This window comes from Nitrospira sp. NS4, assembly GCF_049546785.1.
In the GTDB taxonomy this organism is placed as follows: Bacteria; Nitrospirota; Nitrospiria; order Nitrospirales; family Nitrospiraceae; genus Nitrospira_D.
The window spans coordinates 115344-230686 of record NZ_JBMWAN010000004.1; the positions used below are offsets into that span (position 1 = coordinate 115344).

Sequence of the window (115343 nt, forward strand, 5' to 3'; positions counted from 1 at the left end):
ACACAAGACCGCCCTGGCAGGGAGATCCGCATTCGTTACGACGCTCGCGGCATCGTACAGGAAGTGCTCGACTGACGATCTCAATGAACTATCTGCCGGCAGCCGCTACGCCCCATCCATCCGAACAGGGCGATTACGATGCTCTTCATAATCCGGCACCAGCCGCTCATACTCCTGCGGCATGAGCGAGGATGAGATGAGAAAATCTGCGGACGCCCGGTTGCAGGCGATCGGAATGTTCCAGACCACCGCAATACGAAGCAGCGCCTTCACATCCGGATCGTGGGGGTGCGGCTCCAGCGGGTCCCAAAAGAAAATCAGGACGTCGACCGCGCCCTCGCTGATCTTCGCGCCGATCTGCTGATCTCCTCCCAGGGGACCGCTTTGCAGCCGCGTCACAGGCAAACCGAGCTCCGTCTGGAGCAACTTGCCGGTCGTTCCGGTCGCAATGAGCTGGTGGCCGCCAAGGGCCTCGCGATTGTACTTGGCCCAGGCCAGCAAGTCCTGTTTCTTATTGTCGTGCGCCACGATCGCAATCGTTTTCTTGTCGGCCATCGTGACCGTGTTGTGTTGCATGGGCGCCTCCTCCTTCACTCGCTTCCATTCTTTGCTCTACGAGACAAGTCGTACAGAGATGACAGGCAGGCGGATTCCGGCCTTCGATCAGCGATGGCTGAGGTGAACACTATCGAATGATTTCCTGCACAATACCTTGCGCGTTGTAACGGATCTGCAGCTCCTGCTCAGGTCTTTCCTGCTGTCTGCCGTTTCCCGATCCATTGCGCATTCCCGGCTTGACCGGCTCCATCCTGGTGGTCGCCGTCCCGAAAGGGCCCGCTTGCACGGTCGGAATTTCCATCGGGGGGGTGGATCCCCTCGAATCCCTTGCGCGATAGATGGCCGTTTCCCCCTCTTCGGAAGCCATGACAAGATCCGGCTGGCCGTATCGCTTGACCACGTCTTCTCTCGTCGTTTCGCCGACCTTAATCCAATCCTGCGGCTCAGGAACTCCCGCACAAGCGCCGACAAGAACGAGCACAACTGCTGAGATCAGCAGGATGTGAATACGGGATAAGAGGTTGCTGCGGAACCGTTGCATACGGAGCTCCTTTCGAAAGACACATGCCTCAACCACGCTGGCCTTCGCTCTCAGCACCAGGCCCTAACGTGACGGATGACGTTCCTCACTGCCATCAGAATCGCCAGCTAACCCTCTGGCTCGTCTTCTCATACGACCATTTTATTATCGTCCAACATCGCCGTTATACGTACACAATCGATCAATTGCTGTGGCCTTTCCCGTTCACTCTGAAAGCCTTTTTCCGGATCGGGCAAAGGTCGAGAGAATCCCTGAACCTCTCTTATCTACCGCCTTAGCAGGCGCCCCTCGGCCGGTCGCTCCAACGGCCCGGTTTCATGACTGTCCCGATGGCCAGGAGGCCGACGATGACCCCAAACAGTACGAGTGAAAGAACGAGAACTCCCGCGCTCTTCATTCCAGCGATCATACCGACCTCCTTCATTCAAGCCGCCGCATGTCCGTGCGTCCAACGGTTTTCTCCCTGCTATTCCAGGTACGCTTCCGGATCGATTCGCTCCTCATCGAGGGACCCTTCGTTGGGAATCGTCACGAGGTGCAGTCTGCCGCCGACCGCTCCGGGATCAATATGCACCATGTCTCCATGATCGATTGTCAACCTCACAGCCAGCTTGTAGAGCGACTTCGCCTCCTCGACCGTGAATGTCGACAGGAAACACTGCTCCTCGGCACGCAGCCGGTTCGCCCGGGCCGCGTCGCGCACGTCGGAGCGCTGCTTCTCACGGCCGAACTGTGCGCTGCTGTCCAGCAACAACGAGGCAATGCCGTCTTCACCAAGGAACTTCGCCCCGCAGCCGTCCATGCTCAGCTTCCCGATACGTTCGGTAATGAGGCGCCACCGCCCTTTGCGCGTCTTTTCCCAACGGAGCTCCCGAACGGTCACCACGGGGGTGATTCCGTCGAATCCTGCCACTGCCACCGAGGCCACATGCTTGCTGACCGGAGGAGGCAGACTGGCGGCCTGCGGTGGGAACGGGCCGGTCCGCTCCCGATAGGTCTGTTCCAACCGCTGAATCAGCCGGTCCGCCTGCACCTCGAGATGAAGCGGCTTCTTCGATCGCGCCAGTACGTGACACTGATCGTGGAACTGCCGGTACAGCGCACGGTCTTCACCGAACCATCCCTCGAACACCGCCACGCTTCGCTCACCGGGGATGCAATGCTTCTCTCCCCGCACAGGCCCGGGTACCCCCACCCCCCACAACACCGTGTCGGCGCCGATGACGATCCCGGCGGAGGTGAGAAAGATTCCGATCAAAGTTCCGAACATACTCCCTCTCTTCTACTCAAGGCTGATCACCGATGCGTTGCAGCTTTCTTAAGATCCGGTAAATCCGACGGGAAGAACATACACGCGCTTCCCACCGCGATAACTGCCGCTGCCACCTATTAGGACGCAGGCGGAAACTCCCGCGCACAATTAACGGGCCTGTTACACGAATCCCGATAGCCGCGTAACAGCGTTTTTTCAATATACGTAGAACTGCGAGGACGACGACACCGGCCGCCTGATCCAGTTAATGGGGTACAGCATGCACCAGAGATCGTTGGTCCTATCCATACTGTGCCTGATGCTCTCAGGGGCCCTGCTCACCTCTTGTGGCGACCTTCAAGCGCCCGGCGCCGGCTCACAAGGGTCGTCCGACTCACCTCCCTCCTTGTCACAGGCCCCGATGGAAGAAAACGGCGAAGCGGCCGGTCCGTCCGCTCCCGGGCCGTCCGGAGATACGACAGATCAGACTCATCTGCCGACGGATGATGGAACCGGCCCGTATCCGGGAACGTCCCTTAACAACACTCAACCGCAATCGGAGGGAGCCGACAGCCGGCCCGTCACGAGGTCGATTGCGCTGACCTGGGACCCTGACCCCTCCGGCAATACGAACGGATACAGGGTCTACGTCAGAGGGGAATCCACCGGGGCCGACTATGCCTTTGATTCAGGACCAGACACACACCTGCGCATGGCGTTACCGACCGGGGAGCGATACTCCTTCACCGTCATCGCCTATAATGCCGCCGGCGAAAGCCCTCCGTCCTCCACTCTGCAGTGTGATCTCTTTTGATTCCGCTGAGCACATAGCGGCGCACGTCTATCGTTCATTTCAGGAGACGCTACGGCGCCGGCCGACACCGCTGCCCCGTGAAGTCTGGGGACAGATTGACCTCTGAGGTCCGTTTCACACTCACGCTGTCATTTCGCCGCAACTACAACAGACACCCGGCACCATCCTCGAATCCGGGCAACTGTCCTGAAATTTACCCGCCGGTAATGCACATCTAACACAGGCGCAATGCCTGGTGGGTAGAATCCGATCAATACAATAATTACAAGGAGGAACAGATGGTTACAGTCGGACAATTGATGAAGAAAGACCTTGTCACCGTCGATGCAGGCACGTCGGTGGTGGACGCCGCCAGGCTGATGAAAACCTGGAACGTCGGGAGCGTGCTGATCGCCGAGAACGGACACGTCGTCGGCATCGTCACGGAATCCGATATCGTCAAGAAAGTCGTCGGCGCAGATCGGGGTCCGTACTTCGTCCCGGTCGAAGACATCATGAGCAGCCCGATCGTCGGGATTGAGGAACGCCGCCCGCTGACCGAAGCGGCGGACCTCATGAACAAGCATCAGACGCGCCACTTGGGTGTGACCAACGGCGGGGCGGTCGTCGGCATTCTTTCCGTCCGCGACCTGCTCCATCCCGTGTCTGTCGACGAATTCTAACCGTTCGAGTCCTATTCCCATTTCCTGCTACTTCCCCCTCTGCCGCACAGCATGCGGAAGGGCGGGGTGTTCCTTTTGGGGGGGGGCCGTGGGCTGCAGAAACGGAGACAACGAAGACGTGGCTATGCCCGCAGCTTGTACCCGACTCCCCGTACCGTCACAATGAGCCGGGGATGCGTCGGATCAGCTTCGATTTTTTGGCGGAGAGAGTGGATATGAACGTCCAGCGCATGCTCCTCAAGGGCATACCCCTCCCCCCAGACGCGATTCAGCATGTCCTGGCGGGAGAACACCCGGCTGGGAGCCTCGAGAAACTGTCGGAGGATTTGGAACTCTTTCGGCGTCAATTCGACATGGCGCCCGTCGATCGTCACTTCATGCCGGTCAAGATCCATTCGAAGATTGCCGGCGCCATAGTGAGTGGTGGATTCTTTGGGGAGATCGCGCCGCCGGAGAATGGCACGGACCCTGGCGAGTAATTCCCTTGGGTTCTGACTACACACCACCAGATCGATATCGTTGTTGTAATCGTCAATACACTCCTCATCGCTGCATGACCTGGTGCTTCCGTCCACAGCGATAATCGGCACGTGTTTTATGGCGCGAAACTGTCTGAGAGCGGCCGGTGTACTGTGCCGACGATCGATGAGAATCAGCGCGGGAACGGCCGCCTTCGCCTCAGCATAGGCGGCGGGTTCGGCGGTGACCGCAATACTGCGATAGCCGTTCGACTCAAACGTCTTCTTCAGGGATTGTGCGAGCGAATCCTCCTTCATGAATATGAGAATGGATTCGCAAACAGTGCTCATCGTCGTGATTGGCGTACTCATGGGTCGCCACACTACCCCGTAATGTAAACACCGCCGTTAGAACCATGTTAACAGTCAGTAAATTTACTCTGGTAAAAACGACCGGGCCATTCAGCGAAACCGAGTTAACGCCGAGTTAACAATTCATTGACCTGGCCGCAATCACGCTCCCGTACCGTAGAGCGGTTGTCAAATGGCATTCACCCCTTTTCGGAGAGGACACATATGCGGGACCGCGCTGGTATCGTCTCCTTCAGCCAAGTGGCCTTAAATCTGTTTGTCGGCGTGATCGCGCCCCTCTGGATTGGGTTAAGTCCCGCCGCAGGACAGGTCAGACCCGAGCTAGACCAGAAGATCGTCCCCTACCAGACTTCGGGAAGCCTGAGCGGGTCCTTGTCCATCTCGGGATCTGAAACCATGCGTCCGTTGACTGAATCCTGGGCTGCCGACCTGAGGCAGCTCTATCCCGGGCTCAAAATTTCCGTAACAAGCGAGGGATCCGAAGCGGGGCTCGCGAAACTCCTGGAAGGGAAGGCACAGATCGCGGCCATGTCCCGCCGGATCAACAAGGAGGAAATCGCCGAGTTCATTCGAGAGTTCGGGTACGAACCGACGGAGGTTCCGGTCGCCGTCGATGCGCTGGCGGTATTTGTGCACAAAGACAATGCCATCGAAGGGTTGACCCTGGCCGAAGTCGACGCGATATTCTCCAACGAGCGCCGGCGTGGACTCAAATATCCGCTGCTGATCTGGGGCGATCTGCTCCTGGATGGAGAATGGAAGGAGGCCCCGATCCATCTTTATGGAAGAAACGTCCAATCAGGAACCACCACCTTCTTTCGGGAGCACGTGCTGAACGGAGCGGCGTTGAAAAAGACCATGACACCGGCGCCCGGATCGGCCTCGGTCGTGATTGAATTGATGAAGGACCGGTTCGGGATCGGATTCAGCGGCATCGGCTATCAGACGTCAGGCGTCAGGGCTGTTCCGCTGGCCTCGGTGCAGGGCGGACGCTACGTTGCGCCCAGCTTCCAGTCGGCCATGGACGGATCCTACCCCCTCAGACGCAACCTGTATCTCTACGTCAATAAGATCCCCAAGACGGTCGCCTCTCCCTCGCTGGTCGAATATGTGAAATTCGCCTTGAGCCAGCAAGGGCAGCAAACCGTCATTGCACAAGGCTACTACCCGCTCGCGACGGCGGAGTTAAACCGCCTGACGATGATGTGGAACGCTCCGGTACGTGCGGCATCGGCGCAAGAATCGCCGAAACTTCGTGATTAGCCCATATCGCTCCCGTCTTCTCACCCATTGCCTTGAGGGTGCAGACCCGGCTATGACTGCTCACATGCCCTGCTTTCTCACCCGGACTTCCTGCCTGGCCGTTCTGCTCACGACCGCCCTGTTGGGAGGCTGCGGAACCAGTCAATTCACGACCGTCACGATTCTTGAAACTCCCGCGGCGTATGTGAGGCTGGAAACCGACCCCACAGTGGAAAAGGATGCCGGTCATTCGCATCCTTTGACGCTCACCGCACAGCAGATGGCCGCGGTTTTGAGAGGGGTCATGTTCGAAGAACCGCTGGCAAAACTTCCCCTCTACGACGAAACCTCCCAGCCGCGCCGGCATCAAGCCTTTACCGAACGTGAGGTGGCGTTCTTTGCGCCCTTATTGGCCATCGCGCTCGGTAAGGCCACGCCGGAAGAAATCGTAACGTTTTATGAATCATCCGACGCACGCGCCATCAGCCGGGACGTCACATCGGGAGGACTCTTCGTACAGGGGGAAGATCTGCATGTGATCGTGGCCAACTACCGGTCGCGCACCCATTACATGGCTGACGCCGGGGTCGCCGACACCACCGATGACCGCCTGACCCCCTTGCGGGCGCTCGCGCCCCAGCGGGGACATCTCTACTTCGAACCGCGTTCGGCTGAACGACCCGCCTCAAGATCCTGGCCGGCACGCTGGTTCCAGCCGGACCGGCGGGAAGTGATCGTGCGCTACTCGCTTCTTCCTCCCCAGCCTGCGCCGCTTCCGCAAGGCGCTTCACCGCCCGTTCCGTAGCTTACGACCACCGCTCAGCGAGCCGGTGCAACAGGCCCTGCGCGGCTGCTGACACCGGCCGGATTAGAAATTCCACTGCAGCTGGAACCGGAGGAGATTGCCGGTTTGAAGTTGATAGGGAGTCTGGGTACAGCCGACCGGCGATCCGGGGGCGGAACAGGAGTTCACCGGAAGCTGCGTGGCATCCGACGAGGTCCGCTGGGTCCACGTATACATCACCGTCAACTCCAGCGCGCGGTTGAACTGATATTCGAGGCCAAATTCGAGCTCACGCACAGTGTTGCGCGGCGCATTGGCCTCAAACTTCCTGCCTCCGTAATATTCCTGCCAGCGTATAAAAGGGATAATGCTCTGACAATAGAGATCGCACTGGTATTTGTAGAAGGCCTGCACATAGCCGCCGCGAATGGTGCCCAACACGACGTCGGTGCGCGCCTCGTTCAGCTCCGGGCCACGGCCCAACGTATACTCCGCTTGAAGGCCGAAGGGCTGGGGAAACAACACCGCGTGCCACGCCACCCGTTCATCGAGATAGTTACCGCCGTTCGTCACACGTGGCGTGACCGGATCCCCGTTGAGCGTCGAAGCCGGCACAACCGGGGTGGTTGAGACATTGAATTGCCCCGTATAGGCATCCATCCCCACTTGGACAATCTGGCCATTGGGAAACTCGAAGGGATAGGCCGAATGGAAGACCATGTGCTTATTCTTGTTCTGTTCGCGAACGTTCACCCCCTGGCCGTTGTACACACCGATGCCCAGCATCCCGTAGTCGCCCGACCCTTTCAACCCGCTGTCCACCAAGCGGCGGAACCGTTCCCGAACTGAAGTCGGTGCATAGTATAAAAAGAAACCCAAATCCCGTTCGTTCAGCACCCCGCTGTTCAGCGCATCGTTACGATCGAGTGCCAGTCGATTCTGGCTGGACTGAATATTTTCGAAGCCATAGGGCACCTTTGAGAGACCGGCCCGGATGCGCCATTCCTTGTTCTCGGTCAGAAAGAGGTCGCTGTAGAAATCCCGCAATGTAGCCACCTGCTCCACGCCGTTCACGAGCCCGGCGAATTCCGGCTGAATGTAGACAAACACCCGTTCATGCGGCTGTCCGCTAATGATGACGCGGGCCCGCCGGAGAAAGAACTCGTTGTTCCCGGAGATGGAACGATCGCCCTGATTGCTTTGGAGGAGTTCGTTATTGATCGTGTGGTTATAGCGGAGTTGCGCGTAGCCACGGATACTGATCTTTTCGTACCAGCGTTCCCGCACCGGCACGTCGCCTACCCCGCGGCTCTCTTCCAGCGCTTTCGCCTCCCGTTTTTCTTCCTCGGCTTTCAGCTTCACCCACTGGTCGATCGAAATCTGCTTGTTTTCGAGCAGCAGATCCTCCAGCTGTCCTGCCATGGCAGGAGCGCCGGACAAACCGACACATGCGAACACCCACAGACACGTCCACACCCGTCCATACACCGTCGTCTTCATCAGCGTCCCTTCCCTCATGGCCACACAAGCGAGACGCAGAATATGAAGAGATGATTACGGCCAGGTTACGGTTGGTTCCGATCTCGGTTAACTCATGAGGGAATGGAGTTTCTGTGGAGAGTCGCGCGCCGCGAAGTAGACTAGAACGACAGGCCGTCGGGCTTAAAAGCAGGCGCGCAGGCGCTGCGAGTAGTGTTTTGCGAGGTCTTTGATCGCTTCCGGCGAACGGAATGAGACCAGGCTCCATGCCGGAGGGAGACGGCGGAGACGGGCCTCGACATCCCGGAATCCCGGCTCTTCCGCGTGAATGGCGCAATAGTGATCGCGCGCAGCCTGCGGCTGGCAAAGGGATTCCAGCGTCCGGGCGAGAAGATACCGGACATTGAGTTGTTCTGAGGCGGTCCCCCGGCCGGAACCCAGCAGGCGCTCGAACTGCCGTACCGCGTCCTGGGACCGGCCGATCTCATTCAAGCAGAGGCCTTTCTGCGCGAGGGCCTTGACGCCCCACACCATGTCCGCAGTCAGCCGGTCAAACAGGGCGATCGCCCGGGAACAGTCTCCCGCCTGTTTCAACGCGAGGGCCTGACGGTAAAGTCTTTCCGGGTCGGTCTCAGCCGCCGGCTCAGTCTTCGTCGATGACGCCGGCGCATCCCTCACAGCCGCAGCATTCTCGGCCACCTCGGCCGCCTCCACATCAAGGTCGCTCCGGCTCGGCGCAATCTCATCCGGAACCGCCCGGAAGGGAAGCAGCCCGTTCCTGTCCCGGACGCGCGCGGCATCGAGGACGATCTGTGCCGTAATCATCTCCACCTGCGCGGCATACCCGTACACCAGGGCATGGTCGCAGAGCTGGTTGATCAATCGCGGAACCCCGCCGGTTAACGCATGGACCTTTCTGCAGGCCAGCGTGGAGAACAGGGGCCTCTGCCCTCCGGCCACACGCACGCGATGGCCGATGTACGAGACGGCCTCCTCTTCGGCCAACGGCTCCAGCGCATAGTCCACCGAGATCCGCTGGGCGACCTGTTCCATCGCCGGCCCCTCCAAGAGTTCCCGAAGCGCCGGCTGTCCCGACAACAGGATCTGCAACGAACGCCTCCGCCCGTCGTTGAGGTTCGATAACAGGCGGAGTTCCTCCAGCATCGTCGCGCCGATGTTCTGCGCCTCGTCGAGGACCAGGAGCACGCGCCGGCCGGCGGCCTGTTCCCCTTCCAGAAATCTTCCGAACTCGTGAAACAGCTCCACTTCACTCTTCCCTTTGGTCTCCAGCCCGAAGGAAGCCGTGATCCAGGGCATGAGCCCGCCCAACCCGCCATGGGTGTTCGACAGAACGCCGATGGTCCATTGATGGCGCGATTGTTCCAGCACACGGTTCAGGAGGGTGGTCTTCCCAGTCCCGGGCCCGCCGGTAATGACGATAAAGGCGGCTCCGTTCGTCAGCCCGTATTCCAACAGATTCAGCGCCAGTTTGTGCCTGGTTCCCAGGAAGAGATATCCCGGGTCCGGCAGCAGCGTGAAGGGCTTCGCGTCGAGTCGATAATAGGATTCGTACATCTGTCCGTCACCCCGAATAGGACAGGAGCAGGTCTTTCGCCCGGCCCGGCGTCATGTCGGCCCGACCGGATTTGTTCAAGACCCCCCCGAGAATCGGCACGCTCCCCTTCAGCAGCCCCATGGCGCGTTTCACATCCGTCGACGCCGTGCGGCCTTCCTCGACGACCAGGAGGAGCGCATCGATGTGCGGGACGAATCCGAGCACATCGGCCCGCGACAACAGGGGAGGCAAATCAAACACCAGCAGCCTGGCCGGATACCGGTGCCTCAGTTCCTCAACCAGCCCCGCCATCCTGGGCGAAGCCAGGGCCTCGGCGGAATTCCTGATCCCTCGTCCCCCGGGAAGAAAGACAAACCGGCCGATCCCCGGATGCACTAACAGCCGCTCCAGCGGAACGTTGTCAAAGAGATGCTCGGCCAAGCCCGGAGCGCTGTCCATGCCGAAGGCCTGGTGGACGCCGGGCCGGCGCATGTCCGCATCGACGAGCAGCACCGTGTGGGTTAGATCCATCGCCAGGGCGACAGACAGATTGACCGCCGTGAGCGTTTTCCCTTCGTGAGACGTCGGACTCGTGACGCCGACGACATTCCACCCTTTCTGACGGCACTGTTGCACGACCTGCGTCCGCAACAGCTTGTACGCATCGAGAAAGGGGCCTCCCTCACAGCCGGTGATGAGACGCTGGGCACGCACGGTGTGGTCGGTGAGTTCGACGGTTTTCGTCGCCGTATAGACGATGGCCGGTGGCACCGGCGAAGGGAATCCGGCGGGACGCCGGGGAGGTGCCTCCTCTGATCCTTGCTGCTGCTTGAACCGCTCCAGCGCCTGTTGCAGATATTCCATCGACCCTCTCCTCTTCTTCCCGGCTCAGCCAAGCTTTCGCCAGATCGAGTACCACAGCACATCCAGCGGCATCCAGGCCAGGTGCAGGATAACCGCACCGACCACCAGGACCCCGAGACCGGCGAGACCGAACGCCGCACGGCGGCGCACGAGATGCGCCACTTCGTCCTCCGACGGCAGATAGGGAATCACCGCCAGCGGGGCCGTCCCCATGGCGCGAGCCAGCTGTTCGGCCGTATGGATGGTCCGATCCACATTGTCCGCCGCCATGCCGGTTCCCACCCCTCCGGCGACCGCGAGAAACGCGCCCAGCAGCACAATCGCCAGGCGGTTGGGCCGATCGGGCTTCTCCGGCAGCTCAGGCGGATTGATCAGCGAGAACCGCTCGCCCTTCCGCTGCACTTCCAGCTCACCGGAGACCTGCGCCTCCATCAGCCGGGACGTGATCTCCTGATACTTACGGACAGAATTATCCCGATCCCGGACCAGATCCAGATACTCGGGCTCGACCGTCGGTGTCGTCTCCACACGCTTGGCGTATTCGGCCATGCGCCGCTTCAGATCTCCCCGTGCGGCTTCCAGCGACTGCAGCGAGGCCGTCGTTGACGCCAGCTGCGACTGAATATTGATATAAGCGGGATTCTCCGGCTTAACGGAGGAGAGTTTCTGGGGCTTGGCCGTCGCAGCCTGCAGTTCGCGTTCGAGCGAGGCCACTACGCCCTGAGAGCGCACCACATCGGGATGCGCCTCCCCCAGCCGTTCCAGCAAATCGGCGAGTGACGCCCGTTCCGCCATGAGACGCTTCGACAGTTCGTCCCGCCCGTCGGTCGCGCCCGGTTCCTTCTCCAGCGAGGAGAGTTCCTGTTTCATCTTGATGATATCGGGATGCTCGGGCGAGAGATACGCCGACATGCTGGCATATTGGGCGCGGAGCGCCTTCAACCGCTCGCCCGTATCCAGCAATCGTTCCCCGCTCGCGCTGATGATCGGCGTATGCGGCTTCAGCGAGGCCAACTCCCCTTCCAGATAGGTTTTCCGCTCCTTCAAACTTCTGATGTCCCGATCGGTGTCGATGACTTCCCGTTGCACCTGGCTCATCAGCTGCATGTTCAGTTGGACCAGCTCCGGCAGTGCGCCCTCGGCCCGCTGCTTCACCTCGGCGAGCTTCTGCTCCACCTCCTGAATGTGATGCGACAGGTTTTCAGACTCCCGTTTCAGGAACGACGTGGTTTCCTGTGCATGCCGCTCGCGGGTCTTGAGGTTTTCGCCCAGGAACAGGCTGGTCAACTCGTTCGCCACCTTCTGCGCCAGCTCTGGGCTCTCGCCGTCGTAGGCCAGCGTAAAGGCAATCGTGGCCTGGGTGGGATTCTGCGTCCGCCGGTCGATGACCTTCACATTCATCACGTCGATTTGGATGTCCTTGACGAACCGGCCCAGCACCTCTTCGGTCGGATTCCTTTTGCGAAGATCTTTGTAGAGATCGTATTGTTCGACGATCTTCCACAATGTCGACCGGCTCAAGACTTGCTGCTTGATGGTCTCGATCCGCTGATCGGCATAGGTCGCGATGGCCGAACGGACGAGGTCCGGCGGAATTTCCTGTTCCTCGATGAGAATAGTCGCCGTCGAGCGATACACCGCCGGCAGCAGAAATGCCAGCGCGGCGCTGGCCGCGAACAGCGCCGCGGCGACCGTGAGAATGAGGGTCTTGCGACGGCGCAGCTGGGCCAGATAGTCATGCACATCTTTGCCGGGAGCATCCACGGTTCTTGCTCCCTGTGGCGCCCGTCCGCCGGTCATCTCGACACCGCCCACTTCTGCCCTCCGTACGTCAGCATCACAAAGGTCGCATTGGAAAAATTCCACTGATTCAGACTGTCGACGGCGCGCTCCGAATACGTGTAGGCGACATCGACCGTCCACCATGGACTGATCTTCCACGACAGGCTCGGGTTCACATAGAGGAACTTCGACTCCGGCACGGAGCGGCTTGATGCATTCGTCACAATGCCTCCCACAAAATATAAGTTTCCCGCGAGAGACACCGTCAGGGTCTCGGTCAGGTTGTGAGACAGCACTCCGCCAACACGGTCGGTCCGCAGCAGAAGACCGTACCCGCTGGGATTGATGTCGCGGCCGGCCTCCAGCTGAATCACGGACCGCTCAAACCTCTTCTGCAGACTGGCCCTGTAGACCCAGACGGTCTCATGGTCGGTCAATGCCCCGCCTGGAATCTCCTGCGTCGCGCTCACGAACCGGATTCCTCCGGAGAGGGAACCGGTGATCTCGTGGCCGAAGTCATGTGTCCATCCGGCCTGCGCGCCGTAATAGGTCGAGTCTTGATTGATGGAGGGCATGCGGGCCAGCGTATACTCGCCGGTCAGTTGGACTTGGTCCAACGACCCGATGTTATAGGTCACTCCCGTTGTGCCGCCGTGAACCTGATAATCCACGAGGCCGAATTTCAATCCATCTTGATATTGCGCATCCATGAACTGATATGTGCTTTTCCAGGACAGCCGCTCCGTGATGCCGACGGTCCAGCTGGGCATCGCCGTCCACAGGCTTCGTTGGGTAAAGCCCAACACGAATCCCGTCTGCTTCAACTCGCTCATCAACGTGTTATCCCGCGTAAAACCACCCTCAAACCCCAATGTATGCCGGTCCGAGCGGTACGCCGTCCGAAGCGGGAAATACAGATTCGTCAGGCTTCTATCCTCGACGCCGTAGTATTGGACAAAATCGCTTTTGATGCTCCCTTCGACCTCCAACGATTCAGTACTGCCCTTGAACTTCAAGGCCGGACTGACCCAGTGCCCCCACACTTCGTTATCGCCCTCGAACAACAATAAATTACTGTTGTACTCGCCTTTCACGCTCAACGACGGCTCCATCGACCATTCAGCCGCGTCCGCCGCTCCTCTGAACGCGCTCGACAGCAGCATCACCACGCCGCACAATCCGGCCAATATATGCAGACACAGCCGGATCCCGATACGCACAGGCTTGAAGTCGACAGCCGGGAGTCCCATTCGGTCACGGCACCATCACCACGTCGCCGCGCTGCAACAGGAGGTTCTGCTTCAGGTCCTTGCCTTTCTGCACATCTCCGTACCGGAAGCGGAAGACCTGCTGATCGCCTCCGCCACGGCGCATGATCTTGATGTCGTTCTCGGACGCATAGGGCGTGAGGCCTCCTGCCAGACTCAGCGCCTGGAGCACATCCGTGTGGTGGCCGACCAGAAACTCTCCCGGCTTGTTGACACGCCCGAGGACATAGATACGGTAGCTCAGCACCTTGAGCACCGTGACCGTCACATTGGGAGTCGGGATAAACTTCACCAGGCGCTTCGCGATGTCGCTCCGGACCTCCTCCACCGTCCGGCCCGCCGCCGTGACCTCCCCGATGAGCGGGAACGTAATCATCCCGTCCGGGCGCACCACCGTTTCCTGCGTCAGCTGCTCATCTTTCCAGACCGAGATTTTCAACACATCCTCGGGACCCAGCAGGTAGGTGGGTTCCGCCCCCGTCTCCACAGCCCCCTGCACCGGGGTCGTGCCCAGACAGCCGCTTTCCAGACCGAGCATCAGACAGGCGAAGAGACACAGTAAGCCGATGCGTAGCGACAAGGTCATCCTGCAACCTCCGCCAGGAGCGCCCTGGCATCATCCAGTCCGTCGAACGGCTTCCCGGACGCCACGGCTTTCTTGAGATGCGCAATCGCGTCGGCGCGCTGCCCGGTCTTTGAATAGGCGGCGCCGAGATGGTAGTTCAGCACGGGATGGTCCGGCACCAGGGCCGCCGCCTGCTTCAACACCCGCACCGCATCCGGCCCGTGGCCCAGCTTGAGATGGGCCCAGCCGAGCGTATCGAGCAGATAGGGGCTGGGCGCCGCCGATTCAAACGGCCGGCTCAGCTCCAACGCCCGTTCCAGACTCTTGGGATCGCCCTTCTGGTCGATCAGCAGCGCCGCAAGATTATTCGCCGCCAGCAACGACTTCGGATTCCGTTGCAGCACCGCCTCGTACTGCCCGATCGCCTCCTCATACCGTCGCTGGGCGCCCAGGCTCGTCGCGAGCAACAACCGGAGCTGTTCGTTCTCGGCACCGGCCTCAACCCCTTTCAGCAGAACGGTATCGCCTTCCGCCATGCGTTTAGCCGCATAGTGTGAACGCGCCAGATGGACCCACGGAGTCGCCCATGTCGGATTGAGCCGCGCGGCCGCTTCGAAGTGCGACATCGCCGCGGAGGGATCCCCTTTCACCAGCAGCACCTCGCCGAGAAACCCGTCGGCATAGGGATGCCCCGGATGTGCCGCCAAGAGGGCTTCAAGCCGGGCCTGGGTTTGAGCAGCCTGGCCGCGATTCATCCCCAGCTGCACCAGGGCCAGGAGCGGCTCCGGGGCCAGGGGACGCTGCTCGGCGGCCCGGACATAGGCCGCCTCCGCCCGCTCCCATTGCTGTTGAGCCACCGCCAGGTGTCCCTCCGCCAAATCCGCAGCGGCCTGGTCTGCGCCGGCTGCCCGCAGCTTCGTCAATGTCTCCCGGCTCTGGCCCCACTCCTTCTCCTGCGCTTGCAGTTGAAACATCAGACCCAGCAGGGCGACGTTGCCCGGATCCTTGGCGGCGAGCGCATCGATCCGCTGACGGGCTTCCTTGATCCGCCCGGCGGACGCATCGAGTCTGGCCAGCAATGTCTGGGCGTCAGTCAAGCCGGGATTGAGCCCCACGGCTTTATCCAGGCTTTCACGCGCGAGCGTGGTTTCACCGGTCATCAGGTAGGCCCGGCCGAGCAACAGATACCCGTCAGCCGATTCCGGCTGGTCTTTCAACACGGACCGAAAGTCCTGTGTGGCATCCTTGCCGTTGCCGCGCTGGAGGGCGATCCTGCCCCGCAGAAGCAGCGCCTCCGCTGATCGGGAGTTTTCCTTCAGCACGTCCTGCAGCCGGCGCTCCGCGTCCTCGGTCTTGCCGGCGGCCCAATCGAGGCCCGCGAGCTTCACCTGAGCCTCGAGTCCTTCCGGCTTCTTCTGATACTGCTCCTGAATCGCCTGGTACGTCTCGCGCGCCTTGTCCGCCCGCTGAGTTGATTCGTACAACCCCCCGAGCGCGAACCACAGCTTGACGGCTCGCGGCAGTTCTTTGCGGGCCTCCAACAGCGAAGCTTCCGCCTGCTCCAACCCGCGCCGCTTGGCCACATACTCGACCAGCGCCAGCCGGCGCGTTTCGTTCTCCGGGTCGAGCCGGATCGCCTCCTTGAGCACCGCCTCGGCCTTGTCGTATTGCTGTTGCTGATCATAGAACGCCGCGTGCCGGAGCCGGTGATCGAGGATCTTGGGTTCCAGCGCAATGATGCGCTGCAACGTGGCATCCGCCTCAGCGGGCTTGCCGCCCCGCATATAGGTCATGGCCAGCGCGTCCAGCAATTCGATGCTCTCGGGATGCAGATCCAGGGCCTGCCGGAGCACCGGGACCGCGTCCGCCGTCCGTTCACGAGCCGTGTACAGCGACGCCAGCAACAACACGGGATCCATATCGGCCGGCACCTCGGCCTGCAACTGTTCCGCTAGCGTGATGGCCTCCTCGACCCGCCCCCCCACCGCCATGGCGGCAATCTTGAGAGAGCGCGCGCCGACGTGGCCTGGATGGCCGGCGAGCACGCGATCAGCCGCTTGGCCGACCATGTCCAGCGCCCGCGCTTCGAGGTAATACTTTCCCAGCTTGATCCAGGCCCGATCATGGTCGGGATTCAGCTCGACGACCTGCTGGTAATCCGCCACCGCATTTCGCCAGTTGCGCTCCTTTTCTTCGACTTGGGCATAGAGGAAGTAGGCCTCGGCATCCTTCGGGTCGATCTTGAGGACATTCCGCAGGGCCACACGGGCCTTCGGATAGTTCCCCTGTTGGAAGTATTCCTGCGCGCGGAGGCGATACTTGGCTTTGCGCTCTTCCGGGCCGCCGCAGCCGAACGACCCGGCCATCACCACTACCGCCAGCACGAGGGCCACACTCTGTTTCATGACGCCTGCCTCCCCTTCCGCGATCGGATCACGACCACCATGCCAGCCACACCAACCCGCCCAACATCCAGGCCGACACCCAGCCCAACCGGCTTGCCGCAGACGCGTAGATGTGGAGCAGCAGTTCGAACGAAAAGAACAACACGACCAGTCTTGCGGCAAGAAAGCTCACCGGCACCTCACCTACCGTCATGTCCGGCAAAAACGGCATGACCAGGGCCAGCGCGACAATCAAGTAGTCCAACGGCGTCGTCTGAAACCGGTCCGCATGGGCGAACCGGATGGTCAACACGACCAGTCCTGCCAGGAGGATGAACCCGATGTTGAGGGGGGCCATCATATCGGTTCCGGAAAGACGCGGAGAGACTTCACCGTAGTACATCAGACAGGTGCTCCCGACATACAGGCCCGCCCGCACCACCCACACTGTTCCGCGGCCCGCAACCATCGCCCCCACCACCGCCGCCAGCAGCCCCGCCGCGACGAATCCGGCATCCCAGGGAATTGCCTTGGGCATCGCCACCGACAGGATGAGATAGGCGGGCACCGCCACTCGCAGCGCCGTGAGCGCCCATACCCCGATCGGCAGTTGCAACGAACGACTCCCCGTTTGCATGGAGCGGACTCTTTCCGCGGGAGCCGTGACCGGCACAACCTGATCCGGTTTCCGAATGAACATCGAGAGAATCGCGGCGGCGCATAACAGATACACCCCCAGCAGCACGACATCGGACTGCCACCGCAAGACATAGGCGCAACTCACCATCACGCCATGAACAAGGTAGATCGCGGTGACGGCCTGGCCATGCGTCAATCCCCTGGCCAGCAGCTTGTGGTGAATGTGGTTGCGATCGCCGACGAACGGGGACCGGCCTTCCAAGAGGCGTTGTCCCATCACCCCGACCGTGTCCAAGAGAGGGACTCCCCAAATAAACAGCGCCAGCAACGGGCTGTAGACCGTCCTCGTCGAATCGGTCAGCAGAATCGCGGCCACGGCCAGATAGTGGCCGAGGAACTGGCTGCCCGCATCACCCATGAAAATCCTGGCCGGGTAGGTATTGAATCGCAGAAACCCCAACAGCCCTCCCAGGACCGATACCATCAGCAGCACCAGGAGCGGCTCGTTAGCTTGATAGGCCAGGTACGCAATGCCGGCGAAACTCATGAGCGACAACCCGCCGGCTAATCCGTCGAGCCCATCGGCCAGATTGACGGCGTTCGTCACCCCCAGAATCACCAACAGGGTGAGCGGAACGGCCACCCACCCGGGAAGCAGGACATCGTCCATGAACGGGATGGTGGACAGCCTGACACCAGCGAACCAAATGACGGTGGCAGCCGCCAGCGCCTGCCCGCCGAATTTCATCCGGTAATTGAGACCGACCCGGTCGTCCCACACCCCGAACAATAGGATGATGCCTCCGCCGAGCAGACTGGCGAGAACGAGCTGATCCTTCGGCGCCCACACCAGGACGGCGGCAATGGTGGCGACCGCGAAGGCAATCCCCCCGACCTTGGCGATCGGGGCCGCGTGCATCCGGCGCTCGCGCGGCACGTCGATGAACTGGAAGCGCCAGGCCGACGCGGTCAACGCCGGGATCAGCGCCATGCAGATGATCAACGAGCCCATGAAGCTCAAAAATACCGCCGTCCCCATCGCGCCTTACACCTCAGTCCGGAACATAGCGGCCCAACAACGGCGTCACGAAACCGGCCATCGTCTGCAAACGCCCGTCGGCGATCGCCTCGGATTCGCCGGCATGGACCGCCGACACGAGACGCACCAGTGCGCCGTCGGCCCGATGCCGCGTCAAGGAGTCCCAAAAGAGAAACCACTTCACGAGATACTCGCTGGTAACCCAGCGATCGCGCTGCTTGAACCAGTAGTACACGATCTGTTTCTGGCCGCCCTTCTGAATCGCGACCCGGTTGACGTCCAGGGTCTGAGCGGTTCCGGCATGATGGTCCACCCGTACCGTGTCGAACGACGTAATCTCCCAACCTCCGCCCGGAATGCATTGTCTCGGCGAGTGCGACGACCGGCCTTTCTTCGGAGACTGGTAATAGGCCACGTACACATTGACCGGAAGCTTCCCGACCGCGCTGTAGTCCGCCAGCACGTAATCGTCCACTTGCAAGGCCTCGAGGTACTGCCGCTCCATGGCGGAAGAGACGCCCTGCCATTCGCCCAGCTGCGACGGAAAGTCCAGCAACGACTGCCGCGCAGGAGGCGGAAAATCCTGCGGAGCGAACGACGGCGCGGCAACAGCCGCCAGTACGAGCAGAATTCCTCCCGCCAGCACGGGACCCGACGCCACGCGAACGGCGGACGGGTGAACGGAACGTCGCGAAAACGATCCGCCTGTCTCAACCGGCGGGGAACCGATCAATTCCCCGAAGGGACGGCGAGAAGCGGAAGAACCGACTCGTGCCAGGCACCACATCTCAACCCAGAGCAGGCCCAAACTCGCCACGAAGAAAATCCATCCCTCGAAGAAGTGGCTGAAGCCTTCAGCCGCACCCTGCCCGTAAATCTCAACCAACACTCCGATCGCCCCGATCCGGAAGCCGTTCAGAAGAATTGAGATCGGAATACTGGACAAGAACAGCAGCACCCGCTTCCAGAGAGATTCACGGTAGAGATAAGCGCAGAGCAGCGTGAGGGCCGTGAGCGGGAACAGATACCGGAGTCCGCTGCAGGCCTCGACCACCTGTAACTGGATCGGCCCCAGATCGATCACGTTGCCTTCCCGATAGGCCACCACGCCGATGAGCTGGAGACAACCGACGCCCAGCGCAGAGGACAGCAGCTGGAGACGGCTTGATAATTCCTGATGAAGAAATTCCGGCAAGGGAATCGCTGTAAGAAGATAGAAGAGTGGAAACGCGATCAGGGCGACCCCCGATGTTCCCACCACACACGTGATCAGTCCGACAAGCACCAGCCACAGCGAGCCATGCACGACCGCATACATGGCGGCAAACTCGCCGACCGCATAGAGGAGCAGCCCGACGAAGACGATCGGAATCCCCCACCAGAAGCCACGCCGCTCAATAGCCTGCAGCTGAGTCCAGCGAAGCCAGACCAGATAAAGCGAAATCAACGGAATAAACGGCCCATGGCTGTAGTTGTCATTTTCCAGCCAGGCCTGCCCGAGGAATCGCAGACTGTCTGCGTAGAGATAGCCCAGGAGCATTACGGCGACAGCCAGGAAGCCCCACGACGCCCAGCTCCCCTTGCCCATCGGAAGCGCAACCGGGGCAATGCCGGAAGGCGGAGACAGCGGAGTCCCCTCTGTTCTCGATTGAACGCTCATCGCGAGCCCCTCATCCCGTCTCGTCTTCCTCGGGGAAGTACACATCGACTTTGGCCGATCATCAGGCTTGTCAGTCTATCGCTCACCGGTCGAGCGATGGCATCGCGAATATCAAGTTTGTGTTAACGAAATGTTAAAACAAAGGGAGGGAAGGATGAGTCAGAGGATCTCGGGTATGACTCTGCCATGCCTCAAGATCTGCATCGGAAGGACAGAGTCCTGCAAAATCAAACCCTTCACTCAGCTAATGAACCGTGCGATCTGCGGACGGACCGGGGGCAGGTGGCTCCAGTCGCTTGAGAAACCGTTTCGTCACTTGCCACCAGGGGGCCTCGTCGTTCCAGGAATCCGGCCCGTTCTCTCCCCAGCCTCCCCAGATCACGACGCCATCCGCATGCTGGTAAACCGTATTCAACTGCAGCTCCCAGTAGTCCGGATCGAGCGGACGATGGCCGAGCAATCGATTGGATTCATGGTACTGCGGCCAGAGAAACGCATAGACCGGCTTCCCATGCGCTTTCCGTCTGGCTTCCGTGATCTGGGCGACCGCATAGGTCACCCACCCCTGCCGGTCAGGATAGAAGGTATACAGAGAGGGAAATAACGCGTCGACCCGCTGACTGATCCCCTCCAACCGATCGTTGTCCTGCTGCCAGGATCGAAACTCCGCGCCCGCAGGATCGCGAATGGCGCGCCAGTAGTCCGGTAGCGGTACCGTGCCGTAGACGCCGAATGACACGCCGGGCGCCTCCTCCTTGGCCCACGACAGCACGGAGAGAAACTTGGCGACCGCCGATTGCACCGCGGCCCCCTCTCCCTTGAGCGGCCATCGTTCGATATCGATGACCACCGGCTCCCGTGAGGCGCGCAGTTCGTTCGCGAGAGACCGCACCATGACCTCGGGCGGCATGGCAGCAGGCGACTGGTTGGCGACGAAGAGACGCGACTCATATAACACCGTGATAGGCCGAATGTGATAAGTCCCGAGCGCGGGCTTGTCCTTGTAGAGCGTGGCATCGAAAACCACGAACGGCCGCTTGTCGGCGGCCGTCACCGGCGGATCGCTCGCTGCAGGATGGCGGGGCAACAAGATGCCCGCCACGGCCGCGGCGACGAAAACACACAGCACCGGTCTCAGCCGATCCCAAGCCATTACTTGTCCCCGACTGCAACCGGAATCTTTTGCGCTACCCCCTCATCGCTCCTGAGTGCGGCAGCGAGGACGGCCTCCAGAAGCGCCCGCCAGGTCTGCAAGGCATGCGCGCGTGCATACTGCCGGTCGAATGCGCGCCGCGCGCGCAGCCCTGCTTCGATCACCTGATGCCGCTCGTCAGAAAGGGACAGGATCCTTCCGGCCAGCCCCTCCGCATTGCCGATAGAGAAGCTCCACCCGCATTGTTCGCGCTGCAGAATGCGGGAGATCTCTCCATCGGGATCGCCGACATAGATAACCGGACGGCCCGCTGCGGCGATCCCGTAGAACTTGCTGGGCACGATCAGGCCTTCCAAAGCCGGCCGCAGCGAAATCAGATGGACATCCGGCAGGCTCAGGCTCCACCGCAAACGATCGGCGGGCTGATAGGGACGGAACTGCACGTTGGTCAGGCCGCGCGCCGCCACTTCGGCTTCGAGCCAGCAACGACCGGCTCCGTCGCCGATGAACAGGAAGACGACCTCTTCCGCCGCTTTGAGCAGATCGGCGGCTTCGACCATGGTCTGAAACTCGTGGACCTGGCCCATGTTGCCGGAATACCCCAATACGAACTTGCCCTCCAGTTGCCACTCGCGCACCAGCGGATTGTCTTCCTTAAGAACCGGCCGGATGAGATCCCCATCCGCCCAGTTCTCGATGACTGTGATGCGGTCTGACGGAACCCCTTCGTCACGGAGACGTTGCGCCATGATCGTGCCAAGCACAACATTCGCCTGAGCTTTCCGTAAGGAGCCGTTACGCACGCGTCTCAACAGCGGGGCCACATACCGCACGCCGGACACATCCAGCACCCCGGCCACCTCCGGGAACAGATCCTGAACCCAATTCACCAGCAGCCCCCGCTTGAGCGCGACCGCCCATGCGGCACAGACCGACATCATGGGAGGGTCGGTCTTGGCCACCACCACATCGCTCGGCCGGATCGATCGCAGCAACCGCCATGTCGCGCCGGCGTAAAAGGTCAGATAGTCCAGCATCCGTCCCCAGAGGCTGCCACGGCCGAAGCGCGAGGTACGCACCCTGTGGACATGCACGCCCCGAATCACTTCCTCGGAGAGGAGCGACGCCCGGGGATCGGTATAGAGCTGCCCGCCGGTGATCACATGAATGTCCTGCCCGCGGGATGCCAGGTCGAACGCCAGGTCGCTCAGCAATTGACTTGTCGCCGAGTGATCGGGATAAAAGTAGCGATTGACAAAAATGGTCTTGCCCATACGTATCCGGAGGGGCAGAGTCTGCCGCCCCGGCTCCTCTCAGATCGGCAGCCCGCGCGCCCGCCGCTCGAGTTCCCGCATCTTCAGCACGATCAGATATTCGTAAAAGGATTGCAGCACGCAATAGGTGAACCCGGCCCGGCCATCCATGAATCCCCTCTGCCACACGAACAAGTAGACAAACTTGATGAAGGGGCGCCAGGGCAGCCGGAACGACAGGTTCTTGAGTGCCCGGCGGCGCAGCGCACGGTCGCGGCTGAAGAGCCCGGGCTGCGCCTCCGAGGACTGCGAGGGCTGACCGAGCAGCTTCATCCCCTCGTGCGCCTCCAGTTGCGAATAGCGGTTATGCTTATCGATCCACTCCGAAATGCCCTTGCTGAAGTTGTAATGCACCAGCATCCCGCGCAAATACCCGTGCGGGCCGTCGATGACGGGAACCGGGTTGACCAGCCGCTCGAATCGGACATGAGAAGGACGAAACAGCCGCATAATCATGCCGGGCGGCATCGCATGCCTGATCCAGCGGCCCATAAACATGTTCCGGCGACCGCAGTAGTAGGCCACGGCGCTCAGGCCCGGGTCCCGCGCGATCGAGGCCAGTTCGTCCTTCAACTCCTCCGTCATCCGTTCGTCCGCATCGAGATAAAACACCCAGGGGTGTTTGAACGGAATCTGCTCGAGTGCCCAATTCTGATGGGCGGACCAATTGTCGAAGCGGCGCTGCACGACTCGCGCACCCATTCCCTCCGCAATCTTCACCGTCCCGTCGCTGCTGAACGAGTCCAGCACCACAATGTCGTCGGACCATTGCACCGACCCGAGACACTCAGGCAGGTTGGCCTCCTCGTTCAGCGTCAGGATGAGAATCGATACGCTCATGATGCTGCCTCGTTCGCGACGGGGCTCATGCTGACTCCTTCGGCGGCGCATATTTCTTGATGATGCGGGCGGGATTCCCGCCGACCACCGTCCAGGGATCGACGTGGCGAAACACACTCGCGCGCGCCCCGACCACCGCCCCTTCGCCGATCATCACCCCGGGCCCGACGAACGCATCGGCAGCCACCCACGCCCGCCGCCCGATTCTGATCGGAGCCGTGATGACCGGCATGGCCTTCACCGTATAGTCATGGCCGGCAGTACAGAGAAAGGCGTATTGACTGACCGTGGCATAGGGTTCGAGCGTGATCCGATCGACGGCATAACAATCGACATGATCCCCGAGACAACTCCCTTCCTCCATCGAGAGATTCCATGGGGCCCAGATCCTGGCCGATGGATACGGATGCGCGCCCCGCTCAATGCGCGCTCCAAACAGCCGAAGCAGCCAGCGCCGCCAGGCGTGGAACGGCCGTGGGCTGGGACGGAAGAACACGAGCCAGACGGCCGTCCACAATACCCGGCCGATGCGATTCTGGTACGAGTGCGGACTGGGAAACGATTGAACCGGCAACTCCCTCTGCATCCTGTTACCTCAATGGCCCCGGATGTGGGCCCCGTTTGGTCGGCCGCGTCAGCATGGCCTCATGGATGGCTCGTTCCCGCTCATCGAACCGGTAGCGGAGCACCCGGGCCGGGACCCCGGCGACCACCGCATAGGGCGGGACATCCTTCGTCACCACGGCCCCGGCGCCGACCACCGCCCCGTTGCCGATCGCAATCCCCCGGAGCACAATCGCTCCATGGCCGATCAGCACATCCAGGCCGATCCTCGTGACACAGGACGGCGGACGGCCGGAAAAGACGATCGGCGTCCCGGGAATATCGTAATTGTGATCGGCCCCGACAATTGAGACATAGGCCGACAGCGAGGAGTAATGTCCGACGTGCACGCGCGGCGGCAGCTGGCAGTACGGGCCGATGTAGACATAATCCCCGGCGACGAAACCCGAACCGATACTCACCGCCTTGCCTACGTGGAATCCTCTGCCGACGAGCGCCCCCCGGTATCGCAGACGAACCAGCAGCCACGCCCGGACCCGCTTGAGAACTTCTTTGCCCTTCTCCACGAGAGAACCGGGCCGCTCCGCGACAGAATCCCGTCCGATCCCCGGCATGAGACCTTCCCGCGTTTCACAGGGCATATCGGATCCGCGATTACCCATGTCCGTAACCCTCCTCCCATGGTTCACCGACAGCCACGTCATCCAGAGGCTCGGGCACCCACTCATCCGATTCGGCTTCAGGCCCTTCCATTGCCCCAGGCCTCATCACGCTCACGAGAAACAGGAGCGAGGTCGGATTGCCGACATTGATCAGATACCGCTCGAAGATCGCAAGCAGGATATACCCGACACAGAGCCCCAATAAAATGCTTTGGACGAACGCCCGGCCCGGGTCACGTGAGTCGGCCCATAACAGATGCAGCCCCCGCACAACCAGATACAGCACGCCGAGAAATCCGAGCACCCCGACTTCCGCCAGCGTCGCGAGATACCCGTTGTGCGCCGAGGTGTCGGCCTTCAGAAGATGTTCATGGGCGCGGAACCCCACTCCGAGCACGGGATTGCGCACAAATAACTCCCACGTCCCCTTCCAGGCCGTCACCCGCCCCGACGCCCCCGAACTGATGCCGCGATCGGCGCTGCTCAGCGCATAGAAACGATCTGCGGTCTTGTAGAGCAGATCGCCGTATGCGATCGTCACGCCGACCGCCAACAGGAGCGCCATCCCGGCGAACAACAGCACCGGCCGACGGCGGGCCCGGAGGCGACGCCACAGCACCAACACCAGCCCCACCACCGCAGCCCCCGCCGCCGCCCGCGAGCTGGTCAGGACAATGATCCCGGCAACCGGTCCCATCACCGCGAGACGGAGCACCAAGGTCCTGATCGACATCGACGCAAGCAGGACCGACGTGGACACGAGCGCGACCGTATTGGGATTCAGCACATCCTTGCCGTTGCCCAGGCGCGTCCCCGGCACATAGTCGTACCAGGCAAACCCGGCCAGTAAACCGGTCATGAGAACGGCGAACACTTTCAATCCCCATTCATATTGATCGGCATCCAGATTCGAGTTGAATTGCAACGCCAGCCAGATGCCCGCCAGAGTCAGCACGACGTAGCCGGTCGAGAGCAGGGCAACCGGACTCATGAAACTGGAGAGGGCCGAGGCCGCCCCGAAGAGAATCAGACCGCCGGTCGCCGCAAACGGCATCGATCGCGGAACGAAACGGCACCCCCCCATCGCAAAGTACAGAACCGGCCATAGCACAGCGGCGCCGAGCAGCACCATGGAGGCCGTCCCTTCATGGGCTCTCTCCAGCCGCCCTCCGAGTGAGGCCGCAAAGACCCCGCTGAGCCAGAGCCCCAACACCAGGCCCACCTGAGTCCCCCGTGGAGCGGTTTCGCTGAAGTCATCTTCCGGGTGAATGCTCATGCGGACCTCATGTGCATCGCCAATCGACTCCCCATCGTCACACTGGTCGCTACCTCACCCGCCACGATCGCGAGGGCCAGCCCTTGCACCCCGATACTGGGCACGAGCACCGCTCCGAGCCCGGCCAGCACTAGCCACTGCAGACTGAGCCCCACAATGGGCGTGCGATAATCCGCCAGCGCGTAACAGGAATTGCGGAACACCCGACTAAGGCTCATGAAGGGCAGCGCCCACACGGTAATCGACAGAATGGAGGCGGTGAAGCGGGCATGCTCAAGCGAAAACTTGCCGCGCATAAAGACCAGCTCCACGATCGACTCCGCGCACACCGTCACGATGGCTACCACCGAGACGCTGATCCCCAGCAACAGCAGTCCCTGCTTCCGGAGGATCGCCAGGCCGGTCCTCCGGTCTTCCCTAAAAGCGTCCACCATCCGGGGAAATGTCATCGTCGTCATCGGGATCACCAGCAGCGACAGCGGCACAGAGACGATCGTGCTCGCATAGAAGAACCCGGCGATCGAGCCTCCCGGAAGCGAAGAGGCCAGGCTTCGCTCTGTTACCGCCACCGCCGCATACACCACCTCGCCCAACAGAATCGTGCCTGCCGCCGCCCAAAGCACGAACCACCCGTCACGGGCAGTGGCCATTGCCCCCGACGATGTACACGACGTCAATCTGACAAGCTGAACGGCGAAGAGAAGCATCACGAGCAGATTTCCCGCAGCTACGCCCAGGATCAGCGCATCGATCCCCAGCCTCTCAGACAGAAACGTGATCGATGCGATCGAACAGACCGAGATGATGGATCCGGCCGCAAACCCTGGAGCGAACACGCCCAGCACCGCAAGCGCACCGCGAAGCAGGCCAGCGGTGCTGGCAAACACGATCGGCGCCGTCAGCCAATGGAGCATCCGCACGCCAGACGTCGCTTGCACGGCATCGAAATGCGGAAAGAGGCTGCGCAACAAGAACCCTCCGCTCCCCAACAGAAACGCCACCACCGCGAGATTCACGAGACACAAGCCGCACAGGGCCGGCTTCAACGACCGGCTGACAGCGGCGGCGGTGCCATCGCGCCTCCCCCTGGAAATGAACGCCGTCTCCAGCGCATTGCCGATCTGCGCGCCAAAGAACAGATGCAGAGTCATGACGGCGACAAAAACGTCCAGCTGCGGGCTCACACCGAACGTGGAAGCGATCGTGAGTTCACGCGCAAAGCCGACCGCAAGGCCAAAGGCTGTCAGCAGGGAATACCCGGACAGCTGACAAAGAGGGCGCACGCCGTCGGCAACGGCGCGCCGCAGTCTCTCGACAGGGGCCCCACCCTGGTCCGGAACGACCGTCCTGTTCGGCGAGACAACGGAGCGGAGCGATGAAGACATTGGCGACGCCACCATTCGAACAGACACGCCCTACTCCTCCGAAGCGAGCGGGCGCAAAGCTCAGCCCTTTAAATAGGAACCGGCCCGCTGTCTCTGGAGCCAGCCCACCGGATTCCACCACCTGAAGGCCCCCGTCTCCACGTTTTCCCGCTGACCGGCGACGGTCCGCTCGATGCAGTCTGCGAGGGTCCGGGCCCAGGTCTCCGGGGTATACAACGCCACGATCTGCCTGGAGGCCTCGCCCATTGCCCTTAGATCGGCAACATCCGAGGACATCACTGCCATGAGCCATGTCATGCCTCCGGTATCCAACGGATCACACACATACCCATTTACCCCGGGCCGTACGAGCTCGGGCACACATCCGCAACGGTGCGACACAAGCACCGGCAACCCCGCCGCCATCGCTTCGTTGACCACCAGCCCCCACGTTTCGCTGACGCTCGGAAGAACCAGACAAGAGGCCAGTCCGTAGTAGGCCGACACCGTATCCCCTTGCTGGAAGCCTGAGAACACCACATCCGGCAGATTCCTGGCCTGCTCCCGCAACATCGGTTCTTGCGGTCCACTGCCGACCAGGACCAGACCCCACGCCCGCCCTCGATGTCCGGCTGCCGCTCGATATCCGGCATAGGCCTCCAGCAAGCGCGGCAGATTTTTCTCCGGTGCAAACCGTCCCACAAAGAGAAAATACTGTTCCGGCAGGCCAAGACGCCGTCGGATCGTATCGGCCTGCAACCGCGCCGCCGCTGCCCCGTCCGCAAAGTCCTGATTCGCCACGACGTCATAGCCCGTCCAGATCCGTTCCCGGGGAAAACCCATCCGCATGAGATACGCCACTGTTCGTTCTCCGGCCGCAAACGCCGCGTCATAGTGCCGTTGAACCCACCACCCTTTGAGCCGTTCCTTGAGCAGGTTGCGCCGACGATCCACCCACTGCGAATCTCCCATGAAAATGCTGGCCCGCCCATGCTTCTTCGCCCAGCGCGCAGCCGCCCGCATAGCAGGGTAGTAATAGCCGGTGATCACCACCGCCTGCGGATCAGAGTCGTTGAGCCAACGGGTGACACGTGCGGCGAGGGCCGTCGCGTCAATCCGTTCAAGGGTCTCTCCCGGAAACGCTTCGGAAAAATCGAAGACGAGATTGGCTTTCTCGACCTGCCACTCGCGAATACTCTCAGTGGCGCCCAGCGCCATGACCGACACATGATCCTCCTGTCTCATGGACTGAAACACTTTGAAACGAGGAATACTGTAGGGAGCAAGAACCGGCTCCAGACAACAGATCTTCATACTGTTATGGCACCCACTCCCCTCACGATGGTCTAAGACGGCGAGGAACCCGGGAGTCATCTCACCTATGGCACGATCCCGGATGAATCCGGCTGGCCCGCCTGGCGACTACCTGTTCCTATTTTGAGAGATTCAGTCTACTGCGGGCGGTCCCGCGGGGGACCACGCGAGCCTCAAGTTTGTGTTAACAAATCGTTAAAACGTACTGCACCTATTGGCGAGAGGGCGCCTCCAGAAGGCCATCATTCGCCGCGCGATCAGCAGGCTTGGAGGAATGGAGAGGTTCCGGTCAGAACGAGACTTCCCGAAGCTTGTCCCGGTGGGCGAGGAACCATGACACGGTCTTCCGGATGCCTTCCGACAGGCCATATTTGGCGCGAAAGTGGAACAGCTCGGCGGCTTTCGTCGCATCGACGCAGCGGCGAGGCTGTCCGTTGGGCTTGTGGGCATCCCACACAAAGTCGCCGGTAAAGCCGACTTCCCCGGCAATGAGGGTCGCGAGGGCCCGTATCGAGATTTCTTGGCCGGTTCCCAGATTCACCGGCTCGCTTGAGTCGTAATGCTCCGCCGCTTCAAGGATGCCTTCCGCCGCGTCGTCCACATACAGGAACTCCCTGGTGGGAGAGCCATCTCCCCAGAGAGTCACGGAGGCGTCACCACGCTCTTTGGCTTCCGCACACTTGCGAATGAGCGCGGGAATGACATGGGAAGTATCGAGGTGAAAGTTATCCCGGGGGCCGTACAGATTGACCGGAAACAGCACGATCGAGTTGAACCCGTATTGCGCCCGATAAGCCTGCGATTGCACCAGCATCATCTTTTTCGCGAGCCCGTACGGAGCATTGGTTTCTTCGGGATAGCCGTCCCACAACGACTCTTCCCGAAACGGAACCGGCGCATATTTCGGATAGGCGCAAATGGTGCCGAGCGCCACAAACTTCTTGAGGCCACGGCGCCGGCCCGCTTCCATGAGTTGCGCGCCCATCATCAGATTGTCATAGAAAAAGTCCCCGGCGTGGGCCTGGTTGGCGCCGATCCCTCCGACCCTGGCGGCCAGATGGATCACCAGATCAGGCTGGGCCTCGTCATAGAGCCGTTGCACGGCCCCCATCGTCACCAGATTGTAGTCCCGACTCCGCGGGACCACGATCTCGCCACATCCGCGCTCTTTCAGTTTTTCGACGACACAGGCGCCCAGAAAGCCGGCGCCTCCTGTTACCACAACCCTTTGATCTCGCCAGAAGTACATAGCTCCGCCTTCGCTTGGACACCCGTGATCCGCTGCTGTTCCGCCTCCATGTCAGCCCGCACCATCATCCGGACCAGGTCGGGAAAGGACACCCTGGGCCGCCATTCCAGCACACGCGCCGCCTTACCTGCATCACCGATCAGGAGATCGACTTCGGTCGGGCGGTAGTAGCGCGGATCGATCTTCACGTACTGCGTCCAATCGAGTTCGAGCGCGCCGAAGGCGAGATCCAGAAGCTCCCGCACGGAATGGGTTTCGCCGGTGGCGATCACAAAATCATCCGGCTCCGCCGCCTGCAGCATCATCCACATCGCCTGCACGTAATCGCCGGCGAATCCCCAATCGCGCTTGGCGTCCAGGTTCCCCAGAAAGAGTTCGCGTTGCAGGCCGAGCTTGATGCGGGCCGCCGCTTTGGTGATTTTCCGGCTGACGAATGTTTCCCCGCGACGCGGCGACTCATGGTTGAACAGGATCCCGTTACAGGCAAACAACCCGTAGGCCTCCCGGTAATTCACCGTCATCCAATAGGCATAGAGCTTCGCGGCCCCGTAGGGGCTCCGGGGATAGAACGGCGTCGATTCACGCTGCGGGATTTCCTGCACCTTGCCGAACATCTCGCTGGAGGAGGCCTGGTAAAATTTCGGACGGAGTCCGGTCTCGCGAATCGCCTCCAACAGCCGCAAGGTCCCCAGACCCGTCACTTCCGCCGTATATTCAGGAATGTCGAAGCTCACGCGCACATGACTCTGCGCGCCCAGATTGTAAATTTCATCGGGCTGCACCCGGCGAAGGACTTTATTCAACGAACTGGCGTCGTTGAGGTCTCCGTAGACCAGGCGCAACCGCGCCTCGGGAAGGTGCGGGTCTTCGTAGATCTGGTCGATCCGCCCCGTATTGAACGAACTGGAGCGGCGAATGATCCCGTACACCTCATACCCCTTCGCCAGGAGAAATTCAGCAAGATACGACCCATCCTGCCCCGTGATTCCCGTAATCAAAGCCTTCTTCATCCTCGCTCCCTGCATACGATCCTGGCCATGACCAACGACCCCTGCCTCACGTCGCCGGAATCATCACGTTCCGATACCGATAGTGAACGGGAGTGTAACGGGGTTCCCCGGAGCCGTGGCCACAAGGGATTCAAGGTTCAGTTAACGACGTGTTAATTCTGAGGCGGAATGATGGTCGGAAAGACCGCGGTACCCCTCGACCGGTGAGGCATAAGTCATTGAGACTACATGGAACGCCTTGGAGGACACGGGCTGCCGCACCGGCCCTCTGAGCGCGCCGGTTCCGCCATGCCAACCCGCCGATCCCCGCAAAACCGCTGGCAAACAGCACAAGGCCGGCAGGAATGGCCACCGGAGTGGGAGGGAGCCCGACTGCCGTTCCCTGCAGGAAGAACGTGGCAACCCGGTGATGGCCCCCTTCATCCGACCGCTTTGAGCTTCCTTCGAATGCGTGGCCGCCGAAAAGATGATTCCAGGAAAGGCTGAACTCAGAGGTCTCGGGGTTGAACGATCCTTGCGCAACGCCACCGATGTTCAACGCCTGCAGCTCGCTGCCGCGCATCCAGCCGAAGAACAGGGAAGAGAGATCGACCGTGATCGATGAGCCGCTGATCGTCGCCGAGGGCGCAGAGGCCCCGTTCAAGCCGCTCGTGAAGAGCGAATAGGTTTTCTGCCCGCGCGCGAGTGGATCCACGATCTCGGTCATCGATTGATAGGATCCCGGGGTGATGATGCCGTCACGATCGAACAGCCGGTCGAGGATGCGGCCCTGCCGCCCGTCCCAATTCACGGCCCCCGACGTCAATTCCAATTGGCCGATCGCAAAGGCCTCCGCGCGGGTTCCAAAAGCCCCTAACGACACCATTGCCAGCACAAATCCAACCCCCAGCGTGAACAACGCGTTCATAACGCCCTCCTTTTATTCGGAGCCAATTCTCACAGTCAGCCCACTGAAGAAACAAATTCCTGTCTTCAGGGTAATCGGAACCTTTACCCCGCTCTGTAACACAAGGGTACGCAATTCATTCCTGCAAATCGTTTATAGAAGCCGTGGGTAACACCTGTGTAACATTTTCGTTCTGGCTCGATTAAGTTTCGATCAAGATTTAGCCGGTCCTGCGGAAACCGCTCTCCCTGGCGTGCCGGCAGACCCGCTGCGCACAGGGCCAGATCCCCGTCACCTTTATCAGTATCCCGGCCCACGTGTAATTGAAAGACAGAAAAAGACACGGCCCCAGCCGCAGCGATGCTGCAACGGGGGCCGGGAAAGACGAGCCACTCAGGCCTGAGAGATCAGAAAGGCGGCTGGGTCATGCGCAAACCCATGACCTCGATCCAGGACAACGAACACTTTCCCCTGGGTGCGGCCCGGACGGATGCCCGCCGGGCCGCACACCTGTGACCTACCGAGGTGAGTTAGCGGCACTCGGGGTGAGCGCCCGCTTTCCAAATGAGCGGACCCTTGTCCACATTCTTGCTCACTGCCATTTCCTCATCGGACGCCCAGTAGGCGCCGGTGGGGATGATCGCGATCGTGGTTTGCGCCGAGGCATTGTCCACATAGGCCTGGGCCAAGGCGTCAATGGCGGCGCCTTCGGAAGCCGTCCGGCGATTCAAGCGCCAACCTGCCCAATAGGCATACTTGCCGCACTTGAGGTCGCGCTTCGGATCGGTGAGGGACGGATCGTGGGCCAAGCCGCCATCCAGCCGGACCACATAGGCAAGGCCATTGTTGGCGCCGCCCGGATTAAACGATACGACGGCATCGGCATCCATGTAGCCGACCGACCGGCGATTCCCGGCCAGGCAGGTCAACACGCCCGACGAACTTGAGCTGAACACCGACGTGGTATTGGCCAGCAGGGTTTCCGTCGCATTGATCATGACGGTTTCATCGAAGGCCGCCTTCGTGCCTGATCCGGCGCTGCGCATGCAGAGAGTGATCGGCGACGTGGCTTCCAGGACACCGGGCGCCGCATCGGTCACCGTGCCGTATCCCAACTGCCTCCAGTCCGTGACCTGCTTCGAGAAGATACGCTCAATCTCCAAGCGAGAGAGCCCGCTGATTGCTCCTGCCGGGCCCGTGCCCGCCGCATCCAACTTCACCACGCCCTTGCCCACAAAAATTGAAAACGGCACGATCGCCGTCGTGACGCTGGTGAGGGTGCTGTCGTCCAGCGGGCTCACCGTCGTCCCCAACGGACCGCTCTGGTGAAACGAGGCCCCTTGGACATCGGACGCGCCCAGATGAACCGGGAGGCTGATCGTATTGGCGTTATTGCAGCCGGTCGTGTTGTTGTACTGCTTGCCATCCGCAGGCCTGGTCACCAACGTTGGACCCGTGCAGCCGGTCGTCAGGGTGTGGTCCAGGAACAGCATGTTGGAGGCCGGATTGCTGGCCGGCTGAAGCAGCTTGTTGACGCCGTCGCTGGAGCCGGTCGCCGAATAGCGCATGATCACCGGCAGCCCCCCGCGGTTGCACACCCAGGTGATCTTGTTGTTGTCCGCGCTGGCAAACCGGCTGGGAAGCGGCGCGGCGTCGCACAGATTCAAGGGCACGTCCGTCGCAAAATTGCGCCCGGCCGATGAGCCGCCGGCATTGAGGGCGGTCTGGGCCTCGGCCGTCCCGGCCAGGCCGGCCAGCGCCAGCGCGCCGGCCAGAATCGACATGTACTGGGTCGTGCACTTCATAGCTGATCTCCTTCAGAAGAAAGTAGTTAATCCCGTCAATTCGCCCCGTTCACTAGGCGGCCATCCGGTTGAAGGAGCGCCGGGCGATCCCGATGAGCCCGATCAAACCGCTGCCGAACAACACCACGCCGGCCGGGAGCGGCACGGGAGTGGGGCCCGGGTTGCCGATCGTCAACAGGCCGCTGCTGGTGAGCAGCACCCGACCGACCTGCGTAAACGCGCTGGTTTCCACATTGCCACGCATGATGTTCAGAACCTGATCGAGATTGCCCTGCATGGCCAGCGGCCAGGCGCCTTCAAACTGTCCCGATCCGGAGGTGTTCAAATTCTGAGTGAAGGAACGATTCAAGGAATCGGTCCGGCTGATCGTATCTCCTGCGAACAACGGCTGTGACGACCACACCGCAGACGCAATGAACTGCGTTCCGAAATCCTTTGTTCCTGTCAGTTGCGCCGCGTCAAAGGTCGTGGCCGCATGGATCTGTCCGTTGGCCAGAGTCGTATCCCAACCGAGAATGGTGTACTTCACCGGTGTAGTCCCCACTTGTGCCGCCGCCAACCCTGCGGACACGTCAAGGCTGAACGTCGCGCCCGAGTTCAATCTGGTGTTGAAGTTGCCCAGATTGTAGAGGGCCTCGGTGCTGTTCCCGTAAATCGCCAGCACCAGGTCGCCGTCTCCAAAGGTAAACGCCTGCGCCTGTCCCGCCACCGCCGTGGCGACCGCCAGGACCGACGCCATGATCGTTCGTTTGAATGCCGTGAGTCTCATGCTTCACTCCTCCTCAGATGGTTGATGATACTGACCTTGTCCCGTCGCCCTGCGATGATCTCGATTCACCTCCCTCCGGCGTTGGAGAGAAGAGGCGCGACCTTCTATCGAGGGTCGCGGCACTCTTGTCTCAGTCCCGTGTTACAGGGACATCAGGCCTCGATTCGAGGCCCGTTAACATTGTGAAATCTCCGGTTACCGGCTTCTGTGAATGCGGGGACGCCTCGCACAAGACCGGAGCGCTCCGCTTCCCCCTGTCTCCGCGTTCCTTGTACCTGGAGCGGATTACGAGAGAGTTAGGCCCGCCTCTCAACGGCGTAAATTGTCGATTAAGAACCGGCCACAGGGGGAAGGGAGAAGGAAAGTGCTGAGCGCTGCGACTGGCCGCCTGGACAAGAAGACCAGCGGCATGCAAGAACGCGCATCCTTACGTGGGCGGAAAGAATTTGACGACGATGGTATGGTCCATCCCCGGCGGAGGCGGACGAACTTCCGTCACTTTCGCCAATGCCTCCAGCGCCGATTGATCGAACAGGAGGCTTCCCGAAGAATTCACCAGCCGATACTGTAAGACACGTCCCTGGTCGTCGATCACGAGTTCGCAGAGCACCGCATATTCCAGTTCTTCCGGCAGCGAGGGCGGCTGCTGGTACTTGGCCTGGATCGAGGCTGTCACGATGTCGGCATAGCCGGCGAACCGGCCCCGGCTCTTGCCGATGGCGAAGGGATCGGAGGACACCGGCGGGGGACCAGCGGGCGCGTCCGAGGCTTTCGGCGGGAGCGGGGCCTCAGCGGACTGAGGGGGCGGCGGGGGCGGGGGCACCTCCTGCGGCTTCGGTTCCGGCTTGGGCGGCTCCGGCTCGGGCTCCGGCTCCGGTTCCTTTTCCGGCGGAGGAGGCGGCTCCTCTTTTTTGAACGCGTTGAGCTTGTAGACCTTGATGAGGTCCTGGCCCCATTGGGTTTGGGCCACCCAATAGAGCCCGCCCCCGATGCCAAGATGCACCAGCCCCACGATCATCAGTGTCGTGCCGAGCTTGCTCTTCTTCTTTTCAAACCCCTTGTAGCCAGCCATGGTTCGTCACTCGTGAAACGTCCAATCTCGGGAAACTATTCGCCGGCAGCCATCAGCTCTGATCTGGGCGAGAAACGCTTCGCATGACTCCACAGGATGTTCACACTGTCTGTCCTGCAAGGCCGCAGCGAGCGATGCCCCGAGGCGTACCCTTGCGGTACGTTGAGGGGTTGAGCGATGCGAGAACGAAGCAGGCAGGCAGTTTCAACATCCTGTTACGGTTCATTGAACGGTTTCGTCGCTATAGCCAGATCCTCGACCGGAATGCGCTGCAGAATGTCCAGCACCGCGACTATATGCTTGTACTCCACGCCGGAGTCGCCACGGAGCACCAACGGCAGCTTTCCGCCCTTCGCCGCCTTCAAATCGCGAATCAGTTTTTCCAGTTCGTCGAGCTTGACGCGCTCCTCGTCCATATAGACATCGCCGTTCTTCTTCACCGACAGCGTCGGCGTGGTGGTCTCCATTTCCGTTTCGTGCGGAGTGGATTCCGGCAACTTAAGCTCAATCCCCTGCACCGCCGCCGTCGTCGTGATGATAAAGATCACGAGCAGCACCCAGGCCAGATCGAGCAGCGGGGTCATGTTGATATCGGAAACCGCGCCGTGACTCTTTCTTGAAAAACGTCTCATCTTTTCCTTTCAGGAAAAGGCGAGGGGTGCGAGGCGAGAGGTAATGGGTCGGAATATGCTCCAGGCCCCTTGCCGCTCGCCCCTGGCCTCTCGCCTTATCCCACTCTAGTGTCCTGTCGCCGCTGAGGACGGTTCGGATTCCTGGCGATGTCCGCCGGGACGATAGTCCTCGAGATCTTCCGTCTCGGCTGCCGCCCCTTTCCTCTCCTGGAGATAGTCCGTCATGAACACGGTTTCGAGATGGGCCGCGAAATTGTCGAGTTCCATCGTGAGCGTTTTGGTCTTCGTCACGAGGAAGTTGTAACAAAACAGCGAGGGGATCGCGACCATGAGGCCCGCCACCGTCGCGATGAGGGCCGAGGCGACGCCCGGCGCCATGGTCGCGAGGGTAGCCGACTGGGCTCGCCCGATGCCGGCGAAAGTATCCATGACGCCCCACACCGTGCCGAGGAGGCCGATGAAGGGCCCGCCGCTGATCGCCGTGGCCAGCACGATCATCCCTGACTCCAGCCCGACCGCCGCCTCGCCGAGGACCCGCTCCAGCGCGATCCGCACGGCACTCATGCCGTGATGCGGAATTTTCTCCGTCCCGTATTTCTCCTGCTGCGCCTTCAACTCTTCGCACCCGCCGTAATACACGTCGTACATCGGCGAGCCCTGGAGTTGCTTGACCGGGCCCTTGCCGAAAATGACCAGAGGGCCTTTGGACTTCGAGTAGTAGCCGAGAAAGAGTCCGTTCCGCTTCTTGGCCTTGCTCAACTGGCGAAACTTGTTGATGATCACCGTCCAGCTGACGAGCGAAAATAACAGCAACGTCGAGATGGTGATTTTTCCTTCGAGCGTTGCGTGGTTGAGCGCGAACGCTACGCCCCCTGAACTCATATCCATGTGCGCCGTCCTTTCTGGTTGACCGCCTTATTGGGCCTGCGGTTTCACATCGACCTGAATGACCACGCCCCGCTTTACGCGTACGGACTTGGCCACTTGCGTCGCGATCGACTTGCCATCGGTTTTCTTCGCTTCTTTGGTTTCTCTGGATTGGGTCGACGCTTCCACCGCACTTTCTTGCACCGCATCCGACTGCTTCACGCCCGTCGCACTTGCCGCCGCCGTCGTGGAAGCGGCGCCGGCAGTCCCTCCGCCGCCCAATGCGACCGGAGGCGCCGCCGCACCGGCCGGCCCCACGCCGCCGATGACCGGAGGCTGCGGAAGGATGGGCGGACGGGGAAACTCCACGATCCCCTCCACCGAACCCCCCTGGAAATCGATGACCCGCGCATTCAAGGTCACCGTGCGCCCGCGAATGCCGGCTGGAGGAATGATGATGCTGCCCCGCTCGGCCGTTAACACGATGTCGCCGAGCCTCGAGTTGGCGATAAAAGGCCTCAGCACCGTTTCGTTGAAAATCGGCAAACGCTCCGCCCGCAACTGGTTCGCCCGTTCGTTGAGAGCCGACACATCGCGGCCGAGGAATCCCTCGCGGTTGGCCTGCGCGATCAGCGCGTTGATCTCCGGATCGTTGAATGACGGGAACACCAGCGGCTGCGGATCCTGGGGATGGAAGGTAAAGATCCCGCTGCCCGGCACTTCGAAGACCCTTTCTAGAAGGACAGGAGTCCCGTCGGGATTGAATCGCGGGTTTCCCGCGCTGTCCAGGTCAGGGACATAGACTCTGAACAGCGCCCGTTCGTTCTTGCTGCCGCTCCCCGCATTGATGTTGCCCTCAAGCGACGTGAGCCGGATATCGCCGCCGCCGAAGGTGGCGATGCGCGATTTGTTCACATCGATATCGCCCCTGGCTCTGATCAGAATCGCCGCCGGATCCCTCACGATCGGCACCGTGACTGTGCCGTCCGCGTTGGCGGTCGCCGTTCTCGCCATGTACCCGACGGACCCCCCTTCGACCACCTGAATGCCGGTGGGCGCATTGTTCCCTCCGGAGGACCGCGGGCTGTTTTCGCCCACGTTCACCCGGCCGCCGACGGCCGGGAGATTGATGCCTCCACGGACTGAGTCTGGAAACTGCAGGGGATAGAGGGCGCTGTTGTCATAACCCAGGAGGTACGGTCTGGCTTCGTCGTACCCGTGAATCGAAATGCCGGCTCCGCTGCGGCTGAAGATTCCGGAGGTCACCATGTCGAGATTGTTGCCGACCGCGATGTCGAGGAGCCCCCCCTGATCGCCGGCCTGGATGCGGTCCAGGTTGATGCCTCGTCCGTTCGCTAGATCCAGGTTCTCCCTTGCAACAACCCTGGCGGTGCCCGGTCCGAAGAACTGCAGTCCGCCGTCAGCCGACGAACTCCGGTTCAATACGATCTCGCGCGCGGCGATGGTCGCGGCCGGTCTCGGAGTCGGAACCGTGACCACGGCGTCGCGCAGTAGGACGTTCACCAGGTTGGCCGGATCGACTGATTCCGTTCTGTCCCACGGCCTGACGGCGTTGGTGATCGGATCGCGGATCAGAATCACATCAGCGTTCCTGATCGGGCGCGGCTGGTTCGTGACCGGATCGAGAAAGAACGGAACCCGTTCGGTGACCGTGTGGGTTTGAGTGCCCAGATCGGGCAGATACATCTGGGCATTGAATTGTTCGATGCGATTCCCGGCCTGGATTGTGATGTCCTTATGGAACGGTCGGCTGACAAGATTCAGTGCCAGCTTGCTGATATTTCCTAATTCGGCGATGAAACTCACCGGCGCCAGCGCGGAGGTGTTCTCTGCCGCCACGGGCCGGTTATTGCTGACCAAGGCCGACACGCCGGCGAGATCGATATTACCGGCCAATGCCGCAGGATCGACCTCCAGCAGCTTGACTGTGGGAGGATTCCCGTCCACATCGATCTTAGCGGACTCAGGAAACAGTGATGGGGGGGCCTGATCCTGGGCCGGCCTGGGAGGCAGAGTGGCGCTACCCGGCCTATTCGCCAGGAACGGCCACAGATCGGGCCGCTGCGGCAGCGTGCGTTGATCGACCGCCACCCATTGTCCTCCGGCCAACCCTCCATAGCCCACATAGAGCCAGATGAAATTGGGATCATCCGCCCGCAGAAGCTTGGGAACGCCCTGGATATCCTGGCGCGCGAAGATCCGCACCGATCCCGTCGGGGACGGAAGGAAGGTTAGATTCGAGCGGATCTGGATGGTGCCATGATCAGCCCTCGCTTCGAACGATGCGGGCAGCAGGGAACTCAGCGTCTCTATATTAGTCGACTGCCGCCCGGCGTCACGCGGGTTGGTGTTGATCAGGATATGTCCGTCATTCGAGACGATGCTCGCTCTGTTGTGTTCCAATCCGGCCGCAAACGCCGGCTCACGCGGAACGCCGGTGGCCGGATCGAGCCCGCCTACAAGGCCCGCATCCCGGATGCGGCTGAGATAAATATTTCCCCCGGCGGTGACACTGAGATCGCCGTTGGACAGGGCAAAATCCGCATAACGTGCGGACGACTCGGTTTCCGAAGCTAACCCCTGCGCCCGCAGTTCTGCTGCGGTGAGGGGCAGGCCGTTCGCCCCCAGCGTAAGGTTGGTGTCCCCGATACGGCCCGCCACATTCACCGTATGTTGCGGCAGCGGAACCGTCGTGTCGGGATTGCGCAACACGAACCCCGGCCCTGTCCGCACTCCGTTTGCGAGGCCGCCGATGAAATTGCCTCCGACATTCAGATTGAGCCGGCCCGGTCCTTCGATGCTGAGACCTTGGATATTGAAAAGCCCCAGCGGCCCGCCGGACTCATCGAATCCGGTGCTTGCCACCAAGTCCTGACCTGCCGTAATGGAAATACCTCCGCTCCCATTGGTATGAACGGTTGAAAGGGCTCCGGTTGCCGAATCGATCAAGTTGACGCTTCCTGTTCTGGCCAAAAGATTGATCCCCCCGCCATGGGCCGTCTGAAGAGTCGTCCCGGTAAATCCGGTAAACAGGATGCTGCGCTCGGCGACTCCGACGATATCCCACCTGGCGGCTGCGCCGAACGGGTTATTCCACAGAAGCAGGTCGTTGAAGATCAGATCCCGGCTCGCTTCGAATCTGATGGTGCCCCCTCCAGGGGGCGGCTGGAGGGCATTCAAGTCAAAATATCCGGTCACCCGCAGATCCCAATCAGGCAGAAAATTTCCGAACGCATCCCGCGGTGTCTCGAACGTGATGTTCGAAAAATCCGTCGCAGTAAATCCGGTGAGGTCGAGATCCTGGGTCGGATCGATGAGCAGCCGCCCGGCGCGAAAACCCGCTTGCGCCGTGCCGACAAAGCGCCCCCCGAGCGCCACGCGGCTCCCGCTGAGTTCGACAAACCCGGCATGCCCGCCGGCGGTTCCACCGGAAACATCCAGCGTGGCTCCCTTTTCGAACGTGGCCGATCCCGTCAACTTGTCGGCGACCGCGAGAATCGTTCCCCCGTCGGAGAGTCCCTCGCTGCCTCCCTTCGCGATGGTCTGGCTGCCGGATTTGAGGGTGAGAGTCTCGCTCGCATAGAGCTCGATCTTGCCATTGCGTTCCCGCACACTGTTCGCCTGCACCAGGCCCTCCTGATTCACGACGCGACCGGCCATCGTGATGTTGCCGCCGTCCGCGATCAAGTCTTTAAGATTGACGGCATGGCCGACTGGCGCGGAGATTTCGGCGAGGAATCCCTGCCCGTCCGGCCGATTGGATAGATACGCCTTGGCTCCGGCCGCCAGCACGATCGACCCGCCGGCCGTGGTAATGATGCCGCTGTTTTCGACGTTGGGCGCGAGTAGATACACTCCTTCGTGAGCGCCGTGAATGGCGCCCATGTTCTTGACGAGCCCCTCGATGCCGGCCCCCTCGAATGAGTAGAAGCCCCGCATGAAGTTTTCAGTTGTCAGGTTGAGCGACGAGGCGATGAGTCCTCCGACATTCACTTGCGCATTGGGCCCGAAGACGATGCCGTTCTGGTTCAGCAGAATGACGGTGCCGTTCGCGCTCAGCGATCCGAAAATCTGGCTGGGATTGTGATCGAAGATCCGGTTCAACGCGACGGCGTTGACATTCGGCTGAATGAACCGGGTCAACTCGTTGGGGGCGATGTTGAATTGCTGCCAGTTGATGACCGCCCGCTGCGAGGCTTGGGTAATCGTCACCTGCGAGGTGCCCAGGCCCGACACCGCCGCTTCTCCGGCCACGACGGCCGGCCCGGTGGGATTGGCCAGCAACACGGGCACGACGAGCATCTGCACGCCGTAGGCGATGACGACCAGCATGGCGATGAACGAATGTTGCTTCAGAGTCTTCATCTTTGCGACCTCACGAGTGCTAAAACGCCAATCCGACGGAAAAATGTATGAAGGTATCGCCGCGCTTCGTGTTGAGCGTCTGCTTCAGCGCAAATCCATCATCAATGATGAGCTGGCCCACATCTTTGGGAAACTTGATCCGCAACCCGCCGCCGACGCCTTCGAGCCTGAACTGCGAGGTTTGGCCGGCCGGCGCTTCCGCGATCCACAGCTGTGCCACATCGTAAAAGGCGACCGCCTTCACCCTGATCGTGTAGTCGGAACTCTTGCGCCGTTGCCAGAGGCGATCGATCGGGATTGCGATGAGTTCAGGGGTCGTCAGTTCGGCGCGGCCGCGCACGGCGTAATCACCGATGGCTTCATAGGTGAGATAGCCGCGCACCGTGTCCATGCCGCCGGCGAAATATTGTTCCGCGGGAATCAGCGGCTCGGTCGCCCACTGCCCGTCAACGTGCAGGGCGAGCGAGAAGTCTCCCGGCAGGGCCTGGATGCGATCGAGCGCGCCCTGCACCACCCCGAACGTGCCGCTTGATCCCTTGCGGTGCCCGGGCTGGTTGTAGGGATCGTTCGGGTCTCCGGCGAAATCCTCTTTACTCCCGCCCGATATCATCCCCGCTACATACCCCTTTCCGGACAAGGCTGCCTTCGTGAGCCCGTATTGATCCGGATAGAAACCGGTGTACCCGAGAAACGCGGGGGTGTACTGGAGCGGACCAAGCACCGTGGCCGTCCCCCCGTCCGGAAACGACGCGGTCGTTCTCTCCAAACGTTTGTAATCCATTCCTACTGACAGTTGATGGGTGTTCTTCCCTCCGGAAAACAGAGGCATGATGTAGCGGGCACCGCCAATGGTCGCGTTACCGGCGAAAGAGACGTCGCCTCCTCCTCCGAGCGCAATCCCCGATCCGGCCAGCACGGAGTTGCTTTGCGATTTAGAGGCATAGACCGCCAGGAGATGGTCGGGCCATTTCACGGGATACACGAAACTCATCCCATAGTTCTGGACCGCGCCCCAGTCGGTCGGTGTCTGGACCGTATTCACCGTCAGAATTTCGTCTCCGCCGAAGACGTTCGTATGCTGGATTTCCGCGGTGAGGCGGTTCGACGGGGTGGTGATGGGGCCCTTGTTGTCGGCCTCAAGCTTTCCGTGCACCGGCAGACGATCCGTGGTCCTCAGCTCAAGATTCACGGTCCCCGGTTCCGTCCCCGGTTTGAGGATCGGCGCGACTTTCAGATCGGGATTCCCGTTCAGCGTGGCCAGCTCTTTCACAAACGTCGGCTCATACAACAGCGCTCCGACCTGGACGGACGGAAGTTTGCCGCGAATGTTTGACCACCTGTAATACCGGTTGCCCGTCACCGTGATCTCCATGAGCCGGCTTTCGATGACCTGAAGCCTGACCACGCCTCCCTCGATCGTCTGCTCCGGAAGATTGACCAGCACCGTCGGATAGCCGGCCGCGTGGTACAGCTTTTCCAACTCGAGACGCGAGGCCTCCACATCTGCGATCTGCTTCTCACTCCCTTTGAAACGATCCAGCAGGGTCTCAATCTTGGCCTCATCTAGAATCGTATTGCCCTCGACGATGAACGTGGTGACGGCGAAGCGCACCGCTTGCTGGTCCGGAGCAGGGGTCATCTCCGGCTGCGTCTCTGCACGACCGGCCTCCGCCTCGCGGCGCGCCGGTGCGCCGGTCGCCGGCTTCGGGTTATCCTGGCGCACCATCCCCGGCGACTCCTGCGCCGAGGCCGCGAGCGGGCGCCCGTTTGCCGTCCCGCGGGATTCACGCGCGTCGCAGGCTCCTCCACTGAGGCAGTCCATGCTCCACCACACCAATGCCCAGATCATCGCCCGCCATGCCCTGTTCATGCCCCATCGCTTTCCCCGAGACCCGACCGCCTGCCTGACAATCCCAGTATCTCGCCCCGTCAGTTCACCCACACCTCTCCTGTGTCTCCCGGTTCAGAATACGGATCGCCTTAACGTGATCGTAACGAGCTAAGAGGTACCGATAGGGTGTTACGGAATTGTTATCGAGGAATTGGTGGGCTGTTAATTTGTCTCGCAAAAGGGTTTCCCCCCTTGTGAGCGTGACTTACCCGGACTAGGATGCGCCTGTCTGAATCTGTACATGTGAGAGAACACAATGTCTAAGAAATGGTCTCCGGCCTCCAAACGAGTCGCTCTCGCAGCCTACCTCTGCCTGCTGGCGTTCGTCGTCGCGCACTCGGCGAACGCGCTGATGGCCGATACCTTGTATCTGCCGCCCGATCGATCCCCATCGATACCGACGGGCTCGCCGGAACTGGCTGAGCCGCCGGACACGCCTCAGCAATCGGCCAAAGTGATTCTCCAGAGCGGGTTGTTCATCCTTCCGCCCGGCGCAAGCACCGAGTTAACTGCAACCGCCCCGCCGCCCCCCCCGCCGCCACCGCTCGACGCCGCCAAGAAAGTGTCGCTGTCCGGCACCGTGCTGGGTAAACAGGGCGGCGTCATGGCTGTCCTCGAAGACCTGGCCTCCAAACAGCAAAGCCTGTATCGGTTGGGCCAGGCCGTTCCCAATGTGGGTGCGCTCGCGGCCATTGAGAAGGATCGGGTCCTGTTTCGCGAGGGTACCCGTGAAGAATGGCTGGAGTTGGTCACAGTCCATACCCTGCGCGGGAGAGTGCCGGCCTCCGTCGTTCCTCTCGCCGTCGCGCCCCCCACAGGTCCTCATCGGCGCACCCTCGACCGCCGTGAGATCGACGCCGCGCTCGCCGACACGACGCGCCTGCTCACGCAGGCGCAGGCCGTGCCCTACCTCACGGACGGCAAGCTGGACGGATTTCGTCTCTATAGTGTGATGCCGCTGGGATTCTTCGACAAGATCGGTCTGCAAACGAACGATGTGCTGCAGCGCATCAACGGCGTAGAGCTGCGCGACCCAGGGATGCTGCTGTCACTCTTTCAGCAACTGCGGCGTGAGCGAACCATTCGTGTGGATCTCGTCCGCAATACGCACCGGCAAACGTTGACCTACGATATCCGCTGAGCACCCTGCGCGGCTCACACCTCTTTCCCGCCTACTCTGTCGATAACGTGCCGCCTCTCCGGTTCAATTTAACGGGAACTTAATCTCGGCGTAATGGCATCGTCACCGGTTGCAGATTATTGTGCCCCCGAATTCATTCTCGAACGTTCAGCGTAGGAGTTTTTATGACTGGTGCCGGCCGCAGCCGCAATTTCTCCATAATCCTCGCACTTCGCCTTCTCACCATCATGCTGGTGTCGATCGGGGCGGTCGAGACCGTCACGGCCGAATGGTATGTCGCCGGGTACGGGGGCTTGAGCGCCCCACAATCGCTGAAGAATGTGAAGATGGATACGTATGGGCTGACGCAAGATCGCAACCTGTTTTCAGGCGCGTTCGACAACCCGCCCCAGGGATCCGTGACACAATCCTTTCGCACGTCGGACCTGGCCCTCAAGCAATCTCCGATCTTCGGTGCGAAGACGGGCTATTTCTTCACTGATGAAGGATTCCGCTGGCTCGGCGTGGAGTTGGAGGCCTTTACCTCTCAACCCACGATTAAACAGCAGACCGTGTCCACGACTCACGATGTCACGTACCTGCCCAACAATCCGGACTTTACCCCGGCCTGTATTCCGGGGGCGACCTGTCAGGTCCAGCGAAGCATCAACAGCACATTGCAGGTCCAGGAATCCGCTCTGCGATTGTTCACGGTGGCCTTTAACCTGGTGGCCCGCTATCCGGGAGATGTCTTTCAACCCTATGTGGGTGTGGGTGTCGGCGCGTTCTATTTCAAGGGCAGCCCCCAGTTCGACGGTCGCCAAGTTGTTCCCGGCCTCAACCTCCAGGCAGGCGTGAAAATCCTGGCGACCGAGGAATGGGGACTCTTTCTCGAAGGAAAGTATAACCGCGCCACGCTGACCAACTTCGATCCGGAGTATGGCCTCAGCGGTGAATACAGCGCGTTCAATGTAGTCGCCGGACTGGCCTACCATTTCTGAACCGGCTGCGCCGCACCGAGGGATGAGGATTCCCCCTAAGCCAGCCCCACTAAACTAGCCCAAGCCGCACCAGAGATGCTGGACTTGCGGCGGGGCCTCCCTGTCGTCCTGCATAATAAGATCGGTCTCTCACCGTCGACATCGGTCTTGCGTTGCACCCTGAACAGACGGCATCCTGTTCATTTGTTCTGCAATTCTTGCCTTGGTGGCCTCATCGTTCATAAAGGACTAGGTTGCAGAGAAAGCAAAACGAACAACAAGGTCCAAACATTTGCTTGATGAGCGCGATACACAATTAGCCTCACGGTAAAACACAATTATAGTGGTAGCGTAACGGGTCAGGCTGTACGACACCGTGATCTCAAAATATGCCCAATAGTCCAGCCAAGCCGCGGGCCACCCGTTCAATCCGGGTCACCGCCACCAATTTTATTCTAGATCCTAAGACGAGTCCGACCGAGCCACGGGTCACCGGTCCAACGGTTTCGACCAGACTTGATCTTTCGTGCGGTTCCGAAGACACCCTGCGGTTATAAACTACCCCCTGCCGAATTTAGTCACGGTTGAATTCCCCTAATGACCAGCGGGCTCCGAAAAGGCCCCGCCCTCCGGTCTGCGCGCCGGCCGGCATTACTCCTGGTCCTCGCTGCTGTTCATCCGCCGGCCAGCCCCGATCAATCAGCAAGGGCAAAACTCTGTTTGCCTCAGAGACGCGGAGGCCGCGTCAGATGCATTGTTACTCGCGCACCGTCTCGCTAGTCTTCTTTCATTCCTTCCACCGTCGCTTCATGAGGAGATCTATCCATCCACTACCCGCCTCGAAGAAGTGACTGGGGTGACCGTACTTTCACCTCTTGAGAGATACCGCGTTTCTACGAATAGAAATACCTACCAGCTCATCAGCTCATGTCGCTCACCTCGCAGGGCACCTCTGACACCTGCCCCTCTTTTGAGGTTGTCCGTAGTTCCTTTTGGGTCTATCGGCTTCACAGAACGACGCCTATGCTTGTTCGTAGTGGGTAGGCACCCAGTCGCAGCAAACGAAATGGGAGCCACATGCGATGCGAACGCTGCGAGGGCTTGATGCGGGAAGAACAAGTGGTCGTTTCCGGAGGAACCGTCAACACCAAGGGGATTTCCGCATGGCACTGTCCGGACTGCGGAGGGATTGAGTACCGCACCTCTGTGACCCATCGTCTAATCCTGGAAGAGGTAGCCCCCCATCCGGTGCAGCGCACGAGTGAGGGGGGTAGACCGGACCGTAGGTTCACCGACGGCATGAGAAAAAAAGGAACATCGTTATGGCCACAATACTGCTTGTCGATGATGAGGAGCCGGTACGAAGGCTGCTGCGTATGACCCTGGAACGTGACGGCTATGACGTGGAAGAGGCGGTCAATGGCCGTCAGGCCCTGGCCCTGTATGAAGAGCAACCAGTGGACTTGGTCATCACCGACATTGCCATGCCGGAAATGAACGGCTTCGAGTTGATTGAGGTATTAACCCGAAGGTTTCCCGACGCCAAAGTGATTGCGATGTCCGGTCTCGCCGAGAACTTATCCATCGCCACACTACTCGGGGCGCGTGAGGCAGTTCAGAAGCCGGTCAACATCGATCGACTGTTAAGAATGGTCAGTGCCGAACTGGCCGGGCCGCTGCGGATACCAACGGGAGGATAACATGACAAGACGACCTCGGCTGTGAGCCGCTATGCCCCCGTCGGCCCAACGGGGACCTGACTACCCCCGGACAACGCCCCTCCTCCGTAGGATAGCGATTCTCTAGGTCATACTCGTACCCTGAGCCGTATGAAGGACAGGCATCCACCCATCCAGTGGCGAGCGATTGTCCAAGGAGTGGCCATTGTCTACGGCATCACCTTTGCTGCCGGACTGGTCTTCGCCTTCAACGGGATCACCGCACAGAAAGATCATATGATGTATCTGCTACTCGCACTGCTGACAGGTGCGGTCGGAGTAGCGGTCGCCCTTAGTGTCGCTGACACAACACGGCCTTTGTATCTTGTGGCGATTGGAGCGGGAGTCTGGCTTCTCAGTTCGACCAGTGTCTTACTTGGCACACAGTCCTTGAGCGACTGGGTGAGGAGTAGTGCCTTCATCGCGGCGACGGTGGTTCTTGGCCGACTGTTGATCGGAATCAGGCTCGATATAGGTCCAACACCGGTCCTGTCCTTTTCACCCATCAGGCAAAAGAACCCCTCAGCCGCACAGACACGCCGGACCGGAGCACCACGCTTGTAATCGCAAGACCCTTCGCGTCCCCGTGCTCTAGGCCATCGCCTGCCCAATGTCGCCTTGCTACTTCCTTGTAGGCGTCTCGTTTAGATGCACAGCGCCTGCCGCCATTGACAGCCGCGAGTATGACCATGCCCCAACCTCCTCCATCGGGTGGCTCGACACGGCGTTCAACTCAGTGACGACGCGCCGACGGGTTGGCATCGGCAGAAGACTTCCGCGGTGCGCACTAAGCACGGTAGTGAAGTAATTCTAAGAGACGCATCACGTCCCGTAACCAAAGGAAGTCCTCGCAGGTCCCCTACGTCGATTCTCGCGGCAGCCTTCATGTGAGCTCTAAGCGCTGTCTCCGACTGTGCAGAAATGCACTCGTCGGGACTCACCGACCCTCTCGTTACGATGCTCACCGGCCGACCGGGTGTGACCGCTAATCAGGCCATAGGGGAATCAGGTCGATGCTGACCTTTGACGGGGAGAAACTGCTCAGTAGGGACTTCAACGCGCTCGCCAGGATGATCCGCGGATCAGAGACGGACATGGAGACCGCGAAGGATTTGGGGAGCCGTCACCGGACCGATTGGCGATACCGCGGGATTGCAGTCCGCCCTTTCCCGATCAGGTATGGGGTCCGAAATGGTCGGGAAGTTCTCAGGCGTGCTCCCGGACTATGTCGGGAAGACAGGTGGCGGGCCGGCCAAGCAATTGTCGGCCGCGGTGTTGAAGTAATCGAAGCAATCCCTGAACGGATCTTTTCCTGATTTCTTGGATACTAGGCTAAGGGGCCATCACCTCGAACTCGGCAGGGACGGGTTCAGGATTCTCTTCCCACCAGGAGCCGAGCCTTCCGGCAGTGCCCAGACACAAAATGGAAGCCGCGTAGGAAACATCACGATTCTCTCTGAAGAACGGCACCATGGGCGATATCGATGACAATCTCATACCAGGCGAGCAGGTTCTCTTTCGAACCCGTATCCTGACGTCGGCGGAGAAACACCTGCAGGTTCCCCCGGCTACAGCCACACCAAGCTTGCTCAACCCTGAGCCCTTCGTCTTGTTCCGGCGGCGGAATAAAGAATCCCGGGGTATCCGCTTTTGTCCAAGCAAATCCTCATACCTGTCGCTGGGTGTCGGTCGTTTCTGACGCGCGCTGATACAGACCTTCACTGCTATGCCGCTCCCAAACCAAGACCGCTCGTGCTCCGGCCATTACCGGCCTCATCGTCATGACCGCTGGAGGGAACCCATCGCCTGATTGGTATGACCGTTCCATTCAACAGCCCAGCCACCCTTCGTCGCTGCATCGTGGTCGACGCGCTCGGAATAAACCGGCAACCATTCCCGGCGCCTGTTCAGCTTCGTCCACCCAGCCCGAGACCTCACCCCAGAACGGAGGCACGAGAAACAACTCCCGCCCTCTTCTTGCCCGACATCGGTCATCGGCGTGGCCACAGTGCCAGAGCAGCATTCACTCCGGTGCGATCCCACCCGTGCGATGGCAGAACCAGCCCCTGCCCGACGGCCTCATGCACCATGCCGCAACAGTTCCTGAAGACAAAATTTTACTCGCCGCACAATCTCTGATATACATGACACAGCAATTCACATTCAGACACCGAAGGGGGGTGGGGTTCTCATGGCAACGAAGAAAGCAGCAACGAAGAAAGCCGCAGCGAAGAAGCCGGCTAAGAAGGCCGCCGCGAAAAAGAAGAAGTAGTAGGCGCCCATGAGGAGGCGGCGGCCACGTCGCCTCCTCACCTTTACTCCTGCTCGATGAAACCGCATCTCGAACGCACCAACCACAGTTAGAATTTTTCCCGCAGCACTTCCTGTCGGCTTGTCCGCCTGATCGCACCCACTCCCGCGACGGCTCATCATCCGACACCGGAGCTTCATGAAGAAGAGAAAAACGGGTGTGCTTCCATCCGATTGGAGTCACCCCTGACGGACAAGACGTCATCCTACCGCCACCGGGAAGGGGGACTTGGTCAGAGCGAGGGCCCGTGGGTCACGGCTGAGATATGGAATCCGGCCAGAGAGTCCGAGGGGCGGATGGCAGAATGAGAAGATCGCAATGAGACAAAAAAATGGGGAGGTGATGGCCACATCACCTCCCCGACTTTCTCTGGCCGGGGGAGTCCCCTTGGCACCAAGAAAGCAGCAACGGGATCATATCACGAAAAACCAGTCGAAATCAGTTATAATTTACTCTTTACTATCATATACTTATGAAACTTCCTGGCGAGATGCCCTCGCCATCATACGGATAGAAAACCTGAAGAACCGTGCGATCATAATCGAGACCGGCAGGAGAAATGAGCGGGAAGCCCCTATGCCAGGCAACCGGTTGCCCTCTCGCGATGAGTCTCCTTCCGGCGTGAACCAGGACGCTTGCCCTGCACGGGCGAAGCCCGCCCTTCCCGCTCACCTATCCGCAGCACCCGCCTGAGTAGACCTGTCTCTGACGATTGACCAGCCAGCAGAACGGGCACAGATCGACTCTTGAGCGTGTGACGCAATCCACCGAGGCCATTCGTCCCTCCACCACCATGCCGCACTCGGCGCAGGGTCCACTCACTGCGCACTCGACGTTATGCTCTTGAACCGTCATGGGAGACCACCTTCCTGTTCGGACGGACCTTCCGATTGCACACTGCCGACATATATTCCTGACCGGATTTGAATCCCACCAGATTGCGCCAGAACCGGACCGGCAGCGGCTGAATCTTCGATTGATGCAGCTCACAGCGGACTTCCTGGAGTTGTCCGTTCAAAGAATCGATGGTTCGTTCGAGGCTGACCAACCGGTCCGTCATACGGGTCTGTCCTACGGTAAGCATCTTGTCCTCCTTCCCAAGATTAGATGGCACAATGGCGGATTACACCGATAAGGAGCCCTTCGATATGGAACTGATCGTTCGGGGTCACGATGATCGGCTGCATGGCCGCATTGGCGGGGTGCAGTTCGATATGCGTGTCCTTCCTGAAATAAGTTTTAATCGTCGCTTCCTGGTTCACTAAGGCGACGACCGTTTGCCCGTTGCGGGCATGTTCCTGCCGCCGCACGATGACGAGATCACCGGGCAGGATGCCGTCGTCTTTCATCGATTCGCCTTTCACGCGTAATGCGAAAGTTTCTCCTCCGCGCAGCATGCTCGGCGGAATATCGACGAGATCGGATTGCAGGACCGGCTCAATGGGTGACCCGGCTGCGACCAGCCCGGCCATCGGAACCTCTGCCCGCCGTTGGAGCTGTTCGAGCGCCACCAGCACCATTCCGGGAATGCGTCGCATCCCGGCCTCGTAGCGGGCAACCGACACTCGCGTCGTCTGCAATGCATCGGCCAGCTGCTGTTGCGTGAGCCCCAAGCCCTCTCGAATCCGCTTTAGATCATTCGCCGTCATCATGTAACCAATGGTTACATGACAAGATCCCCCTTGTCAAGCGAAGAAATCAGCATCTTTTCACTGAAATGAAGGGCCGCTGTGAATAGTGACCCGTAAATCGCTCCTCGGCAGCGGGACTTCTTGCTGAATCTCTTCTCCCATCATCGATGGCAAGTAATTCACGCCATGCGCCGGAACACCCACCCTAGGTGGCAGACAACCAAAGGGAAGCTTTGGCCAAGACCCAGACAGCTTGTCCAGCGGCTGGCGGATTCACGTCAACCGGGGAGTGAGCCTGTTGCCACGCACGGACTTTTCAACAGAAGCCGGGGGAAGAGGCGACAGCGAGATATTGATTAAGAATGGGACTCTCAGCTCCATGGTGTAGGCTGATAAGGCCGGCGGCTTTCCCGCCTTTTCATCGTGAGATCAGATGCACGGCGCCGGCCTTCATTGCCGCCGTCACCGGACTGCCGACACGCAACGCGAGTTCCTCCAACGCCCCCCGCGTCACCAGCGCGGCAAGCGGAAACCCGCAGTCGATCGTGACCTGCACCATCACACCCTGGGGCGTCACGGCGGTCACGGTTCCGACGAGATGATTGCGCGCGCTCGTCATCCCGCTGCCCGCTTGCTCCAACACCACATCCTCGGCCCGGATACAGACCAGCACCGGCGCACCGACCGGATCCGTCCCCAGTCCTCTGAGCGTCGTGCCGTTCACCCGCACCGTGGCCAGACCATTGCGTTGTTCGCTCACACTCCCCTCAACCACCGTTTCGACGCCGACGATCTGGGCCACTTCGGCATTCTTCGGGCGGGAGAACACGTCTTGCGGCGAACCGACGTGCAGCACGTTCCCTGTGCCCATCACGGCAATGACGTCGCCGAAGGTCAGGGCTTCGGTCCAATCGTGCGTAACAATGATGGAGGGCAGGGCCAACTGCGTCAGCACGTGCCGCAAATCGCCCCGCACCTGTGCCCGTGTGGGTGCGTCGAGGGCGGAAAGGGGCTCATCGAGCAACAGCAACTGCGGCCGCGGCGCGACGGCCCGCGCCAGCGCCACCCGCTGCTGCTGTCCGCCGGACAATTCGCGCGGCTTGGCCGACTCCAGGCCCTCTAACTGGAACAGCGTCAGCATCTCCGCCACCCGTTTCGTCCGTTCGACGGGCGACAACTCTGCGAGTCCGTACCCGATGTTTCCCGCCACGGTGTAGTTGGGAAACAACGCATAGTCCTGGGGCATATAGCCGATCCGGCGCTGCTGCGGCGACACACGCACCCGCGCCGAGGTATCGAGCCACGTACGCGAGATAAACCGGATGGTCCCCCGCTCCGGCCACTCCAGGCCCGCGATCGAGCGGAGCACAGTGGTTTTACCGGACCCGGATGGGCCGAACAGCACCAGGGAGGTCGCCTGATCGAGGGCGTACCGGATCGCCGCATGGATCGGCGGGCGGCCCGGATACGTCTTGGTGATGTCGATCGCTACTTCTGCGGCCATGCCGACCAGACCTTTCGGTTCATCGCATACACCGCCAGCAGCACGACATACGACACGACCAGGAGAAAAAACGCCGTCTTGGCCGCGCCCCCATAATTCAGCGCCTGGACTTCATCATAAATGTCGATCGACACTGTCCTCGTTTCCCCGGCGATATTGCCGCCCACCATCAACACCACCCCGAACTCCCCCAGCGTATGGGCAAAGCTCAGCACCACGCCCGTGATGAGGCCGGCGGTCGAGAGCGGCACGATTAGCCGGAAGAAGGTCTGCACCTTGGACCGGCCCAGCGTCCAGGAGGCCTCGATCAAGCGACGATCGACCTGCTCGAACGACGAGGCAAACGGCTGCACGGCAAAGGGCAGACTATACAGAATGGAGGCCAGCAAGAGCCCTTCGAAGGTAAAGGGAAGCGGATGGCCGACCAGGTCCGCATAGAAACGACCGAGGGGACTATGCGGCCCGATGGCGACGAGGATGTAGAACCCGAGCACCGTCGGCGGGAGCACCAGAGGCAACGCGACAATCGACTCAACCAGAAACTTCCAGCGCCACTTTGAAAACGTGACCCAATAGGCGATCGGCAGACCGATGGCCAGGAGCGCAAGTGACGTCAGACTCGCCAATTTGAAGGTGACCCAGATCGCGGTCCAATTCACAATTTCGCCTTCGTCACGATCTACCCTGCCGAAACCGGCGCAATGGTAGGAAGCCGCGACCTCGACAGTCAACGCACGCTATTTGCCGATCATGACTTCCGTCGCCTTCACAGCGACCAGTACAGAGTCGTTGACCTTCAGCCCCATCCCCTTGACCGACCCATCTGTAATCGCCGCTACAAATTCCAAGTTGCCTACCTTTACGACTACTTCAGCCATCGCCTGCCCTTCCTTGATGCTCGTCACCGTCCCCTGGAACTGATTCCGCGCGCTGAGCTTCATCGCATACTCCTTTTGTTAGGTGATTGATACCTCGCGCTTCTCCCGCTACTTGCAGTGAAACTGAATCCCCCACCGCCGGCCCGTGGCTTCTCCTTCCCCCCCTTCCACACTCGACATGCTGCCGTAGCCTTTGACTTCACCCTCTCGAACCACCGCGTACCCAGCAGGGCATTTCTGGTCCATACGCTTCAGTGCATCCTTTCGATGCGGCGATCCCATCGGACCGCCTCGCTCCTCTTTGAATAAATAGGTCACAACCCCGCCCGTCTCGCTTTCATGCGTGAGCGACACCGCTTCGGAACAGGCCGAACAAAGGAGCGCCATCGCGGCGGACAAGATTGCCTTGAACTGATTAGTTCGGCAAGGTGAAGCCATAGCGGGTCATGATCTCCTGTCCTTGAGGCCCTTTGATAAAGTCGAGGAACTGCTTCGCGGACTCCTGTTGTTTTGACGATTTCAAAATCACCGCGCCCTGCTCAAGCGGCGGATGGGCCTCCGCGGGAATCTCCCAATAGGTCCCCTTGGTTTTCATGGCGGGCGCCATGGCCAGAGACAAGGCGATAACCCCGATGTCGCAGGCGCCGGATTCGATGAATTGCGCGGCCTGGGAGATATTCTCCCCCATCACCAGCTTGTCCTTCACCTGCTCATAGACCTTGGCATATTCCAATGCGGCCACCGCGGCGCGGCCGTACGGCGCATGTTTCGGGTTGGCGATGGCGATCTTCTTGATGGTCGGCTCGCGCAACGAATCGAACCCTTTGCCCACGCTAATCTTCGATTCGTTCCCGGTCCAGATGACGATCCGCCCCACCGCATAGCGATAGAGCGACCCGGGCACGGTCAATCCGGCCTCTTCCAGTTTCCTGGGATACCCGATATCGGCTGAAAAGTACAGATCGAACGGCGCGCCGTTCTGAATCTGCGCGTAAAAGTTTCCCGACGACCCCAATGACAGCTTCACATGGTCCCCAGTGGTCTTTTCATACTCGGCGACGAGCTCCTTAAACGCAAAATTCAGATCCGACGCCGCGGCGATAGTGATCTCGCCAGCCTCTGCATGGACAGCGGTAATTCCCAGCACCAATATCGTGGCCAGTATAAGAACCAGTCGTGTCATCACAGCACACTCCCTTTAGAAGAAAATAGAGTATTGTATCCGTATGGCATTTTCGATCAAGCTTTTCTGCACCGCATCCAAGGGAACAGTCCCGGAAGAAGTACCGGTAGGAAAAACACCGGCTCCACTAGGCAGTGGCGCACTTCTGCCGATCGCAAACCCACCCGTCCCCATAAACGCGTTGGTGTATTGAATCTGAATCTGGTGATCGTAGGTGCCGCTAAAATAATACGAGAGCGCAAAATCCGCCTGCTTAATGAGATCACCTGCTGCATTGGTGTCCGGATCCCAATAGGAATAGCGGGCCGCCGCTTGCAGCTTCCGAGGGATCAAGAAATAGCCGGTCTGCACGTACCAGCCCGTCGCATTGCCGAGCAAACCGGGCGCGAACGCCGTACAGGCGGTACTGGTTTGACTCGCGGTCTGCATGCAGGGCGCGCTTTTTTGATGACGGTCGATGTTTTTCCAATACCATTCCCCCTGCAGCGAAAACCCCCGGTACTTAAACACCGTGTCAAACGCATAGGTGGAATAATCCAACGTTCCCCAGCCGAGTTGACGACCGTTTCCGAAAGTTGCCAGCTGGCGCCTGACGTTCAGGTTGGCGAGGTCAATGCCGACGAATGCATTATTCGTCGACGTATTGATTCCAGGATTGTAAGCATAGCCGCCGCCGACCGCTAACTGGGGGGTTTCCGAGTAAGCCATGTCCCCTTCTCCATAGCCGGGGCGTCCCAGAATATTGAAGTTCAATCGAGCGGAATACATGAGCTGGCTGACGCTTGATCGAAAGTTTGCGTTCAGGTTCCGCTGATTCGTGGAGCAACCAGGGGATGTGCCGCCGGTCTGGCCTCCCGGACAATCCGCTGTCGGCTGTTCACTCTCGTACGTGCCAAAGCGGTTGAACCCTGGCCCTAAACCGTTAAACACCCCGAAATAATAGTTGACGGGATAAATTTCTTCATCGTTCATGATGGTGATACCGATATCGCGCCGGTTCAACCCGCTCGCAGTAAACGCATCCATCACACCTGATCGTTCCGCGAACTGCATCGAGGTCGCATTGTTGATCTGGGAACGGTTAAAAAATACCTTATATTGACCTGCCATGACATTGAACCAGGGCACATGAGTGCTCGTCACCGCCGCGTCCATCAACTGTACGGACCCAGGATTTTGGGCATTCTCGGCGGTCTCGCCGGCCAACTGCACAAAGTATTTGAGATCGGGGGTAAACAGGTGTCCCATAAACATGAGCCGGGCTCGCCTGATGTTGAATGTACTCGCGTCGTTCGTCGAGCGCTGCGCTCGATAGTCGCCGAACACCCCGAGCAATTCGGGATAATTTTTGGCATCGCCGGGATCCCGCCAGCCATCGTTGCGGTAGCGCTGGGTAAACCGCATCTGCACGAATCCTCGGATCTTCAGCAAGAACGCATTGTCGTTCATCGAAAAGTTAAATCCACGGTCGTACCAGGCCCGAAAACTTGGCTGGAGCAATTGCGTCCTTCGTTCCGATTCCCCGATGACCTTGTTGTATTCTTCCTGTGTGATCGTGCCCTGCTTGACCGCACGCTCCAACAGAAGCCGCGTGGCCGGGTCCATGTTCTCGACAAAGACATACTGCCCTTCTTTCTCTACGAGCTTTCCAGCCTCGGCCGCATGAGCCGGGCGCGGATTGGAAATCCCTATCACCGCCATCACCAGTATTGTGAGGCAGAGCGCCCAACGGCACATCCTGTGTTGTGGTTCAGACATCCGCAGTCCCGTTTCCCGCAAACGAATGTTCATAACACCAATCTCCTTGATCAATTCAGCAAGAAGCTCCATGACGACGATTTAAATGATGACGGTGAAAGAGTGGGTTACTGCATACCCGTACCGGGAGTTCCAATGGTGGGAACGTTTTTCAGGAACTGCCGGTATTCCAGGCCACGAGTCCCAGCTTGATCCGTAATCCAGAATCGCCCGGGCTCGAAGAGCAGGAGATACGTTTTGGGTTGAGGCGGAAGTAACGGGTAGTGTTGGTAGTAGTTATCGATGTGCCGGATCGGAACCTCTGTATGGAAGTATTCAATGCCGAGATAGAGATTTGCTTCTCTGATCGCAATCCAGCCTGCTGTGACGCTGCGCGAGTCGGCCGGATTCATGCCTGGTGCGAACAACGCGAAATGCACCCGCTCTTCCGGTCCAGCCGCACGCAGCCCATCGACCAGGTGAACGGCCAGGTGCCCGAGTTCATCTTCCCGGAATAACTGCTTAGGAGGAACCTCTTCTGCAAACCATCGCAGCGGCAACTGCTGCTCCTCCCGAAGCGAGAACCCGCGCAAGATCGCGGTCACTTCTTCGGCCGTCAGCTGAGCCGGATGAGAATATCCCGCAGGCTTCACTTCCTTTTGCAAAGCGACCTTGACCTGCGGCCCCTCATGCACCACTTTGGTCGTATAAGGGAGTCGCGCACAACCCGCGAGCACGATGCCGCCCACGCTCAACATCACCAGGGCACATACTGCAAACTGGAACCTCCATCCGCTTTTAACCGTGACCATCGAAACCCTCCTTCATGGTGCAGCTCAAATTACTATTGTCCACTATGATTTCCATATGACCTGTATAGTTGCATCACAGGGCAAAAAAAATTGCCTATGCCCTATTTTTAAATATTCGCGCTGATCATTCTCAGGTTTTTTCACTCACGTTCAGCGCGCAGGTGGTCTTTGTTGACTTCCTTTTTTCCGTTGGCCGGCACTCCATACCCCAGCTGTTTGATGATCGCTTCCGCGTCAGCACCCCGGACGTAGCTCAGGAATTCTTCACAGAGAGCGCGATTCGGACAGAATCGTTCCATCGCCATCGAATACGTGACCGGACGGTCTAGCTTTCCTGACGCCGCCGCGACCACGCGAACACGGTTCGCTTCTCGAATTGCGTCAGGCCCAAAGACGATGGCTGCATCGGCTTTGCCGTTCATCAGATGATCGAGCACTCCTCTCGCATCCGTCGCGACATCCAGACGACCCTTCCATGTCTCCGCCCCTCCGACTGCACGAAGAAGCTCGTCTGTCTTTTGTCCCAGGACGGTTAATTTCGGATCGGCTACCGCGATTCGAATGCGAACATCTTGCGCGAGTGCCTCAAAGGAGGAAGGTGCATCGACCAACGATTCAGGCACGACTAGGACCAACGAGGCGGTGGCATACGGCGTGCGGGACTCAGGCAGGACGTAGTTCCTATACTCAAGTCGCGTGATCAGTTCCTCGCCGCCTGGAGCTATGACATGGATCGGACCGGAGCCGATAAAATATTTGGTTCCGTCTCTGTTCTGCATCGTGGCAATCATCTGTCGCAAATCCAGGCCGGATCCATAATGGAGTTGGACTTTCACGTCAGGATGTGTCGTCTCAAATGCGCGGCCGAGTGCTTCCAATGGAGCAGCCAGGCTTGGCGATCCCGCAATGACCAGCGTTTCGCCCCCGAAAACCGGGCCTATGAGTCCGAGCGTCACCCCCATAACGAGAAGGGCTATTCTTGTCGCGAGATACGTTGTCGCTATTCGCATGGTCTGGTCCCCACCAATTAATTATTCAGCGGCGTACTACAGCGATTGCAGCTTACCGGTTTCTCTCGTGTCGTACCCACCGATGGAGGCGATTTCATTTCGGAAGGGACGGCTGGCCAGCGTGTCGAAGAGATGATTCAGAGACGGATGACTGGAGAGATAGGCTTTCGGCACAACCAGATCGTAGCGGGCCGACTGGAGCGGAATGAAATCGAGCCCATAGCTTTGGGCGGCAGACCGGATCCCCACCCCCACATCCGCCTGGCCCTCCGCGACCAGCCGGGCGACTTGCAGGTGAGACGCTGCGGTGCGATCATAGCCCTTCACCTGTGAACCGACCAAACCCGCGGCGCGCAACCGCTGATCGAGCAGCAGCCTGACCCCGGCCCCTTCCTCCCGATTGATCAACGTCACGTCATCACGCACCAGGTCGGCCACGGCGTGAATCTGCTTGGGATTGCCCTGCCGCACCAGCAATCCTTCTTCCCAGGCGGCAAAGGTAATCACCTCATAGGCGCTCGCCTTCAATTGACGACGGAGGAACGGCAGATTGCACTCGCCGGTCGAGGCATCGGTAAGATGGATGCCGGCCACGTGCACCTCGCCCCGCTGCAAGGCCTGGAGCGCAGCGGTGCTCCCCATCGTCCAGCCCACCACACTGGTCTGGTCCTTCAGGCGACGAAGATGCTCGCCGGCCAGGAAGATCGCCGGATCGCATCCCGCCACCGCAATCTCCTGCTCAATCGCCTGACGATCCCGCGAGAGCCGCACCTGAGCGACAGGAGCATCCGACCGTCCCCGCCCCGCCGCCCCCTGCGACATAAGATATCCGTCAGCCGCCACAGTATAGCTCAACACTTCGCCGAGACCGGTCACGGGTCGAGCGAAAAATCGCCCGCTCACCTTCACGACCTTCACCCGAGACAGCGGACGTTCAGCGCTCCCCTGCCCGGGCACATCGATGAGACGCGCCTCGATTACTTCACCAGGGGATTGCAGAGAGAAGAGGTCTTCAACGGAGGTACCCAGCACACGCGCAAGCTGAAGAGCCACAACTGTAGTCGGGAGATAGCGATTGGCTTCGATGGATGAAATGGCCTGCCGTGTAATGTCGGCGCGTGTCGCCAACTCTGCCTGCGAAAGCCCCTTGGCGACACGGATTTCCTTGAGGCGATTCAGAAAGGTAGAGGGAACTCTGGGAACTGGCTTTCGCTGCGGCATGCGGAATCAAATAGCAAATGCACTTTACAATTGTCAATCATGTTTGCATCAAGAAAAATTCATTTGCCAGTAGGTGAGCGCCTCATTTTGTCGTCTTTTACAAATTTAATCATTCGATAAATTAATTGTTGACAATGTGAGTTCATTTACTATATTTAAATAAATATGATTCTTGATCGGGTTTATGTACTTTGATGAGCGTTGGTCCTAGGCACATGGAAATCAAAGGAAATCTCCCCAAGGGCGCAGATGACATCCTTCGATACGCACTGAAGGAGATTCGCTATGGATCCATCGAAATCGTCATCCACGACTCGAAAATTGTTCAGATCGAACGGAGGGAAAAATTCCGTTTGGACCCCACCACCACCCGATTTCACCAGTGAGACGCCCATGACCAACCCCCATCGCTGTCGACGCTCACGCTAACCACCAGCCGTCCAGACAACTGGAGGCGCTTCATACACACATCTGTTTACTGGCACCACGAACTGACCGCGCCATCGGAAGTTCGGCAAGACAAAGGGGAGGCGACATGAAATTGCCCGGTGTGTTTCTGCTCATCATGACCGGCTTCGCAGTGCTGACAGGCACCACGCGTGCGCTGGCGGTCGAGGAAGGCCAACTCGTCAAGAAGGACGGCAAGTGGGAGTATTATTCCGGCGAAGACCCGGGATTGAAGTATCTCTATCTCAAGGGACTCATCACGCAAGAGGAGTATGAGAAAGGCCTCAAGCAGATTGAGACCAAAGAACGCGTCTCGCGGCTGAATTTCGGCATCGACGTGAACAATGGCCTCAACATCCGCGTCGGAGAAAAGTTCTTCCTGAAGATTCGGCTGCTCACCCAGGCCCGCTACAGCTACAGTACATACAATAACGCCTGGGGAACGGTCGGTGACTCACGGAATCCGGAAATTCTGGGCGGCCAGGTGGAGTTTCGAGCCGTCAAAAACCAAAGCAACTCGAGCACCTTTACGGTTCCCAGGGCTCGTCTGCAATTCATGGGATATGCCTTCGATCCCGACATACGCTACAACATCTCCCTGGCGATGGATCAGGCGCCATTTAATCAAGAAGGCGGCAACGGCAGAGTCGCCCTCCAGGACGCCTATATCGCGTCCTGGCATATCCCCTGGTTGACAGTTCAGGCCGGACAACAGCGGGTCTGGTTCAATCGCGCCCTCATCAGCTCGATCGCCACGTCAACGTACGCGGATAACCTGATTGTCCAGAGAGCCTTTGCCGCCAATCAAGTCAACAGTCGTGACCTCGGCATCAGCATCCTCAGCGACGAGGATCAATATAAATTCAACTATGCCATCGGCATCTGGAATGGAACCGGACCAAACCTGACCAGGGAAGGCACTGCCGTCAGTCAGTACCTCCCCAATACCCCCACCAACGCCTACAACGGTAATGCGCGAACCTACAACTATGACACCCGCTTTATGACCGGGGAGATGATGTACACGGCCCGGCTCCTGTACAAAATCGCGGGCAATCCCGGCTATGGCCAGGGAGACATTCTCAACTCACGCACACCGCAGGCAGCCATCGCCTTCGGATATGCCTATAACCCGGCACAAAACTACCTGAGTTCCATTCGGTCCGACATTGTTGACCGGGCCTATCGCCAGGCCATCGCCAATAGCTTCAACGGCCGGCTCCTCGCTGGAGGCATCTACGATTTCCAAACCTCTGAAGTCGACTTCATTGCGAAGTATCAAGGGTGGTCCTTCCAAGGCGAAGCGTATTATCGGCACCAGCGGGTCCGGAACAGCGATAGCGGAACCGTTCCGTTTGCACCCAATACCGCCATCGTGCCAGGCCCCCCGGTCGACCTCGGTCAGGCCTGGGGTTGGTACGCGCAGGTGGGAAAGTACATCATCCCCCGCAAGCTGGAGGTTGCGGCCCGATATGGATTCATGGATCCATCAACAAAGCAAGGAAATGACCTGACCCACGAGTTTGGCGCCGCCATCAACTACAGCTTCGACGGCACCTACAACAACCGGCTCGTGATCGATTATTCCAATATCCAAATGTCGAGCGGCGGGCGTGCACCGGACCGCTATCCGTTCGAGGTTCTACCTGGATGGGGAGCGAAGCTCATCGAAAACCGCATCAATGTGCAGTATCAGTTCTACTTCTAAGGCGACGTGAGTCACACCACACATCTCATCATGAGGACTCCCATGAAATACCACACATACCTGTCGAGGATTTTGTTGTCCCTAGGCGTCCTTGCCTCCACGTTGTGGACAGCGCCACCCGTGCATGCACAGCCCGAGACCCTCACCATCGCCGCGGCCAACAGCCTGAAGGATGCCTTCCGGAAAGTCTTACCGCTGTTCGAGGCCCAGCATCCTGAGATCAATGTCCGGGTCATCTATGGCCCGTCGCAAACTCTCCGGAAGCAAATTGAAGAGGGCGCGCCGGTCGATGTCTTCCTGCCATCGCTCTTCGAAGAAATCCACCAGCTCGAAAAGAAGGGCCTCGTCATTCAAGGCAGTAAGCGTGTCTATGCCGGCACCTCACTGGTACTGATCACCGGCACTACCCTTCCAGCCCCGATCGGCTCGATTCAGGACCTGCACACGGTTCCTATCCGGCGCATCGCGATCGGCGATCCGAAAACCTCATCCGTAGGAAAAGTGGCACTTCAATTCATCAAATACAGCAAGCTCGAACCCCAACTGAAAGCCAAGCACGTGTACGGCGAACATTCCCGAGCCGTCCTGGATCTGGTGGCCAAAGGCGAGGCCGAAGTCGGCATCGTCTATCGGACGGATGCCGCTTCGGACGAACACATCCGTATTCTGGATACAGCCCCGGCTGACTCGCATACTCCGATCCGTTACGGAGTCGCCATCGTCTGGACCGCCAAGAATCTTTCAGGATCCGGAGACTTTATCGAGTTTCTGTTGACACCCCAGACTCAAGACCAGCTCAAGGAACATGGATTCGATCAAGCATCACAAGATACCGGCGTGACTCAACAGCAGGAGGTGAAACCATGAACCGCGAAACACATTTAACACCACAGACCCATACGTGGTCATCAAGAGGACTGTTCCTCCTGACTGGGCTGCTCTTCATCACCGGTTGCGCAACGCAGCCCGCCGTGCCACAGAAGACGATTTATGAGTCCGGTTTCAACACGATCCGGGTGGAAGGAGACCCTGATTCATCTGCGAACACACACCCGGCGACGCTCACCGCGACCGAAATCGGCACCCTGCTCCGCAATGTGCGGGTCTGGGAACGGCGAAACGCGATCCACCAATTGTTCAGCGGGCAAGCCGACCGGACCCGTGCGTTCCGGGATGAGGAAATCGTACTGCTGGCGCCGCAGCTCTCGAAAGGGCTGGCACAAGCCACGCCGGCCCAGCGGGTGCGCTTTCAACTGAGTCATGCCACAGACCAGGGGGAAGAAGAAACAACCGCAGGATGGCTCTCCCTTCGCGGCACCATCCTCGTCCTGGCCTTGAGTGAAGTGCACGATCGGCACAGTCCGGGCCCCGACATCGGCAAGTACGACCGGCAGATGCCGAATGTCCCGGAACGATCTGCCGCCTTCGATGCCACCTTTGAGCCGGAAGACTATCTGGCCAAGGTCATTTCAGGCGGACGGCTCTTCGCACCCGATCAGCGTGAAGAACTTCATATTCGCTATCAAGAGGCCCTGGCGACCCTCCCCGTCTATCCGGGTCTGGAGCCTCGCCAGCAGAGAGTCGCGCCACAGCCTTGAGTGGCATGCACCGAGCGGATGGCAGCAGGACTCTCCTGCTGCCATCCATCGAGTTATCCAGGGAGGCAGCCATGACCATTCTCGTTGTCGGCGGTGATTCAGCAGAGACGTTCCGGCACCGTGCCGGTCGCAGACAGGGAAAGGTCCTGCACTGGAGCGGGAGAAAAACACGGGATACAGGAAAGGCGATTCCCAAAGACACGGAAGCCGTGGTGGTCGTGCTGGATCGGATCAGCCACGCCCTGGCAAGAAAAGTCAGGACCGAGGCCACACGCCGCGGCCTTCCCGTCTTTTTCCAAAAGCGGGGCCGTCAGATCCGCGACAACGAAGGCCATCCTACAGACCTGACGCAATTATTTACTGTGCCCAAGCCATAGAGACCGAAGGAGCACTGGCACCATGCGACGCACAATAGTCCACCTACTCACGGCAGCATCCTTGTTCATCTCCAGTCAGGCGGTTCCCGCCGTTGCAGAGACACGCGAACTGCTGCTCGCCGCCTACAGCGTTCCGAAAGAAGCCTACGAGAAGCGGATCATTCCCGCGTTCGAACAACAGTGGAAACAGAAAACCGGCGAAACCATTCGCATCCACACATCATTCGCTGCATCCGGAGCCCAAGCACGGGCCATCATCGGAGGGCTCGAGGCGGATGTCGCGGCCCTGTCGCTGGAAAGCGACCTGCAACAATTAGTGAAAGGAAACCTCGTCACGCACGATTGGAAACAAGGGCCCCGGAAGGGCGTGGTGACCACATCAGTCGTCGCGCTGGGCGTGCGCAAGGGCAACCCCAAAGGCATCAAGAACTGGGAGGATCTCGCCAAACCCGGCGTCGAAGTCCTTTATCCGAGTCCGAAGACCTCAGGCGGAGCCATGTGGGACGTCATCGCCATCTACGGAGCGGGACTGAAGCTTGGTAAGCAGCGCGGGCTCCCGGACTCCGCAGCGGAGCAGTATGCCAGCGATCTACTGAAACGCATACAACGCAACGTAAAAGTGATGGACAAGAGCGGCCGCGAGTCGGTCACGACGTTCGAGCGGGGCGTGGGAGACGTGATCGTCACCTACGAAAATGAGCTGGCGCCCCGAATCACACAGGGGCGACCCTATGAACTCATCATTCCCGCCGAAACCGTGCTGATCGAAAACCCGATCGCCGTCGTCGACCGGAATGCCGACCGGCACCGGGTGCGGGATCTCGCCGAAGCGTTCGTCTCCTATCTCTACGGCGACGACGCCCAACGCGCCTTCGCGGAATTCGCCTTTCGTCCGACCAACGAGTCCACGGCCAAATCCTTTGCCACAACATTCGTGCAGCCGCCGGCCCTCTTCACCATCGCCGAATTGGGAGGATGGGACAAGGTGTTCAGCACGTTGTTCGGCCAGGAAGGCAGCTGGACCAAAGCCGTCGAAGAATTGGCGCGGGCTCACTGAGGTGCATCCAACACGCCCCAGGGACCAGTTCCCCTCAGTTTGATGCCAAGCCGAAGGAGAAACATCCCCCGCGCAGAACCCTGGTGCGCACTCTTTCGCTGTGCTACCTTAGCCCATGCCTCAGACACCCGTCGGTTGGATCGCCCGTCTCTCGATAGGCAAAAAACTCGCCGTTGCCTTCGGCCTGATCCTGCTGCTGCTCGTCGGCAGCTTCTCCGCCACACTCGTCTATCTGTCCCGCGTCAATAGCTACGTCGATCGGCACCAGCGCATTACCATCCCCGGCGTCGTGACGGCCTCGGAGATGCTCCGCAATATCAGTGACATCGAAACGCTGATGCACCATGTCCGGGACCATCACACCGGCGCAGACCGTGCCGCCGGCTTTGCCGCAATCAACGGCCTTGAGCGCCGCACCCTTGCCGCGCTCGACACCTATCAAGCCACCCACGCCGCCCGCACCCACCCGATTCTCTATGGCATGTTGGAACAGCACGGCCGGATCGATCTGGCCGAGCAGGAAGATCTGGCCATCGTCGCCATCGCCGATGGGCTGACCTCATTGCGCGCGCAACGGGAGGATCTGGCAGCCTCACTCGCCAAACACCGCCCGGATCCCGCCGCCACGGAATCCACGTACGAACAAGCGGCGACCCGCACCAAAGAAGCCCTGGCCTCCTTGATCGAAGTCCATCGGAAGATCGACGTGGAAATGAAGATCGAGGGGGACCGCCTGGTCGATCAAGCCCGCACGATGGTGATGGGGATTCTGAGCGTCCTTGCCCTGCTGATCGTCTCGGTCTATTGGATGATGAAACGGCACGTGGCCAACCCGCTCACGCGCCTGGCGGCCACCGCCGACCGTGTGGCCCACCATGACCTCGCGGCGCAATTCGAGCCCTGGCCCAGCCGCGACGAAGTCGGGGCCCTCGCCGGCTCGCTGACCACCATGTTGACAAGCCTGCGGGACCACGGCACCGCGCTGATCCGCAAGACCAAAGAACTGGAAGCCTTCACCTATTCCATCGCACACGATCTGAAAGGCCCCCTGCGCGAGATCGAAGGCTTTTCATCCCTCCTGGAAAAGCAGTTCGCCGAATCGAATGACCCGCAGTTGATCCATCACATCGGCGTCATCCGCTCCTCCGCCTTGCGCCTCACCCACATGATCGACGCCCTCTTGAAGTATTCCCGACTGGAGCAGCAGGAATTGCCCTGCATCCGCTTCAACGTGATGGAGATGGTCACGGGTCTGTTAGTCGACCGGCAGCATCAGCTCTCGGGCGCAAAACCGAAGATCACGGTGAGTCTGCCTTTTTCTGATTTGTATGGCGAACCGGTCAGCGTCCGGCAGGCCATTACCAACCTGCTCGACAACGCGCTCAAGTTTTCCGCCCGCACCCCCACACCGGCCGTGACGATCGGAGGACAGCAGACACCGACTGAACGGATCTTCTGGATTCGCGATAACGGCATCGGTTTCGACGCCCACCAGGCCGACAAGCTGTTCGGGCTCTTCGAACGCCTTCACAGCCCCGGTGAGTACGAAGGCACCGGCGTCGGCCTCGCGATCGTCAAACTGGTGATGGACAAGCACGGCGGAAGAGTCTGGGCTGAATCCACGCCCGGCCAGGGCAGCACGTTTTATCTCGCGTTTCCGGACAGCCAGGAGACGCTCAGCCGTCAGCGTTCCGCTTCGGAGACGAGACCACGCTGATTGCTGAAAGCTCAAAACACAGAGTATGCGCACACTTATTATCGACGACGAATCCTATGTCCGCCTGGTCCTGGAGCAGGCCCTGCGCGAAGAGGGATGCCAGGTCACCGCCGTGACACAAGGGCAGACCGGCATCGAGGCGTTGCAAGCGGCTCCGTATGATTGTGTGATTACGGACCTGCGGATGCCCGGCATGGATGGCCGCGCCGTGCTGAAATGGATTGTCGCACATCAGCCCGATGTCGATGTGCTCATGCTCACCGGGCATGGCGACGTGAAAGACGCCGTCGATGCCATCAAACAGGGCGCCTGGGATTTTCTCGTGAAAGACACGCCGTTCGATGCCGGCGTGGTGAAAGCGGCGCTGACCAAGCTCAAGACCGTCCGTGCGCTCCGGAAAGAAAACCTGGCGGCCCGGCATGGAGGCTTCACACGCGACGTGATTGTGGAAGGTCCGAGTCAGGCCTGGCGCACACTCAAGGCCCAGATCACGCAAGTGGCTCCCTCCAACGCGCCGGTCCTCATTCAGGGGGAAACCGGGGCGGGCAAGGAAGTGGCGGCACGTCTGCTCCACGATCTGAGCCGCCGGGCAGCCGGGCCGTTCCTTGCCATCAACTGCGGATCCGTCAGCCGGGAACTGCTCGAAAGCGAACTCTTCGGCCATGAAAAAGGCTCGTTTACCGGTGCCAGCGCCGCCAGGACCGGCCTCATCGCGGCCGCCGAAGGAGGCACGCTCTTTCTGGATGAACTGGGCGAGATGCCGGGACCGATGCAGGTGAGCCTCTTGCGGTTTCTCGACCGCAATGAGTACCGCCCCGTCGGCAGCACCCGCACCCTGCACGCGGACGTGCGCATCGTCGGCGCCACCAATCAGGACATTCAGGAACTTGTCCATCAAGGCCGTTTCCGGGACGACCTCCTGTACCGCATCAACACCATAACCCTGCGCGTCCCGCCTCTTCGTGAGCGGAAAGAGGACATCCCCGCACTAGTCGAGCACATCCTCCGCACGCGGCCTGTTCCCGGCGCAGCCGGGCGAACTCTGTCCTCGGAAGCCCTCCAACAACTGACCGCCTACCGCTGGCCAGGCAATGTGCGGGAATTGCGGAACGTGATCGAGCGAATCGTCTTGATGACCCCCGGCACAGACCCGATCAGCCGGGATGACGTGGCGCAAGTCCTCCCGCCGTCAACGGGCACACAGCGGGCCGAAGACCTGTCGGGTCTTTCGCTTGATGAGATCGAACGGCGCCACATCCAACGGGTGCTCGATGCCTGCGACGGCAATAAGACCCAGGCCGCGAAGACATTGGACATCGACTACAAAACACTGCTGACCAAGCTCAAGAAATTCGGAGTCCCCTCCTAGCCTCATCGTTCCGCCTCGACTGAGCATACCCCCTCCGTAGCACTTTACTTCTCATGAGGCAACGGACTACGCTTTCAACATGGCATCCTGTTGCAACTCTTGGCAGTCTTACGGGATGTCAATTGTTCCAAACACGAGAACCCATTTCACAACATGAAGGAGTCTGCCATGACACGACGATTGTGCGCAGTGATCGTGCTCGCCGGCATGTTCGTTTCCACCCCACTCTGGGCGGCTCAACTCAGCCGGCCACAGGCGGAATATTCCGCTGACTCGGTGATGCAAACTGAGGACGGGACGATCGAACAGCATGTCTTCGTCACCCCTACCAAGGAACGCCAGGAACTGCTGACCGGGAGCGGCGACGGAGTGGTCATGATCTTCCGGTACGATACCAAAGTGATGTGGCAACTGATGCCATCCGAACACATGTACATGGAGCATTCCATGGAGAAGGCTGCAGCTCAAAACAAGGGTAAAGACATCTCGAAATGGGATTTCGAGGAGACCGTGGTTGGAGAGGAAACACTGGACGGGGTTAAGGTAACCAAATACAAGACGATCGCCACCAGCACGGACGGGAAAAAATATGGCGGATTCTCCTGGCGAACGAAGGACGGAATTGCCGTCAAACAAGATCTGCTCTACAAGGAGGGCAACGAGAAGAGGCGGATGACGACGGAGCTGAAGAACCTGAAGGTCGGCAAACAGGATCCGAAGTTGTTCGAGGTGCCGGAAGGATTCACGAAATTCGACATGGCCGGAATGATGGGCGGCATGATGGGTCGGGAAGGCATGGGTATGCCCCCGGCAGAACAACCCAGCTCAAGAAATAGACCCACGGTGCAGCAGCCGGCCGTTACGGTACCGCAAGATGATCTTCCCACGGCCCCGGAGACGCCTGCCGACGATCGTTCCGATATGCAGAAGGCCGGCGACATGATGAAGAAACTGTTCGGGCGATAGGGACCAGCATGCATGCAGTCTGGCGCGGGGTGTCACTCGCCATCAGCCTGACCATGACGGTCGCGCTGTGCGTCGGGGACGTCCATGCCGGAGACATTCCGGCCAGACCGTCCATTCACGCCGCCGCGCTGTACCTGGTCGATCTCAAATCGGGCCGTGTCCTGCTGGAACAAAACGCGGCCCGTAGGCTTCCCCCTGCCAGTCTGACGAAAATCATGACGGCGCTCGTCGCGCTGGAAGCAACCTCTCCGCAACAAGTCGTGCAAGTCGATCGACGGGCGCTCGTTCATCGATCCTCGCTCAAATTACATCATGGCGAGCAATTCCTATTGCGCGACCTGCTCACAGCCATGCTGGTGACGAGCGCAAACGATGCCTGCGAGGTCATCGCCTGGCATGTCGGCGGCGGTCCCGGCCGGTTCGTCTCGATGATGAATGAGCGGGCCCGCGTGTTGGGATTGGAGAATACACATTTCACCAACGCCTGCGGATTCGACGCGCCGGACCACTATTCGACGGCGACCGATCTGGCCAAACTCACTGAGCATGCCCTGGGCGTGCCCGCAATCTCCATGATGGTTCGGACCGTCACGCGAGACATCGCGACCGTGGACGGCACAAGACAGATTTCACTCCATACCACCAACGAGTTGCTGCTCGATCCGGACGTCACCGGTGTAAAAACCGGTTACACAAGCAACGCCGGACGCTGTCTCATCGCCAGCATGTTCAAAGACGGGCACCGCTTGTTGCTGGTGGGATTGAACGTGATGGATCGGTGGGAACAGGCACCGAAACTGTTGCGGTACGGACAAACGATGTTGCTGGGTGTGAGCGAGTAGCGTGTCTTATTGCCGCCCGACCTGGTGCAGATAGACGTCACGAAGATTTTTCTGCGCAAGGGCATAGTCGGGATTCAGCTGGGCGGCGATGCGGAATTCTTCGATGGCTCGGTCCCAGTCGTCCCGGAGCAAGTAGCCATGGCCAAGGTTGTTATGCGGCCTCGCCTTCTGCGGCGATTTCTCCACCGAATCGGACCAGAGTAAGACCGGATCGCGATAGAGGGCGTTTCGTTCGACTGTCGAAACACAGAGCCCCAAGACTACGGCGCACCCTATGGCTCCGGCTCCGACCTCAACGAACCTGGGTCTTTCCAACACTGTGTCAAGCCAATGTGCCAGGCGTGAGGCAAAGACGACGGCCGCAAGCAGTATGCCGATCGAAGCCAGGTAAAGATTGCGCTCGCTCAGTAAGTCATTGCGCGGAATAACGGTTGTAGGGAGGATCTGGAGAACAAACCACCCTATGCCGAATGAAAGGAGCGGGAGACGTCGAATCGAGATGGACGCAGCGACGGTCAATCCGCACCACACCAACAGATCAAGAGGCAGAGGCCACTCGAACAACGAGTGCAGCAAGGGGAGATCGTGGTCGAAATTCTGCTTCCAGGGGCACATGAACAACAGCAGGGCGTAACTGGCGGCGTGGAGTTCGCTCAGGAGGTTGTCCCAAATGGGGCGCAGGGTGAAGCTGAAGTGTGCCAGATCAGCATAACGCGGATGCTGCCAGGCCAGAACGCAGGCAGCAAGAACGCCGAGCCAGAATGGCGTGTGATCGGATATAATCGCCGCGCGCAGGGGAGCTCCCCGAAGCCGGCGTATGACGACATCCCATAGCAGCAAGGCCAGCGGAAACGTGACGGCCGGTTCCTTCGAGGCCACGGACAGCATGAAACAGATGAGCGCGCCAGCCCGATACAGACGGCGGATCGCGCGACCACTTGTGTCTTCCGATGCTTTGAGGTAGAGGGAAAGCGCCGCCAGATACCAAAAGGCCATGAGACCGGACGCGCGCCCTGAAATATAAGTAATGGTTTCGGTTTGGATCGGATGGATGAGGAACAGCAGCGCCGTCCAGAATGGAATGTGCCTCATTTCTTCCGTCACGGCACGAGTAAGAATCCGGTAGACGAGGAGTCCGGAGCCGAGGTGCAGTAGCAGATTCAGCAGATGATAGCCGCTTGCGCTGGTCCCATAGAGCGACCGGTCGAGAAGGAGCGTGGCGTACAACAGTGGCCTGACCATGTGATCGAGATGAGCGATAAACCTTTCCCAACGCTCGAGGTGCGGATTCTCAAAGATCGTGGAAATGTCGTCGAATTGAAAGTCGCCGGAGAAAGCGTTTGCATACACCAGGCAGGTGATGAGCCCGACGATACCAAGCAGTTTGCCATTCAGAAGAGTCGCAACACTCACGGTGGGAGCAAGATTACTCTTTTGCAGCGTCCGAGTACACAGAGAGAGGAGACGCCAATGTCATTAACACGCGACAGCATGTGGGGTGCTCCCGCATTATTCACAGGCCTATGGCCTAGGTTACGATGCCGAATGAGGTTCCAGTTCTTCGTCATCAGTCTCCTGAGTCTCACGTTCCTTCTGACCCTGCTCAACGATCCGGCTCGCGCGGCCGGTCCCTGTACGTGCAAGGATCTGGACAAGATGACAGAGAATCTTGACAGAGCCGCCACCTCCGAAGAGGCCTGGAAAGAGATCTTCGCTTGGGCCCGAGAGCTGTATCAGGACGTGGATTTGCCAAAATCGAATGACGATCTGAACCAAAAGTTTGTCCAATTGAAAAATACCCCTAAGTCTCAATGGCGGGATGTCATCAAGGAAGGGCCCGCAAAAGAAAAGAAGGCGTTGAAGAAAGTCGCCGGGCTGAACGAGAAAGGAGAACCGGTCGTAGACGACGATTTTCAGAAGAACAACTGCGATGACGTCATTGAGGCCGAGAAAGAACACGAGCGAAAACATAAGGAGTTTTATCTCGGCTTTCCCCAAATCTTTGATGTCGTCATGAGCTCACGATTGCTCAGACTGCGGGCTGAATCAGAGGTCGAATCCTATCGAGCGCAGAAGAGTTTCTTGGAGAAGAAAATTGCTGAGTTGAAGCTGAAATGTCAGACCCTCGACAAGAGCCGCAGACTGCTTTTGCAGGGAGAGGCTGCTCAACGGGAGCGGCTCAATCAGGCAGAAATCAGAATCCGCATGCTCGGGGGAGTACAAACCGGAAAATGATACGGCACTTCGAATCCAGGCACGTTTCGGGAGGACACACCATGAAGAATTCGTGGGGATCCATGGCGGCACTGGGTGCCGCGCTCATTCTAGCAGGTATCGAGTTCATACCCCTACCGGCTCAGGCGGCCACTCCGGCCCCGTCCCCTAAAGATGAGACCGTCAGAAAATACGTCGACGGCTGCCAGAGCAAGCCGGAAAAAGAAGCCGACTGCGAGAAACTCAGAAAAGCCGCCGTCGAAATCTTAAAAGAGGACTTGCTGACTCTGGGATCGTCGGCGAATCGCAGCTTCCTGCTCAGCATTCTGCCGGTCTTCAAAATTGAGGAGGCCGAGTTGCGGATTGCCGCGGCAGACGCAATCGGCATGATCGGTCCACAGGACAGCGATACAGATCTGCTCGCTCCGGTCGCCAACGATCCGGTTCCGGACGTCAGGCGGGCCGTCTCGCAAATGATTTCTCATGGGAAGGGAAGCGCCATCACCTTGCTGGGACAGCGCACCCTGTCGATGCGAGCGGGGCTCACGCCGGATACGCCGGCGGACCCGGCGAAATACTCCATGCCGGTCGCTCCGGAGAGCACCTATCTGTATTACGCCAGCGCGGCGGCTTCCGGTCGTCTCTCCTATATAAGCAAAGGCATGGACGGGACGATGGCGTTCTTCCAGGGAAAGGCCAAGAAGGGACCGTTCAAACTGGAGGAGTTCCAGGAGAAGTACCGCTACCAGTTACAAGACGAAGATCAGGCCCGCGAGCAGGCCCGAGAAGAACAATCGAAGCAATTGGAGAAGGTCAAGCCCGATCCCACGAACACGAAATCGTTCATGGAGTATATGGAAAAGATTCAATCCGTACAGGCCGACCGGAGCACGATGACGCTCCTCGACTCGTATGACCCAAAACTCTTCGGAGCGCCAACCGTCTACATCCTGGAAGAACGGCAGATCGGCCAGCGCAGCTACCCGACCCGGTACGTTGTGCTCTATCAAGACCAGGCACTCAACCGACCCGGCTATCGCTTCTCATGGATGACGGTGCCCGACGACGCCATCAAGACTGCGCAAGCTGTTTCCCTCGTAACAGAAAAACAGGAGATGGCCCGTAAGAAGGAAGACGAGGCCCTGAGAAAGCGCGCAGAGGAGTTGCAGGGTCTGGAGAAGAAAAAAGACGAGCAGGAGAAAAAGAAGTTTAAGAAAGGCCAGGCGGATCTCGAAAAAGAGCTGGGCTTCTAGCTTTTCGATACCCGCTCTATCTATAAGACTGCCCGTGATGAGGCAGAGCTGGCGCTCAGGCTGACGGTTCGATCCCCTGTTCCTTACGGGCCACAGCCAGACTACGACCTGCCCGTCATAACACCATCTGCACCACTTCAGAACAGTCGGCTGTCCTGAAGTGGTGCAGATGTATGCCCACATTTTTCGAGATGGCAGCGCGTCCTCGACGCCTGCAACGACGACAAGACCCAGACCGCCAAGACGCTCGACATCGACGACAAGACATTGCTCGCGAAACTGAAGACATATGGGATCGCCACAGACCACCGGGAGTGACACGACGAGATTGCGTGTCGTGGGATTTGGGGCGCGGCCCTATGACCATCTGGTCTTCTGAAAGCGGCTATGTCGGATGGGATAGAGGCTGCGCAGGGCCATACCGACTGAGGGGGAAATCATGAATCAAGTCCGAGGCGAGACACACCGAGTGGCGGGGCAAGTGATATGGCATGAATGGCTGGCGCTGGCTGTGCTGGTCGGGGTCGTCGTGGGTCTGGTCGGGGCCCTGGGATGGGAAAGCACCCAATCTGCTCCATCGACCCCTCAACGCCACCTTCTTGCCGTCTCGCACTGGTTCGATCCGATTTTCTTCCAGTACAACCTGGTGTTGCTCGCGGTCACAGTATTGGTCGTGCCTTTCGTCGCGCTCTCCTATGTGCACACCATGATGCGCCGTAAGGAGCGTCGCTTGCACCGCGAGCTCCCGGAGCACCGTCGCGGCGAGATTGGCGAACGACTGAGGAGCCGCATTGCTTTCAGTTCCTATCTGGGAAGTGTCAGTCTGACCATGCTGATCGTGCTACTCGGCGCGGCGATCATTCTGCTCTTTAAGCCCGTGCCTTCACCAGATCAACGCGGCGTGGATTTCAGTCTTGGGGCAAACTTCCTGATGGTGGGCCCGTTTATCGACCTGCTCCAGACCGAGCCGCACGCATACTATGTCCATCTGATGCGCAGTCTGACCGCGTTCCAGTTCGGCTTTCTCGGTGCCTATATCTACTTCATCGGAATGCTTGTTCGTGCGTACTTCACGCTCGATCTCACACCTCAAACATTCGTGGATGGGTCGTTCAGAATGATCAGCTCGAGCGTGTTGGCGCTCATCATCTCCTTTGTCCCGTGGATTCATGGAACCGTGGACATTTCATCGACATCTGCGTCGACCGCGGCTATTCAGTCCGCTCGCCTAGCCGATAGTCAATTGGCCGTATCTGACAGAGCCACTCCGGCGACGACAAGTCAAGATAAACCCTCAGAAAATGCCTCCTCATCGGAGCCGGAACGCTCCGAGAGCGGCAATCAGCCTCCCACGCAAGCCACATGGAGCGTGAGTCTGCTACCCATTGTAAGTTTCGTCTTCGGATTTTTCCCGAAGTGGGCCATGTTGGGGCTTCAGTACACAACGTTGAAGGTATTGCGGAGATTTATCCCCGAGCAAAACACCACGGACCAGTACCGTGCATTGCCGCTTTCCCTGCTGGCAGGGATGAGCTATATGCACGAGGCGAGGCTGGAGCGGGAGGGTTTTGACAACATCGAGAACTTCAGCACAGCAGATCCGGTGAGCCTCGCCGTGTCCACCGGTTTTACCTACCCTCAGTTGGCGCAATGGATCAGCATAGCCTGGCTCGTCACGCACCTGCGGGAGGATTACCCGAAGTTTGTCCAGCACACGGGTATCACCAGCCGCGACGAACTGGTGCTCTTTCTGACCCGCTGGGACGGCTCCCTCGCACATGCGGTCGATCAGCTGACCAAGGATGCGTCGTCCAGCCAGGCGATGAAAGTGAAGCTGACAGTGCTCGGAACGCTGCTCTGTCCGGCGAAGCAATGAGGGAGCCCCTCTGATGTTGCGCCCTCTGCTGAACGTGTTTCTGGCAGCCGTGGTCCTCTTCTCCCTGCCGGCACTGGCCTACCCCGGATCCGTATCGGCATCGGAAGATGCGGGATGGGAACTCGTTGCCGACGACGACGGCATCGAAGTGTTTGCCCGTTCGCTGGCCGATTCGCCCGTCCGGGAAGTGCGTGCCATCACGGAGATCCCGGCGAGGCCCGACCGGGTGTTCGCAGTGTTGCTCGACTCGGACCGTTTCATCGAATTCATGCCCTACATCGTCGAAGTCCGGACGGTCGAGCGGGACAGCCCATCGATCTGGTATCTCTACCAGCGCATTTCGCCGCCGCTGGTGAGCGACCGCGACTACACGCTGCGGCATCAGAGTGTAGAAGAGCCGCAGCACGGCCGGTATGAACTCCGATGGGAAGCCGCGAACGAACGCGGTCCGAAGGTGCGCAACGGGGTCGTTCGCGTCGAGATCTGTACGGGCGCGTACGTTGTAGAGAGCATTGCTGAAGGCGCACGCACCCGGCTCACCTACCAGCTCCACACCGACCCCGGCGGAATGCTGCCGAAATGGCTTGCCGACCGGGCCAATATCGAAAGTGTGCCGGCGTTGCTACGAGCGGTGAGACGCCGCGCGATGGATCCGAACTACCACCGTTAGCGACCTGTTATCTACCGGCAGCGAGAACACCGGGCCGCGGCGCCCCCGTGTATGCCGATCAGATGCCGGATAGGTGCTCGAACTCGCCCCGCTGCTCAAACGGCTCGACAGAGAAATCCCCGGGACACTGGCCCGAAAACGCCCAACCTCAAAGAACGCGATTTCTTGGCCTCCGGTCGAGAGAATCGTATACTCTCCCCTATTGATTGTTTTACTGCGCAAGGGCTCGATCCTGCGCGTCTTATGTCTGACTGCTTAGAGGAGGTACTACATGAATCGTGCTTGTCGTCACAGCATCCTCGTCCTGTGCGGGCTGGCATTCCTGAGCGGCTGCGCCGACGATCCATACCAGAAGACGAAGATCGGCGCCGCCTTGGGAGGCTTAATCGGTGCGGGAACCGGAGCGGCCATCGACAGCAAGAACCGGGGGCGAGGGGCCGCGATCGGCGCAGCCGTCGGCGTCCTGGCAGGAGGGGGAGTCGGGCTCTACATGGACAAGCAGAAAAAAGCCATCGAGGAACAGCTCTCGAAGGAACTCGCCAACCATGATGTGGAGTTGAGAAAACTTCCGGACAACTCGATTGAAGTCGACCTGAAGAGCGAAGCCTCGTTTGCCAGCGGCAACTCCGACGTGAAGCCGTCGTTCAGCAATGCACTGGCCAAACTGGGCGGAGTCGTGAAGCAATACGACAGCACCATGGTCCACGTCATCGGACATACCGACTCCCAGGGCAGCGACAGCTTCAACCAGCAACTCTCCGAGCGTCGCGCCACCGCCGTGGCCAACTCATTAACGAGTGCCGGCGTCGATCCAAGCAGAGTCCGCAGCGAAGGGCGCGGCGAAGCGCAACCGGAAGCGAGCAATGTCACGGCGGAAGGACGCAGCCAGAACCGCCGCGTCGAAATTTATCTCAAGCCGGTTGTGGAAGGCAAAGAACAGGAAGCCCTTCAGACGCCGAAGTAACCGGTGAGGCCAGGGGGCAGCCCAACCGGCTGCCCCTCCTGCCCCTAACTTCCCCCCTCAATCCGTCCTTCGCAATCATCGCGCCATCCGGGAACACCCATGCTCACAGCGCCGGACCTGTTCATCAGAGGCCCATCGCATCGTCTGGGGAGTGTCAGCCAGACCTGATTCCCTCCGGATCTCCGGACCACTGCGCTTACTATCCTTACAGTTTCGGTTTCTCCTGCTGCTTGGCCTTCTCAAGTTCCTGTTTGTGCTGGCCTTCGGCAATGTCTTGCTTCCACTTCATCGTGACCTCCCCCGCGCGTGCGGCGAAGGGAAGACTGACGATGCCGACCTGCATGCGGCTGTACAGTTCCGGCAACTCGCCATCCATAAATGTGACGTTCACAGCAGTGTAGTTCGACAGACACCACTTATAATCGGCGGAAGCAAAAGTAGTGGGCGGCGGGGACTCGACGAGCATCGCGCCGTTGCCCTCCGCGCTGGCCTTGCATGACGATAAGGGATCGGTCATCCCAACAAGAGGAGGGAGGGTGGCTGGACGGCCCTGCTCATCCATCAGCCACAAGAGGCCCACGATGTGGCTCTCATCGATGGTCGCTTTCCCACCCGACGCGATCGCGCGGCTCTCTTTCCCATATTTCTCGCGCAACGAGGCCAGCAGTGTCTTCTTGGGAATGCCTTTATTGGGGAAGAAATGCTCGCGAGCGACCCGCCAGACCACTTGTTTGTTCGGCGGCAACGTGACGTCCACGGTCACAATATCGGCCTCGTCGCCCATCGCGATGGTTTGCTTCGGAAGAGACTGAAACGATGAGATAACCGGCTTCTCGATCGTCGGCAGGTTGATTGATGTGACCTGAATGTGGTTCTTTGGAATCTGCGCTTGAAGCTTGGCATGGGCCTCCCGCGCCGGCATGCCGAGCTGGATGCCGAGAATATCGGGCAGCCCGTCAGCCCAAACATGGGACGACATCGTTACAAGCATCAGCAGGCTTCTCAAGAGCACGAACCGCACTCTCATCATGATGACCTCCTCGTTGCGTCGTTGCCGGTCCCGTTCATCGCTGGTCAATCCCAGTCAAGGTTCGATCAGAGAGCCGGTCGGTTCTTATGCGCACCCTCTTTTTGGAACTAGTCCAGGAGATCATCTCCCGCGGGCGTTCCCGAAGGTGTTGCGATCAAAACAATGAAGACAAGCACGGGGGCGGGATTACGACGGAGGACTCGCTTCATAAGCAACTCCTTTCGTACATCACCAGTCCAAGGCAGGGTATTTTGTAGGATATCGGACGACTCTAGTATCGAAGAGTGCGTTGCCTGCGTCAATATCTGGAAACCGGGGGACAAACCGGCGGCAACGCCGTCCGGATTGACGTCCGCCCGGGCAATTTTCGCGCGCGGCATGCCCCCGCCCCTGCAAGACGGAGGAATCATGGGCAGACGGGGGCAAACGATCGAAGACTCCTGTACACTGCCCCGCAGTCCTAATCCGGGGTAGGACCGCAGGCCAGACAATAGAAGGAGCGCACCCTATGAAACGGCCGGCATCATCAGGGGAACAGCAGGCACAGCGACAGTTCGGGACCGGCGCCCGCGCCGCTGCCTTCTACGCCAATCAAATGCTGGATCACCTCAACCAGCCGATGCAGGAGTTCATCGCCAGGCAAGAGATGCTCTTCGTCGCCACGTCAAGCGCAAGCGGTGACTGCGACTGTTCTTTCCGAGCCGGCGCACCCGGTTTCGTGCAGGTATTAGACGGAAAGACGCTTGCCTATCCGGAATATCGCGGCAACGGCGTCCTCGCCAGCCTCGGCAATATCCTGGAAAACCCGCACATCGGCCTCATCTTCCTGGATTTCTTTCGCAGTACGGTAGGACTACACGTGAATGGCGCCGCACGGGTCTGCACACGGGAGCAGGCCCAGGCCCTCCCGCACCTCTCAGCCCGGCTCAGGGAATCCGGACACCTGAGCGATGAGCGGCGGGCAGATGCCTGGATCCTGATCGACGTCGAGGAAGCCTACATCCACTGTTCGAAACACGTGCCGCTGCTCAAACTGCTCGACAAAGGAATCCTCTGGGGGACGGATGATGAGCATGCCAAGGGCGGCGACTTTTTCAAAGTAAAGCGAGAACCGGGGGCCTGAGGGGATGAGCCGACCGCATGCTCAGCGGCATTCTACGGACAGATCGCGACCGCATGAACCTCGACCAGCGAGGCTTGAATATCATTCAAAATATCGTTCCGGCTGGGATCGAAGGAAAGATAGCCCATATAGCTGTGGCCGCCGGAGTAGAGCGGAGCGAACGATAAAATGGGATTCGGTCCCCAATCGGTATTGGCGTCCAGAGTCGGAGGCAGGATCAGATCAATCGCGCCGATCAAGAGATCGCCGGATGACGTTCGATACCGTCCGTTCCCTTTCACCAACGTGCCCGGCGTGGCCACACCAGCGATCTTGAGTGTGCCCGGTGCCGGTGCGGGGAGCGGCGACGGCGCGACAGCCGCATCATAGGCCTCGTTGGTATAGAGATTCCCCTGCGAATGCGGCACGACGACGACGCGGCGGCAGAGCGGCGGTGTCATTTGGGTACGATAGGCCGCCGCATGCCGCTGAACCGAGGCTTGATCGATCTGATTCGCGCTCGTCATCGGCCCCTGTAAGAGCGTGACCATACCCGGGACAAACACTGCGAGCGTTTCCAGGCTGCGCCACATGTCGGAGGGATTCAACCCGAGCCGCTGCTGGCCGGCTTCCGTAAAATCTTTCACCGACCCTGAGGTCGGATTGTAGTTCAGAAAAAAGAGATAGCAGGTTGACTGCAATGGAGGCGGCAAGGCGGGCAATCGATTCAAGAACTCCAGCTCCAGCTTCCCTCCATTCAGCCGGGCCTCGTCCAATGTGGTGGTCACCCCGTTGACGTAGTAGATCGCGGTGCGGGGGCTATTGGCATCCTGACAAGCCGGCTGCGGTGCAGATTGAGCCCCGGCCGGCGTCGAAGCCAGTATCATGGCCAAGGCGGCACACAATCCATATCCAAGAGGAGCACCTTTCATAGGCAGGCTCCTGCCCATTGGCTGGCGGGCATCAACGTCAGGTCCGCGGTGGCGGCATGGCTATCGGCCCTGAGATAGGCCTCGGATCGTGGATTCGTATCAAGAATCCTGGCACGCAGTTCGACAAAGATCGGATGGAACTCTGACGGTCGCCTGGCCATCAGGCATTCCAACGCTCTAAACCGCTCCCCTACATGGATGACGGATCTCCCGGCATCGGCGGCATCGAGAATCGATGCCTGCGCGGCCCTTGCATACTGCCGCAAGGCCCTATTCGTCTCTGCATCCGACGACAGCGGATACGTCGCATCGATGTAGGCCTCAATGTCGTCGCGAACTCCGTCATTGTTGGCATCCGCCCCCGCCAACGACGGCGTGGAGACAGCCGGCGCCGATCCGGATTCATCACCGCAAGCCGCGAGCAATGCGAGCAGCGCGGCCAGACCGATGTTCTTCAGTGACGATGCGGTCTCCATCCACGAGCCTCATCACAGAATGTGCACATGGCTTATCGGCAATCTATCCCGCAAAACCGGCGATAGCAACCCCTGCTCATCGACCGGTGCGCCTGAGCCCCCGGACCGTTAAGGACTATGGACCATCGAGAGACTACTGCTTCTGCCTGGCCTTCGCCAAGGCCAGCGCCATCGCGCTGATCGGCTGCGGCGCTCGCGCCGGTGCCTGGCCGGATGCGGACGGTCCACGGCCGCGCTGATCGCGGGTTCCACCGGAGGCAGCGTCGCTCCCCGACTGGCCGGGACGGCTGGCCGCATCCTCGAGCCGCATGGTCAACGCGATGCGCTGGCGCTTCAGATCAACGTCAATGACCTTCACCTTGACGACCTGACCGGGCTTGACCACTTCGTGCGGATCTTTGACAAATTTATTGGCCAGCGCCGAGACATGCACGAGCCCGTCCTGGTGCACGCCGATATCGACAAACGCGCCGAACGCCGCGACATTCGTCACCACTCCCTCCAACACCATGCCGGGCTGCAAATCACCCACGGATTCCACGCCCTCCCGGAACGTAGCCGTCTTGAATTCCGGACGAGGATCGCGGCCCGGCTTTTCCAACTCGGTGAGAATGTCGCGCACCGTGGGCACGCCGAATTTGTCATCGGTAAAGTCGGTCGGCGACAACCCTTTCAGGACGGCGGGCTGGCGCATGACCTCGGCAATCCCCGTCCCCAGCCGCGTCAGAATGCGTTCGACCACCGGATAGGCCTCCGGGTGAACGGCGGAACGATCCAGCGGATTGTCTCCATCCGGGATGCGCAGAAAACCGGCCGCCTGCTCGAAGGTCTTCTCGCCGAGACGCGGCACCTTGCGGATCGTCGTCCGGTTCGGAAAGGGACCGTTGGCATCCCGATAATCGACGATGTTCTTGGCCAGCGCCTTGTTCAGCCCCGACACCCGCTCCAGCAAAGGAATAGAGGCCGTATTGACGTTGACGCCAACCGCGTTCACGCAATCTTCGACCGTGGCATCGAGCGACCGCGCCAACGCCCGCTGATTGACGTCATGCTGATATTGGCCGACCCCGATCGCCTTCGGCTCGATCTTGACCAGCTCGGCCAGCGGATCCTGCAAGCGCCGGGCGATGGATACGGCACCGCGCAAGCTCACATCCAACTCGGGAAATTCCGCCGCGGCAAAGGCCGAGGCCGAATAGACCGACGCCCCCGCCTCGCTCACCACAATTTTGGCCACCTGTTGCTCCGGCTTGTGAGTCGCGACCAGTTTGATCACCTCGATTGCCAGCTTGTCGGTCTCCCGGCTCGCCGTCCCGTTCCCGATCGAGATCAATTCCACGCCATGCTGAATCACGAGACGCACGAGCGTCTCCAGCGATCCCTGCCAGTCGTTGCGCGGCTGGTGCGGATAAATCGTTGCCGTCTCCAGCAACTTGCCCGTCGCATCGACCACCGCGACTTTGCAGCCGGTGCGAATGCCTGGATCCAGCCCGAGCACGGCCTTGGGACCGGCCGGCGCCGCCAGCAGCAGCTCATGGAGATTACGGGCGAAAATCTTGATCGCCTCGGCTTCCGCCGCTTCGCGCAACTGCACCAGCAATTCCACGCTGAGCTGCAGATGGATCTTCATCCGCCAGGTCCAGTCGCACACGCCGGCCAGCCACTTGTCGGCGGGGCGGCCGCGATCTGCGATCCCGGCATGAGCCGCGATCATGGACACACAGGGATGCGGGACGACCTGGTCGAGCGCCTCTCCCAAGCCCAGCTCCAGTTTCAACACCCCGAGCGAGCGGCCCCGGAAGAGGGCCAGCGCCCGATGAGAGGGAATGGTCTTGATGGACTCCGAATAGGCGTAGTAATCGCGGAACTTTTCCTCTTCGGCCATCTCCTTGTCTTTCATCACCGTCGAGGTCAGGACGCCCTGCTCCCACAGGCGCGTCCGCAGCGCGGCCAGCAGATCGGCCGTTTCGGCAAACCGCTCCATCAGAATGTCGCGCGCCCCCTCGAGCGCGGTCTTGGCATCGGGCACGTTGATCGCCTCGACACCCTCGGCGGCAGGCACCACGCGGATGTATTTGAGCGCCTCTTCATCAGGGTTGAGCGTCGGATCGGCCAACAGGCCATCGGCCAAGGGCTCCAGTCCGGCCTCGCGCGCAATCTGCGCCCGCGTGCGGCGTTTGGGCTTGAAGGGCAGATAGAGATCTTCCACGGCCTGTTTGGTCGTGGCTGCTTCGATGCTCGCGCGCAGGACGTCGGTCAGTTTCCCCTGTTCCTCGATTGACGCCAGAATCGCGGCACGCCGCACTTCCAGTTCGCGCAGATAGAGCAGCCGTTCTTCCAGCGTGCGCAACTGGGTGTCGTCCAAATTCCCGGTCGCTTCCTTACGATAGCGGGCGATGAACGGAACGGTCGACCCTTCGTCGAGCAGGGCCACCGCCGCTGCGACCTGATGGGGGCCGACGCCGAGTTCCTTGGCGATGAGGGGACCGATCTTGAGCTGAGCCGCGTCTGGGAGGGGCTGAGTCGTTGGAGCTGTCATCTGTATCGGTAACCGATCTTTCCGAAAGCGCGGCCGGTCCGCGCTCTCTGATAATAGGATGAACTAGGATGAACAATGATGATTTGCGGGATTCAATTAATTGGGCTATGACCGCTTGCGAGACCAGTCCTGCAGACTCCTGAACAATTCGCGGCTGGGAATCTACCAGAAGCCCCCCGCGACTTCCAGCACGAAGGCAGAACACATCCGTCACCCTCAACTCAGCGAATCCGTCCTTTCACCCTGGCACTCCTCCGGCGAGTCCGTTACACTCCACCAGGACGCATGCGACCTTGGAGCCTCGTACAGTGACCTATTACCAGGTGCTTGAGTTAACGCCGTTGGCCAGCGCGACAGAGATCAAAAAGGCCTGGCACGAACAGCTGCAGGTGTGGCATCCGGACCGGTTCACCCACGCCCCCGCGCTGCACCGGAAAGCCGAAGCCCGCACGCAACTCATTAACCAGGCCTATCAGACCCTGAGCGATCCGGTCTTGCGCCAACGCTATGACGCCAATACGCAACCCGCTTCCGCTCGCCCGCGCCCCGGCGCCTCTCCGGCACAGCCCCCTCCCCAGCCCTCGCCGGCGCGCCCGCAGCCGGCCCCTCACAGAGGAGCCCGGCAGGAACCGCGAGGCCCCCAGTTGCCGGTGACGCTCTTCCGCGAGGGACAACCGAAGATCCCGGTGCCGGCCATTCACATCCTCGTCGACAGCCGTCAACAGATGCCCTATGAGTTTCGTGGATTGATTCGAATCGCCGGCACGATGTCGCAGAGGCTTGTGGCCGGTGATTACGTGATTGCCGAAGCGCCGGAACTGTTCTGCGTCATCCGGAAGCGCGTGGAGGAATTCAACACCATCTTCTCAAACCCCTCCGACAACCGGCTGCCCTTTCTGCGTGAACTCGAACCGCTGCTCGCCGTGCCGCACCGGTTCCTGGTCATCGAAGGGGCCATCCAGGCGCGTCTCGCCAGCGGACGGCTCGGCCAGTACCACAAGAACGGCTTGATGGATTTCCTGGACGCCATCACGGGGCGGTTCGGCGTTCACATCATCTATACGGACAGCCGGGAAGAAGCAGAAGAGCGCATCGCCAACCTCGCCGCCATCCACTATGCCTACTACTTTGCGGAACGACAGGGACTGGGCCACTACCTGAAAGAGGACGACCTGTAGCAGGGCTCATAGATCTGGCGGGGCCAAGGAGCTGATGGCTGATAGCCGATGACCGTCAGGATGCTCCTCTTCACGCCTCACCGGCAGGGCCCGAACCCGACCTGCCGGAGCGCCTCATAGAGCACCACCGCTACGGTGTTGGAGAGATTCAGGCTCCGGCTCTCGGGTTTCATCGGCAACCGAATACACTGCTCCCTGGCGACCGATGCTAAAATGTCCGGCGGCAAGCCACGACTTTCCGGACCGAAGACAAAGGCATCACCCTCGGCATAGCGAGCCGAATCATACCGCTGGGTCCCCTTGGTGGAAACCGCGAAGAGGCGGCGGTCTTTGAAACGCTCCGCACAGTCGGCCCAGCTCTCATAGACCGCGAGGGTCGCGAATTCGTGGTAATCCAATCCGGCCCGCCGCATCTGCCGATCCTCCAGATCAAACCCCAGCGGCTTGACCAGATGCAGGCGCGCCCCCGTATTCGCACAGAGACGGATGATGTTGCCGGTGTTCGGAGGAATTTCGGGCTGGTAGAGAATGACGTCGAACATGGGGGGCGGAGTCTAGCACGACCGCACCGGCTTTCACGATCCCGGCCTCGCTCCCCCTTGTCTTTTTTCCTCCTCTCCCCTATAGATTGGCGGGGCTACAGGCTCAACAACGGTCCATACCCACGACCGCACACACAGGGCTCCAGAGGAGTGTCTGCTATGAAAATGCTGATGATCGTGTTTCGGGAATCGATCGTTCAACACATCCATGCGCTGCTGAAAGAATACGATGTCACGTCTTTTAGCGAGATTCATAATGTCGAAGGGCAGGGGGAGACCGGACCAGCCGTGAAAGCGTTCTTCTCACCGGGCGCCAACTGCATGATCCTCGCCGCAGTGCCGGAACCGGCAGCCGCCCGCCTCATCGAAGGATTCACGCGCTTCAGGGAGGAACATGGACTGCTCGTGCATGGCAACACCTTCCCGCTGCATGTCTTTGCCCTTCCCTGCGAGAAAGTCGTCTAGCGAGAGCAACCGCACCCCTATATCCGCCCGTCGCTTCCTCCCGGATGAGGAGGAAAGCCGGCGGGCAGATTCCCCCGTCCAGCCAGCATCACGGGCCGCGCGATGACCTCCCCTCTTGAATCTTCATCTCCTCCCGCTCCATACTTTCCGGCCATGACCACGCCGCCCGGCAATAGCTCCGAGCCGCTCCAGGACCTGGAGACGGACTCAGCCCTGCGCGCCATCCTTGAAGGCACCGCGACGGAAACCGGCCAACAGTTTTTTGCCTCACTGGTGAAAAATCTTGCCAAGGCGCTCCGCACACACGGAGCCTGGGTGACGGAATATTTCCCGGAGAAGCGCCGTCTCCGCGCCCTGGCCTTTTGGATGGACGGTCAATGGCTGCAGGATTATGAGGTCGATATCGCCGGATCGCCCTGCGAGGAGGTCATCGACAAACAACGGCTCGTCCATTTCCCCGATCGATTGTTAGAGATCTATCCGAATGAACCGGACGTGATGGCCATCGGCGCCGTGAGTTATATGGGCGTGCCGCTGCAGGACACGGACGGCACCATCCTCGGACACCTGGCCGTGATCGATCGGCGCCCCCTGCCGGAAGAGCCCCGCGTCCATGCGATCTTCAAGATTTTTGCCGCCCGGGCAGCCGCGGAGTTGCAGCGCCTGCGGGCGGAAGCGGAGGTCCGTGAACGGGAGGAAAAAGTCGGGCGGCTCCTCAGCAGCGCGATGGACGCAATCATCGAGCTGGACGAGCGGCTCTGTGTCAACCGCCTCAACCCTGCGACAGAGAAAGTCTTTCGCTGCCGGGGCACATCGATGGTGGGGCAGGATTTCCGCCGGTTCGTCAGCGAAGAGGACGGCACCCGGCTCGCCGGACTGATCAACGAACTGGATGCCCGTCCGGAAGGCGAGCGCTCGCGCTGGATTCCAGGCGGGTTGACCGCCCGATGCCCCGAAGGTCAGTCGTTTCCGGCCGAGGCGACCATCTCCCGATTTGAGCTGCACCGGAGGAAATTCACCACGTTGATCCTCCGGAACGTCAACGATCGGGTGCAGGCAGAGCAGAAAATCCAGTCGCTCACCGCTGAAACCGAACTGCTGCGGGAAAGGCTGCAGGCGCTGCATGACGACAATAGGCTGCTCGGCGAAAGCCCCGCGCTGCGGCAGGTCTTGCGTGACATCGCCCAGGTGGCGGAAACGGACGCGACGGTGCTCATCCTGGGCGAAACCGGCACCGGCAAGGAACTGGTGGCGCGGGCGATCCATGCGGCCGGCAAACGGCGGGAACGCTCGCTGATCACCGTGAATTGCGCGGCGATCCCCGCCACGCTGATCGAGAGCGAATTGTTCGGACATGAAGCGGGGGCCTTTACCGGCGCGACCAAGAAACGCGAGGGCCGCTTCGCCCTGGCCGACAAGAGCACGATTTTTCTGGACGAAATCGGCGAACTCCCGCTCGACTTGCAGTCCAAGCTGCTTCGCGTGCTGCAGGAGGGCGAGTTTGACCCGGTCGGCAGCCAGCACACAAAAAAGGTCAACGTCCGCGTGCTGGCGGCGACGAATCGCGATCTCCAGCAGTCCGTCCGCGAGGGGAGATTCCGCGAGGATCTCTACTACCGGCTGAATGTGTTTCCGCTCCGGCTGCCGCCTCTGCGCGAACGCGGCGAGGACGTGGTGCGTCTGGCCTCCGCCTTCGCCCAGCGGTTCGCCGCCAAGATGGGGCGCCCCATCGCTCCGCTCACGGCCGACTGCGCGCGCCGGCTCAAGGGCTACAGCTGGCCGGGCAACGTGCGGGAGTTGCAGAACGTGATCGAGCGGGCCGTGATCACAGCCACCGACGGGAGGCTGAATCTGGATCGGGCCCTGCCGGAAGCATCCTCCACCGGCACCTCCTCTGTTGAGACGACCCTCGATCCGCCAGACCGGATCCGGACTGCGAAGGAACTGGAAGAACTGGAACGCACAAACATCCTGCGCGCGCTCGACGCGGCGAACTGGAAAGTCTCCGGCGACAACGGCGCGGCGAACCTCCTCGGAATCAATGCCTCCACCCTCTCTTCACGCATGAAAGCCCTGAAGATTCAGAAACCCGACTCACGTTGACCCTGTTCCATCGCCTCACGAGATGTCACGAATCTTCTTGCGAGATCTCACGACGCGCAGAATGTCATGACCCGCTCTGTTCCTCCCCATTCCCGTAACTCGCTGAAACTTGGCAACTTCGTTCGACTCCGTCGGACTGGCATCGATGCTGCTATAGCTCTCTGCAGCGAGTTATGCACAATTTACAAAAACCCGGGAACAGCGCGATGATAAAAATTGACGCTCCTGGCCCGTAGTCTCGGGCCCTGGAAGTCATCACTGGAGTCGAGACAGCTCGGATGAGCGTAAAGGGCCGGACGATCGGGCAGAATCCAGCCTGCGGCCTTTTTGATTTGGCAGGCACCCGACGTGGCGAGAAAGGAGTCCGCATGATGCCGCACCAACGACAGAACAACCGTCACCGCAGTCGAGTATCGACATGGCTTGGGATTGGCCTGGCTTCTGGGGTCTGCCTCACGGCATGGACGGCGTCTGCCGATCTATCTTCGTCTCAGCCCGCGAAGGGGACGGATCCGGTGCCGTTATTCTCGAATCTCGGCACGCTCCATCATCCCGTTACGATCTCGTCCGCCCTTGCCCAGCAATATTTCGACCAGGGCCTGCGGTTGGTGTTTGCCTTCAATCACGAAGAAGCCATCAATTCATTCCGGGAAGCCGCGCGGCTGGATCCCCGGGCTGCGATGCCCCATTGGGGAATCGCCCTGGCGCTGGGACCGAATATCAACCTGCCCATGGATCGGCCCCAAGAGAAACAGGCGTTCGAGGCCATACAGACGGCTTTGAAACTGGCGGGACGCGCGACCCCGCAGGAACGATCGTATATCGAGTCACTCGCTACCCGCTATGCCGGCGAGGATGGCGCTGAACGCACACAGCTGGATGAAGCCTACGCCCGGGCCATGAAAGACCTGTGGCAACGAGATCCCGGGGATGCGACAGCCGGCACACTCTACGCCGAAGCCCTCATGAATCAGCAGCCCTGGGATTACTGGACGCCCGACGGCTGGCCCAAGGGTCGGACCGGCGAGATCCTGGCGGCTCTGGAGCAGGTGTTGGCGGTCCACCCGGACCATCCCGGCGCCTGTCACTACTATATTCATGCGGTGGAGGCCTCGTCTCGCCCCGAGCGTGCGCTCCCCTGCGCGGAACGGCTGGCTGGGCTTGCGCCCGGCGCAGGTCATCTGGTCCATATGCCGGCGCACCTGTATCTCCGGCTGGGGCTCTACGAAAAAGCAGCCGAGCACAACCTCCATGCCGTGTCGGTCGATCATGAGTATCTGGCACAACGCCGACTCTCCGGGATCTACCCTCTCGGCTACTATCCCCACAACCTGCATTTCCTCTGGGCCGCGCTGACGCTGGAAGGCCGAAGCCGCGAGGCATTGCAGGCCGCGCGCAATCTCCATCAACTGGCCTCGTGGGAACACGCGCGGAAGGCGCCGGCGCTGGAGGAATTTACGCCGACGCTGCTTTTTGCTTTCGTCCGCTTCGGGCAATGGACCGACATGCTGGCGCAGCCCAAACCGCCGCAGGAGTTGCTCTATACGACGGCGATCTGGCACTACGCCCGGGGGGTCGCCCTGGCCGCGACTCACCGGTTCACGGAAGCCCGCCAGGAACACCGGTCGCTCGTGGAGACCGTGCGCCGTCTTCCTGAAGACCGCACGGTCGGCGTGGTCCCCGCCGTCGAACTGGCCAGAATCGCGGAACGGGTGTTAGCCGGGGAAATTGAGGCGCGCCGGGGCAATCTCGACTCTGCGGTCGCGGCGCTGATGGAAGCGACCGCGATCGAAGACGCCGTCCGGTATTACGAACCGCCGCTCTGGCATATTCCGGTCCGCCATTCATTGGGCTCCGTGCTCCTGCAGGCAGGCCGCGCGGCTGAAGCGGAGACGATGTACCGGGAGGATCTTCGGCAACATCCCCGCAATGGCTGGGCGCTGTTCGGGCTGGAGCAAAGCTTGAAGGCGCAACAGCGCGACGCCGAAGCCGCCGAAATTGACCGGCAACTGATACAGGCCTGGACGCGGGCGGACATCAGGCTTACAGATTCACGGTTCTGAGCCTATTCGCCTCTGGTCCGCCGGACTCCCTTGTCTGTTGGCCGCGACCAAGCCATCCGGCAAATCGACGGGAGTCCAACGGATCGGATGTCCGAGAGGTTCAGTCATGGGCCGCTGATTTCACCTTCCTGACGCCCCGGACGAAGTTCGATCTACTTCGCCTACATTATTCGTGATGGTTCATCGCGAAATCGCATGGGATCCTGTAACTCGTGAAGCGTATCTCGTATTTCCCAAGCGGCGATGCAGGCAGGCTCTTTCAATCCTGCACTGCACGCTTCACGAACGACGAGCGACACGCAGCGGCGTCTCGGCAGGTGCAGTAGACGCGGTCATGAATAATGTGGGTAGTGACCTCATCAGACATCCACCCGCCTGCGACCCCGAGGCCTTTCAACCTACCCCCCGTTTCTCGGTTTCACTAGCCCGACCAGGTACGGAACTCCGCTACGTGGTCGGGCCTGCCGCGAACACCGCGCGGGGCAACTTCAATTCTTCCCCCTGTCGCAGCCTTTGGCGGCGTTGACCATTCAGGCAGGATTCCCGCTCCCCTTTCATTCCTCATCGTTCGATCCGCATACCTCTTCTGCCCTCACGAAACTTCGTGAGGCGCCTCATGAGATTTCGTAAATCGCAAAATGTCATTACCGCCTGCTTCAGCCTTTTCGCACCTAATTCACTGAATTTCCATCATCTCTCTTTCCATCCTGTTCTGGCATCGATGCTGCTATTGAGACTCGGCATCGGGTCATTCACTCACCGCAAGGAGCAAGGCGATGCGAAGGATTCACGATCTCGGCTGGTGGTACTGGTTCCTGACAGTGGGTCTGCTGGGAGCCGGCCTCTCCGGATGGCCGACGGGAATCTTCCTGGCCATGGTCCTCTGTGCCGTCCAGATCGCTCATGTGATCCGGCTCACGCGGGACGCCGCCGCCTTTCCCGTGCAGCTCCGGATCGCCTACCTGGCGATGCTGATCGCCGGATTATGGGAACCGTTGCAGTGGATCCACTGGCTGCAACTGGTAGGAACCACGGCACGGGTGCTGATCGGCTATTGCCTGCTGGCACAGACCCTGTCGCTGGCGCCATGGAATCGCTGGCAGCCCTTGTCGTTCGCATTGATCAAGCGGACGTTCCTCTCGCTTCAAACGGGAGTGCCGCCCTGCGGAGAAGTGTTTCACCGGATGCCGCTCGAGCGGGTGACGAGATGAATTGGAAAGATTTCTGCCGGAATGCCGACCGGCTCTTGTTTCGGCAACTCATCACCAACCAACACCATCATCAACAAGGAGGATGCACGTTGTCACAGGCAATCTTGAAGGGAGTCATCAACGGGGTCGATACCGATCGCATGGGGACGACGATCGAAGCCCTGCAGAAAAACCCAGGCCTCGCCACGTTCCAGTTTCGCGCGAAGAATCGATGGATCACGGGCGGGCACAATCGCTCGACCATTCAGAGCTTCTACGGTGCCGGGCAGGAAGACAACGTCCGCACGACGCCCTTCGTGGTCGACGCAGGCGAACCCCCGGTGCTGCTCGGAAACGACGAGGGTGCGAACCCCGTGGAATTTGTCCTCCACGCCCTGGCTGCCTGCCTGACCACATCGCTCGTGTACCATGCGGCGGCGCGGGGGATCCGGATCGAATCGGTGGACTCCACGCTGGAGGGGGATCTGGATCTGCAGGGGTTCCTGGGTCTGCCCGACCAGGTCCGGCGGGGCTACAAAGAAATCCGCGTGAACTTCACGATCAAGACCGACGGTACGGCGGAGCAGTTGAAGGAACTCACCAAATTCTCGCCGGTCCACGACATCGTCTCGAACCCGGTGCCAGTGTCAATCAACATCCAAACCCGCTGATGGATCGGCCCGGCCGTCCTGCGGGACGGCCGGGCCTCAAGCAGCCCTTGCCTACGAGGAGAATGACCGTGGCTATCAATGAACAAACACTGGAAGGCTTGATGGGGAGGGCCGTCAGCGATCTCGGCGCCTCGATCTCAGCCCTGCTCCTATACATCGGAGACCCTGTCGATCACCATAGAGAATGCGACAGACAATCTCAGTCCGTTCCGCATCCCCAGCACCCAATGCGCGACTCAAATAACGAAGGGAGGACCTCACCATGACACGCATCATCGCATTCACCTACGGCACCGTCTGCTATTTGATATTTCTCGCCACTTTTCTCTTTGGCGTTGCCTTCATCGGCAACATCGGCCTGAGCAAGACCATCGACGGCACGGCGACGGTCCCGTTCGGACAGGCTCTGCTGATCAATACCCTGTTGCTGGGTTTGTTCGCCGTGCAACACAGCGTGATGGCCAGACCTGCGTTCAAACAATGGTGGACGCGCCTGGTCCCAAAGCCGGTTGAGCGGAGCACCTACGTGCTCTTCTCAAGCCTGGCCCTGCTTCTGCTCTTCCATGCCTGGCAACCGATGGGAGGCACGGTCTGGGAGGTGAACGATCCGATCCTCCGCGGGGCGATCTACAGCCTCTATGCCGGGGGCTGGCTCCTGATCCTCGTGACGACGTTCCTGATCAATCACTTCGATCTGTTTGGCATGCGGCAGGTCTGGCTCCATCTCAAGGGCCAGCCCTATACGCCCTTGAAGTTCGCCACGCCCGGTCTCTACCGCTATGTGCGCCATCCGCTCTATGTCGGATGGCTGTTCACCTTCTGGGCTACCCCGACGATGACGGCGGCCCATCTGGTCTTCGCGCTGGCGACGACGGCCTATATTCTGATTGCCATCCGGTGGGAAGAACGGGACTTGATCGACATCCATGGAGACTCGTACAGGCAGTACCGCAAGGAGGTCCCGATGCTCATCCCGGCTGTCAGCCCGTATGCGCCGGCCGGGGTCCGCACAAGGCCCGCGAGAGTCGCCTAAACCGTCGAGGCAGGTGTTCAGGTTGAAACGGACGCCTGCCTCGCGTCCCCCATCATGGAGGTCGGACCATGAGAATGTTAACCGGTCCCAGGCCATCCCATAGGAAGCAACCATCGAGTAACTGGTCCCGGGTCGGAATGGCAGGCGCCGCTTTCTTTCTGGTCAAGGGCATCCTGTGGCTGCTGGCACCGGTTCTGTTCGCCGTCATGCACTAACCCGCAGCCGGGTATCCGCTCCTGCCGAACGGGAGACTGATCGGGCGCCCTCCCCGCGCCGGCGTCACGGTTGATCCTCTGGACATCTCCGTCCGTTCGCGCTAGCGTTGAGTCCAGCCCTTATTCCATCCACCTACACCAAGGAGGAAGCCATGATTCACCACATCCTCTCTGCCGTCCTGATCGCATGTACCCTCTTGATGCCGGCGATCACCACGGCGGGCGACAAACACCCAAAGAAAGCGGCCACCGTCAAGGAGGTCAAAGCGATGTCCGAACAGGACCAGACGGCGCTGGCATTGAGCGCAGCTCCGGCGCACATCGCGAAAGAAGCCGGCATCATGATCTACGGCGCCGACGGCAAGCTGACCGAAACCAGGAAGAGCGCCAACGGCTTTACCTGCATCCCGACCGTGATGAATCTGCCGGATCCCGACCCCATGTGCATGGACCCTGCCGCTCACCAATGGTTGACCGACATCATGAACAACGCGCCAAAACCGACGAACACCGTGCCCGGCATCGCCTACATGGCGCGCGGCGGATCCCATTTTGAAAAGGACGGGAAAGTGGTCATGTCCGGAGACGGGGCCAAGGTGGTGAAAGAACCCGCGCACTGGATGGTCATGTGGCCCTTTGACCCGGCAGCCACACAGCTCCCGACCGGCCCGAATCCCTCCGGCACCTACATCATGTTCGAGGGCACTCCTTACGCCCACCTCATGGTGTACCAGGACCCCAGAAAAATGAAGTAACCGCCTCGCGCCCCTCGGACTGCCCCGCGGCTCTCCGCAGGGCAGCCCTTCCACGGGGGATGGCTTATGGCTGTCCGTTCCCGACATGAACGGCTCATACAATAGACTCTCGCACCTCCTTCCGCCGCCTGCCTATCCCGTCTCGACCCACCCGGCACAGGCTCTACCACTTTCATCCTCCCCTTGGTAAAGTGACGTTCAGCGAATACTGCCTCGCATGCTGATGCATAGAACTTGTCCAGCTCATAGGCAACCTGCTGCCGTCCGCCTGAGGTCTCGTTCAATTGCGGGACTCCTGGGTGTGCCGCTGACGGCGCTCTTTTTGCTGAGTCCGCTCGCGTTCGCGGAGGAACGTCCGGCTCCCTCAGCGGAGCAGGTCGCCCAACAGGCCAAAGCCCTGTGGGAAAGCGGCGCGGTTTTAAGCGCCCTCGATCTGCTGGATCAGAGCCTCCACAACCATCCGCAGGCCCTGGCCCTCCACAAACTACGCGGTGATATCCTGGCCACATCCCGGGGCCCCCAACTGGCAGTCCAGGCCTATGACGCCGTCCTGGCCGGGAACTCAACCGCACTCGATGTCCGATGGGCGAAATGGAGTGTCCTGGTCCGGTGGGGACAGGCGGAGGAATCCCTCGCCGAGTTGCAACACATCGCCCAGATCGATGCACAAAACCCTTTAGCTCATCTGCGACTCGCGCAGGAACTCCGGAAGCTCGACCGCCTGGAGGATTCGCTGGAATCGTATAAGCAGGCTGTCGCACTCAGGCCGGATCTGCTCGGCTGGCGGCTCGCGCTGGCCCGGGCGCGGTTCGATGTGCTGGATTACGACGGGGCGAACGGCGACGTGCAGGAGATCCTGAATAATGCGCCCCCCGGATCCCCGTTGGAGCTCCCGGCCAGGACGCTGCTGTCCCTGATCGAGGGCACCTCCACGGAGCGAGGCCGGCGCTACGCGCGCGTCCTCACTCCGGACGCCACAGAGGCCCAATTGAAAGAATGGGCCTTCCTGCGCGGTGAAGCCTGGAGACACTTCGAGGCGGGTCGCTATCAGGAGGCTGAGCCGATCTACCGCAGGATGCTGGCGCTCAACCCGATGGATCCCACGGCAACCTACCAATTCGGACTGACGCTCATGCAAGTGGGCCAATGCAAAGAAGCCCTGACCATTTTCCGCAAACTCTCCGATCTCGATACGACCGATGAAGACTATACGGATTCGGTGTTTCGCATGGGCCAGTGTCTGGTTGAATTGGAACGATGGGAAGACGCCTTCGTCCATTTTCAGATCCTCTACGAGACGGCCGTCGAGTTTGAAGAAGCGAACAAGGGTATGGTCCTGCCGCCGGGAACCCGTGTGCTGGATAAGGGCAAACTGGAGAAGTGGCTCGACAAGGTGCGCCCTCATGTCCCCGAGTTGGCGCAACTCCAACGCGAGACTCCTGTCGCCGTGACTCCGGCCGGCGATCCGGCTCATTCCGGAGAAGCAGCGGCCGAAGACCTCTTCGCGAAGGCACTCGACCGAGTCAAGCCGCAGAAGACGCTGGAGACAGGCGCCGCGCTGATGGGGAGAGATTCCGATTTCAGCTGGTTTCGATTTGTCATCCCCGCAGGCAAGGTCATGCGGGACGATTTTCCCACCGGGGCGCACGACTTTATTCCGCTGAACCCTGGAGACAGCTTTCCCGCCACCCAACAGGACATCTACCTGGTGTTCGGACTCGTGGGGGCCTCCTATGATGCGGTCCCCCTTACAGCACAATGTTTTCTGGAGACCTCGGAGGGAACCGGCAGACAAAGCCCCGTTGTACAGGACCAGGCCATGACGACCATGAACGACCAGTCCGGCTATTTCATGCTCTCCAGGCCCGGCACGGGGTGGATACCGGGTCTCTATCGTTGCGGCCTGTTCGCCGGAGAGAAAACCTCCGCCTATAACCATGTGGATGAAGTCCGCTTCCGGATCGTGGCGGCGGCTCATCCGTCGATGCAGGGATCGAACACGTCACGCCTCTCGAGCGATCTGCAACCGATGCCCACTCCATAAGCCTTCGTGTCGGCTTCAGCCCGATGGTCTATTGTTCTTCTGGCGGAACAGCTCGTCTTCTTCCCGGGCCAGCCACTTCATCAGATCATCAAAGCCCGGATCAGTAATGCCCTCCACCCGCCAGCCGGTGGTTCTTCTATGGGAATACGTGTCCGCCGCCTCCACGACAAGCTGTAAAAATATCAGGTCCTCCCAGGACACCGTCATGGTGAACCCGAGACATTCTTTGAATCCTTCCGACTCAAACTCGACGCCCTCGACGCACCACTCCAACTCCTCCAATTTCGGCATGGAGATGCGGTACATGTCCGGATCGATATGGTGATGAATGGCTTTCACATACGACACGATGTCCTGAAGCTGTTGATGCCGCCCGGCGCTCACGACCAGTTCGGCCAGCTGAGAAGCATTCCCCTGCTGTGTATCTTCCGTCATAGACCTCCCTGAAGGCTTCCATGCCGCTTGAGCCGCGCAGAAGGCCCGTGCAAATGACCGGATTGTATCCGTCCGCCATGAAAGGCGGCAACCGCGAAACGGTAGGACCTCCGCAGTCATATCGCTGAGGGAGGCCGGGACAGCATCCGCACGCCGAAAGGTCGCGCGGATCCGGGGTGCTATTTCTGAGGCAGGCCCGGTTCCCGGCGGTGCCTGACCCAGTAGCGGCCGGAAAATGTTTCTCCCGGAACCAGCCGCTTCAAGCCCCACTCCGGATGATTGAACGAATCCGTCGCGCAGGTCATCGGCTCGATGGCAACCGCGCGGCGCGGGGCGTCGGCAATCGCATCGCCCGTGTACACGACCACCGCGAAAAACGAGCGATCCATCACGACCTCGACCAGACGCCCGCTCTTCACATCACGCAGGGCGGCCGTGGCCAGTCCGTCCGGATCGCGTTCGAGCCGGGTATAGCAATGATTGAACCGGCGATGGCCGATCAGGCGATAGTCACGATAATCCCACTCTGAACCAGCCGCAGAGAGAATCGTGCCCGTCGGCAGAAGCCGTTCGTTAAATGCCACAATTCCCGCGCCGGGGATCTTCGCTTCGGCCTGATCGACCAGCGCAGTGCCGACCGTGAAGTAGGGATGAAATCCCGCTCCGACCGGCGCCGCCTCATGCCCCGCGTTCCGCACCTCGAAAGAGCAGCACAATCCCCGGTGATCCAGAAGGTACGTGACGCCAACGTCGAGCGTAAACGGATAGCCTCGGCGGCCGTAGGTCCCGGCATCGAGACGGACGTCGAACGTCGCACGATTCGAATCGGCAGGCTGCATGCTCCACGGCAACGACCGGACAAAGCCGTGGATGGCGTTCGGCCCTTCCTTGTCATTCCGGTCGAGTTGCAGTACCCGGCCGTCAAACAAGTACCGGCCCTCCGCCACGCGTCCCGGAAACGGAATGAGAACATCTCCCTGACCGCCCTTCTTGCTGCCGCCCCCCGAGTAGCCCCATAGAATGTCGGTTTCGCCCCCGCTGGCGTCTATGACGAAATACCTCCGTAGTGAGGCGCCCCAGGGCGACACCACCGCGCGTTGATTTTCGAAAGACAGTGAAATCTCTGTATCCGGCGTGAATTCGTTCACCATGGCGGCCTGTCGCTATACGGGCCTCAGTGCTGTTTCGTGGCCCGAGTATAGCACCCTGACAGGTGACGACCGCCGGCAATGGGTCGATTCAGCGGAGAGAACTGAGCGATGGCTCACGAACGGCATGAGGGGAAAACGGACGGGAGGGGGGAGCCTCAAAAACAGGCCCCACCCCTCCCTTGCAGCCAACGATGCAGTAGAAATTTAGAATGAGACGTAGTCGCAGGGGCCGAATATCCGCCGGCCTCCCACCAGATACAACGTCTCACCTGACTCAATCCGGATCGGCTTGCTCCATCGAGCTTCGTACACGTTCGCGATCCGGCCCCATCTGGAGCGGGACATGTGGACTTCGATCAATTGTTTTTCCCGAAAGGCGCGCCCCATGAAAAGAAGGATCCCTTCTGCACTCCGGTTGAGTGCGAAGGCCTCTCCCTGCTCGATTACGAACGACTCGTCTCCCGTAACATCAAGCACCTCATACGAGCACTCCTGCCGAATCGCAGCCCGCGCTTCACAGCGACGCCACAGAGGACCAGCCTCCCAGGAGATCACGGCAGCCGACTGCTCGACATCCGCCTCTTCCGGGCTTTCTTCCTCCAGTTCAACCGACGCGTATTGAGAGAACATTTTTTCCAGCGTGCGCATCTCCATGATCAGGCCTCCAAAATCATCGGATGTGGTACCCGCTTACGATTTTGGCAAAAGAGCAAACCCTGTACCGCGAAACAGCAAACGCCGAAACGATTTTTATGAGCCATTTCAGCATTCAGCCCCGTCTCCGCAGTCAATAAGCCTGACCCTATGAAGGCGATCGCCTTCACACGCTCGAATCGTACATCCATATCATGTTGATTTTGCAAGGCTTCAATCACTGTAGCCGTTACCATACAGTAAGAAATGGAAACCTTCGCGTGTACGTATTATCAATTATGACAAAGTTACTGAGGAATATCCTGCCAGGTACGAGACGACTTAACCCGCAGGACGCCCTAGCAGCTGACAGGCGCAAAGACCCATGCACAACATTTCAGGCGATGAGCGAAAAACGAGCAGAGGTTCAGGAGCGGCAGGGGCGGGGTTGTCGGAGCAAGCCCCCGGTCAGGTCTTTTCACCTTTCCGGGCCCTCAGCAAGTGGATGAGTTCGAGTTGCGACCTGTCGCAGATCCGTTACCAAGCCTCAAACAGCATGCGAAGCAACTCCATTCCGAACTAATGACCCTGCACCCATTTGATCACTCCAAGGTCGATCGGCTGCGCCGGAGTCTGATCCGGAAGCAGGACGGTCACCCGCGCGTCATTCACGCGGAAGGTCTCTCGATCGCAACTGATTGAGCACCCCTTCAGCAGAGTCGGGAGCTTTTTTCACTGCCCGTCGGCGAGAAGCTTCTCAAGCACGGCGGAGTCAGCCCGCGGCTCATACAGCGAGACTCGCCGACGCAACCATTCGGAACATCACGGGCGAGGTCGTCAGCGGCAAGGCGTGGAAATCATGGGGGAAGAGGATGGCCACCCCCTTTGTTGCGACAGGAAGTCCTCGAGATTGGCCACCAGTTTGTTGGCGTTCAGAATCGATAGATGAGTTCAAATAAGTGTTGATCGACCCCTCGACCGTTGTCGCCATACATGGTGGCGTCGGATAGGTGTTGGAAGAAATAGCCCAGACCAATCGGCCCATAGACCTGAGCTCTGAGGGCTATGTTCCAGGTGAACTGGAACGCTCCCCCCAAGTCCTGAGTCCCGTATCTATGTTGGCTTAGGAGCGCAAATCCCCCTCCGGCGTCGAGTGAGAACCGTCCGTCCTTCTTACCGAATGAGAACCCTGGGAAAAATGTGGTAATAAACGCAGTGTCCCCCGCCGCTCTCACTGCCCCCGCACTCAACCCCCACCTTGTGCCGACCCCCCAGCCTGACTCGGAATACCATTCCCAGGGGAGCCGGGCCATCGCCAGGACGTCATACTGTTGAAAATCTTCTAACTCTATTTTTCCGATTGGAGAATGGCCGCTGAAGCCTCCGCGTACACTGACACTATATAAGCTCACGCCGTCAAATAAGCGCACGCCCTCGGCAGAGCTTGGCGAGGGGGCAAGAAAGTCGAGCACCAGACAGCCTAGCGCCAGCCAGGTCAAGAAAGCTCCTGCCACCCTGTGCGCTCTCCGCCTAGCGAGGTTCCGGTCAATGTGCTCAATCATTGGTAGACAGCATCCTTTCTGGTGGCAAACGGGTAATTATACCGGTAGAACACTGTCCCGCACAACTAAAAAACGCGCGCATTCGCGCTCGCGGCAAGAGAACCGCCATGATGCATGCCGGCACGCTTGGCCACACTGATCCGCGCGCAAGAAGGCCCTCATTGCGGATGCGATCCGGTCGGCACTTCGTTGACCCCTCATCATCGTAAGCGTATATTCCGGCATGTCGGGTGGTTAGAGCCAAAGGGCATCGAACCGTTCCCCTCTTGCTGCTGTATGAGCAGAATGTCTCAACATCCTGCCGGAGTTTCCGGCACCCCCCGCAACTCGATGGACATGGGTCTCCTGCGACCGGAAGGGCAAGGCGCGTGGAAGAGACTACGGATCCGATTAAACTGCTCGACCTGCCCGGCCAAGTCCTCGACAAAGTGGTCGAGGTGCTGACCAAAGCCGGCATTGAGCTTCCCGCGCTGATCCTGCAGCTCTTTCTCCTCGCGCTGGTGTTGCTCGTGCTGAGTATCACCATGCGCCCGCTGCTGCCTGACTGGCGGAACGCGAAGCTGCTTCCCCTGCTCGGGGCAGGAGGCCTCGGGCTGATTGCCATCGGCATCTTATTCGGCATCGCCTCTCAAACCGCCCTGCCGGACCGGCTCATCGGACGAGTGGCGGGCCAGGAGTTGACCGGGGCCAGAGTCGACCTGCTCGACCTTCGCCACGAAGCCGTATCGACCGGAGGAGCCGTCGACACCGACACAGGCGAATTCGTCGCCTTCTACAGCCCCGCATGGAACGGGCGCGCGCGCACGTTGCGCATCAGTTCTCCCTCCTGCAAACCGCGGGAGCAGGCCATCGCGCCAGGCCGCCTCGCGCGCGGGAGCGAGAGCACATGGGAGTTTCCTTGCGAGAAGCCATGAAACACCTCATCGGCGCCATCCTCTGTGCCTTGATCAGCGCGGGAGCCGCCGCTGCCGCCCCGCTCCTGAACGGCACAGTGACCGCGCGCAACGGAACACCGCTGGCGGACGTGCAGGTGCAGGTGGAGATTCGCACGGTCCAGACCCTGCCGCCGAGTGACAACCAGGGACACTTCCAGTTCGACGCCGCGGCGCTATTCCCCGCCGGAGAATTGCGCGATGCGGGCGGACGGCTGATGCTGAAATTCTCCAAACCGGGCTTTCACCCGGTAAATAAGCAGGTGCGGTTCACCGAAGGCCAGTCACCATCGCCCGTCTCTATCCAACTGGACCCGATCAGCGGCAGCGGATCCATTCCGGCAACGGAGAAGGAAGCCCTCAAGCAATTCACCGCGGCGCCCGGGAGCACGCCGCTCTTCCTCATTCCCTATACCTTCACCGGTATCCAGGCGTCAGATCCCAAGCACGTCAATGAGAGGCTGCGCGCAAACCTTGAGCGCGTCATCGTCACACACCTGCAGGCCGCCGGAGTGAGTGGCTCACAGGCGGTCAGCATGAAACTGCTTCCCCTCGAGCAGGCCAACGACATCGACCGCCTGCGGACATACGGGACATATCTGAATGCCCTGGGGATGATCTCCGGCTACGGAGCCGTGGAGACGGGCGTCGGTGGCTCGCGCTCACTCGGCGTCTCCTCAACCTTTCTGGTGGTCCCGCAAGCGGAACCACCGGTTGGCGCCCCCGTGCTCTATGTGGACGATGAGGTGCCGGTGGACAGCGTCACCTCGCCACGTCTCTATAAATATCTGAGCAAGCTGTGGGGCCGCAGCACGGTGCTGGCGCTCGGCGTCAACGACTACCGCCAGGCCCTGTCCACGCATGACAAGCAGGCCTTCGCGCGCATCCGCAAATATCTCCATGCCGAACGAGCGGGCGCCGGCCCGGGCGACGAGGCGCTGGTCTCGCAACTCAATCTCTTGATCGGCGCCGTGGACAGGGAATTGGCGAAATGATGCTGCGTCTGCTCATGATCCTGCTGCTGGCGTTGGTCTCGCCGATACCCTGCACCGACGCCGGCGAGATTATCGGATTTAAGGCGGGGCCGCAGACCGGCACAGACGTGGTATTGAGTCACGTCGCACGCAAGGCGCTGGTGGCGGAGTTCCTCGACCCGGGCGACACGGGCATGGGGAAGTCGATCAGCTATCTGGTCTGGCGGGAAATCCTCACCGCCATCAGCGATCAAGCCGGGGCCGGCGTCATTCTCGCCCGGGCTCCCGGCAACGAGCGGATCACCGACATGCTGGAGCAAGCCTACCATGAGGCCGCGATCGGCCTCGCCAAGGGACAGGAAGCCGGCATGGCGGTGTGGGGCGCGGTCAATGCCGCCGGCGACGACCTCTACGTGAGCACGTACCTTTCCCTCTTACCCGAAACCGCGGACGTGCAGCTCACGCTGGGGCTGTTCGGCCAACCCCCGCTGGCGCCGGGACTCCAAGCCGAAATCACGCGCACCAACTACAATTTTCCGCCGGTCGAGACGACCCGCGCGCAACTCTTTGATCGCCGCATCGTGACGCGCGCGGCCGCGACACTGCGCGCCACGGCCGATCCTTCCGCCAAGGCGGTCGCGAAAATCTCCAAAAACACAGCCCTGGATGCCGTCGACATGGACAAGGGCTGGTTCAAGGTGCGCCTGGCCAACGGCACATTCGCCTACATCGACAACTCCGTCGTGGATGTTCCTCCCGGCACGATCGAGGCCGCACACCTGACGATCACGCTGAAAGCCGCGCCTGCCGGGCAGCCCGTGCGAAAGGTCACGCTCAACGGATCGTACCGCGTGCTGGACATGCGCTACCTGGCCAAGACGGGCCTGTGGTACGAACTGGCGGTTGGCGATGCGCGCGGGTGGGTGCCGGCGCACCTGGTACGCGCGCGCTTCTCGCTGCCGATTGTGCATTTCGTGGCCGGCCTGTACCGGTATCAATTCAAGCGGTATGAGGATGCGCGGCGGGAGTTCGCCCAATACGTCAGCGCACCGAACTCCGGGGCCGACAATCCCAGCCTGGCCTCAGCCTATCAACTGCTGGGAGCCGGCACGCTGTTGACCAAAGGGACCGTGTTCCAGGCCGATCCCTCAGCGATGGATTATTTTTCGAAGGCGGTAAAGGCCACGCCCTATGATCCCGCCGCCTACTCCCTGCGCGCCCTCTCGGCCATCGCAGTACAGAAGGAGGCAGGCAGCGCGCTCAGAGACCTGGAACAGGCCTTGACGCTGGATCCCGCTGACCCCACCCCGCCGAAAATTATCGACGCGCTTCGCACCGAATTGAAGAAGCCGCACAGTACAATGAAGTACCTGCTGCGCGACGGGCAGAATCCCGCCGTGCTGCAACAGCTCGACGACATGGCAACACGCTATCCCATCGCAGACGTACCAACACCCCAATAATGCCCCATCTGCCTGACTCCGGCACGATTTGCCGGTGTGCCCTCGACTGTCACGACCTCTGGTTCACCCCATTCGACTCCTGATGAACGCGTCACCGGTTCATGGCAGCCACGCAACCGGAAAAGGACAAGATGCTTCTCTTGCACCTCCGGCCTTTCCAATATTTCCCCTTTCCCAATCTCCATGGGAAGACCTACAATGTTTTCCACGCACAGAGGGACGAGATGCTTCCACGTTGTATCGCCATAGGGCTACTGGCCTCCATACTGTGCGCTTCCGATGCTGCGGCCTCCGGCAAGACGACCAGAGAGAAGAACGAGCTGATCGGTCCGGTTCGATCCGTCGTGACGATGACAGCGGACGCTTCTTCGTCTGAAACCTATGACCGCGCAGGCAATCTCACCGAGGCGATCGTCTATCAACGGGAGGAGAAGCACTCAACCCGCTATGTGTTCACCTACGACCAGCGGGGCGAGCTTCAGGAAGAGATCGCCTATGAGGCCGACGGGACGCCTCTTTACCGGAGACTGTTTGCCTATGCGCAGGATCCATCCGGACGGGCGACAGCCGTGGTTGCCGCCTCGCAAGAGGGCGAATTTCACCATGCCGAACTCTCCATCTACGACGGAGACGGAAACCTAGCAGAGAAGATTTATACCGACGGCACCATGACGAGCAGAAATCTATTCGATGTCCTCGGACGCATCCTCTATTCCGGACGATATAGGGACCAGCTATTGCTTGCTGAGTTAGCCTGGACCTATGACAACAATGGAAGATTGATCGGGCTGACCAGCTACAGTCCCGGCGGAGCCGTCACCGGGAAAGTCCGGCACGAGTATGACGATACAGGGAAACGTATCCGGACAACGACCGAGACAATTCAGCACGGTGCGACCAGCAGATGGATCTCCACCTATGAATACGACGGTGCAGGTAACTGGATCAAAGAGCTCACAAGACAGGTAACGGGCAGTTCATCAGAGAGCGGTACGGCGCCGAGCCAGCTCCTGCAAGAGCGGCTGATCGACTATTACGAAACCCGCTGACACAAAACGCAGGCGACAGGTCAAACCGAAATGACTTCTAATACCTTGCCGCCTCGCGCAGACAGCGAGAGTCGCCCGACACGACGATTCAGCACATGATTGGCGAGGCGCCAGCAACAAGGAGTGGACGACATGGCATAGGGAATCTTCTGCGAACGTGAAGCACGCATGTCAAGAAAAGATGCCTGACCATTTTCCAGTCTTTAGACTTCTCACCCTTTCCCATCGGCCCAGTTCCACCACCCCCATCGCATCGACACATCCTTTATTACATGTATATCCACAATTAGTCTATTGACACCCGAACTTCCGAATACTAATATGCCACCGCAATCCGACCTCAGCCGCGGATCGTGATACACAGGAAGAAGATTGGTGAGGGTCACCTCTTCCTCGAGGATGCTGGGGCATGTCAGACTGTGAGCCATTCTGAATGGCACCTCAATCACGGCCCTTCGGGCGGCCGAAAGAATGAAGAGAAATAAATCCCGCTCCCTTTGCTTTTCCCGGCTTCAGAATACCGAACCACCACGAGGGGATCCCTCACGAAGAGCTATCCCATTCGCGATTAGGCAAAAGATTCAACCCTAACTATTTACTCGCTACCAAGAGTGTCGACGGGGGAAAGAGATGCCAATACTGACTAGCAGACTTGGAAAGATGGTTCTAGCTTCATGCATTCTCAGCAGCACTTGGGTCGGTTGCGCCAATCGCAACTTCTCCCCCGGAACAACCAAGGGAGTAATTGTCGTAGATAGCCCCGAGGTGTTTACCCGCGAGCGAGTGGTTAACGACCGCCGACTACAGGAAGCTTGGCTTAAGAAACAACTTGAGCTGTGCGACCAAGTGGATGGCGTTCAGGGGCTCATAGATTCGAGAGGAACAGATGGCACTCTGGTGAACACAAACGCAGAATTTTTGCGCGCCCAACAAATGTCCAAGAGGCTTCAAGACGGCACAGGAGACACCCAAGGGAAAAACAATAGCGGCACCTCAAACGGGGAGACCGGCTTGAAAGACACGCTCGAATCCAAGGACCGAATCTCACGTGACCCCAATACCATCGTACCATCCCGAGCGCAGTCTTCCCCCACCGACAGCTTCAATGACAAAGATGCCTGCAGGGACAAAATACGTGGCGAGCTTAATGCGATCGGCCTTGACGACAGGCACGACCTCAATGGTCAAACGATTTACAGACTAAAGTTTGACTCTACGGTCATCCCGGAACACGACACAAGCGCCTGGGCAGTTGTCAGGATGCAGATGGAGCATCCGCAGTGCACGCATCAAGCAATTCAAACCGCGGCAAAACCCACGGCCGATGCCGTGAAGGAATCGACCCAGGAGTCTAAAACTTGTGATGAAGAAACGGATCAGCTCTATTCCAGTTGGAACCAATACATCGAAAGATTTTTGAATGAGCTTTACAAGGATAAGGTGAGTCTTTTCAATAATTTTGCACTTCCAGCCAGAGACATCGATGAACTTGTGTATTACGCCGAAATGAACCTTCCTCAAAATGACGAAAAGAATTATTTTGAGAGCTCCATATCCCAAAATAAAGGAAGAACCTTTATTGAGCTAGAGCGAGAATCACATGCCACTGCTTCCCACTCAGATATCTACAAACGTCTAAACGGCTTGATCGTTGCGTTACATGAAAAGAAATTCAAAAAACTTGGCGTTCCTCTAGAAGACATAGCCCCATTGCTTCTCCTCCAACAAATTACAGCCACTTATAGTGACGATTCGAGATACGGAAATTACTTCGAAATTTGTCCGGGGGACAACTCGATACAGGTATTTCAAAAGGAAAAACGATCGAGCCGGCCTTGCTCAAAACAATCGACCACGAAATACTTGTTTTGCACTCTAACAAAGGAGAAGTCCTGCTCCCAGAAGTCCTCCTCCCAGGAGCCCTCCTCCCAGGAGCCCTCCTCCCAGGAGCCCTCCTCCCAGGAGCCCTCCTCCCAGGAGCCCTCCTCCCAGGAGCCCTCCTCCCAGGAGCCCTCCTCCCAGGAGGACTGCTCCCAGAAGCCAGATGGTAAAACCCGATTCAAATGTGAACTTAATAACCTGTATCAGAATGGGCATATCTTCAGCTACGATGTGACGCCGAAAGAATCCGTCCAGCGCATTTCGGATGTTGGCTCATACAGGGAAGTATCCCAATTCCTTCTTAGCCTGAAAGCCCTAGTAGGAACCACGGACTTAAAAAACACGCTTGAGCTCTACAGAGAGCGTGAAGCCCTGACCCATGCCATCAGACGGCAACCACTTATTGTTGGGTTTGGATCGGAGGGCAGAGAGCTCTCTGGTAACAATTCCCCCGGCGAGGGAGAAATCGGATGGCTCATTGGACCAAAGTTCGAATTGGCCCCGGACGGGTCGTATCACTATTTCCGCCACGTCCCCATTCAAAACGCACTTTCTACATCCGTTTCCGTACCTGGCTGGTGGAGGAACCTTAAGATAAGAGTATCCAGGTGCTGGCTAGGCGAAACGGTAAACACCTGCCAGGACAATCCCTTTAAAGACGATCCCTCCACTAAAGACGATCCCTCCACAAAAGATCTTCGTGTTTATTCCATCAAGCTCCCCGGCGATATTCGTGCATTGGATTCGGCGATGGGGAACAAGTTACGCCTAAGAACACCAACGGTTCTCAAACATGAAGTCCACAGACTCACCGCAGGAAAGTCAGGCAGCATCATCATCCATGGAACAAACCTCTGGCGCGCCACCGTTGTGTCTGTTGGGAACTGGACCGCCGACAATATTCTAGTCCTTCCTAACATGGAAGGCATTCAAGCAACTTTCACAGCTGACACAACAAAACAATGGGATATACCCGAAGTGCGCAAGTACCCTATAAATGTTTGGACAAGCGAAGGATGGGAATTTGCCGGTAATGCGTGGGTATGGCCGGCATCAAACCCCTCAGAGCATCCAAAAGAGCTTTCATTTGCTGGGAATTACTACATTTTGGGAACCGATCTTGCGCTCCAGATTCCCCCACAAGTTCTGGGGCAAGGTTTTTCAGATCTACAAGTTGGAATACGCCTTCACAAAGAACAAGGGACACAGAATGCATTCGAATTTGTTAAGCCCACAATAGGAAAGGACGGCCGTATCATCGCCAAACACACTACCGCCTGCACAAATTGCCAGAACGGCGACAAGCTCGATATCATAGTTGGGCTCAAACCAGTTCCAAATGCCGAGCAACTGCTCATTCCCATTAAACAGACACCCATCTTCTATGACAACACGGACAACTCTCAAGCCAAGCTAGGCCTTCCCGGTGGGCCAATTGGCCCGGTGAGCTTTCCAAACCTATCCTCTACTCCAGAAATTACAGTGCATTTCCCATTGGGCCTCGAGGATGCGTATCCAGGATTCACAGCAATGAAAGGCGTGCTTACTGCAAAAGGAACCACCCCGTCACCTCCCCAGATCACTATAAATCCGGTGGGATGCGTAATGGTCAATCGGCAGGACAAGTGCACCTACAAGCTGTCGGGAACCAGTGCGACTGGCCAAAAGCATGTGTACACGCTTCAGTTTGGTGGTGACAAGGAGAATCCTCCCGTCCTGGGCACAATCACAATCGGGCCCTAGCCTAAATGCTATGCCGTGAAGTTTACATGATTGGCAGAACAAAGAAAGGTACCCGCATGCTGACAGGGAGACCAAACAATTACCTACTTGCGATGGGAATCATAGTCTGTCTACTAAGTTACAGTTCTGCGTATGGGCAAGGCTTCGACCGGTGGGAATCGGATTCATTTGGGGACCGGCTCGGGAAATGGGCTTTTGGGACAGGCGTTGGAATCAATGCTAATGGACCAGGAAGAACCACCTTTGCGGAAGTATTTACAGCAGACCGCTACTTGGATAAGGACAAAACATTCTCTATTGGCCCAATGATCCAATTAGTACCTCCTGGAGACTACACAATGGTCGCAGGAGCAATGGTTACCCGGTATTGGTTTAGTCCAAAGAAGTATTGCGACTGCAACACCTGGTACTTGTTGCCTCTCAAGCATCTCACTTTCCAACCTTTTCTTGGCCTTGGCGGGTTGTATTCAAGCATCAAAAATACTGCCCCCAATAATACTACAATCCAGGACACCAGTTACTATGCTGCAGCCGGTGTTTCCTTGAATGTTAACCTTCCTGACGATAGGTTCGGCCTATCTCTTACCTGGATGCAGAACCTGCATGACATCAGGACCGCTACAGGCCGCGATCGGGAAAGCGTGTCTTATTTCATTGGTATCAACTTTAGACCTACGAACTAAGAGAGTGAGTTTCCCAAGCCTCGATGGACCGCAGCATGGTCTTTTTCTTCGCGCCTATGGAACGCTTGCAGAATCTGCATCTTTCTCGGCCCCTTCACAATGTCCATCGCCCCTGTACCAGGGATTGCGCAAACACTACAGATCGTTAGCGATGCCAGGAAATTACTGACGGGCCCTGAGCTGCTGCCGGCCATAAAGACACCGAGTTAGGTGTAGAAAGGAAACCGGAGGTGAATCATGGAGTGGCGCAAGCCGCACGGGACTTGGGTGTGCATGACACGGTGTTGCGCCGATGGGTGCGGGAAGGGACAGCCGACCCGCAATAGGCCCTCCAGTTAAGGGGCAGATGAAGCCGGATCAGTTTGAGATCAAGCGATTCCGACGTGAGGTGACCAAGCTCAAAGCCGAACAGGACATTCTAAAGCAAACCGCGGCCTACCTTGCGAAGAAGGCGGTGTGAAGTTCGGCCCCATCGTGAAGCACTGGGGGATCTAGCCGACGGCGTGAGCGTGCGAGGCAATCGCGATCTCGCGGGGTGGATTCTATGCGTGGCTGGCGCGTCCCGAAAGCCATCGCTCTCGCAGCGACGAGGTGTTGGGCGACAAAATCCTGGCGAGTTTCCTGCAGAGTGAGAGGCCCATCGGCGCGAGGCGAGTCTGGCGCGACATGCTGGCCAAGAGCGAGGCCTGCATCGGATCGAGCCGCTGATGCGACGACACGCCTTGCTGGCGAGGCCAAAACGGCGGCGGGTGCCAGCCGATACCGGCACGCGGTCACCGAGCACATTCTCGGCGAATGCGCTCAATCGCCAGTGTGACGCGCCGGCCCCGAACCAAAAATGAGTGGCCCACTTCACCTATCTCTGGACTGCCGAAGGGTGGCGCTAGGTCGCTGTCGTCGTGGATTTCTTCTCCCGACGGGTGGTGGGCTGGTCAATGAATGCGACGATGACGGCACAATTGCTCACCGATGCGTCGGTGATGGCGATCTGACGGCGGGGCAATCTCCTAGGCCGTGTTGCGTCACTCCGATCATGGTAGCCGGTACTCCGGTGCGCCCTTCCAGCAGCTCCTGGTCGACCACAGCGTGACCTGTAGCAGGAGCCCAGCTGGCATGTTTGGAACAACGCGGCGATGGAGAGCTTCTTCTCCTCGCTGAAGGCCGAGCGCGCCGTGCGGACCACGTAGTGCACACGAGACCAGGCAAGAGCCGACATGTTCGATTACATCGAGCTCTTTTACAATCCCCGGCGGCAGCACTCCCCGTTGGGGCATCTCTGTCCGATGGAGCTCAAACGGCAGGCCGAATTAGCGTAGGTTGGTGTTAACTAACTCGGCACCAGCTCAATGAACATTTTTACAGGGCAATCTAGTAAGAGCAGTTTACCCCTCGATCTGGGAGCAATGTAATGACTCGACTTCACAGACAGCCACTTAGCAAACTAGGCGCCTCAAGAACACTGGTGTTATTTTGCACAGTAGCTTCCCTATTCGTAGTCTCCGCCTGTAAAGCTAAGGAAAGACTCGATGCATCCGACATCAGACCAGTTCACTATCCAAACGGCCAGGCTTCCGGAGGCGTTACTGGTCTCAGGGCAGCCATCGACAACTCACCGGATACCCCAGTAAGAGTGCTAGTGATCCATGGAATGATTACGAACAAAGCAAACTACAGCGAGAACTTGCAGAAAAAGACTGCTGAATCTCTAGGATTAGTGCCGGGCGGCTCCCGCGGGGCTATCGAAATCCATCGGGGATACGACTTTGTTCCAACTGTTGGCTCGCAGCCATTCGATGGACCAAACCGCTTAGCCCGATCAGAAATGAGGAGAACTGCGTGGACAACACCCGGCAATCCCAAAGCTGAACGCCTTGTCTTCTATGAATTACTTTGGGCTCCTCTAAGAGACCAGGTCAAGAATCATTTCCTTTCATGTTTTGAATCTCGCTCAATTGACCGAGAAGCCTTGTGCCCTTCTCGCTTCCCGGGGGAGCCAAATTCCGATTCGCTGCGGTATTTGAATGGAGCCATGAAGGACAGAATCCTTATTGAGGGTTTTGGTGATGCCATCATTGTCCTTGGTCCTCTCGGTGACGTGCTTCGAGATGATATTGACCTGGGGATCTGCATGATTGCGACAGACTTGCTTGAACACGAAGGATTGACCACTCCAATACCGGAAAAAACCAGATGCTCACTCAAATCCATAACAAATGACTTGGATATTTCTCAGAAAGCAGGACTAGCTTTGAACAAAGCGAAATTCTTTGCAATGACTCAAAGCCTTGGTAGCTTCTTATACATGGACACCCAGCAACGCTATAGCCAAGCCAACAGGAAGGCACTTTCCGGCGAACCTATGGCGGAGGAGGACTTGCGCGATGCCTTGTTATTCTTTTTAACAGACCGGTCAACTGTTTACATGATGGCTAACCAAATTGCCCTTCTGCAACTTGCCCGCTTCGCGCCAAAAGAATGTAGACCTGACAAGGAAGGCGTTGAATGCCCCAACCGATTCCTTCGAGGCAAAGATAATTCAATCGATGACTCCTCAGCAGACGGCCAGATGAGGCAATATGTTGCTTTCAACGATGTAAATGACCTTCTAGGTTTTGAACTCCCTCCATATCTTGCAGAAACCCCAATGGGGACATTTATCAACGTTTCCGTTGACAATCCAGGGTTAACAATCCCCTTCCTCTTCAAGAATCCTCATGCTGCGCACACCCGTCATCAAGACAACCCGGCAGTAATTGATGCCATGGTAAATGGAATCCCCCCTCTAAAGAGCAGGTAACTCACGGCTAAATTTCTACAACCTACACTAATTGTTTTCGGAGGCCCTATGCGATTAATCATGCGATACGTGCTTAGATGGAATGCACCGACGAATTCCGGAACGATTCATCTTCAACTCCAAGACGGGACAGCTTATCAAGTTCCAGTTAACACAGCGGAAGAATTCATCGCCGTCTCAAACATTCTCAGGAATTCGCCGACTTTTCTCCATCCAGACGGAACAATCGAATACAGGACCGCTTGATACTGAAGAGCAATGCTGTCAGGCGTGAGTTTTATCTTGCTGTAGGAATAAGAAGACGACCATCGGGAGTACTTCATGAACGCCTGCCGTAATGCAATACTGAGAAGCCCCTCTGCGGAAGCGCGATTATTGATTTCGCCCCCTCGACTTCACGATCAACGTGCCACTGTGACGGCGAGACGAACCCCAAGCGCGTGCAGCAGCGCATCGAGGCTCTTGAACTCAGGATTCCCACGCGCGGACAGCATCTTATAGAGGCTTTCGCGGTTGAGTTTCGTTTTGCCAGCCAGCTGCGCCACTCCCCCTTTAGCCTCAGCCACGTTTCTCAGGGCCACCAAGAAGAGCTCGGGATCGTCTCCTTCCAGCGCTGCATTGAGATACGCTTCCACCTCCTGAGAGTCGCGCAAACCCTCGATCAGCTCCGCTTGATAAGCTTTGCTCTTGCTCATGATGCGGGCGGTACTCGTTCAATCTTCAGGCATCCGGTCCACAACGCGATCCCATTCCTTGATGGCAGGCTTCACATGGTGATCGAGATGCGTGAGGGCGGCATAGAGCCGGCCTTCGTATTCATCCCTGTTCTTATCGTCTAAGGGAATCACTCTCAGCGCGCCGGACAAATTGTGGATCTCCTCCACGGCCTCTAAGATTTCCTCAAAATGCTGTTCAAGCATGGGAGTGGACGGCGACACCAGCGTGTCTTGTTCAGGGAACGATGGGCGAGTTGACCGCTTAGCCTTCATGGCGCTTTCCTTTCCCCAATCGTCGCTCTAGATTTCTCACCGTTCTCTGCCACGCCGCAATTTCCGTCTTCCAATGGCGGATCAGCGTGTCGTCAGGGAATGACCTGTTCTGTTCACGGGCGATTTTCCTCAGGTGGACAGCAATCACGCTCCGCAACCCTTCGATCCTCGCTCGCAACTTCTTATTTCGTCCCATGCCGCTCCCAGGGCCATAACCGTACCGCCGACCTATATAGGCTGTCAATCAATGCGAGCCTCGGAAATACATGCCCCTCCAAGAGAATCGCCTGACTTGATCCACTACTATGCACATCGAACGACCATAGTGTCATCGTGGGGGTTCCGCGAGCACATAGGACCAGCCAGGCCGCCATTCCAATCCCTCTGGAATTTCTCCCTCCCCCTCTGGAATTTCTCCCCAACTCTTGGCTCGTCTCTCGTCGTCCTCCGTTCGTTGTTCGCATGAGATTCACTGGCTAACCTATTGCTCTTAAAGAGCATTCTACCCTTGCGGCCACTTCCCTCTCCCCCGGCACAGTCCCTGCTCAAGCATTTCACCGATGTCGACTCATTCCTCCATTCTCTTGATCGACGATAGCCCAGGCGAATGCGAACTGTTTCGCCTGGCGCTGAAGCAGACCGGCCTCGATGTCGCCCTCTTTACCGAGCAGGACGCCGAGGCGGCATTCCATTTTTTACAAGACCGGTCCCGTCACCGATCCGAACAAGCTCTTCACTCCCTTTCCAGCGAGGCGGCTGGCGTGGTCTCCACTGCGCGCACTATTCCACCCGCCCAACCCTCAGCGCGCCAAGACGCGCTTTTCCCCGAGCGAGGGCAGTCCGCGACCACGCGTTCCGCGAGCACAGAGACCATGCCAGCCGTCTCTCAGTCCTCCATCTCCCTCCAGGAGGGTGACCTGAATTGGTCTCCCACTGCGCGCATTGAGGGAGCACATTCTGATCGTGCGGCCTCAGCGAGCAAGGGAGACCAATCAGGCCACCCTCCCTCTCTCCCTTCCCTTATTCTTTTGGATCTCCACCTTCGCGGCGAGAACGGCTGCGACTTCTTGAAACGGCTCAGAGCCGATGGGCGGTTTGCCGCGATCCCCGTCGTGATCTTCACCACGTCGGATGACCAGCAGGATGTCGCCCGCTGTTATGCGAGCGGAGCCAATGGCTATGTCGTCAAACCCGGCACCTTTGCCGAGCTCATTCACTGTACCGGCGATCTCTGCCGCTTTTGGTTGGACCGGAATCGTGTGCCTGTAATGATAGGAACCCCATGCTGACCCGCGCCGCGCTGAAAAATCCCTACGCCGTTTTTGCCATCTGCATGATCGCCCTCGTGCTGGGCGGGGTGTCGTACCAGAAGATGCGCGTGGACATCTTCCCGGAAATCAAACTCCCCTCGATCCTCGTCACCACCTTCTACCGCGGCATGAGCCCCGGCGAGATGGAAGGCGCGATCACGCTCAAGATGGAACAGCGCTTCGTCGAGGCGAGCTACGTGGAGCACATCGAGTCCCAGTCCCTCGCCGGGATGAGCTACATCAAAGTGTTCTTCCAGCCGGAATACAGTATCGACTCGGCTCAATCGGAGCTGACCAGCCTGGCCTACAGCATCATCCGACTGCTGCCGCCGGGCGTCTACCCGCCCTCGGTCTATAAGTTCGGCGTGTCGAGTCTGCCGGTGGGCTTTCTCTCGGTGAGCAGCGAGACACTGGGGCCGAAGGAAATCCGCGACCTGGCCTATTTCAATGTCCGCCAGCAGATCGCCACGATCCCCGGCATTTCGTTCGGACCTCCGCTGGGCGGCAAGGTCCGGCAGATCACCGTGTTCATGGATCAATCGCGCATGCTGGCGCGCGGCATTTCGCCTTCGGAGGTCGTGAAGGCGATCAATTCGCAAAGCGCCATCATCCCGGCGGGCGACATCAAGATCGGCGATCTCGACTACTACGTCTATTCCAACAGCCTCATCGACGCGGTGGACAAGATCAACGACATCCCCATCAAAGTGGTGAACGGCACGCCGATTCTGGTGCGCGATATCGGCACGGCGGCGGACAGCGCGGCGATTCAGACCTCCATCGTGCGGGTGAATGGCCGCGAGGCGACCTATATTCCCATCACGCGGCAGGAAGGCGCGAATACGTTGGAAGTGACGGACGGGATTCGCGCGAAGCTGCCGAACCTCACGGAAATTCCCGCCGGCACGACGGTGAAATTCCTCTACGACCAATCGCTGTACATCAGACAGGCCATCGCCAATCTGCAAAAGGAAGGGCTGCTCGGCGCGGGCCTGGCCGGATTGATGATCTTTCTCTTCTTGCGGAGCATCAAGGCCGCGCTCGTCGTCGGCCTGGCCATTCCCCTCTCGCTCACCGCCGCGCTGGTCGCGCTCTATATGACCGGCCAGTCGGTGAACATCATGACCCTCGGCGGGCTCGCGCTGGTGATCGGGACACTGCTGGACAACAACATCGTCGTGCAGGAGAACCTGCACCGCCACCTGGAAATGGGCAAGGACGGCCGCACGGCGGCGGAAGACAGCGCCGTCGAGCTGACGCTCCCCATCCTCGTCGCCACCGTCTGCATCCTGATCGTCTACCTGCCGATCATGTTCTTCTCCGGCATCATCAAGTACCTCTTCGTCCCCCTGGCCATGACCGTGGCCTTTGCGATGCTGGCGGACTATGCCGTCTCGATGACGGTCACGCCGGTCGTCCTCTCGCGCCTCTACCATGCCGGACATGGCCACGGTTCTCAGGAGGAGGCCGACGCGAAAGACTGGTTCCGCTTCGTGCTGGCCCTCTACGAGCCGGTGCTTCGCGCGGGCGTGCGCTTCAAGCCGGTGGTCATCGCCCTCGCCCTGCTGGCGCTCGTCGGAACCGGCACGTTGCTGCTGCCGCGTCTCCACAGCGAGTTCTTCCCGAAGGTCGATGCCGGCAACTTCACCATGATCGTCAGCGCGCCGGAGGGCTCGCGCATCGAAAAAACGGCGGCCATCGTGGCGCAGATCGAACAGCTGGTGCAGGAGACGATTCCGAAGCAGGACCTGGAGGAAGTGATCTCCAACACCGGCCTCTACTTCGGAGACGCCGCCCGCTTCGCCCCCAACACCGGCAACCACACGGCCTTTGTGCTGGTGAATCTCGTGACCGGCCACGAGGGCAAGACCGAGGACTACGCCAACACGATGCGGGGGAGGCTGCGCACCGAACTGCCCGGCGTGGAGGTCTCGTTCCAAACCGGCGGCATCATCAGCGATGTGCTGAACTTCGGCCTGCGCGCCCCGATCGACATTCAAGTCAAAGGCCCCCGGCTGGATCTCATTCGCCCGGTCGCGGAAGAGATCAGAACCAAAGTCGCGCAGGTGGCCAACACGGTGGATGTCCGCATCAAGCAAGGCAAGAGCTATCCCGAACTGCATGTAAACGTGGATCGCACGAAGGCGGCCTACTACGGCATTACGCAAGACCGCGTGATCGTCGATGTGATCACCGGCATCAGCTCGAACATCGCGCTCAGCCCCAACTTCTGGCTCGATCCCAAGACGGCCAACGGCTACTTCCTGCTGGCCCAATACCCCGAACAGTCCTTGACCTCCACGGAAGACCTGCTGAACATTCCGGTCATCGGCGCGCGCACGTTCCTGGGACCGACCTCCTCCCTCACGACGGGCGGCACGACCGGCTCGACCTTCGCCCTCCAGAACACGCCCTTCGCCGGGCGCAACCTCGACCTCTCCAACGGCTTCTACGCCTCCGGCGACGAACGGCGCGGGCCGCCCGTCCTGCTCCGCGACGTGGCCACGCTCGACATGACGACCGGACCGGACAGCGTGGACCACTACGATCTGTCCCGCTTGATCAACGTGCTGGTGACCCCGGTTGGCAACGACCTGGGGCATGTCGCCAAAGACATCGAACAGGTGCTCTCGACCGTCGCCCTGCCGAAAGACGTGACGATTGCCATCAAGGGCGAAGTCGCCAACATGCGCGGGGCCATCAGCAATTTCGCGCTCGCGCTGCCGCTGGCGGTGCTCCTGATCTATCTTGTCATGGTCGGCCTGTTCCGATCGTTCATCGATCCGCTGATCATTCTCGTCGCCGTGCCGCTCGGCTGGATCGGCACGATTCTCATGCTGCATGTCACCAATACCTCGGTGAACGTGGAATCGATGATCGGCACGCTCATGATGATGGGCATCGTGGTGTCCAACAGCATTCTCCTCGTGGATTTTGCCAATCGCATGGTCGACGCCGGCGCCTCGGCGGAACAGGCTGTGCTGGAAGCGGGCAAGCGCCGCATCCGGCCCATTCTCATGACCGCCCTGGCGACGATCCTCGGGCTCCTCCCCCTGGCCCTGGGATTCGGCGAAGGCAACGAGACGATGGTGCCGCTGGCCCGCGCCGTCGTCGGCGGACTGGCCGTCTCCACAGTCATGACCCTGCTGGTCGTGCCGGTCATGCACGCGCTGGTGCTGGGCAGGCGGGTGCGGACCATCGATCAGGCGGCCCCGGCTGCCGCACAAGAGGAACTGTAAGATGATGCTGAAACCGTCCGTCAGTCTCCT

General features: G+C 59.6%; 99 protein-coding genes and 1 pseudogene (2 of these 100 cut by a window edge). 44 read left to right on the forward strand and 56 right to left on the reverse strand.

Features of this window, described 5'->3' with window-relative positions:
* Positions 1-75 carry the end of a hypothetical protein gene (locus ACO9S2_RS12460; RefSeq protein ID WP_423722671.1) on the forward strand. Its footprint begins 342 nt before the window's first position, so the window shows 75 of its 417 coding nt (coding positions 343-417); its start codon lies off the left edge, out of view; its stop codon occupies positions 73-75.
* Positions 76-105: 30 nt separating this feature from the next.
* Here the strand turns inward: ACO9S2_RS12460 and ACO9S2_RS12465 are convergent, their stop codons facing one another.
* From ACO9S2_RS12465 to ACO9S2_RS12480, 4 genes are all read right to left on the reverse strand, one after another.
* The gene (locus ACO9S2_RS12465) at positions 106-576 is read right to left on the reverse strand and encodes a methylglyoxal synthase (RefSeq protein ID WP_423722673.1); all 471 of its coding nucleotides are present in this window, start codon (positions 574-576) and stop codon (positions 106-108) included.
* Between the two features lie 109 nt (positions 577-685).
* A complete protein-coding gene (locus tag ACO9S2_RS12470) occupies positions 686-1099 on the reverse strand; it encodes a hypothetical protein (RefSeq protein WP_423722674.1) in 414 nt (137 codons plus the stop codon).
* A 274-nt stretch (positions 1100-1373) separates the two neighbouring features.
* Complete coding sequence (locus ACO9S2_RS12475; protein ID WP_423722676.1) at positions 1374-1508, reverse strand: hypothetical protein; 135 nt, start codon at positions 1506-1508, stop codon at positions 1374-1376.
* 57 nt (positions 1509-1565) lie between these two features.
* On the reverse strand, positions 1566-2369 hold the full coding sequence (locus tag ACO9S2_RS12480; protein WP_423722677.1) for a hypothetical protein: 804 nt from the start codon (positions 2367-2369) through the stop codon (positions 1566-1568).
* A gap of 403 nt (positions 2370-2772) precedes the next feature.
* On the opposite strand from ACO9S2_RS12480, the gene ACO9S2_RS12485 reads away from it, so the two are divergent.
* Together ACO9S2_RS12485 and ACO9S2_RS12490 are read left to right on the forward strand one after the other, a co-directional pair.
* Positions 2773-3165, forward strand: a complete 393-nt coding sequence (locus tag ACO9S2_RS12485; protein ID WP_423722679.1) for a fibronectin type III domain-containing protein — start codon at positions 2773-2775, stop codon at positions 3163-3165.
* A 278-nt stretch (positions 3166-3443) separates the two neighbouring features.
* Complete coding sequence (locus ACO9S2_RS12490) at positions 3444-3827, forward strand: cyclic nucleotide-binding/CBS domain-containing protein (RefSeq protein WP_423722680.1); 384 nt, start codon at positions 3444-3446, stop codon at positions 3825-3827.
* A 122-nt stretch (positions 3828-3949) separates the two neighbouring features.
* Here the strand turns inward: ACO9S2_RS12490 and ACO9S2_RS12495 are convergent, their stop codons facing one another.
* Complete coding sequence (locus tag ACO9S2_RS12495) at positions 3950-4657, reverse strand: response regulator transcription factor (protein WP_423722682.1); 708 nt, start codon at positions 4655-4657, stop codon at positions 3950-3952.
* A gap of 204 nt (positions 4658-4861) precedes the next feature.
* Between ACO9S2_RS12495 and ACO9S2_RS12500 the strand changes: the two genes are divergently transcribed.
* Both ACO9S2_RS12500 and ACO9S2_RS12505 read left to right on the forward strand, forming a co-directional pair.
* Complete coding sequence (locus ACO9S2_RS12500) at positions 4862-5920, forward strand: PstS family phosphate ABC transporter substrate-binding protein (protein ID WP_423722684.1); 1059 nt, start codon at positions 4862-4864, stop codon at positions 5918-5920.
* 64 nt (positions 5921-5984) lie between these two features.
* Complete coding sequence (locus tag ACO9S2_RS12505) at positions 5985-6704, forward strand: hypothetical protein (protein WP_423722686.1); 720 nt, start codon at positions 5985-5987, stop codon at positions 6702-6704.
* Positions 6705-6767: 63 nt separating this feature from the next.
* Here the strand turns inward: ACO9S2_RS12505 and ACO9S2_RS12510 are convergent, their stop codons facing one another.
* The 27 genes from ACO9S2_RS12510 to ACO9S2_RS12640 form a co-directional block, all read right to left on the reverse strand.
* Positions 6768-8183, reverse strand: coding sequence for a porin (locus ACO9S2_RS12510; protein WP_423722687.1), 1416 nt, complete (start codon positions 8181-8183; stop codon positions 6768-6770).
* Between the two features lie 162 nt (positions 8184-8345).
* Positions 8346-9737: an AAA family ATPase gene (locus ACO9S2_RS12515; protein ID WP_423722689.1), complete on the reverse strand. Its 1392-nt coding sequence runs from the start codon at positions 9735-9737 to the stop codon at positions 8346-8348.
* Positions 9738-9744: 7 nt separating this feature from the next.
* Positions 9745-10581, reverse strand: a complete 837-nt coding sequence (locus ACO9S2_RS12520) for a CpsD/CapB family tyrosine-protein kinase (protein WP_423722690.1) — start codon at positions 10579-10581, stop codon at positions 9745-9747.
* A gap of 24 nt (positions 10582-10605) precedes the next feature.
* Entirely contained in the window at positions 10606-12396 is a 1791-nt protein-coding gene (locus ACO9S2_RS12525; protein ID WP_423722691.1) for a Wzz/FepE/Etk N-terminal domain-containing protein, read from the reverse strand.
* On the reverse strand, positions 12378-13613 hold the full coding sequence (locus ACO9S2_RS12530) for a hypothetical protein (protein ID WP_423722693.1): 1236 nt from the start codon (positions 13611-13613) through the stop codon (positions 12378-12380). The genes ACO9S2_RS12525 and ACO9S2_RS12530 overlap by 19 nt, the downstream gene beginning before the upstream one ends.
* Positions 13614-13617: 4 nt before the next feature.
* Positions 13618-14217 (reverse strand): polysaccharide biosynthesis/export family protein, encoded by a 600-nt coding sequence (locus ACO9S2_RS12535; RefSeq protein ID WP_423722695.1) that lies wholly within the window; start codon positions 14215-14217, stop codon positions 13618-13620.
* A complete protein-coding gene (locus ACO9S2_RS12540) occupies positions 14214-16601 on the reverse strand; it encodes a tetratricopeptide repeat protein (RefSeq protein ID WP_423722697.1) in 2388 nt (795 codons plus the stop codon). Before ACO9S2_RS12540 ends, ACO9S2_RS12535 begins: the two co-directional genes overlap by 4 nt.
* 28 nt (positions 16602-16629) lie before the next feature.
* Positions 16630-18258 carry a glycosyltransferase family 4 protein gene (locus ACO9S2_RS12545; protein WP_423722698.1) on the reverse strand — a complete coding sequence of 543 codons (1629 nt, stop codon included), beginning with the start codon at positions 18256-18258 and terminating at the stop codon, positions 16630-16632.
* 13 nt (positions 18259-18271) lie between these two features.
* Positions 18272-19918 carry a VPLPA-CTERM-specific exosortase XrtD gene (xrtD, locus tag ACO9S2_RS12550; protein WP_423722700.1) on the reverse strand — a complete coding sequence of 549 codons (1647 nt, stop codon included), beginning with the start codon at positions 19916-19918 and terminating at the stop codon, positions 18272-18274.
* 244 nt (positions 19919-20162) lie between these two features.
* Positions 20163-21071 carry a hypothetical protein gene (locus tag ACO9S2_RS12555; RefSeq protein WP_423722701.1) on the reverse strand — a complete coding sequence of 303 codons (909 nt, stop codon included), beginning with the start codon at positions 21069-21071 and terminating at the stop codon, positions 20163-20165.
* Positions 21071-22345: a glycosyltransferase family 4 protein gene (locus ACO9S2_RS12560; RefSeq protein WP_423722703.1), complete on the reverse strand. Its 1275-nt coding sequence runs from the start codon at positions 22343-22345 to the stop codon at positions 21071-21073. Before ACO9S2_RS12560 ends, ACO9S2_RS12555 begins: the two co-directional genes overlap by 1 nt.
* Positions 22346-22384: 39 nt before the next feature.
* Positions 22385-23224, reverse strand: coding sequence for a glycosyltransferase family 2 protein (locus ACO9S2_RS12565; protein WP_423722704.1), 840 nt, complete (start codon positions 23222-23224; stop codon positions 22385-22387).
* Positions 23225-23249: 25 nt separating this feature from the next.
* On the reverse strand, positions 23250-23810 hold the full coding sequence (locus ACO9S2_RS12570; protein ID WP_423722706.1) for a putative colanic acid biosynthesis acetyltransferase: 561 nt from the start codon (positions 23808-23810) through the stop codon (positions 23250-23252).
* A gap of 4 nt (positions 23811-23814) precedes the next feature.
* A complete protein-coding gene (locus ACO9S2_RS12575) occupies positions 23815-24450 on the reverse strand; it encodes a DapH/DapD/GlmU-related protein (RefSeq protein WP_423722708.1) in 636 nt (211 codons plus the stop codon).
* Positions 24443-25726 carry an O-antigen ligase family protein gene (locus ACO9S2_RS12580; protein WP_423722709.1) on the reverse strand — a complete coding sequence of 428 codons (1284 nt, stop codon included), beginning with the start codon at positions 25724-25726 and terminating at the stop codon, positions 24443-24445. Before ACO9S2_RS12580 ends, ACO9S2_RS12575 begins: the two co-directional genes overlap by 8 nt.
* Positions 25723-27138 (reverse strand): lipid II flippase MurJ, encoded by a 1416-nt coding sequence (locus tag ACO9S2_RS12585; RefSeq protein ID WP_423722711.1) that lies wholly within the window; start codon positions 27136-27138, stop codon positions 25723-25725. The genes ACO9S2_RS12580 and ACO9S2_RS12585 overlap by 4 nt, the downstream gene beginning before the upstream one ends.
* 33 nt (positions 27139-27171) lie before the next feature.
* A complete protein-coding gene (locus ACO9S2_RS12590; RefSeq protein WP_423722713.1) occupies positions 27172-28404 on the reverse strand; it encodes a glycosyltransferase in 1233 nt (410 codons plus the stop codon).
* 289 nt (positions 28405-28693) lie between these two features.
* Positions 28694-29653: a GDP-L-fucose synthase family protein gene (locus tag ACO9S2_RS12595; protein WP_423722715.1), complete on the reverse strand. Its 960-nt coding sequence runs from the start codon at positions 29651-29653 to the stop codon at positions 28694-28696.
* Positions 29620-30663, reverse strand: coding sequence for a GDP-mannose 4,6-dehydratase (gene gmd / locus ACO9S2_RS12600; protein ID WP_423722716.1), 1044 nt, complete (start codon positions 30661-30663; stop codon positions 29620-29622). The genes ACO9S2_RS12595 and gmd overlap by 34 nt, the downstream gene beginning before the upstream one ends.
* 130 nt (positions 30664-30793) lie before the next feature.
* The gene (locus tag ACO9S2_RS12605) at positions 30794-31570 is read right to left on the reverse strand and encodes a hypothetical protein (RefSeq protein WP_423722718.1); all 777 of its coding nucleotides are present in this window, start codon (positions 31568-31570) and stop codon (positions 30794-30796) included.
* A 509-nt stretch (positions 31571-32079) separates the two neighbouring features.
* Positions 32080-33354: a substrate-binding domain-containing protein gene (locus ACO9S2_RS12610; protein ID WP_423722719.1), complete on the reverse strand. Its 1275-nt coding sequence runs from the start codon at positions 33352-33354 to the stop codon at positions 32080-32082.
* A 52-nt stretch (positions 33355-33406) separates the two neighbouring features.
* On the reverse strand, positions 33407-34123 hold the full coding sequence (locus ACO9S2_RS12615; protein WP_423722721.1) for a VPLPA-CTERM sorting domain-containing protein: 717 nt from the start codon (positions 34121-34123) through the stop codon (positions 33407-33409).
* A 427-nt stretch (positions 34124-34550) separates the two neighbouring features.
* A complete protein-coding gene (locus ACO9S2_RS12620) occupies positions 34551-35195 on the reverse strand; it encodes a TonB family protein (RefSeq protein WP_423722723.1) in 645 nt (214 codons plus the stop codon).
* A 215-nt stretch (positions 35196-35410) separates the two neighbouring features.
* Positions 35411-35827, reverse strand: coding sequence for an ExbD/TolR family protein (locus ACO9S2_RS12625; protein ID WP_423722725.1), 417 nt, complete (start codon positions 35825-35827; stop codon positions 35411-35413).
* A 105-nt stretch (positions 35828-35932) separates the two neighbouring features.
* The gene (locus tag ACO9S2_RS12630) at positions 35933-36715 is read right to left on the reverse strand and encodes a MotA/TolQ/ExbB proton channel family protein (RefSeq protein WP_423722727.1); all 783 of its coding nucleotides are present in this window, start codon (positions 36713-36715) and stop codon (positions 35933-35935) included.
* 27 nt (positions 36716-36742) lie between these two features.
* Positions 36743-41080: a filamentous hemagglutinin N-terminal domain-containing protein gene (locus ACO9S2_RS12635; RefSeq protein WP_423722729.1), complete on the reverse strand. Its 4338-nt coding sequence runs from the start codon at positions 41078-41080 to the stop codon at positions 36743-36745.
* A 19-nt stretch (positions 41081-41099) separates the two neighbouring features.
* On the reverse strand, positions 41100-42950 hold the full coding sequence (locus tag ACO9S2_RS12640) for a ShlB/FhaC/HecB family hemolysin secretion/activation protein (protein WP_423722731.1): 1851 nt from the start codon (positions 42948-42950) through the stop codon (positions 41100-41102).
* Positions 42951-43227: 277 nt separating this feature from the next.
* Between ACO9S2_RS12640 and ACO9S2_RS12645 the strand changes: the two genes are divergently transcribed.
* From ACO9S2_RS12645 to ACO9S2_RS12660, 4 genes are all read left to right on the forward strand, one after another.
* Positions 43228-44112, forward strand: a complete 885-nt coding sequence (locus tag ACO9S2_RS12645; protein ID WP_423722733.1) for a type II secretion system protein N — start codon at positions 43228-43230, stop codon at positions 44110-44112.
* Positions 44113-44276: 164 nt separating this feature from the next.
* A complete protein-coding gene (locus ACO9S2_RS12650) occupies positions 44277-45092 on the forward strand; it encodes an outer membrane protein (RefSeq protein ID WP_423722734.1) in 816 nt (271 codons plus the stop codon).
* Between the two features lie 1301 nt (positions 45093-46393).
* Positions 46394-46771, forward strand: a complete 378-nt coding sequence (locus ACO9S2_RS12655) for a response regulator (RefSeq protein ID WP_423722736.1) — start codon at positions 46394-46396, stop codon at positions 46769-46771.
* A gap of 129 nt (positions 46772-46900) precedes the next feature.
* Positions 46901-47353 carry a hypothetical protein gene (locus tag ACO9S2_RS12660; RefSeq protein ID WP_423722738.1) on the forward strand — a complete coding sequence of 151 codons (453 nt, stop codon included), beginning with the start codon at positions 46901-46903 and terminating at the stop codon, positions 47351-47353.
* A gap of 2582 nt (positions 47354-49935) precedes the next feature.
* Here the strand turns inward: ACO9S2_RS12660 and ACO9S2_RS12665 are convergent.
* The 11 genes from ACO9S2_RS12665 to ACO9S2_RS12715 all read right to left on the reverse strand — a co-directional run bounded on the left by ACO9S2_RS12665 (position 49936) and on the right by ACO9S2_RS12715 (position 59076).
* Complete coding sequence (locus ACO9S2_RS12665; RefSeq protein WP_423722739.1) at positions 49936-50184, reverse strand: hypothetical protein; 249 nt, start codon at positions 50182-50184, stop codon at positions 49936-49938.
* Between the two features lie 19 nt (positions 50185-50203).
* A complete protein-coding gene (gene lexA, locus ACO9S2_RS12670; protein WP_423722741.1) occupies positions 50204-50752 on the reverse strand; it encodes a transcriptional repressor LexA in 549 nt (182 codons plus the stop codon).
* A gap of 397 nt (positions 50753-51149) precedes the next feature.
* Complete coding sequence (locus ACO9S2_RS12675; protein WP_423722743.1) at positions 51150-52235, reverse strand: ABC transporter ATP-binding protein; 1086 nt, start codon at positions 52233-52235, stop codon at positions 51150-51152.
* Positions 52220-52894, reverse strand: coding sequence for a molybdate ABC transporter permease subunit (gene modB, locus ACO9S2_RS12680; protein WP_423722744.1), 675 nt, complete (start codon positions 52892-52894; stop codon positions 52220-52222). Before modB ends, ACO9S2_RS12675 begins: the two co-directional genes overlap by 16 nt.
* Before the next feature lie 78 nt (positions 52895-52972).
* Positions 52973-53176, reverse strand: a complete 204-nt coding sequence (locus tag ACO9S2_RS12685; RefSeq protein WP_423722746.1) for a TOBE domain-containing protein — start codon at positions 53174-53176, stop codon at positions 52973-52975.
* A 45-nt stretch (positions 53177-53221) separates the two neighbouring features.
* On the reverse strand, positions 53222-53500 hold the full coding sequence (locus ACO9S2_RS12690; RefSeq protein ID WP_423722747.1) for a hypothetical protein: 279 nt from the start codon (positions 53498-53500) through the stop codon (positions 53222-53224).
* Positions 53501-53528: 28 nt separating this feature from the next.
* Positions 53529-54296 carry a molybdate ABC transporter substrate-binding protein gene (gene modA / locus ACO9S2_RS12695; protein ID WP_423722748.1) on the reverse strand — a complete coding sequence of 256 codons (768 nt, stop codon included), beginning with the start codon at positions 54294-54296 and terminating at the stop codon, positions 53529-53531.
* A 15-nt stretch (positions 54297-54311) separates the two neighbouring features.
* Complete coding sequence (locus ACO9S2_RS12700) at positions 54312-56087, reverse strand: porin (protein ID WP_423722749.1); 1776 nt, start codon at positions 56085-56087, stop codon at positions 54312-54314.
* A 74-nt stretch (positions 56088-56161) separates the two neighbouring features.
* On the reverse strand, positions 56162-56845 hold the full coding sequence (locus tag ACO9S2_RS12705) for a hypothetical protein (protein WP_423722750.1): 684 nt from the start codon (positions 56843-56845) through the stop codon (positions 56162-56164).
* Positions 56846-56985: 140 nt separating this feature from the next.
* Positions 56986-57855, reverse strand: a complete 870-nt coding sequence (modA, locus tag ACO9S2_RS12710; protein WP_423722751.1) for a molybdate ABC transporter substrate-binding protein — start codon at positions 57853-57855, stop codon at positions 56986-56988.
* A gap of 36 nt (positions 57856-57891) precedes the next feature.
* Positions 57892-59076, reverse strand: coding sequence for a substrate-binding domain-containing protein (locus ACO9S2_RS12715; protein WP_423722752.1), 1185 nt, complete (start codon positions 59074-59076; stop codon positions 57892-57894).
* Between the two features lie 215 nt (positions 59077-59291).
* Between ACO9S2_RS12715 and ACO9S2_RS12720 the strand changes: the two genes are divergently transcribed.
* From ACO9S2_RS12720 to ACO9S2_RS12765, 10 genes are all read left to right on the forward strand, one after another.
* Positions 59292-59462 carry a YezD family protein gene (locus ACO9S2_RS12720; RefSeq protein ID WP_423722753.1) on the forward strand — a complete coding sequence of 57 codons (171 nt, stop codon included), beginning with the start codon at positions 59292-59294 and terminating at the stop codon, positions 59460-59462.
* A gap of 149 nt (positions 59463-59611) precedes the next feature.
* Positions 59612-61231, forward strand: a complete 1620-nt coding sequence (locus ACO9S2_RS12725; protein ID WP_423722754.1) for a hypothetical protein — start codon at positions 59612-59614, stop codon at positions 61229-61231.
* Between the two features lie 42 nt (positions 61232-61273).
* Positions 61274-62098, forward strand: a complete 825-nt coding sequence (gene modA / locus ACO9S2_RS12730) for a molybdate ABC transporter substrate-binding protein (protein ID WP_423722755.1) — start codon at positions 61274-61276, stop codon at positions 62096-62098.
* On the forward strand, positions 62095-62829 hold the full coding sequence (locus tag ACO9S2_RS12735) for a hypothetical protein (protein WP_423722756.1): 735 nt from the start codon (positions 62095-62097) through the stop codon (positions 62827-62829). Before modA (ACO9S2_RS12730) ends, ACO9S2_RS12735 begins: the two co-directional genes overlap by 4 nt.
* A 71-nt stretch (positions 62830-62900) precedes the next feature.
* Positions 62901-63206, forward strand: a complete 306-nt coding sequence (locus tag ACO9S2_RS12740; protein WP_423722757.1) for a DUF2325 domain-containing protein — start codon at positions 62901-62903, stop codon at positions 63204-63206.
* A gap of 22 nt (positions 63207-63228) precedes the next feature.
* Entirely contained in the window at positions 63229-64263 is a 1035-nt protein-coding gene (locus ACO9S2_RS12745; RefSeq protein ID WP_423722758.1) for a sulfate ABC transporter substrate-binding protein, read from the forward strand.
* Positions 64264-64378: 115 nt separating this feature from the next.
* Positions 64379-65980, forward strand: a complete 1602-nt coding sequence (locus ACO9S2_RS12750; RefSeq protein ID WP_423722759.1) for a sensor histidine kinase — start codon at positions 64379-64381, stop codon at positions 65978-65980.
* Between the two features lie 25 nt (positions 65981-66005).
* A complete protein-coding gene (locus ACO9S2_RS12755) occupies positions 66006-67349 on the forward strand; it encodes a sigma-54-dependent transcriptional regulator (RefSeq protein WP_423722760.1) in 1344 nt (447 codons plus the stop codon).
* Between the two features lie 168 nt (positions 67350-67517).
* Entirely contained in the window at positions 67518-68315 is a 798-nt protein-coding gene (locus ACO9S2_RS12760) for a DUF4412 domain-containing protein (RefSeq protein WP_423722761.1), read from the forward strand.
* An 8-nt stretch (positions 68316-68323) separates the two neighbouring features.
* A complete protein-coding gene (locus tag ACO9S2_RS12765; RefSeq protein WP_423722762.1) occupies positions 68324-69157 on the forward strand; it encodes a D-alanyl-D-alanine carboxypeptidase family protein in 834 nt (277 codons plus the stop codon).
* A gap of 6 nt (positions 69158-69163) precedes the next feature.
* On the opposite strand, the gene ACO9S2_RS12770 is transcribed toward ACO9S2_RS12765, so the two are convergent.
* The gene (locus ACO9S2_RS12770) at positions 69164-70399 is read right to left on the reverse strand and encodes a hypothetical protein (RefSeq protein ID WP_423722763.1); all 1236 of its coding nucleotides are present in this window, start codon (positions 70397-70399) and stop codon (positions 69164-69166) included.
* Here ACO9S2_RS12770 and ACO9S2_RS12775 point away from each other — a divergent pair, their 5' ends adjacent.
* From ACO9S2_RS12775 to ACO9S2_RS12795, 5 genes are all read left to right on the forward strand, one after another.
* A complete protein-coding gene (locus tag ACO9S2_RS12775; RefSeq protein WP_423722764.1) occupies positions 70400-71392 on the forward strand; it encodes a hypothetical protein in 993 nt (330 codons plus the stop codon).
* Between the two features lie 41 nt (positions 71393-71433).
* Entirely contained in the window at positions 71434-72624 is a 1191-nt protein-coding gene (locus ACO9S2_RS12780; protein WP_423722765.1) for a HEAT repeat domain-containing protein, read from the forward strand.
* Between the two features lie 439 nt (positions 72625-73063).
* Positions 73064-74500 carry a hypothetical protein gene (locus tag ACO9S2_RS12785; protein ID WP_423722766.1) on the forward strand — a complete coding sequence of 479 codons (1437 nt, stop codon included), beginning with the start codon at positions 73064-73066 and terminating at the stop codon, positions 74498-74500.
* A gap of 13 nt (positions 74501-74513) precedes the next feature.
* Entirely contained in the window at positions 74514-75170 is a 657-nt protein-coding gene (locus tag ACO9S2_RS12790) for an START domain-containing protein (protein ID WP_423722767.1), read from the forward strand.
* 271 nt (positions 75171-75441) lie between these two features.
* Positions 75442-76134: an OmpA family protein gene (locus tag ACO9S2_RS12795; RefSeq protein ID WP_423722768.1), complete on the forward strand. Its 693-nt coding sequence runs from the start codon at positions 75442-75444 to the stop codon at positions 76132-76134.
* 205 nt (positions 76135-76339) lie between these two features.
* Here ACO9S2_RS12795 and ACO9S2_RS12800 read toward each other — a convergent pair whose 3' ends face one another.
* Entirely contained in the window at positions 76340-77164 is an 825-nt protein-coding gene (locus ACO9S2_RS12800) for a hypothetical protein (protein ID WP_423722769.1), read from the reverse strand.
* Between the two features lie 508 nt (positions 77165-77672).
* On the opposite strand from ACO9S2_RS12800, the gene ACO9S2_RS12805 reads away from it, so the two are divergent.
* Entirely contained in the window at positions 77673-78287 is a 615-nt protein-coding gene (locus ACO9S2_RS12805) for a pyridoxamine 5'-phosphate oxidase family protein (RefSeq protein WP_423722770.1), read from the forward strand.
* 32 nt (positions 78288-78319) lie between these two features.
* Here ACO9S2_RS12805 and ACO9S2_RS12810 read toward each other — a convergent pair whose 3' ends face one another.
* The 3 genes from ACO9S2_RS12810 to ACO9S2_RS12820 form a co-directional block, all read right to left on the reverse strand.
* A complete protein-coding gene (locus ACO9S2_RS12810) occupies positions 78320-79198 on the reverse strand; it encodes a hypothetical protein (RefSeq protein WP_423722771.1) in 879 nt (292 codons plus the stop codon).
* A complete protein-coding gene (locus ACO9S2_RS12815; RefSeq protein ID WP_423722772.1) occupies positions 79195-79674 on the reverse strand; it encodes a hypothetical protein in 480 nt (159 codons plus the stop codon). Before ACO9S2_RS12815 ends, ACO9S2_RS12810 begins: the two co-directional genes overlap by 4 nt.
* A gap of 133 nt (positions 79675-79807) precedes the next feature.
* Positions 79808-82213 (reverse strand): Tex family protein, encoded by a 2406-nt coding sequence (locus ACO9S2_RS12820; protein ID WP_423722773.1) that lies wholly within the window; start codon positions 82211-82213, stop codon positions 79808-79810.
* 293 nt (positions 82214-82506) lie between these two features.
* Between ACO9S2_RS12820 and ACO9S2_RS12825 the strand changes: the two genes are divergently transcribed.
* The gene (locus tag ACO9S2_RS12825) at positions 82507-83391 is read left to right on the forward strand and encodes a DnaJ domain-containing protein (RefSeq protein WP_423722774.1); all 885 of its coding nucleotides are present in this window, start codon (positions 82507-82509) and stop codon (positions 83389-83391) included.
* 77 nt (positions 83392-83468) lie between these two features.
* Here the strand turns inward: ACO9S2_RS12825 and trmL are convergent, their stop codons facing one another.
* The gene (gene trmL / locus ACO9S2_RS12830) at positions 83469-83933 is read right to left on the reverse strand and encodes a tRNA (uridine(34)/cytosine(34)/5-carboxymethylaminomethyluridine(34)-2'-O)-methyltransferase TrmL (protein ID WP_423722775.1); all 465 of its coding nucleotides are present in this window, start codon (positions 83931-83933) and stop codon (positions 83469-83471) included.
* Between the two features lie 159 nt (positions 83934-84092).
* On the opposite strand from trmL, the gene ACO9S2_RS12835 reads away from it, so the two are divergent.
* From ACO9S2_RS12835 to ACO9S2_RS12870, 8 genes are all read left to right on the forward strand, one after another.
* Entirely contained in the window at positions 84093-84398 is a 306-nt protein-coding gene (locus ACO9S2_RS12835) for a P-II family nitrogen regulator (RefSeq protein WP_423722776.1), read from the forward strand.
* A gap of 102 nt (positions 84399-84500) precedes the next feature.
* On the forward strand, positions 84501-86501 hold the full coding sequence (locus ACO9S2_RS12840; RefSeq protein WP_423722777.1) for a sigma-54 interaction domain-containing protein: 2001 nt from the start codon (positions 84501-84503) through the stop codon (positions 86499-86501).
* Between the two features lie 515 nt (positions 86502-87016).
* A complete protein-coding gene (locus ACO9S2_RS12845; protein WP_423722778.1) occupies positions 87017-88564 on the forward strand; it encodes a hypothetical protein in 1548 nt (515 codons plus the stop codon).
* Between the two features lie 776 nt (positions 88565-89340).
* Positions 89341-89775 (forward strand): hypothetical protein, encoded by a 435-nt coding sequence (locus ACO9S2_RS12850; protein ID WP_423722779.1) that lies wholly within the window; start codon positions 89341-89343, stop codon positions 89773-89775.
* Between the two features lie 89 nt (positions 89776-89864).
* Positions 89865-90425 (forward strand): OsmC family protein, encoded by a 561-nt coding sequence (locus ACO9S2_RS12855; RefSeq protein WP_423722780.1) that lies wholly within the window; start codon positions 89865-89867, stop codon positions 90423-90425.
* A 262-nt stretch (positions 90426-90687) separates the two neighbouring features.
* Positions 90688-91458: a methanethiol S-methyltransferase gene (mddA, locus tag ACO9S2_RS12860; RefSeq protein ID WP_423722781.1), complete on the forward strand. Its 771-nt coding sequence runs from the start codon at positions 90688-90690 to the stop codon at positions 91456-91458.
* A gap of 367 nt (positions 91459-91825) precedes the next feature.
* On the forward strand, positions 91826-92428 hold the full coding sequence (locus tag ACO9S2_RS12865; protein WP_423722782.1) for a hypothetical protein: 603 nt from the start codon (positions 91826-91828) through the stop codon (positions 92426-92428).
* A gap of 301 nt (positions 92429-92729) precedes the next feature.
* Positions 92730-94472 carry a tetratricopeptide repeat protein gene (locus tag ACO9S2_RS12870; RefSeq protein WP_423722783.1) on the forward strand — a complete coding sequence of 581 codons (1743 nt, stop codon included), beginning with the start codon at positions 92730-92732 and terminating at the stop codon, positions 94470-94472.
* A gap of 15 nt (positions 94473-94487) precedes the next feature.
* On the opposite strand, the gene ACO9S2_RS12875 is transcribed toward ACO9S2_RS12870, so the two are convergent.
* The 4 genes from ACO9S2_RS12875 to ACO9S2_RS12890 all read right to left on the reverse strand — a co-directional run bounded on the left by ACO9S2_RS12875 (position 94488) and on the right by ACO9S2_RS12890 (position 98253).
* The gene (locus ACO9S2_RS12875; RefSeq protein WP_423722784.1) at positions 94488-94907 is read right to left on the reverse strand and encodes a hypothetical protein; all 420 of its coding nucleotides are present in this window, start codon (positions 94905-94907) and stop codon (positions 94488-94490) included.
* Positions 94908-95086: 179 nt separating this feature from the next.
* Positions 95087-96058, reverse strand: a complete 972-nt coding sequence (locus tag ACO9S2_RS12880; RefSeq protein ID WP_423722785.1) for an aldose 1-epimerase — start codon at positions 96056-96058, stop codon at positions 95087-95089.
* 204 nt (positions 96059-96262) lie between these two features.
* A complete protein-coding gene (locus ACO9S2_RS12885; RefSeq protein ID WP_423722786.1) occupies positions 96263-96712 on the reverse strand; it encodes a hypothetical protein in 450 nt (149 codons plus the stop codon).
* A 911-nt stretch (positions 96713-97623) separates the two neighbouring features.
* Positions 97624-98253: an acyloxyacyl hydrolase gene (locus ACO9S2_RS12890; protein ID WP_423722787.1), complete on the reverse strand. Its 630-nt coding sequence runs from the start codon at positions 98251-98253 to the stop codon at positions 97624-97626.
* A gap of 368 nt (positions 98254-98621) precedes the next feature.
* On the opposite strand from ACO9S2_RS12890, the gene ACO9S2_RS12895 reads away from it, so the two are divergent.
* The 7 genes and pseudogenes from ACO9S2_RS12895 (at position 98622) to ACO9S2_RS12925 (ending at position 109775) form a co-directional block, all read left to right on the forward strand.
* Positions 98622-99167: a hypothetical protein gene (locus tag ACO9S2_RS12895; RefSeq protein WP_423722788.1), complete on the forward strand. Its 546-nt coding sequence runs from the start codon at positions 98622-98624 to the stop codon at positions 99165-99167.
* A complete protein-coding gene (locus ACO9S2_RS12900; protein ID WP_423722789.1) occupies positions 99140-100180 on the forward strand; it encodes a carboxypeptidase-like regulatory domain-containing protein in 1041 nt (346 codons plus the stop codon). The genes ACO9S2_RS12895 and ACO9S2_RS12900 overlap by 28 nt, the downstream gene beginning before the upstream one ends.
* The gene (locus tag ACO9S2_RS12905; protein WP_423722790.1) at positions 100177-101622 is read left to right on the forward strand and encodes an SH3 domain-containing protein; all 1446 of its coding nucleotides are present in this window, start codon (positions 100177-100179) and stop codon (positions 101620-101622) included. Before ACO9S2_RS12900 ends, ACO9S2_RS12905 begins: the two co-directional genes overlap by 4 nt.
* Before the next feature lie 224 nt (positions 101623-101846).
* A complete protein-coding gene (locus tag ACO9S2_RS12910; protein WP_423722791.1) occupies positions 101847-102671 on the forward strand; it encodes a hypothetical protein in 825 nt (274 codons plus the stop codon).
* A gap of 630 nt (positions 102672-103301) precedes the next feature.
* Positions 103302-106295 carry a hypothetical protein gene (locus ACO9S2_RS12915; protein WP_423722792.1) on the forward strand — a complete coding sequence of 998 codons (2994 nt, stop codon included), beginning with the start codon at positions 103302-103304 and terminating at the stop codon, positions 106293-106295.
* A 925-nt stretch (positions 106296-107220) separates the two neighbouring features.
* Positions 107221-108294, forward strand: a pseudogene (locus ACO9S2_RS12920) (IS3 family transposase); the annotation flags it as partial.
* Positions 108295-108626: 332 nt separating this feature from the next.
* Positions 108627-109775 carry a hypothetical protein gene (locus ACO9S2_RS12925; protein WP_423722793.1) on the forward strand — a complete coding sequence of 383 codons (1149 nt, stop codon included), beginning with the start codon at positions 108627-108629 and terminating at the stop codon, positions 109773-109775.
* A gap of 401 nt (positions 109776-110176) precedes the next feature.
* Here the strand turns inward: ACO9S2_RS12925 and ACO9S2_RS12930 are convergent, their stop codons facing one another.
* The 3 genes from ACO9S2_RS12930 to ACO9S2_RS12940 are packed head-to-tail and all read right to left on the reverse strand — an operon-like array spanning position 110177 to position 110960.
* Entirely contained in the window at positions 110177-110470 is a 294-nt protein-coding gene (locus ACO9S2_RS12930) for an addiction module antidote protein (protein ID WP_423722794.1), read from the reverse strand.
* 18 nt (positions 110471-110488) lie between these two features.
* Positions 110489-110764 (reverse strand): hypothetical protein, encoded by a 276-nt coding sequence (locus ACO9S2_RS12935; RefSeq protein ID WP_423722795.1) that lies wholly within the window; start codon positions 110762-110764, stop codon positions 110489-110491.
* Complete coding sequence (locus tag ACO9S2_RS12940; protein ID WP_423722796.1) at positions 110754-110960, reverse strand: hypothetical protein; 207 nt, start codon at positions 110958-110960, stop codon at positions 110754-110756. Before ACO9S2_RS12940 ends, ACO9S2_RS12935 begins: the two co-directional genes overlap by 11 nt.
* Before the next feature lie 364 nt (positions 110961-111324).
* Between ACO9S2_RS12940 and ACO9S2_RS12945 the strand changes: the two genes are divergently transcribed.
* The 3 genes in view from ACO9S2_RS12945 to ACO9S2_RS12955 are tightly spaced (at most 1 nt apart) and all read left to right on the forward strand, a layout consistent with a single transcriptional unit that may run on beyond the window.
* Complete coding sequence (locus tag ACO9S2_RS12945) at positions 111325-112053, forward strand: response regulator (RefSeq protein ID WP_423722797.1); 729 nt, start codon at positions 111325-111327, stop codon at positions 112051-112053.
* The gene (locus ACO9S2_RS12950; RefSeq protein WP_423722798.1) at positions 112047-115313 is read left to right on the forward strand and encodes an efflux RND transporter permease subunit; all 3267 of its coding nucleotides are present in this window, start codon (positions 112047-112049) and stop codon (positions 115311-115313) included. Before ACO9S2_RS12945 ends, ACO9S2_RS12950 begins: the two co-directional genes overlap by 7 nt.
* Position 115314: 1 nt before the next feature.
* Positions 115315-115343, forward strand: the start of a protein-coding gene (locus ACO9S2_RS12955; protein WP_423722799.1) for an efflux RND transporter periplasmic adaptor subunit. The gene runs 1186 nt beyond the window's last position; the window shows 29 of its 1215 coding nt (coding positions 1-29); the start codon lies at positions 115315-115317; the stop codon falls past the right edge of the window.

Coding starts and splice junctions, on each gene's coding strand:
- ACO9S2_RS12465 (WP_423722673.1), bottom strand. CDS start 576: ATGCAACACAACACGGTCACGATGGCCGACAAGAAAACGATTGCGATC.
- ACO9S2_RS12470 (WP_423722674.1), bottom strand. CDS start 1,099: ATGCAACGGTTCCGCAGCAACCTCTTATCCCGTATTCACATCCTGCTG.
- ACO9S2_RS12475 (WP_423722676.1), bottom strand. CDS start 1,508: ATGATCGCTGGAATGAAGAGCGCGGGAGTTCTCGTTCTTTCACTCGTA.
- ACO9S2_RS12480 (WP_423722677.1), bottom strand. CDS start 2,369: ATGTTCGGAACTTTGATCGGAATCTTTCTCACCTCCGCCGGGATCGTC.
- ACO9S2_RS12485 (WP_423722679.1), top strand. CDS start 2,773: ATGGAAGAAAACGGCGAAGCGGCCGGTCCGTCCGCTCCCGGGCCGTCC.
- ACO9S2_RS12490 (WP_423722680.1), top strand. CDS start 3,444: ATGGTTACAGTCGGACAATTGATGAAGAAAGACCTTGTCACCGTCGAT.
- ACO9S2_RS12495 (WP_423722682.1), bottom strand. CDS start 4,657: ATGAGTACGCCAATCACGACGATGAGCACTGTTTGCGAATCCATTCTC.
- ACO9S2_RS12500 (WP_423722684.1), top strand. CDS start 4,862: ATGCGGGACCGCGCTGGTATCGTCTCCTTCAGCCAAGTGGCCTTAAAT.
- ACO9S2_RS12505 (WP_423722686.1), top strand. CDS start 5,985: ATGCCCTGCTTTCTCACCCGGACTTCCTGCCTGGCCGTTCTGCTCACG.
- ACO9S2_RS12510 (WP_423722687.1), bottom strand. CDS start 8,183: ATGAAGACGACGGTGTATGGACGGGTGTGGACGTGTCTGTGGGTGTTC.
- ACO9S2_RS12515 (WP_423722689.1), bottom strand. CDS start 9,737: ATGTACGAATCCTATTATCGACTCGACGCGAAGCCCTTCACGCTGCTG.
- ACO9S2_RS12520 (WP_423722690.1), bottom strand. CDS start 10,581: ATGGAATATCTGCAACAGGCGCTGGAGCGGTTCAAGCAGCAGCAAGGA.
- ACO9S2_RS12530 (WP_423722693.1), bottom strand. CDS start 13,613: ATGGGACTCCCGGCTGTCGACTTCAAGCCTGTGCGTATCGGGATCCGG.
- ACO9S2_RS12535 (WP_423722695.1), bottom strand. CDS start 14,217: ATGACCTTGTCGCTACGCATCGGCTTACTGTGTCTCTTCGCCTGTCTG.
- ACO9S2_RS12540 (WP_423722697.1), bottom strand. CDS start 16,601: ATGAAACAGAGTGTGGCCCTCGTGCTGGCGGTAGTGGTGATGGCCGGG.
- ACO9S2_RS12545 (WP_423722698.1), bottom strand. CDS start 18,258: ATGGGGACGGCGGTATTTTTGAGCTTCATGGGCTCGTTGATCATCTGC.
- xrtD (WP_423722700.1), bottom strand. CDS start 19,918: ATGAGCGTTCAATCGAGAACAGAGGGGACTCCGCTGTCTCCGCCTTCC.
- ACO9S2_RS12555 (WP_423722701.1), bottom strand. CDS start 21,071: ATGGCTTGGGATCGGCTGAGACCGGTGCTGTGTGTTTTCGTCGCCGCG.
- ACO9S2_RS12560 (WP_423722703.1), bottom strand. CDS start 22,345: ATGGGCAAGACCATTTTTGTCAATCGCTACTTTTATCCCGATCACTCG.
- ACO9S2_RS12565 (WP_423722704.1), bottom strand. CDS start 23,224: ATGAGCGTATCGATTCTCATCCTGACGCTGAACGAGGAGGCCAACCTG.
- ACO9S2_RS12570 (WP_423722706.1), bottom strand. CDS start 23,810: ATGCAGAGGGAGTTGCCGGTTCAATCGTTTCCCAGTCCGCACTCGTAC.
- ACO9S2_RS12575 (WP_423722708.1), bottom strand. CDS start 24,450: ATGGGTAATCGCGGATCCGATATGCCCTGTGAAACGCGGGAAGGTCTC.
- ACO9S2_RS12580 (WP_423722709.1), bottom strand. CDS start 25,726: ATGAGCATTCACCCGGAAGATGACTTCAGCGAAACCGCTCCACGGGGG.
- ACO9S2_RS12590 (WP_423722713.1), bottom strand. CDS start 28,404: ATGAAGATCTGTTGTCTGGAGCCGGTTCTTGCTCCCTACAGTATTCCT.
- ACO9S2_RS12595 (WP_423722715.1), bottom strand. CDS start 29,653: ATGTACTTCTGGCGAGATCAAAGGGTTGTGGTAACAGGAGGCGCCGGC.
- gmd (WP_423722716.1), bottom strand. CDS start 30,663: ATGAAGAAGGCTTTGATTACGGGAATCACGGGGCAGGATGGGTCGTAT.
- ACO9S2_RS12605 (WP_423722718.1), bottom strand. CDS start 31,570: ATGAACGCGTTGTTCACGCTGGGGGTTGGATTTGTGCTGGCAATGGTG.
- ACO9S2_RS12610 (WP_423722719.1), bottom strand. CDS start 33,354: ATGAAGTGCACGACCCAGTACATGTCGATTCTGGCCGGCGCGCTGGCG.
- ACO9S2_RS12615 (WP_423722721.1), bottom strand. CDS start 34,123: ATGAGACTCACGGCATTCAAACGAACGATCATGGCGTCGGTCCTGGCG.
- ACO9S2_RS12620 (WP_423722723.1), bottom strand. CDS start 35,195: ATGGCTGGCTACAAGGGGTTTGAAAAGAAGAAGAGCAAGCTCGGCACG.
- ACO9S2_RS12625 (WP_423722725.1), bottom strand. CDS start 35,827: ATGAGACGTTTTTCAAGAAAGAGTCACGGCGCGGTTTCCGATATCAAC.
- ACO9S2_RS12630 (WP_423722727.1), bottom strand. CDS start 36,715: ATGGATATGAGTTCAGGGGGCGTAGCGTTCGCGCTCAACCACGCAACG.
- ACO9S2_RS12635 (WP_423722729.1), bottom strand. CDS start 41,080: ATGAAGACTCTGAAGCAACATTCGTTCATCGCCATGCTGGTCGTCATC.
- ACO9S2_RS12640 (WP_423722731.1), bottom strand. CDS start 42,950: ATGAACAGGGCATGGCGGGCGATGATCTGGGCATTGGTGTGGTGGAGC.
- ACO9S2_RS12645 (WP_423722733.1), top strand. CDS start 43,228: ATGTCTAAGAAATGGTCTCCGGCCTCCAAACGAGTCGCTCTCGCAGCC.
- ACO9S2_RS12650 (WP_423722734.1), top strand. CDS start 44,277: ATGACTGGTGCCGGCCGCAGCCGCAATTTCTCCATAATCCTCGCACTT.
- ACO9S2_RS12655 (WP_423722736.1), top strand. CDS start 46,394: ATGGCCACAATACTGCTTGTCGATGATGAGGAGCCGGTACGAAGGCTG.
- ACO9S2_RS12660 (WP_423722738.1), top strand. CDS start 46,901: ATGAAGGACAGGCATCCACCCATCCAGTGGCGAGCGATTGTCCAAGGA.
- ACO9S2_RS12665 (WP_423722739.1), bottom strand. CDS start 50,184: ATGCTTACCGTAGGACAGACCCGTATGACGGACCGGTTGGTCAGCCTC.
- lexA (WP_423722741.1), bottom strand. CDS start 50,752: ATGATGACGGCGAATGATCTAAAGCGGATTCGAGAGGGCTTGGGGCTC.
- ACO9S2_RS12675 (WP_423722743.1), bottom strand. CDS start 52,235: ATGGCCGCAGAAGTAGCGATCGACATCACCAAGACGTATCCGGGCCGC.
- ACO9S2_RS12685 (WP_423722746.1), bottom strand. CDS start 53,176: ATGAAGCTCAGCGCGCGGAATCAGTTCCAGGGGACGGTGACGAGCATC.
- ACO9S2_RS12690 (WP_423722747.1), bottom strand. CDS start 53,500: ATGGCGCTCCTTTGTTCGGCCTGTTCCGAAGCGGTGTCGCTCACGCAT.
- modA (WP_423722748.1), bottom strand. CDS start 54,296: ATGACACGACTGGTTCTTATACTGGCCACGATATTGGTGCTGGGAATT.
- ACO9S2_RS12700 (WP_423722749.1), bottom strand. CDS start 56,087: ATGAACATTCGTTTGCGGGAAACGGGACTGCGGATGTCTGAACCACAA.
- ACO9S2_RS12705 (WP_423722750.1), bottom strand. CDS start 56,845: ATGGTCACGGTTAAAAGCGGATGGAGGTTCCAGTTTGCAGTATGTGCC.
- modA (WP_423722751.1), bottom strand. CDS start 57,855: ATGCGAATAGCGACAACGTATCTCGCGACAAGAATAGCCCTTCTCGTT.
- ACO9S2_RS12715 (WP_423722752.1), bottom strand. CDS start 59,076: ATGCCGCAGCGAAAGCCAGTTCCCAGAGTTCCCTCTACCTTTCTGAAT.
- ACO9S2_RS12720 (WP_423722753.1), top strand. CDS start 59,292: ATGGAAATCAAAGGAAATCTCCCCAAGGGCGCAGATGACATCCTTCGA.
- ACO9S2_RS12725 (WP_423722754.1), top strand. CDS start 59,612: ATGAAATTGCCCGGTGTGTTTCTGCTCATCATGACCGGCTTCGCAGTG.
- modA (WP_423722755.1), top strand. CDS start 61,274: ATGAAATACCACACATACCTGTCGAGGATTTTGTTGTCCCTAGGCGTC.
- ACO9S2_RS12735 (WP_423722756.1), top strand. CDS start 62,095: ATGAACCGCGAAACACATTTAACACCACAGACCCATACGTGGTCATCA.
- ACO9S2_RS12740 (WP_423722757.1), top strand. CDS start 62,901: ATGACCATTCTCGTTGTCGGCGGTGATTCAGCAGAGACGTTCCGGCAC.
- ACO9S2_RS12745 (WP_423722758.1), top strand. CDS start 63,229: ATGCGACGCACAATAGTCCACCTACTCACGGCAGCATCCTTGTTCATC.
- ACO9S2_RS12750 (WP_423722759.1), top strand. CDS start 64,379: ATGCCTCAGACACCCGTCGGTTGGATCGCCCGTCTCTCGATAGGCAAA.
- ACO9S2_RS12755 (WP_423722760.1), top strand. CDS start 66,006: ATGCGCACACTTATTATCGACGACGAATCCTATGTCCGCCTGGTCCTG.
- ACO9S2_RS12760 (WP_423722761.1), top strand. CDS start 67,518: ATGACACGACGATTGTGCGCAGTGATCGTGCTCGCCGGCATGTTCGTT.
- ACO9S2_RS12765 (WP_423722762.1), top strand. CDS start 68,324: ATGCATGCAGTCTGGCGCGGGGTGTCACTCGCCATCAGCCTGACCATG.
- ACO9S2_RS12770 (WP_423722763.1), bottom strand. CDS start 70,399: ATGGTCAGGCCACTGTTGTACGCCACGCTCCTTCTCGACCGGTCGCTC.
- ACO9S2_RS12780 (WP_423722765.1), top strand. CDS start 71,434: ATGAAGAATTCGTGGGGATCCATGGCGGCACTGGGTGCCGCGCTCATT.
- ACO9S2_RS12785 (WP_423722766.1), top strand. CDS start 73,064: ATGAATCAAGTCCGAGGCGAGACACACCGAGTGGCGGGGCAAGTGATA.
- ACO9S2_RS12790 (WP_423722767.1), top strand. CDS start 74,514: ATGTTGCGCCCTCTGCTGAACGTGTTTCTGGCAGCCGTGGTCCTCTTC.
- ACO9S2_RS12795 (WP_423722768.1), top strand. CDS start 75,442: ATGAATCGTGCTTGTCGTCACAGCATCCTCGTCCTGTGCGGGCTGGCA.
- ACO9S2_RS12800 (WP_423722769.1), bottom strand. CDS start 77,164: ATGATGAGAGTGCGGTTCGTGCTCTTGAGAAGCCTGCTGATGCTTGTA.
- ACO9S2_RS12805 (WP_423722770.1), top strand. CDS start 77,673: ATGAAACGGCCGGCATCATCAGGGGAACAGCAGGCACAGCGACAGTTC.
- ACO9S2_RS12810 (WP_423722771.1), bottom strand. CDS start 79,198: ATGAAAGGTGCTCCTCTTGGATATGGATTGTGTGCCGCCTTGGCCATG.
- ACO9S2_RS12815 (WP_423722772.1), bottom strand. CDS start 79,674: ATGGAGACCGCATCGTCACTGAAGAACATCGGTCTGGCCGCGCTGCTC.
- ACO9S2_RS12820 (WP_423722773.1), bottom strand. CDS start 82,213: ATGACAGCTCCAACGACTCAGCCCCTCCCAGACGCGGCTCAGCTCAAG.
- trmL (WP_423722775.1), bottom strand. CDS start 83,933: ATGTTCGACGTCATTCTCTACCAGCCCGAAATTCCTCCGAACACCGGC.
- ACO9S2_RS12835 (WP_423722776.1), top strand. CDS start 84,093: ATGAAAATGCTGATGATCGTGTTTCGGGAATCGATCGTTCAACACATC.
- ACO9S2_RS12840 (WP_423722777.1), top strand. CDS start 84,501: ATGACCTCCCCTCTTGAATCTTCATCTCCTCCCGCTCCATACTTTCCG.
- ACO9S2_RS12850 (WP_423722779.1), top strand. CDS start 89,341: ATGCGAAGGATTCACGATCTCGGCTGGTGGTACTGGTTCCTGACAGTG.
- mddA (WP_423722781.1), top strand. CDS start 90,688: ATGACACGCATCATCGCATTCACCTACGGCACCGTCTGCTATTTGATA.
- ACO9S2_RS12865 (WP_423722782.1), top strand. CDS start 91,826: ATGATTCACCACATCCTCTCTGCCGTCCTGATCGCATGTACCCTCTTG.
- ACO9S2_RS12875 (WP_423722784.1), bottom strand. CDS start 94,907: ATGACGGAAGATACACAGCAGGGGAATGCTTCTCAGCTGGCCGAACTG.
- ACO9S2_RS12880 (WP_423722785.1), bottom strand. CDS start 96,058: ATGGTGAACGAATTCACGCCGGATACAGAGATTTCACTGTCTTTCGAA.
- ACO9S2_RS12885 (WP_423722786.1), bottom strand. CDS start 96,712: ATGGAGATGCGCACGCTGGAAAAAATGTTCTCTCAATACGCGTCGGTT.
- ACO9S2_RS12890 (WP_423722787.1), bottom strand. CDS start 98,253: ATGATTGAGCACATTGACCGGAACCTCGCTAGGCGGAGAGCGCACAGG.
- ACO9S2_RS12900 (WP_423722789.1), top strand. CDS start 99,140: ATGGGAGTTTCCTTGCGAGAAGCCATGAAACACCTCATCGGCGCCATC.
- ACO9S2_RS12905 (WP_423722790.1), top strand. CDS start 100,177: ATGATGCTGCGTCTGCTCATGATCCTGCTGCTGGCGTTGGTCTCGCCG.
- ACO9S2_RS12910 (WP_423722791.1), top strand. CDS start 101,847: ATGCTTCCACGTTGTATCGCCATAGGGCTACTGGCCTCCATACTGTGC.
- ACO9S2_RS12915 (WP_423722792.1), top strand. CDS start 103,302: ATGCCAATACTGACTAGCAGACTTGGAAAGATGGTTCTAGCTTCATGC.
- ACO9S2_RS12925 (WP_423722793.1), top strand. CDS start 108,627: ATGATTACGAACAAAGCAAACTACAGCGAGAACTTGCAGAAAAAGACT.
- ACO9S2_RS12930 (WP_423722794.1), bottom strand. CDS start 110,470: ATGAGCAAGAGCAAAGCTTATCAAGCGGAGCTGATCGAGGGTTTGCGC.
- ACO9S2_RS12935 (WP_423722795.1), bottom strand. CDS start 110,764: ATGAAGGCTAAGCGGTCAACTCGCCCATCGTTCCCTGAACAAGACACG.
- ACO9S2_RS12940 (WP_423722796.1), bottom strand. CDS start 110,960: ATGGGACGAAATAAGAAGTTGCGAGCGAGGATCGAAGGGTTGCGGAGC.
- ACO9S2_RS12945 (WP_423722797.1), top strand. CDS start 111,325: ATGTCGACTCATTCCTCCATTCTCTTGATCGACGATAGCCCAGGCGAA.
- ACO9S2_RS12950 (WP_423722798.1), top strand. CDS start 112,047: ATGCTGACCCGCGCCGCGCTGAAAAATCCCTACGCCGTTTTTGCCATC.